This is a genomic window from Rhizobium sp. BK098 (genome assembly GCF_014193155.1).
GTDB lineage: Bacteria > Pseudomonadota > Alphaproteobacteria > Rhizobiales > Rhizobiaceae > Rhizobium.
This window is the reverse complement of record NZ_JACHYY010000006.1, coordinates 1-113350: the sequence shown is the minus strand read 5'-3', so window position 1 is coordinate 113350 and position 113350 is coordinate 1. Positions and strand designations below refer to the sequence as shown.

Annotated in this window: 108 protein-coding genes, 1 tRNA gene, 1 pseudogene and 1 riboswitch (1 of these 111 cut by a window edge); of the genes and pseudogenes, 80 read left to right on the top strand and 30 right to left on the bottom strand. The window is 60.3% G+C overall.

The annotated features are described in order from the left end of the window. Window positions 1–69: riboswitch (SAM riboswitch) on the bottom strand; it reaches 10 nt to the left of the window's first position. Between the two features lie 72 nt (window positions 70–141). Together FHT73_RS16960 and FHT73_RS16955 are read left to right on the top strand one after the other, a co-directional pair. After that, window positions 142–1236, top strand: coding sequence for a 2'-deoxycytidine 5'-triphosphate deaminase (locus tag FHT73_RS16960; RefSeq protein WP_069611245.1), 1095 nt, complete (start codon window positions 142–144; stop codon window positions 1234–1236). Between the two features lie 58 nt (window positions 1237–1294). Continuing rightward, window positions 1295–1368 (top strand) — tRNA-Gly (locus FHT73_RS16955). 6 nt (window positions 1369–1374) lie between these two features. On the opposite strand, the gene FHT73_RS16950 is transcribed toward FHT73_RS16955, so the two are convergent. After that, window positions 1375–2283 carry a LysR family transcriptional regulator gene (locus FHT73_RS16950; RefSeq protein ID WP_183713163.1) on the bottom strand — a complete coding sequence of 303 codons (909 nt, stop codon included), beginning with the start codon at window positions 2281–2283 and terminating at the stop codon, window positions 1375–1377. 101 nt (window positions 2284–2384) lie between these two features. On the opposite strand from FHT73_RS16950, the gene FHT73_RS16945 reads away from it, so the two are divergent. The 3 genes from FHT73_RS16945 to FHT73_RS16935 all read left to right on the top strand — a co-directional run bounded on the left by FHT73_RS16945 (window position 2385) and on the right by FHT73_RS16935 (window position 5313). Then, window positions 2385–3608 carry an MFS transporter gene (locus tag FHT73_RS16945; protein WP_183713160.1) on the top strand — a complete coding sequence of 408 codons (1224 nt, stop codon included), beginning with the start codon at window positions 2385–2387 and terminating at the stop codon, window positions 3606–3608. A 118-nt stretch (window positions 3609–3726) separates the two neighbouring features. Then, window positions 3727–4302, top strand: coding sequence for an acyltransferase (locus FHT73_RS16940; protein WP_183713157.1), 576 nt, complete (start codon window positions 3727–3729; stop codon window positions 4300–4302). 135 nt (window positions 4303–4437) lie between these two features. Further along, window positions 4438–5313: a transporter substrate-binding domain-containing protein gene (locus FHT73_RS16935; RefSeq protein WP_183713154.1), complete on the top strand. Its 876-nt coding sequence runs from the start codon at window positions 4438–4440 to the stop codon at window positions 5311–5313. A gap of 54 nt (window positions 5314–5367) precedes the next feature. Here FHT73_RS16935 and FHT73_RS16930 read toward each other — a convergent pair whose 3' ends face one another. From FHT73_RS16930 to FHT73_RS16915, 4 genes are all read right to left on the bottom strand, one after another. Then, window positions 5368–5781: a tellurite resistance TerB family protein gene (locus FHT73_RS16930; RefSeq protein ID WP_015338732.1), complete on the bottom strand. Its 414-nt coding sequence runs from the start codon at window positions 5779–5781 to the stop codon at window positions 5368–5370. 78 nt (window positions 5782–5859) lie between these two features. Continuing rightward, complete coding sequence (locus FHT73_RS16925) at window positions 5860–7065, bottom strand: hypothetical protein (protein WP_183713151.1); 1206 nt, start codon at window positions 7063–7065, stop codon at window positions 5860–5862. A 15-nt stretch (window positions 7066–7080) separates the two neighbouring features. Next, the gene (locus FHT73_RS16920) at window positions 7081–7746 is read right to left on the bottom strand and encodes a helix-turn-helix transcriptional regulator (RefSeq protein ID WP_183713147.1); all 666 of its coding nucleotides are present in this window, start codon (window positions 7744–7746) and stop codon (window positions 7081–7083) included. Between the two features lie 139 nt (window positions 7747–7885). Beyond that, entirely contained in the window at window positions 7886–8314 is a 429-nt protein-coding gene (locus FHT73_RS16915; protein WP_112336836.1) for a hypothetical protein, read from the bottom strand. Window positions 8315–8419: 105 nt separating this feature from the next. Here FHT73_RS16915 and FHT73_RS16910 point away from each other — a divergent pair, with 105 nt between their 5' ends. Both FHT73_RS16910 and FHT73_RS16905 read left to right on the top strand, forming a co-directional pair. Then, window positions 8420–8776: a DUF952 domain-containing protein gene (locus tag FHT73_RS16910; RefSeq protein ID WP_183713641.1), complete on the top strand. Its 357-nt coding sequence runs from the start codon at window positions 8420–8422 to the stop codon at window positions 8774–8776. After that, a complete protein-coding gene (locus FHT73_RS16905) occupies window positions 8773–9861 on the top strand; it encodes a quinone-dependent dihydroorotate dehydrogenase (protein ID WP_112608033.1) in 1089 nt (362 codons plus the stop codon). The genes FHT73_RS16910 and FHT73_RS16905 overlap by 4 nt, the downstream gene beginning before the upstream one ends. Here FHT73_RS16905 and FHT73_RS16900 read toward each other — a convergent pair. The 3 genes from FHT73_RS16900 to FHT73_RS16890 are packed head-to-tail and all read right to left on the bottom strand — an operon-like array spanning window position 9837 to window position 11974. Beyond that, the gene (locus FHT73_RS16900; protein WP_112608035.1) at window positions 9837–11186 is read right to left on the bottom strand and encodes an MATE family efflux transporter; all 1350 of its coding nucleotides are present in this window, start codon (window positions 11184–11186) and stop codon (window positions 9837–9839) included. The genes FHT73_RS16905 and FHT73_RS16900 overlap by 25 nt on opposite strands. Before the next feature lie 16 nt (window positions 11187–11202). After that, entirely contained in the window at window positions 11203–11706 is a 504-nt protein-coding gene (locus FHT73_RS16895; protein ID WP_112608037.1) for a CAP domain-containing protein, read from the bottom strand. A gap of 1 nt (window position 11707) precedes the next feature. Then, on the bottom strand, window positions 11708–11974 hold the full coding sequence (locus tag FHT73_RS16890; RefSeq protein ID WP_112336582.1) for a DUF6460 domain-containing protein: 267 nt from the start codon (window positions 11972–11974) through the stop codon (window positions 11708–11710). 167 nt (window positions 11975–12141) lie between these two features. On the opposite strand from FHT73_RS16890, the gene FHT73_RS16885 reads away from it, so the two are divergent. After that, entirely contained in the window at window positions 12142–13086 is a 945-nt protein-coding gene (locus FHT73_RS16885) for a methyltransferase (RefSeq protein WP_183713144.1), read from the top strand. A gap of 107 nt (window positions 13087–13193) precedes the next feature. After that, complete coding sequence (locus FHT73_RS16880; RefSeq protein ID WP_112409874.1) at window positions 13194–13829, top strand: YitT family protein; 636 nt, start codon at window positions 13194–13196, stop codon at window positions 13827–13829. A 9-nt stretch (window positions 13830–13838) separates the two neighbouring features. Here FHT73_RS16880 and FHT73_RS16875 read toward each other — a convergent pair whose 3' ends face one another. Continuing rightward, window positions 13839–14030, bottom strand: a complete 192-nt coding sequence (locus FHT73_RS16875; protein WP_112336579.1) for a DUF2735 domain-containing protein — start codon at window positions 14028–14030, stop codon at window positions 13839–13841. A gap of 443 nt (window positions 14031–14473) precedes the next feature. On the opposite strand from FHT73_RS16875, the gene FHT73_RS16870 reads away from it, so the two are divergent. Then, window positions 14474–15514 carry a glutamine synthetase beta-grasp domain-containing protein gene (locus FHT73_RS16870; RefSeq protein WP_112336578.1) on the top strand — a complete coding sequence of 347 codons (1041 nt, stop codon included), beginning with the start codon at window positions 14474–14476 and terminating at the stop codon, window positions 15512–15514. A 219-nt stretch (window positions 15515–15733) separates the two neighbouring features. On the opposite strand, the gene FHT73_RS16865 is transcribed toward FHT73_RS16870, so the two are convergent. Further along, complete coding sequence (locus tag FHT73_RS16865; RefSeq protein ID WP_015338745.1) at window positions 15734–16195, bottom strand: carboxymuconolactone decarboxylase family protein; 462 nt, start codon at window positions 16193–16195, stop codon at window positions 15734–15736. 29 nt (window positions 16196–16224) lie between these two features. Then, window positions 16225–16728, bottom strand: coding sequence for an Rrf2 family transcriptional regulator (locus FHT73_RS16860; RefSeq protein ID WP_112608041.1), 504 nt, complete (start codon window positions 16726–16728; stop codon window positions 16225–16227). Window positions 16729–17005: 277 nt separating this feature from the next. Here FHT73_RS16860 and FHT73_RS16855 point away from each other — a divergent pair, with 277 nt between their 5' ends. Then, window positions 17006–19516, top strand: coding sequence for a ligase-associated DNA damage response DEXH box helicase (locus FHT73_RS16855; RefSeq protein ID WP_183713141.1), 2511 nt, complete (start codon window positions 17006–17008; stop codon window positions 19514–19516). A 41-nt stretch (window positions 19517–19557) separates the two neighbouring features. Beyond that, window positions 19558–20295 carry a ligase-associated DNA damage response endonuclease PdeM gene (gene pdeM, locus FHT73_RS16850; protein ID WP_183713638.1) on the top strand — a complete coding sequence of 246 codons (738 nt, stop codon included), beginning with the start codon at window positions 19558–19560 and terminating at the stop codon, window positions 20293–20295. Here pdeM and FHT73_RS16845 read toward each other — a convergent pair. Next, the gene (locus FHT73_RS16845) at window positions 20292–20852 is read right to left on the bottom strand and encodes a dihydrofolate reductase family protein (protein ID WP_112608045.1); all 561 of its coding nucleotides are present in this window, start codon (window positions 20850–20852) and stop codon (window positions 20292–20294) included. The genes pdeM and FHT73_RS16845 overlap by 4 nt on opposite strands. A gap of 111 nt (window positions 20853–20963) precedes the next feature. Here FHT73_RS16845 and FHT73_RS16840 point away from each other — a divergent pair, with 111 nt between their 5' ends. After that, on the top strand, window positions 20964–21467 hold the full coding sequence (locus FHT73_RS16840) for a helix-turn-helix domain-containing protein (protein ID WP_112608047.1): 504 nt from the start codon (window positions 20964–20966) through the stop codon (window positions 21465–21467). Here FHT73_RS16840 and FHT73_RS16835 read toward each other — a convergent pair whose 3' ends face one another. The 3 genes from FHT73_RS16835 to FHT73_RS16825 form a co-directional block, all read right to left on the bottom strand. Next, window positions 21468–22277 carry a TIGR02186 family protein gene (locus FHT73_RS16835; protein ID WP_112336573.1) on the bottom strand — a complete coding sequence of 270 codons (810 nt, stop codon included), beginning with the start codon at window positions 22275–22277 and terminating at the stop codon, window positions 21468–21470. Next, the gene (locus FHT73_RS16830; RefSeq protein WP_112336572.1) at window positions 22274–23197 is read right to left on the bottom strand and encodes a sulfite exporter TauE/SafE family protein; all 924 of its coding nucleotides are present in this window, start codon (window positions 23195–23197) and stop codon (window positions 22274–22276) included. Before FHT73_RS16830 ends, FHT73_RS16835 begins: the two co-directional genes overlap by 4 nt. A gap of 285 nt (window positions 23198–23482) precedes the next feature. Beyond that, window positions 23483–27169 (bottom strand): peptidoglycan-binding protein, encoded by a 3687-nt coding sequence (locus FHT73_RS16825; protein ID WP_183713138.1) that lies wholly within the window; start codon window positions 27167–27169, stop codon window positions 23483–23485. Window positions 27170–27648: 479 nt separating this feature from the next. Between FHT73_RS16825 and FHT73_RS16820 the strand changes: the two genes are divergently transcribed. Genes FHT73_RS16820 through FHT73_RS16810 form a run of 3 tightly spaced genes read left to right on the top strand, consistent with a single transcriptional unit; the run spans window position 27649 to window position 32913 of the window. After that, a complete protein-coding gene (locus FHT73_RS16820) occupies window positions 27649–29445 on the top strand; it encodes an acyl-CoA dehydrogenase C-terminal domain-containing protein (RefSeq protein ID WP_183713136.1) in 1797 nt (598 codons plus the stop codon). 35 nt (window positions 29446–29480) lie between these two features. Continuing rightward, window positions 29481–30689, top strand: coding sequence for an acetyl-CoA C-acetyltransferase (locus tag FHT73_RS16815; protein ID WP_183713134.1), 1209 nt, complete (start codon window positions 29481–29483; stop codon window positions 30687–30689). A 13-nt stretch (window positions 30690–30702) separates the two neighbouring features. After that, window positions 30703–32913 carry a 3-hydroxyacyl-CoA dehydrogenase NAD-binding domain-containing protein gene (locus FHT73_RS16810; RefSeq protein WP_183713131.1) on the top strand — a complete coding sequence of 737 codons (2211 nt, stop codon included), beginning with the start codon at window positions 30703–30705 and terminating at the stop codon, window positions 32911–32913. A gap of 105 nt (window positions 32914–33018) precedes the next feature. Here the strand turns inward: FHT73_RS16810 and FHT73_RS16805 are convergent, their stop codons facing one another. Continuing rightward, the gene (locus FHT73_RS16805; protein WP_112608061.1) at window positions 33019–34230 is read right to left on the bottom strand and encodes an MFS transporter; all 1212 of its coding nucleotides are present in this window, start codon (window positions 34228–34230) and stop codon (window positions 33019–33021) included. 137 nt (window positions 34231–34367) lie between these two features. On the opposite strand from FHT73_RS16805, the gene FHT73_RS16800 reads away from it, so the two are divergent. The 4 genes from FHT73_RS16800 (at window position 34368) to galE (ending at window position 38374) form a co-directional block, all read left to right on the top strand. Beyond that, on the top strand, window positions 34368–34934 hold the full coding sequence (locus FHT73_RS16800) for a TetR/AcrR family transcriptional regulator (protein WP_183713128.1): 567 nt from the start codon (window positions 34368–34370) through the stop codon (window positions 34932–34934). 249 nt (window positions 34935–35183) lie between these two features. Next, a complete protein-coding gene (gene mscL, locus FHT73_RS16795) occupies window positions 35184–35609 on the top strand; it encodes a large conductance mechanosensitive channel protein MscL (RefSeq protein WP_132715787.1) in 426 nt (141 codons plus the stop codon). Between the two features lie 145 nt (window positions 35610–35754). Further along, window positions 35755–36921 (top strand): pyridoxal phosphate-dependent aminotransferase, encoded by a 1167-nt coding sequence (locus FHT73_RS16790; RefSeq protein WP_183713125.1) that lies wholly within the window; start codon window positions 35755–35757, stop codon window positions 36919–36921. Between the two features lie 415 nt (window positions 36922–37336). Then, entirely contained in the window at window positions 37337–38374 is a 1038-nt protein-coding gene (gene galE, locus FHT73_RS16785) for a UDP-glucose 4-epimerase GalE (protein ID WP_183713123.1), read from the top strand. Between the two features lie 14 nt (window positions 38375–38388). Here galE and FHT73_RS16780 read toward each other — a convergent pair whose 3' ends face one another. Then, window positions 38389–39315, bottom strand: coding sequence for a LysR family transcriptional regulator (locus FHT73_RS16780; protein WP_183713120.1), 927 nt, complete (start codon window positions 39313–39315; stop codon window positions 38389–38391). Window positions 39316–39487: 172 nt separating this feature from the next. Between FHT73_RS16780 and FHT73_RS16775 the strand changes: the two genes are divergently transcribed. The 8 genes from FHT73_RS16775 to mmsB all read left to right on the top strand — a co-directional run bounded on the left by FHT73_RS16775 (window position 39488) and on the right by mmsB (window position 47841). Further along, entirely contained in the window at window positions 39488–40696 is a 1209-nt protein-coding gene (locus tag FHT73_RS16775; protein WP_112336559.1) for an ABC transporter substrate-binding protein, read from the top strand. A gap of 15 nt (window positions 40697–40711) precedes the next feature. Next, on the top strand, window positions 40712–41494 hold the full coding sequence (locus tag FHT73_RS16770; RefSeq protein WP_112608073.1) for an ABC transporter ATP-binding protein: 783 nt from the start codon (window positions 40712–40714) through the stop codon (window positions 41492–41494). A gap of 2 nt (window positions 41495–41496) precedes the next feature. Next, the gene (locus FHT73_RS16765) at window positions 41497–42198 is read left to right on the top strand and encodes an ABC transporter ATP-binding protein (RefSeq protein ID WP_183713118.1); all 702 of its coding nucleotides are present in this window, start codon (window positions 41497–41499) and stop codon (window positions 42196–42198) included. Window positions 42199–42201: 3 nt separating this feature from the next. After that, entirely contained in the window at window positions 42202–43089 is an 888-nt protein-coding gene (locus tag FHT73_RS16760; RefSeq protein WP_183713115.1) for a branched-chain amino acid ABC transporter permease, read from the top strand. A 1-nt stretch (window position 43090) separates the two neighbouring features. Continuing rightward, window positions 43091–44074: a branched-chain amino acid ABC transporter permease gene (locus tag FHT73_RS16755; RefSeq protein ID WP_183713112.1), complete on the top strand. Its 984-nt coding sequence runs from the start codon at window positions 43091–43093 to the stop codon at window positions 44072–44074. A 163-nt stretch (window positions 44075–44237) separates the two neighbouring features. Continuing rightward, entirely contained in the window at window positions 44238–45833 is a 1596-nt protein-coding gene (locus FHT73_RS16750) for a GMC family oxidoreductase (protein ID WP_183713109.1), read from the top strand. Window positions 45834–45872: 39 nt separating this feature from the next. Then, entirely contained in the window at window positions 45873–46931 is a 1059-nt protein-coding gene (locus FHT73_RS16745) for an enoyl-CoA hydratase/isomerase family protein (RefSeq protein WP_183713106.1), read from the top strand. A 22-nt stretch (window positions 46932–46953) separates the two neighbouring features. Continuing rightward, the gene (gene mmsB, locus FHT73_RS16740; RefSeq protein WP_112608085.1) at window positions 46954–47841 is read left to right on the top strand and encodes a 3-hydroxyisobutyrate dehydrogenase; all 888 of its coding nucleotides are present in this window, start codon (window positions 46954–46956) and stop codon (window positions 47839–47841) included. 232 nt (window positions 47842–48073) lie between these two features. Here the strand turns inward: mmsB and FHT73_RS16735 are convergent, their stop codons facing one another. Further along, a complete protein-coding gene (locus FHT73_RS16735) occupies window positions 48074–50143 on the bottom strand; it encodes an ATP-dependent helicase (protein ID WP_112608087.1) in 2070 nt (689 codons plus the stop codon). Window positions 50144–50418: 275 nt separating this feature from the next. Between FHT73_RS16735 and FHT73_RS16730 the strand changes: the two genes are divergently transcribed. Beyond that, entirely contained in the window at window positions 50419–51294 is an 876-nt protein-coding gene (locus FHT73_RS16730; protein ID WP_183713103.1) for an SMP-30/gluconolactonase/LRE family protein, read from the top strand. A gap of 48 nt (window positions 51295–51342) precedes the next feature. On the opposite strand, the gene secD is transcribed toward FHT73_RS16730, so the two are convergent. The 3 genes from secD to FHT73_RS16715 all read right to left on the bottom strand — a co-directional run bounded on the left by secD (window position 51343) and on the right by FHT73_RS16715 (window position 56069). After that, entirely contained in the window at window positions 51343–53898 is a 2556-nt protein-coding gene (secD, locus tag FHT73_RS16725; RefSeq protein ID WP_183713100.1) for a protein translocase subunit SecD, read from the bottom strand. 92 nt (window positions 53899–53990) lie between these two features. Further along, entirely contained in the window at window positions 53991–54410 is a 420-nt protein-coding gene (locus FHT73_RS16720) for a hypothetical protein (RefSeq protein ID WP_183713097.1), read from the bottom strand. 138 nt (window positions 54411–54548) lie between these two features. After that, entirely contained in the window at window positions 54549–56069 is a 1521-nt protein-coding gene (locus FHT73_RS16715) for a glycosyltransferase family 39 protein (protein WP_183713094.1), read from the bottom strand. 681 nt (window positions 56070–56750) lie between these two features. On the opposite strand from FHT73_RS16715, the gene FHT73_RS16710 reads away from it, so the two are divergent. The 13 genes from FHT73_RS16710 to FHT73_RS16650 all read left to right on the top strand — a co-directional run bounded on the left by FHT73_RS16710 (window position 56751) and on the right by FHT73_RS16650 (window position 69085). After that, window positions 56751–58424 (top strand): globin-coupled sensor protein, encoded by a 1674-nt coding sequence (locus tag FHT73_RS16710; RefSeq protein WP_246712152.1) that lies wholly within the window; start codon window positions 56751–56753, stop codon window positions 58422–58424. Window positions 58425–58486: 62 nt separating this feature from the next. Continuing rightward, window positions 58487–58783, top strand: coding sequence for an STAS domain-containing protein (locus FHT73_RS16705; RefSeq protein ID WP_015338779.1), 297 nt, complete (start codon window positions 58487–58489; stop codon window positions 58781–58783). Further along, the gene (gene cheY1 / locus FHT73_RS16700) at window positions 58780–59145 is read left to right on the top strand and encodes a chemotaxis response regulator CheY1 (protein ID WP_004128526.1); all 366 of its coding nucleotides are present in this window, start codon (window positions 58780–58782) and stop codon (window positions 59143–59145) included. Before FHT73_RS16705 ends, cheY1 begins: the two co-directional genes overlap by 4 nt. Before the next feature lie 16 nt (window positions 59146–59161). Continuing rightward, window positions 59162–61441, top strand: a complete 2280-nt coding sequence (locus FHT73_RS16695; protein ID WP_183713091.1) for a chemotaxis protein CheA — start codon at window positions 59162–59164, stop codon at window positions 61439–61441. Between the two features lie 4 nt (window positions 61442–61445). After that, window positions 61446–61913 (top strand): chemotaxis protein CheW, encoded by a 468-nt coding sequence (locus tag FHT73_RS16690; RefSeq protein WP_112336546.1) that lies wholly within the window; start codon window positions 61446–61448, stop codon window positions 61911–61913. Next, a complete protein-coding gene (locus tag FHT73_RS16685) occupies window positions 61910–62818 on the top strand; it encodes a protein-glutamate O-methyltransferase (protein ID WP_183713088.1) in 909 nt (302 codons plus the stop codon). The genes FHT73_RS16690 and FHT73_RS16685 overlap by 4 nt, the downstream gene beginning before the upstream one ends. Then, on the top strand, window positions 62815–63858 hold the full coding sequence (cheB, locus tag FHT73_RS16680) for a protein-glutamate O-methylesterase CheB (RefSeq protein WP_183713086.1): 1044 nt from the start codon (window positions 62815–62817) through the stop codon (window positions 63856–63858). Before FHT73_RS16685 ends, cheB begins: the two co-directional genes overlap by 4 nt. After that, on the top strand, window positions 63858–64247 hold the full coding sequence (locus FHT73_RS16675) for a response regulator (RefSeq protein ID WP_004128537.1): 390 nt from the start codon (window positions 63858–63860) through the stop codon (window positions 64245–64247). The genes cheB and FHT73_RS16675 overlap by 1 nt, the downstream gene beginning before the upstream one ends. Then, complete coding sequence (gene cheD, locus FHT73_RS16670; RefSeq protein ID WP_183713083.1) at window positions 64244–64798, top strand: chemoreceptor glutamine deamidase CheD; 555 nt, start codon at window positions 64244–64246, stop codon at window positions 64796–64798. Before FHT73_RS16675 ends, cheD begins: the two co-directional genes overlap by 4 nt. 16 nt (window positions 64799–64814) lie before the next feature. After that, entirely contained in the window at window positions 64815–65228 is a 414-nt protein-coding gene (locus FHT73_RS16665; RefSeq protein WP_183713080.1) for a hypothetical protein, read from the top strand. A gap of 164 nt (window positions 65229–65392) precedes the next feature. Beyond that, window positions 65393–67069 (top strand): flagellar basal-body MS-ring/collar protein FliF, encoded by a 1677-nt coding sequence (gene fliF, locus FHT73_RS16660; protein ID WP_112608103.1) that lies wholly within the window; start codon window positions 65393–65395, stop codon window positions 67067–67069. A 520-nt stretch (window positions 67070–67589) separates the two neighbouring features. Then, the gene (locus FHT73_RS16655) at window positions 67590–68327 is read left to right on the top strand and encodes a helix-turn-helix transcriptional regulator (protein ID WP_015338787.1); all 738 of its coding nucleotides are present in this window, start codon (window positions 67590–67592) and stop codon (window positions 68325–68327) included. Window positions 68328–68368: 41 nt separating this feature from the next. Then, the gene (locus tag FHT73_RS16650) at window positions 68369–69085 is read left to right on the top strand and encodes a helix-turn-helix transcriptional regulator (protein ID WP_246712153.1); all 717 of its coding nucleotides are present in this window, start codon (window positions 68369–68371) and stop codon (window positions 69083–69085) included. 49 nt (window positions 69086–69134) lie between these two features. Here FHT73_RS16650 and FHT73_RS16645 read toward each other — a convergent pair whose 3' ends face one another. The 6 genes from FHT73_RS16645 to motA form a co-directional block, all read right to left on the bottom strand. Then, entirely contained in the window at window positions 69135–69575 is a 441-nt protein-coding gene (locus FHT73_RS16645; RefSeq protein ID WP_015338789.1) for a hypothetical protein, read from the bottom strand. Window positions 69576–69580: 5 nt separating this feature from the next. Beyond that, complete coding sequence (gene flhB, locus FHT73_RS16640) at window positions 69581–70657, bottom strand: flagellar biosynthesis protein FlhB (RefSeq protein ID WP_015338790.1); 1077 nt, start codon at window positions 70655–70657, stop codon at window positions 69581–69583. A gap of 93 nt (window positions 70658–70750) precedes the next feature. Next, on the bottom strand, window positions 70751–71794 hold the full coding sequence (fliG, locus tag FHT73_RS16635; RefSeq protein ID WP_112336537.1) for a flagellar motor switch protein FliG: 1044 nt from the start codon (window positions 71792–71794) through the stop codon (window positions 70751–70753). Window positions 71795–71844: 50 nt separating this feature from the next. After that, the gene (gene fliN / locus FHT73_RS16630) at window positions 71845–72381 is read right to left on the bottom strand and encodes a flagellar motor switch protein FliN (protein WP_183713073.1); all 537 of its coding nucleotides are present in this window, start codon (window positions 72379–72381) and stop codon (window positions 71845–71847) included. A gap of 63 nt (window positions 72382–72444) precedes the next feature. Beyond that, complete coding sequence (locus tag FHT73_RS16625) at window positions 72445–73392, bottom strand: FliM/FliN family flagellar motor switch protein (protein WP_183713069.1); 948 nt, start codon at window positions 73390–73392, stop codon at window positions 72445–72447. 5 nt (window positions 73393–73397) lie between these two features. Next, window positions 73398–74270, bottom strand: coding sequence for a flagellar motor stator protein MotA (gene motA / locus FHT73_RS16620; protein ID WP_015338794.1), 873 nt, complete (start codon window positions 74268–74270; stop codon window positions 73398–73400). A 223-nt stretch (window positions 74271–74493) separates the two neighbouring features. Here motA and flgF point away from each other — a divergent pair, with 223 nt between their 5' ends. From flgF to fliP, 13 genes are all read left to right on the top strand, one after another. Beyond that, window positions 74494–75228: a flagellar basal-body rod protein FlgF gene (gene flgF, locus FHT73_RS16615; RefSeq protein WP_015338795.1), complete on the top strand. Its 735-nt coding sequence runs from the start codon at window positions 74494–74496 to the stop codon at window positions 75226–75228. A 12-nt stretch (window positions 75229–75240) separates the two neighbouring features. Then, window positions 75241–76626 (top strand): flagellar protein export ATPase FliI, encoded by a 1386-nt coding sequence (fliI, locus tag FHT73_RS16610; protein ID WP_112397932.1) that lies wholly within the window; start codon window positions 75241–75243, stop codon window positions 76624–76626. 85 nt (window positions 76627–76711) lie between these two features. Next, entirely contained in the window at window positions 76712–77257 is a 546-nt protein-coding gene (locus FHT73_RS16605) for a flagellar protein (RefSeq protein WP_112608131.1), read from the top strand. Window positions 77258–77375: 118 nt separating this feature from the next. After that, window positions 77376–77768, top strand: coding sequence for a flagellar basal body rod protein FlgB (gene flgB, locus FHT73_RS16600; protein ID WP_112336532.1), 393 nt, complete (start codon window positions 77376–77378; stop codon window positions 77766–77768). A gap of 16 nt (window positions 77769–77784) precedes the next feature. Beyond that, window positions 77785–78201, top strand: a complete 417-nt coding sequence (gene flgC, locus FHT73_RS16595; RefSeq protein WP_112336531.1) for a flagellar basal body rod protein FlgC — start codon at window positions 77785–77787, stop codon at window positions 78199–78201. After that, a complete protein-coding gene (locus tag FHT73_RS16590; RefSeq protein ID WP_183713066.1) occupies window positions 78198–78548 on the top strand; it encodes a flagellar hook-basal body complex protein FliE in 351 nt (116 codons plus the stop codon). The genes flgC and FHT73_RS16590 overlap by 4 nt, the downstream gene beginning before the upstream one ends. Window positions 78549–78645: 97 nt before the next feature. Next, a complete protein-coding gene (gene flgG, locus FHT73_RS16585; protein WP_015338801.1) occupies window positions 78646–79434 on the top strand; it encodes a flagellar basal-body rod protein FlgG in 789 nt (262 codons plus the stop codon). 19 nt (window positions 79435–79453) lie between these two features. Then, window positions 79454–79954, top strand: a complete 501-nt coding sequence (gene flgA / locus FHT73_RS16580; protein WP_041677215.1) for a flagellar basal body P-ring formation chaperone FlgA — start codon at window positions 79454–79456, stop codon at window positions 79952–79954. Next, a complete protein-coding gene (locus FHT73_RS16575) occupies window positions 79951–81069 on the top strand; it encodes a flagellar basal body P-ring protein FlgI (RefSeq protein ID WP_112397934.1) in 1119 nt (372 codons plus the stop codon). Before flgA ends, FHT73_RS16575 begins: the two co-directional genes overlap by 4 nt. After that, window positions 81066–81608 carry a MotE family protein gene (locus tag FHT73_RS16570; protein WP_112336528.1) on the top strand — a complete coding sequence of 181 codons (543 nt, stop codon included), beginning with the start codon at window positions 81066–81068 and terminating at the stop codon, window positions 81606–81608. Before FHT73_RS16575 ends, FHT73_RS16570 begins: the two co-directional genes overlap by 4 nt. Next, window positions 81605–82318 (top strand): flagellar basal body L-ring protein FlgH, encoded by a 714-nt coding sequence (gene flgH, locus FHT73_RS16565; RefSeq protein WP_112608117.1) that lies wholly within the window; start codon window positions 81605–81607, stop codon window positions 82316–82318. Before FHT73_RS16570 ends, flgH begins: the two co-directional genes overlap by 4 nt. Window positions 82319–82341: 23 nt before the next feature. Further along, window positions 82342–82836, top strand: coding sequence for a flagellar basal body-associated FliL family protein (locus FHT73_RS16560; protein ID WP_112608119.1), 495 nt, complete (start codon window positions 82342–82344; stop codon window positions 82834–82836). After that, on the top strand, window positions 82833–83591 hold the full coding sequence (gene fliP / locus FHT73_RS16555; RefSeq protein WP_112608121.1) for a flagellar type III secretion system pore protein FliP: 759 nt from the start codon (window positions 82833–82835) through the stop codon (window positions 83589–83591). The genes FHT73_RS16560 and fliP overlap by 4 nt, the downstream gene beginning before the upstream one ends. Before the next feature lie 53 nt (window positions 83592–83644). Here the strand turns inward: fliP and FHT73_RS16550 are convergent, their stop codons facing one another. Continuing rightward, window positions 83645–85588, bottom strand: coding sequence for a glycosyl transferase (locus FHT73_RS16550; RefSeq protein ID WP_112608133.1), 1944 nt, complete (start codon window positions 85586–85588; stop codon window positions 83645–83647). Window positions 85589–85921: 333 nt separating this feature from the next. Here FHT73_RS16550 and FHT73_RS16545 point away from each other — a divergent pair, with 333 nt between their 5' ends. Then, window positions 85922–86833, top strand: coding sequence for a flagellin (locus tag FHT73_RS16545; protein WP_183713063.1), 912 nt, complete (start codon window positions 85922–85924; stop codon window positions 86831–86833). A gap of 254 nt (window positions 86834–87087) precedes the next feature. Further along, complete coding sequence (locus FHT73_RS16540; protein WP_183713060.1) at window positions 87088–87999, top strand: flagellin; 912 nt, start codon at window positions 87088–87090, stop codon at window positions 87997–87999. Between the two features lie 111 nt (window positions 88000–88110). Here the strand turns inward: FHT73_RS16540 and FHT73_RS16535 are convergent, their stop codons facing one another. Both FHT73_RS16535 and FHT73_RS16530 read right to left on the bottom strand, forming a co-directional pair. Continuing rightward, on the bottom strand, window positions 88111–89373 hold the full coding sequence (locus tag FHT73_RS16535; protein WP_112610958.1) for a tetratricopeptide repeat-containing protein: 1263 nt from the start codon (window positions 89371–89373) through the stop codon (window positions 88111–88113). Next, complete coding sequence (locus FHT73_RS16530) at window positions 89367–90854, bottom strand: pyridoxal-dependent decarboxylase (protein ID WP_112610980.1); 1488 nt, start codon at window positions 90852–90854, stop codon at window positions 89367–89369. Before FHT73_RS16530 ends, FHT73_RS16535 begins: the two co-directional genes overlap by 7 nt. Before the next feature lie 438 nt (window positions 90855–91292). Here FHT73_RS16530 and FHT73_RS16525 point away from each other — a divergent pair, with 438 nt between their 5' ends. The 23 genes and pseudogenes from FHT73_RS16525 to FHT73_RS29805 all read left to right on the top strand — a co-directional run. Then, complete coding sequence (locus FHT73_RS16525; protein ID WP_112336522.1) at window positions 91293–92210, top strand: flagellin; 918 nt, start codon at window positions 91293–91295, stop codon at window positions 92208–92210. A gap of 256 nt (window positions 92211–92466) precedes the next feature. Continuing rightward, window positions 92467–93447, top strand: a complete 981-nt coding sequence (locus FHT73_RS16520) for a flagellin (RefSeq protein WP_112610982.1) — start codon at window positions 92467–92469, stop codon at window positions 93445–93447. Between the two features lie 241 nt (window positions 93448–93688). After that, window positions 93689–94321, top strand: a complete 633-nt coding sequence (locus FHT73_RS16515; RefSeq protein WP_112610960.1) for a hypothetical protein — start codon at window positions 93689–93691, stop codon at window positions 94319–94321. Beyond that, entirely contained in the window at window positions 94318–95745 is a 1428-nt protein-coding gene (locus FHT73_RS16510) for a MotB family protein (RefSeq protein WP_112610962.1), read from the top strand. The genes FHT73_RS16515 and FHT73_RS16510 overlap by 4 nt, the downstream gene beginning before the upstream one ends. Before the next feature lie 3 nt (window positions 95746–95748). Beyond that, window positions 95749–97053: a chemotaxis protein MotC gene (gene motC, locus FHT73_RS16505; RefSeq protein WP_112610964.1), complete on the top strand. Its 1305-nt coding sequence runs from the start codon at window positions 95749–95751 to the stop codon at window positions 97051–97053. A gap of 1 nt (window position 97054) precedes the next feature. After that, a complete protein-coding gene (locus FHT73_RS16500; protein ID WP_183713057.1) occupies window positions 97055–98665 on the top strand; it encodes a flagellar hook-length control protein FliK in 1611 nt (536 codons plus the stop codon). After that, window positions 98577–99200: a transglycosylase SLT domain-containing protein gene (locus FHT73_RS16495; protein ID WP_112610968.1), complete on the top strand. Its 624-nt coding sequence runs from the start codon at window positions 98577–98579 to the stop codon at window positions 99198–99200. Before FHT73_RS16500 ends, FHT73_RS16495 begins: the two co-directional genes overlap by 89 nt. A gap of 279 nt (window positions 99201–99479) precedes the next feature. Then, complete coding sequence (locus FHT73_RS16490; RefSeq protein ID WP_183713054.1) at window positions 99480–100151, top strand: response regulator transcription factor; 672 nt, start codon at window positions 99480–99482, stop codon at window positions 100149–100151. A gap of 510 nt (window positions 100152–100661) precedes the next feature. Further along, on the top strand, window positions 100662–102152 hold the full coding sequence (gene flgK / locus FHT73_RS16485) for a flagellar hook-associated protein FlgK (protein ID WP_112336517.1): 1491 nt from the start codon (window positions 100662–100664) through the stop codon (window positions 102150–102152). Between the two features lie 3 nt (window positions 102153–102155). Beyond that, a complete protein-coding gene (locus tag FHT73_RS16480; RefSeq protein WP_112336516.1) occupies window positions 102156–103205 on the top strand; it encodes a flagellar hook-associated family protein in 1050 nt (349 codons plus the stop codon). Between the two features lie 37 nt (window positions 103206–103242). Beyond that, window positions 103243–103590: a flagellar biosynthesis regulator FlaF gene (gene flaF / locus FHT73_RS16475; RefSeq protein WP_106996633.1), complete on the top strand. Its 348-nt coding sequence runs from the start codon at window positions 103243–103245 to the stop codon at window positions 103588–103590. Beyond that, on the top strand, window positions 103587–104039 hold the full coding sequence (gene flbT, locus FHT73_RS16470) for a flagellar biosynthesis repressor FlbT (protein WP_112336515.1): 453 nt from the start codon (window positions 103587–103589) through the stop codon (window positions 104037–104039). The genes flaF and flbT overlap by 4 nt, the downstream gene beginning before the upstream one ends. Further along, a complete protein-coding gene (gene flgD / locus FHT73_RS16465) occupies window positions 104027–104527 on the top strand; it encodes a flagellar hook assembly protein FlgD (protein WP_112336514.1) in 501 nt (166 codons plus the stop codon). The genes flbT and flgD overlap by 13 nt, the downstream gene beginning before the upstream one ends. Before the next feature lie 29 nt (window positions 104528–104556). Next, on the top strand, window positions 104557–104823 hold the full coding sequence (gene fliQ, locus FHT73_RS16460; protein WP_015338826.1) for a flagellar biosynthesis protein FliQ: 267 nt from the start codon (window positions 104557–104559) through the stop codon (window positions 104821–104823). A gap of 148 nt (window positions 104824–104971) precedes the next feature. Next, on the top strand, window positions 104972–107059 hold the full coding sequence (gene flhA / locus FHT73_RS16455) for a flagellar biosynthesis protein FlhA (protein ID WP_112336513.1): 2088 nt from the start codon (window positions 104972–104974) through the stop codon (window positions 107057–107059). Beyond that, a complete protein-coding gene (gene fliR, locus FHT73_RS16450) occupies window positions 107056–107808 on the top strand; it encodes a flagellar biosynthetic protein FliR (protein ID WP_112610970.1) in 753 nt (250 codons plus the stop codon). The genes flhA and fliR overlap by 4 nt, the downstream gene beginning before the upstream one ends. A 69-nt stretch (window positions 107809–107877) precedes the next feature. Beyond that, window positions 107878–108297: a hypothetical protein gene (locus FHT73_RS16445; protein ID WP_112610972.1), complete on the top strand. Its 420-nt coding sequence runs from the start codon at window positions 107878–107880 to the stop codon at window positions 108295–108297. A gap of 130 nt (window positions 108298–108427) precedes the next feature. Further along, window positions 108428–109024, top strand: a complete 597-nt coding sequence (locus FHT73_RS16440; protein WP_183713051.1) for a rod-binding protein — start codon at window positions 108428–108430, stop codon at window positions 109022–109024. Window positions 109025–109038: 14 nt separating this feature from the next. Further along, a complete protein-coding gene (locus FHT73_RS16435; RefSeq protein WP_015338831.1) occupies window positions 109039–109407 on the top strand; it encodes a hypothetical protein in 369 nt (122 codons plus the stop codon). Continuing rightward, window positions 109404–109931 carry a hypothetical protein gene (locus tag FHT73_RS16430; protein ID WP_132715837.1) on the top strand — a complete coding sequence of 176 codons (528 nt, stop codon included), beginning with the start codon at window positions 109404–109406 and terminating at the stop codon, window positions 109929–109931. The genes FHT73_RS16435 and FHT73_RS16430 overlap by 4 nt, the downstream gene beginning before the upstream one ends. Window positions 109932–110173: 242 nt before the next feature. Then, entirely contained in the window at window positions 110174–111013 is an 840-nt protein-coding gene (locus FHT73_RS16425; RefSeq protein WP_112610984.1) for a WecB/TagA/CpsF family glycosyltransferase, read from the top strand. Window positions 111014–111215: 202 nt separating this feature from the next. After that, a complete protein-coding gene (locus tag FHT73_RS16420; protein ID WP_183713048.1) occupies window positions 111216–113132 on the top strand; it encodes a succinoglycan biosynthesis transport protein in 1917 nt (638 codons plus the stop codon). A gap of 117 nt (window positions 113133–113249) precedes the next feature. Further along, a pseudogene (locus tag FHT73_RS29805) lies at window positions 113250–113350 on the top strand (bifunctional methylenetetrahydrofolate dehydrogenase/methenyltetrahydrofolate cyclohydrolase); the annotation flags it as partial.

The window sequence follows — 113350 nt, the reverse complement described above, 5'->3', positions numbered from 1 at the left end:
CCCCGGTCTTTTTAGCCATTTGTTTAACGTGGCTGCAAGCCGACCGGCCAAATCACCACGGGATAAGTTGCAATACTGCCGTTGACGGCTTGCGTCAATTCCCTGAGTTTGGTTTTGTCTGCGGCAAATTATGAGAGAAGCATGATGGCTCGCAATACTGGAATTCTGGCCGACCGGGCCATTGCAGCGCTATTTGAAACAGGGCGGCTGACGAGCGAGAGAGAACTGGACGTCGATCAGATCCAGCCGGCAAGCCTTGACCTCAGGCTCGGCTCGCATGCTTTCCGCGTCCGTGCCAGCTTCATGCCCGGCCCCTCGCATCTGGTCGCCGACAAGCTTGACCGGCTAAAGCTGCATGTCGTCGATCTCTCGGAAGGCGCGGTGCTGGAGACCGGCTGCGTCTATATCGTACCGTTGATGGAGCGCCTGGACCTGCCCGAAGATATGTCGGCATCGGCCAATCCGAAGAGCTCGACCGGCCGTCTCGACATCTTCACCCGCGTCATCACCGATCGTGCGCAGGAGTTCGATAAGATCCCGGCAGGCTATTCCGGCCCGCTCTATCTCGAAATCAGCCCACGTACCTTCCCGATCGTCGTACGTCGCGGCTCGCGCCTGTCGCAGATCCGCTTCCGCGTCGGCCAGGCCCTGCTCACCGAGCCGGAGCTACTGGCGCTGCACGAGAGCGAGACGCTGGTTGCCAGCAAGAAGCCGAATATCACCGGCGGCGGCATCGCATTGTCGATCGATCTTGCCGGCGACAAGGAAGGGCTGATCGGCTATCGCGGCAAGCACCACACGGCCGTCGTCGACGTCGACAAGAAGGCCCAGCACGATATTTTCGATTTTTGGGAGCCGCTCTACAGCCGGGGGCGCACCGAGCTGATCCTCGATCCCGATGAGTTCTATATACTCGTCTCGCGCGAGGCGGTGCATGTTCCCCCGCATTTCGCCGCCGAAATGACGCCGTTCGATCCGCTGGTCGGCGAATTCCGCGTCCACTATGCCGGCTTCTTCGATCCGGGCTTCGGCCATGCACCGGCCGGAGGCCGCGGCAGCCGCGCCGTGCTGGAAGTGCGCAGCCATGAAGTGCCCTTCATCCTCGAGGACGGCCAGATCGTTGGCCGCCTGATCTACGAACACATGCTGGAACAGCCAAGCAGCCTCTACGGCTCCGGCCTCGGCTCGAACTATCAGGCACAGGGCCTGAAGCTTTCGAAGCATTTCCGGCTGTGATCCGTCGCTGACCGGCCTTGACAGAGGCCGCCAACTGTTGGACATCTCAGGGTGTCAGGCGGGTGTAGCTCAATGGTAGAGCAGCAGCTTCCCAAGCTGAATACGAGGGTTCGATTCCCTTCACCCGCTCCATAATCTTCACGCAAGAAGCGGTCTCTTCGATTTCAGCGCTTCCTTTAGCGCATCTCCAAAGATTGCGATCGGCCGCGCCAGCCGCCCGGCTGGCGGACGATGCACCAGCCAGTTGACGACTTTCGGGCTGAAATCCGGTGCCTCGACGATTTCGACCAAATCGCGCCAGCGGCTGTGCGCCAATGCCGCCGGCGTCAAGACGCCGATGCCGAGCCCGCGCGCGACCAGCGACATGCGCAGATCGGCGCTCATGGCCTCGACCCCGACGTCGAAGGGCAGGCGCTCGGCTTCGAAGCGATGCTGAATGAAGGCGCGGAAGCCGCAGCCGCTCTGGTTCATGATCCAGGGAAAACGGGAAAGATCCTCAAGCCTCGGTTGCTTGGGGACGCCAAGCGAAGGCGCCGCGACGAGAATGACGGCATGGACTCCGAGCATCTCGCCGACGACATTATCCGGCGGCTGCACCCCCTCCGGCAGGCAGACGGTTGCCGCATCGAGCTGGCTGTGAGCGACCTGCTCGATCAGTTGCGGCGACCAGCCAGTGACGATGCGCAGCGTCAATTGCGGAAACTGACTGCGCAACTCATCAAGCGGAGCGGATAAAGCCGCTTCGGAAAGATAGGGCATGATCCCGAGACGGAATTCGCCGCCGATCGCACCGCCGGGCGAAACCCCGGCCTTGAGATCGTCGAGCGAGCGCAACACGCGGCGCCCATGCTCGTAGGCCTCGCGGCCTGCCGCGGTCGGCCGCAGGGGCTTTGACTGCCGGTCGAGCAAGGCGATGCCGAGGCTGTCTTCCAGGTTCTGTATGCGTCGGGTGATGCCGGGCTGGGTCAGATTGATGCGCGCCGAGGCGGCAACAATCGAACCCGTTTCCACCACGGCGACGAAGGCTTCCAGATCATGAATGTTCATGCCGAACTCGCATAATCATTATTAGTTCATTTCAATTGCCGCATTATGCGACAAGGCGATACACATGGCTATCATTATTATCAAAGATTATTGGAGAGCTTATGTCGCAAGTCCCCGAACACATGACGAGCGAGCCGGAGGAAGAGGTTTCCACAACGGCTGCTCCTTCGACCTTGTTGTTCGCCATCGCCACCGGCGTTATCATCCTCAATCTCTTTGCGCCTCAGACGCTGGTCGGCATCATCGGCCCGTCGCTCGGCTTTTCCGAAAGCGGTGCCGGCCTGGTGGCCATGGCTTCGCTGCTCGGCTATGCCGCCGGCCTGTTCTTTCTGGTGCCGCTGGCAGATCTCATGGAAAACCGGCAGCTGGTGCTGCGCATGCTTCTCTCGGCTCTGGTCATGGCTATTGCCGCCGCCTTCGCACCGACGGGCTGGAGCCTTCTGATCTTCCTCTTCCTGCTGGGAGCAGCTTGTTCCGCCATCCAGATCCTCGTGCCGATCGCGGCAGCGATGGCGCCGCCTGAACATCGTGGCCAGGTTATCGGCAATGTCATGAGCGGCGTCATGGTCGGCATTCTTGTCTCGCGCCCGTTGGCGAGCCTGATTGCCGACTTTTGGGGCTGGAGAAGTTTCTATGCCTTGAGTGCCGCAACGCTTGCACTGCTCGCCGCTGTGCTTGCCTTACGCCTGCCGGAGCGACGCCCTCTGATCAACGCGAGTTACGGGGCCTTGATCGGTTCGCTCTTCGGGCTCCTGCGGGAGGAGCCGGTGCTGCGGCTGCGTGCCTTCACGGCAGCCTTGATGATGGCGAGCTTCAGCCTGTTCTGGACATCCGTTGCCCTGCGTCTCGCGCAGCCACCATTCTCACTCGGCCAGTCCGGCATCGCACTGTTTGCCCTCGTGGGCGCCGGCGGGGCTGCCGCGACTTCCGTCTTCGGCCGCATGGGCGACAGCGGCTGGACGCGGACGGCGACATTGGCGTCGCATCTGATCGTACTTGCCGCCATGGCGCTGGCTGCCTGGGTGGGTGGAATACGGTCTGGCGACTCTGTGGCGCTATTGATCCTTCTGGGCGTCAGCGCGGTCTTGCTCGATGTCGGCGTCACAGGCGATCAGACCCTGGGTCGTCGCGCCGTCAATCTCCTGAAGCCGGAAGCCCGCGGCCGCATCAACGGTCTCTTCGTCGGCATATTCTTTCTCGGCGGCGCGCTGGGATCGGCTCTTGCCGGAACCGCCTGGGATTTCGGCGGCTGGGTTGCCGTCTGTGCAGGGGCCGCGGGCTTCGGCGTGATTGCTTTGATCACAGGCCTTGCCGCGCGCATCTAAACAGCGCAGGCAACGCGACCGCACTTGCGAATGCACTGCCGCATCGCCATCTGTAGCGCATTCAAGCGGGCGTCAGACAAGCGTGTAAGAACGGGCGCTCCTTGTCAGGAGCGTCGAAATGCGTGGCATTGCATGGTTTTACAGGTTGAGAGCGCTCTTTCGAAGCGGTGCGCTGAAGATTGCCCGCAGCACCAAAGTACCTCTCGGCACTAAAATCATCTGGAAGCGAGGCGATGTCCGCATCGGGGAAAGAGTGCATTTCCGCAAGGGCGTCATCATCGATGCGCAAGAAGGCAACATCGAAATCGGCGACCATGTCTCCTTCAACGACTACAGCATTCTGCTCGGCCGCGGCGGGATTGTGATCGGCAATGATGTGCGCATCGCCGCCCATGCAATGATCGTATCCTTCGATCACAATTTCGATGATATCTCGCAGCCGATCCGCCTTCAGGGCGTGACGAAGAAGCCGATCGTCATTGAGGACGATGTCTGGATAGGGGCGGGCGCCAAGATCCTCGGTGGTTCCCATATCGCCAAGGGATGCGTTATCGGCGCCAACGCCGTCGTCAAGGGCCGGACCAAGCCTTACGGCATCTATGTCGGCGCTCCTGCAAGGCTGTTGAAACGGCGCGGAGAGGCGGAAGACAGCCAATCGGGAAAGATTGAACGGCTCGTTCTGCCGAAAAAATAAAAGGCTCCAACGCCACCCATCCCGGCGCTGCTTCGGTCATCATTAACAGCGCGATATTCCCCCTGCGGCCTGTCTCTGCTACATCGGATTCGTGAATCAGAATGTGCATCCACGACCGGAGGCCGTATCGAGACCATGCGTGTTTGCCTTTCGTCGATCATGTCAGTCGCCCGGCATCTGGCGCTTGCGGCCTTGATCTCTCTATCCTGCACCGTGCCGCTTGCCGCTCAGGAGACGAAGCCGCAGAGCCTGCCGATCCTGTTCGATGCGCGTGAGCGCCTGCCGAAGCCGGATCTGTCCTCACTGGTCAGGCTGCGCTTCCTGACATCGATCGACTTTCCGCCCTTCAACTTCCTCGATCAGAACGGCAAGCTCACCGGCTTCCATGTCGAGCTGGCGCGCAAGATCTGCGATGAGCTGGCAATATCGGACAAATGCCAGATCCAGGCCTTGCCCTTCGGCGAATTGCAGGGCGCACTTGCCGCTTCGCAGGGCGATGCCATCATCGCCGGCGTGGCGGTTACGCCCGAGCTGCGCAAGACTTTCGCCTTTTCACGGCCTTTCCTGATGTTGCCGGCCCGCTTCGTGCGCAATCTCAAGGCATCCATCAGCGGCACGACCGCCGCCTCGCTCTCGGGACATCCGGTCGGCGTCGTCAAGGGAACGGTGCACGCCGCGATGCTGGCGGCCTTCTTCCCGGCGATCAAGCCGGTGCCCTTCGATGACAAGGATGGGCTTCTGGCCGCCGTCAAGGACGGCAAGGTCGATGCGGCATTTGCCGATGGCCTGCAGCTTTCCTTCTGGGTCTCGTCGCCGGCGGCGGAAAAATGCTGCTCTCTGTTTGACGGCCCCTACCTGTCGCAGCAATTTCTCGGCGAAGGCATGACCATCATGCTGCGCCAGCAGGATGCCGATCTGACGGCGGCGATCAATCATGCGCTTGCCACCCTGTCGCGGGATGGCAGGCTCCAGGAAATCTATCTGCGCTATTTTCCTTACGGGCTTTACTGATTCAGCAGTTTCAGGAAACCGCGCAGCGGTTTTCCGTCCGGAATGCGTAATGCCTCAGGCCTTGCGATAGCGGGCGATCGCGCTGCGCTCGATGGCCGCACAGGTCAGCTTATCGAGGCCCAGGCGGTCGCGGAGCAGGCTGAGCAGGCGCAATTCCTCGGCCTTGACCGACAGGTCGGCCGAAGCGACTTCGACGGCGAGCGCATAGGCCGTGTCGTACAGACGTGCAGGAAGCGTATCGCGCACGGTTTCGAGCACGATGTCCAATCCCTCATTGTTCGAAAGCAGCTTGGCGCAATCGCGGGATACGGAAATCAGCTTCTCGTCGTCGAACCCCTTGAAGACCGGCAGGGCGTGAATGAGCTCTCCGATGCGGCTGAGTTCCCGGTCGTTCATCGTGCGGTCGACGGCCGAGGCCAGTACCATAACGTAGATCAGGGCCTCGTGAGCAGAAAGCGGCTTGTTCATGACAGGCGAAGTCCTTTGAATTTGGCAGACTGAAAAGTCGCGCATCTCATGGCAAAAGCTGGTGGCGGAAGCAAGGCGTCAGATGGGATTGAGCGGGTCTTCCTTGACCGGAGGCGGTGCAAGCGTCGATTTTCCGCTCTTGCGTGGGTCGTCGCCGTAGATGCCGCGCTTCTTTTCCTTGGCTTCATCGACGAGAGCCGTGAGCGGCGAACCCGGTTCCGGATCGGCCCAGCCGAAGCGGACCAGCCAGGCGCTGAGATCGACCCGGACATAGCGGCAGGTGCCCTTGGCCGTGCCTTTCCAATTGGCATCGGGCACGTCGCAATCGATGGAGCGTCCGCGCAGATACATGCGGAATGCCGTGCGTGCTGCCTGGCCGCAGGGCCAGTCCTTTCCGCTCGGGCCGGTACACATCCGGTCGACATCGGTCGGAATGATACCGGTGAGCTGCACGCTTCTACCACCGATAGTCAATATACCAGCCTGATCAGAGAATGGACGGACGAGTTCGATCGTCGTCGTCTGCTCCTGCAGCTTGGATGCGGGATCAATCGCTGCTTGTTCGGATTGAGGCTGAGGTTCAGACTGAGGCATGGGCTGAGCCTGCTGCTGCGGCGATACCGGCGATAGGGTTCGATGTTCGGCCGCCGCCGTTTGCCTGTCGATCTGATCGGCAGGTATCCGGTTGTCCGGAGCAGGATCGGCCTTGGCCTCACCGGAAGATGCTGTGTCCGATGAAGTAACAGCCGTCTTGTCCGGCTTGGCCTCATTTGGCTGCGATGCAGGCGCGGCAGCGCCCTTGCCGTTGACGGTATCTGCTGCGGGCGGCGATGCTTGTGCTTCCTCTGGCTTCGTCGACATGTCGTTGGAGCGCGCGGGATCAGTTGGAACCTTGGTGTCCTGTTGCTTCACCGGCTCCGCCGCCGTCTTGTTTTCCTCGACCTTCGTATCGTCGCCGGCACTCGCCGCGGCAGCCGCCGCCATGACAGTCGCAGACAGCTCGGGGCTGCTGTCGGAGCTGCTTGTCGAAGGGGACGCCGTCGCCAGGACTGTTGCTTTATCCTTCGTCGCTTCGGCAGGCTTGGGTGCCTCGATAGCCTTTGGCAGCGTGGTTTCGGCCTTGGCGGTGTCGCTCTGCGTCGTCGCAGCTGGTTTATTGTCTGCAGTCGAGTTGCCACGGCCGTGCAAATCGAAGCCATGTCCCGCGAACTGTACCGCGACCAGGGTCAACCAAGAACCCACGACCGCGCCTGCCACACCTGCGTGCCAAATATCACGACGCATAACGAGAAAACTTTCCTATTGACTGGCCCATATGATCCGGGCAATCCATTCCACATCCGCAAGATCGAAGCTGCGGTTGGGGTGTTCCGGATTGAGCGACAAAAGCTCGATCGACTTGGCGCTCTGCCGCAACAGGACCTTGGCCATGACTTCGCCCTCTCGGGTCTTCACGACGACGCGGTCGTTCTTTCTGATCTGGGCTCCCGGCTCGACGATCAGAATATCCCCGTCGCGATAAAGCGGCAACATGCTTTCGCCCTGCACCTCCAGCGCATAGACGCCGGCCCTCTGTGCCGCGGCAACCGGAAACTCCACCATGTCCCAGCCCTGGCCGGCGGGAAAGCCGCCATCATCGAAGAAGCCGCCAGCCCCCGCCTGGGCGAAGCCGATCAGCGGGATGGAGGTGCCGGAGGGCAGGATTCCGTTCACGACTGTTGTGGTCAGTGGCTCGGCCGGGCGGATAAAGCTCAGGAATTGTTCCAGGCTTGCTCCGGTCGCATCCAGGATCTTGGCGATCGATTCCGTCGATGGCCAGCGGAGACGTCCGTCCTGGCTCAGCCGCTTCGATTTGTTGAAGGAGGTAGCGTCAAGCCCGGCGCGGCGGGCAAGCCCGGAAGGGGTCAAGGCATGCCGCTCCGCAAGCCGGTCGATCGCACCCCATATCTGTTCGTGTGACAGCATCACCGCTCGGTATCCGCGCGCCGGCTCCCCGGCGCTGTGCTCCTTAGAAAACGTTAACCGAGGCATTTTGGCGAGTAAAGACCGGCATAGGAATAGGGTCCTTTATCCCCGTGCTTTCGCGGCGGCGCCTTTTTCGGCGTCAGGTCTTCTGTGGCTGCGGCTTGACATCCGGCTGCTCGTTCTGGAATTCCTTCGCCATGCCCATGAAGCCGCGCATGAATTTCTGCATGATGCCGAGCGTGCGGTCGATCTCGGCATCGTCGGGCAGGCTTGAGCCCTTGTTTGCGGCAACGTTTTTTTCCAGCTTCGTTACGCGGTCGGAAAGCCGGTCCAGCTCATCGTCATAGGCTGTGCGCTCGTCGGCGGCCATGCGGCAGACGAGATTGCCGCCCTGATCCTGGCAGATCGACATCGCGCCGGTCTGCTTGTCGAGCCGGATGAAGTGATCGCCGCTGCGCTCCAGCTGGAAGCGTTCCGCATCCGGTTCGGCCGACAAAGTCGGTGTGGAGAGAAGAAAAGCAGCGGGCAGAAGCATGGCCGCAAGGCCGATTTTCAGTTCCTTCGTCATGTCATCCTCCGGATTTTCTGCGTTAAACCCCAAATCCATCACGGAAACCGTGGACATCGGCTGATGTTTTCGTGCAAAGCCCTATCAGCACAGCTTTACAGAGGGATGATGATCGCCATGCCAGTGGTTTACAAGATCGTGCCGGACACGCTCTGGCAGCAAGCCAGACAAACCGGCGTTTTTCATGGCGCGGCGATCGATCTGACCGACGGCTACATTCATCTCTCCACCGCGAAGCAGGCAAAGAAAACCGCCGAGCTCTATTTCGCAGGTCAGACCGGGCTGCTGCTCGTCGCGATCGATGGCGATGCGCTTGGCGAGAAGTTGGTTTTCGAACCCTCGCGCGGCGGCGATCTCTTCCCGCATCTCTATGCGCCTTTGCCGCTTTCGGCCGTGCTCTGGGAAAGGCCGCTGCCGATCGGTGATGATGGCGCTCACATCTTTCCGGAGATGTCGGAATGATCGGCGCCTTTCGCGATCTCGGCCGGCGCGGCCTGTTCCTGTTCGATCCGGAAACCGCTCACGGCATGTCGATAGCGGCGTTGAAATCGGGGCTGGTTCCGACCTGCCGTATCAACGCCGATCCTCGCCTGCGCCAGACCGTGGCCGGGCTCGATTTTGCCAACCCCATCGGCATGGCCGCCGGCTACGACAAGAATGCGGAAGTGCCGGAGGCATTGCTGAAACTCGGATTCGGCTTTACCGAAATCGGCACTGTCACGCCGAAGGCGCAGTCGGGCAACCCACGTCCGCGCATCTTCCGCCTGATTGAAGACGAAGGCGTCATCAACCGCCTCGGCTTCAACAATGAGGGCCATGAAGCGGCTTTCCAGCGCCTCAAAACTATTCGCGGCAATGGCATCATTGGTGTCAACATCGGCGCCAACAAGGACAGTGCCGATCGTATTGCCGATTATGTCGCCGGCATCCGCCGCTTCTACTCCGTGGCGCGCTATTTCACCGCTAATATCTCCTCGCCGAATACGCCGGGCCTGCGCGATCTGCAGGCGCGCGAAAGCCTGTCGGCCCTGCTGTCGGCCGTGCTTGCCGCCCGCGACGAGGAAGCGGCAAAGGCCGGCAAGCGCATTCCCGTCTTTCTCAAGATCGCTCCGGATCTGACCGAGGAAGGCATGGACGATATCGCCGCCGAAGCTTTGTCTCACGTGCTTGACGGTCTGATCGTCTCCAACACCACGCTATCGCGCGATGGGTTAAAGGATCAGCGCCAGGCCAAGGAGGTAGGCGGCCTTTCCGGCAAGCCGGTCTTTGAAAAATCGACCGTGGTGCTCGCCAAAATGCGCCGCCGCGTGGGTGCCGCATTGCCGATTATCGGCGTCGGTGGCGTATCATCGGCAGAGACGGCGCTGGAGAAGATCAAGGCCGGAGCCGATCTGGTGCAGCTCTATTCCTGCATGGTTTACGAAGGCCCCGGCCTGCCGGGACAGATCGTCCTTGGCCTGTCGAAGCTGCTTGACCGCGAGCGTGCCGGCTCGATCCGCGACCTGCGCGACGCCAAGCTGGATTACTGGGCGAACCGGAACGTCTGATCCGCCCGCTTCTTCAGGCCCATGGCCAGGAAGATGCCACGAAACAGCAGGAAGGCATTCATGGCCATCCATAGGCCGTGATTGCCGAGCGTTGGCACGAGGATGGCCAGCGCTATGAGATAGCCGCCGAAGGAGAGTAGCATCTTGTTGCGCATCTCGCGTGACCATGTGGCGCCGATGAAGACCCCGTCCATCAGGAAGGCGAGCGCGCCGGTCAGGCCCGTGATCGCTGCCCAGGGCAGATAGGTCTCCGCAGCGAGGCGCACCTCTTCGGATGTTGTCAGTAGGCGGATCAGCGCCGGCCCGACCATGAAGAAGAAAATTGCGGCGGCAAGCGCCAGCCCGAAGGACCAGAGTGCGGTCAGCTTCAACCCGCGCTCGAAGGCCGGCCTATAATTGGCGCCGATCGAGCGGCCGGTGATCTGCTCGGCGGCATTGGCGAGACCGTCGAGATAGTAGCCGGATAACAAAAAGAAGTTCATCAATACGGCATTGGCGGCGAGCATGACCGCACCAAAACTGTTGCCGATGCGCGTCATCAGCGTGAAGGCGCCGATCAGAACGAAGGTGCGGATGAGGATATCGCGATTGAGCGCGAAGAGCTGTGTGAGCTTGGCGCGCGAGAACAATTCTGTGCGCGCCGGCCGCTCCTCGCCGGCAAAGCTGCGCAGCACGATGAAAAGACCGAGCAGCATGCCGCTCGCCTCGCCGATCAGGGTACCCCAGGCAACGCCGGCCACACCCCAGGCAAGATGGAGCCCGAGCAGGATGGCGAGCACGATGTTGACGCCGTTGATGACGGTCTGCAGCAAGAGCCCGATGCGGCCTTGGCCGCGGCCGAGCACGAAGCCGAGCAGCGCGTAATTGGCAAGCGCCGCCGGGCCGGAGAGCATACGGATAGAGAAATAGGTGCGCGTTGCATCGGCAATGCCGCCTTCCGGCCCCATCAGCTTGATACCGATCCAGAGCAGCAGCGGCGAAAGAATGACGATCAGGATACCGCAGCCGAGCGCCGATATCAGTGCCCGCCAGAACACGGCTTGCTGTTCGCGTCGATCATGGCGGCCATAGGCCTGAGCTGTCAGGCCGGTCGTCGAGGCACGCAGGAAGTTGAAGCTTGCAAAAAGAAGGTCGAAGAGCACGGCGCCGATCGCAAGCCCCGCCAGGGCGTCCGGCTGGCCCATATGTCCGACGACGGCGGTATCGACAAGGCCGAGCAGTGGCGTGGTCATGAAGCCGAGCGTCATCGGAATCGCGATCGACAGCACCAGCCGATGCGTCACGTCGAAGGGTAGGACCCTTACGCTCCTCTGCTGAATATCCATGCTGCGTTACGCCTCCTCAGTTCGAGGACAGCACCATGGACCAATAGGGCCTGTCGCCGGAAGAGGGGTTGTAGGCCAGAGCAACGCCAAGCCCATCATATTTGCCGAGCATGTTGTGCAAATGCTTCGGCGAATTGATCCAGGCCGTCACCGCCGCGCTCACGTCGCGCTGGCCCTCGGCAATGTTTTCTGCCGCCGGCAGCTTGACGCCGCTTGTCTTGACCCGTTTGCCGAAATCGTCGCCGAGACCGATCAGATGCTCCATCTTGCCAGCATCCGCCATCCGCCTGGCTTGATAGACTGCGGCGGCACTGGCGGCCGCGTCGACCTTCAGCGGTGGCAGGCCACTCTTGGCGCGCAGTGCATTGACGAGCGGCAGTGCGGAGGCGGTCTGGTCGCTCGCGGGGATATTGGAAACGCGGGCGGGCGGCGTCGCGCAGCTCGCAACGGATGCGGTAAGCGCAAGAGCGGTGAGGCGCAACGCATCGCGGCGCGTTAAGGTCAGGGTCGGGGAGGTCATGTCAGCTGCGGTAATTGAACAAACGAAGTATGATGAAGATCGGAATGACGATGGATGCGCCGAGCAGCACATAATCGCCGAACTCGCCGAGCGCGGCAAAGCCGCTGTGCCAGAGATCGAGCAGGAAGCGGCGGACGCCATAGAGGAAATCGAGAGGTCGCCAGCCGAAGAACTTCATCACGGCGCCGACGATGAGCGACACGATGACGAGCTTCACCAGCGTTCTACCTGGCGAGTCGCCAAGGAATCTGTTCACCTGATCGGACATGCTGACGTCTCCATAATGGCAGTCGGTCGGTGTTGAGATAGGGACAGCACTTGCGACTCGCAAGCACTTTTGCCCCAGCTTACACCGTAAACCAGCGTCTGCCTGAAATAGGACTTGAGTTTTTTTATGGCCGCATTCAAAGGCAAGCGTCAAACAGGATGAAACCCATGCTGCCGAGCCAGCTTTCCTCCGGCGATGTCATTGCCGACCGCCGCGCCGACTATGCGAAGATGCTTGCCGAGAGCGGCGAACCCGCGAGTGCTGCCGAGCTGATGGAGCAGGCGTTGGAGCTGGCGCCGGGCTGGGCGGCGGGCTGGTTCACGCTCGCAACCTATCGCGAAAAGGCCGGCGATGTATCAGGCGCGATCGCAGCGTTGAACGAGGTGCTGACGCTCGATGCGGGGGATGTCTTCGGCGCCCGCCTGAAGCTTGCGGTGCTTGGCGGTGCCGAAGTGCCGGACCGGCCGCCGAGCCTCTATGTCGAGCGGCTGTTCGATGACTATGCCGACCGCTTCGAAAGCTCGCTTGTCGAGAAGCTCGGCTATAGCGTGCCCGGCAAGCTTGCGGCCCTGATCGCCGAAACGGCCGGTGCCACCAAACATTTCCGCCTCGCGGTCGATCTCGGCTGTGGCACGGGCCTGCTCGGGCCGGAAATCCGTGCTCGCGTCGATCGGCTGGAGGGCTACGACCTGTCAAAGGGCATGCTCGCCAAGGCGGCGGAAAAGCACGTCTACGATCATCTCGGCCAGGCCGACCTCTCGCTGGAGCCGGATCTGTCAGGCGTTTTCGATGCCGAGCCTGCCGCCAGCCGGGCGGATCTGGTCACTGCGGCCGACGTGCTGATGTATCTCGGCGATCTGCAAGGTGTGATGGCGATCATCCGCAAGCTTTCGGTCGATGGAGCGATCTTCGCCTTTTCAGTCGAGGACGCGCAGCAACCGGATGGTTATGTGCTGCGCGATTCCCTCCGATTTGCGCACTCCGAAGCCTATGTTCGGGAGATATTGGCCGGTCACGGCTTTACGGTACTGGATCTCACCCGCAGCATCATTCGCATGGATGGCGGAAAACCGGTCCACGGCATTCTGTTCATTACCCGGAAATCGGCTTGATGATTTCGAATCTTGCGAATTTAAAATAGGTCAGTATTGCTTACGTATTTTTGCTTGATTGTCGCCGGAGCTTCCAGCAAAAAGCCTGGAAACCCAGGGGAAAGCACATGGCAAACGCAAAGAGCGCATTTGGTGTCTGGAAGACGTCCGCGACCCGGCATTCGTGGATTGAGGATGTTCAGGGTATCGTCTCCGGCAGCCTGATTTCGTCGCTGGGGCTGTTCTGCCTTTCGAGCGCCGGCCTTTTGACCGGCAGTACTGCCGGCATCGCTTTCCTGCTGCATTACGCAATCGGCGTGAATTTCGGCCTGGCTTTCTTTGTGGTCAATCTGCCGTTCTTCTATCTATCGCTGAAACAGCTCGGCGCGGCCTTCACCATCAAGACCTTCATCGCCATCGCGCTGACCTCACTGCTGACCAATCTGCAGCCGGTGCTGTTCAATGTCGCACATATCAATGCACTTTGGTCGGCGCTCCTCGGCGGCATTCTTCTCGGCTTCGGGCTGCTCGCACTCTATCGCCATCGGGCAAGCCTCGGCGGCGTCGGCATTCTGGGGATTTATCTGCAGGAGCGTTTCGGCATCAGGGCAGGGCTGGTGCAGCTTGCAATCGACCTATGCGTGCTCGCGGTCGCTTTTGCCGTGACCACGCCGCCAGTGGTCATCTGCTCCGTCATCGGCGCAATTGTCCTCAACCTTTTCGTTGCGATCAATCATCGCTCAGACCGCTATATAGCGCTGTAAAGCTTATATCTATTGCTTGCGGGTCTCGTCGGATTCGACGATCGCGGCTTCGTGATACCAGCTGTCGAATGCGGCCGTCGCAATAGACGGGCCGATATCCGGGGTGAGGTTCACCTTCGGACGCTGGCTGAGCGCCGTGGGGCGGGCCGTGACGGGAAACTGATAGATCTTTGCGGTTTCGTACCGAGTACCGATTGCCATTCGCTGTCTCTCCCTTTTTGGTGTTCAAGCGGGCGCGCTTCAAGAGACAACTCATATATAGCAAAGCCCAAGGTAAATATCACCATTCCGCTTAAAAAAAATGCTAAATGATGAAATTATAGGCAATTTGATGATAGTGCAGCGGATGCCGCTTCTTTGATCTGCCGATTTTCCAATCTATTTTAGGGCCGGTGGAGCCTGCGACACTTTGGCAGCTCGATTGGGGCCATGGCGGCGATTTGAAAAGAATCTGATGCTTGGCACCGGGAAATCTTGCCCGAACGCGGCTGAATCATAAAAATCTCGCCTGACGGGTCAGATGTCGATGCGATCTGGCACGGCACATGCATCTCTCTTGCCAGCCGATCGTAGAGAGGATTTCCCGGCGGGCGCGCCGGCCAAGTTTTTCCTACTTCGCCTGATTAACTGTTATGAGGTGCGTAATGACGAAGTTTAAGCTCGAGTACATCTGGCTCGACGGGTACACCCCGGTACCGAACCTGCGCGGTAAAACGCAGATCAAGGAATTCGACGCATTTCCGACGCTCGAGCAGCTTCCGCTTTGGGGCTTCGACGGTTCGTCAACGATGCAGGCCGAAGGCCGCAGCTCCGATTGCGTGCTGAAGCCCGTCGCCATCTATCCGGACCCGGCCCGTACCAACGGCGCTCTCGTCATGTGCGAAGTCATGATGCCCGACGGCGTCACCCCGCACGAATCCAACAGCCGCGCGACCATCCTTGACGATGAAGACGCATGGTTCGGCTTCGAGCAGGAATACTTCTTCTACAAGGACGGCCGTCCGCTCGGCTTCCCGGAAGCGGGCTATCCGGCTCCGCAGGGTCCGTACTACACCGGCGTCGGTTACAAGAATGTCGGCGATGTCGCTCGCGAAATCGTTGAAGAGCACCTCGACCTTTGCCTCGAAGCAGGCATCAACCACGAAGGCATCAACGCCGAGGTGGCCAAGGGCCAGTGGGAATTCCAGATTTTCGGCAAGGGCTCCAAGAAGGCCGCCGACCAGATCTGGATGGCTCGCTACCTGCTGCTGCGTCTTTGCGAAAAGTATGGCATCGACATCGAGTTCCACTGCAAGCCGCTCGGCGATACCGACTGGAACGGCTCGGGCATGCACTGCAACTTCTCGACCAAGTTCATGCGCGAAGTCGGCGGAAAGGCCTATTTCGAAGCGCTCATGGCTCAATTCGACAAGAACCTCGAAGCCCATATCGCTGTCTACGGCCCGGACAACCACATGCGCCTGACCGGCAAGCATGAAACGGCTCCGTGGAACAAGTTCAGCTACGGCGTTGCCGACCGTGGCGCCTCGATCCGTGTTCCGCACTCGTTCATCAAGAACGACTACAAGGGCTACCTCGAAGATCGTCGTCCGAACTCGCAAGGCGACCCCTACCAGATCGCTTCCCAGGTTCTGAAGACCATCTCGGAAGTTCCGACGGCTGGTTTCGGCTCGGTTGCTGCCTGATAGCTTTCACGCTTGCCTGCCAAGCATAGGAAGCCAATAAATGACGCGGGGCCTTCGCCCCGCGTTTCTCGTTTTGGAATTTTATCAGGCCGCGGCTGTCGCTCAGACCCTCTTGGGCCCTCGCTGCTAACCCCCACGGTCCGTCATCCTCGGGCTTGATCCGAGGATGACGGCGTTCAAGGGAGAGCTCCGGCCATAACACGCTCAGAGAAAGCAGGCTCAAGCAGCCTTGCTTGCCGCATCCACCGGGTGCTGCGAGCGGAAGCCGACGGCAAGGCGGTTCCAGATGTTGATCGTGCCGATCGCGACCGTGATCTTCACAATCTCTTCTTCGCTGAAATGCTGCTTCAACGGCTCGAAATCGGCATCTGGAATACCGGTCTGGGCGATCTTGGTGACGGAATCGACCCAGCGGAGCAAAGCACGCTCGCGGTCGTCATAGACAGGCGATTCCCACCAGACGCACATCAGGTTGATCCACTGTTCGCTGAGGCCATCATGGCGGGCTTCCTTCACATGCATGTCGACGCAATAGGCGCAACCATTGATCTGCGAGGCGCGGAGCTTGATCAGGTGGATGAAGCGCCGTTCGAGGCCGCTGCTCTGGACGAAGTTTTCCAGCGCGACGACGGCCTTGTAGGAGTCCGGGGAGGCTTTAGCGAAGTTGAAACGCGGATGCATGGGTCTTCTCCTTGGGTTTAAATTGAGGTTCAGTTTCTGGTCTTGCGTTCATGCAGCTCGAGAAAGGTGCAGCCTCTCGCGGCTATGCCACCGTCCGTGTCCGTCTGCCTGAGGTCGGTCAGCACGTCGGCGATCGTTGTCTTTGCCAGTTCGGCCCGATAGACGCGCTCGGCCGCCAGCATGGCGGCATTGATGCCGCAGGGCTTGGCGAAGTAGCGCCCTTCAAGCGGGTTCGGACCGCGCTGGCGGATTTCAGCGCAGCGAAACGCGGGGGCGGGGCCTTCGGCGGCCAGCACGATATCGAGCAGGGTGATCTCCTCCGGCTTGCGCGCCAGCCGGTATCCGCCCTTCGGTCCCGGCACGGTATCGAGGATGCCGGCACCCGAAAGCGCCTGAAGATGCTTCAGAAGATAGCTGACAGAGACACCGTGAAATTCGGCAAGCGCTGCTGCTGACAGCACGCCGCCATCGGAAAGGCCAGCCAGCATGCCGACGCAATGAATGGATTGTTCGACGCCGTCTCCGAGCTTCATTTTCGTGCCTTTCTAATCATGGATATTTTTTATCTATGATTATAGTGGGAGTCAAGCGAGGAATGCGAGAGAATTGTTGTTGGGCGAATGAGCGAGAAATGCCCGGTTATAGCTGCTACTAGAAGAAGGGTTCGTCATCCTCGGGCTTGATCCGAGGATGACGGTGCGTGTGGAAGCCAATGCGCCTAAGCGGCCTTGGTGAAAGAACGCGCGGCCCATCTTGCTCTTCTCCGGCCACCCCGCTTCCTATCCTCCACATTTCAACTACATTCAGCCCGTGGACCAGATCGACGCCGACCGCCTCCTTACCTTGCCCGCCCCCTTCACCCGCTGGTTTGCGGAAAAGGGCTGGCAGCCGCGCGCCCATCAGCTGGAACTGCTGGCCCGCGCTGAGGCCGGCGAAAGCACGCTGCTGATTGCTCCCACAGGCGCCGGCAAGACGCTCGCCGGCTTCCTGCCGTCGCTGACGGACCTCACCCGGCGCGGCAAGATTCCGCCCGGCTCGGCCTTCACCGGCATCCACACGCTCTACATCTCGCCGCTGAAGGCGCTCGCAGTCGATATCGAGCGCAACCTGATGAAGCCCGTTTCGGAAATGGGCCTGCCTGTCACGGTCGAGAACCGCACGGGGGATACACCTGCTGGCAAGCGCCAGCGGCAAAAGCTCAACCCGCCCGATATTCTGCTGACGACGCCCGAGCAGGTGGCGCTGTTGCTCGCCAATCGCGAGGCCGAACGCTTCTTCAAGGATCTGAAATATATCGTCTTTGACGAACTGCATTCGCTCGTCACCTCCAAGCGCGGCCATATGCTGTCGCTCGGCCTTGCCCGCATCCGCAAGCTGGCGCCGCGCGTGCAGACCATCGGCCTTTCGGCGACGGTCGCCGATCCTATGGACCTGCAGAAATGGCTGGTGGCGCAGCGGCCGGGAGAAGAGCGCCATGCGGGCCTCGTCATCGTCGAGGGTGGCGCCAAGCCCGATATCTCGATCCTGTCGACGGAAGAGCGCATCCCCTGGTCAGGCCACTCCGCCAAATATGCCATCCCCGATATCTATCGCGAGCTGAAGGCGCATCGCACGACGCTGCTCTTCGTCAACACGCGCTCTCAGGCCGAAATGCTGTTTCAAGAGCTGTGGTCGGCCAATGACGACAATCTGCCGATCGCCCTGCATCACGGCTCGCTCGATGTCGGCCAGCGCCGGAAAGTGGAAGCGGCCATGGCGGAAAACCGGCTGCGCGCTGTCGTCGCCACCTCCACACTCGATCTCGGCATAGACTGGGGCGACGTCGATCTCGTTATCCATGTCGGTGCGCCGAAAGGCGCAAGCCGCCTTGCCCAGCGCATCGGCCGCGCCAACCACCGCATGGACGAGCCGTCGAAGGCGATCCTGGTGCCGGCCAACCGCTTCGAGGTCATGGAATGCCAGGGAGCACTTGATGCCAACTATATGGGCGCCCAAGACACGCCGCCCATCGGCGCAGGAGCGCTCGACGTTCTCGCCCAGCATGTGCTCGGCATGGCCTGCGCCGAACCCTTCGACATGCTCGAACTCTATGACGAGGTGCAGAGCGCGGCTCCCTATGCCGAGCTTTCCTGGGAGACCTTCGAGCGCATCGTCGATTTCGTCGCCACTGGCGGCTATGCGCTCAGAACCTATGAGCGCTATGCCCGCATCCGCAAGATGGCGGATGGCCGCTGGCGCGTCTCCAATCCGCAGGTCGCGCAGCAGTATCGCTTGAATCTCGGCACGATCGTCGAAGAGGCGATGCTCAATATCCGGCTGGTGAAGCGCAATGCACTGGGCTCGCTTGGAAGAGGCGGCGCGCCGCTGGGCAAGGTCGAGGAATATTTCGTCGAGCAGCTCTCGCCCGGCGATACCTTCCTCTTTTCCGGTAAGGTGCTGCGCTTCGAGGGCATCCGCGAAAGCGAATGCCTGGCCTCGCAGGCTTTCTCGCTGGACCCAAAAATCCCCTCCTATGCCGGCGGCAAGTTTCCGCTCTCGACCTACCTCGCCGATCAGGTGCGGGCGATGATTGCCGATCCCGACCGGAGGCATCGGCTACCGGATCAGGTGCGCGACTGGCTGGAAATCCAGAAAGAGAAGTCTTTGCTGCCGAAGCGCGACGAGTTTCTCATCGAGACTTTCCCACGCGGCAGCCGCGCCTACATGGTCGCCTATCCCTTTGAAGGGCGTTTGGCGCACCAGACGCTCGGCATGTTGTTGACCCGCCGCTTGGAGCGGGCAGGGGCCAAGCCCATGGGCTTTGTCGCCACCGATTATTCGCTCGGCATCTGGGGATTGGAGGATATGGGGCTGATGATCGCTAGCCGCCGGCTCAGCCTCTCCGATCTCTTCGATGAGGATATGCTCGGTGACGATCTTGAGGCCTGGCTCGACGAATCCTTCCTGCTGAAACGCACCTTCCGCAATTGTGCCGTGATTGCCGGCTTGATCGAGCGCCGGCATCCGGGCAAGGAAAAGACCGGCCGGCAGGTAACGGTTTCTGCGGATCTGATCTATGATGTGCTTCGCAGCCATGAGCCCGATCATATCCTGCTGCAGGCCACAAGGCAGGACGCCGCGACCGGACTTTTGGATATTGGCCGACTTGCGGATATGCTGAAGCGAATCAAGGGCCATATAACTCATCGCGCGCTGGACCATATTTCCCCGCTCGCCGTGCCGGTGATGCTGGAAATCGGCAAGGTGCCGGTGCCGGGCGAGGCGCACGATTCCCTGCTCGCGGAAGCGGCCGATGACCTGATCCGCGAGGCAATGGAATAGGGATGCTGCAAAGCAGACGACGAAGGTAGATTGTTAAAGTGATGAATCGCCTGGCGCTAGCGCGAGATATGAATGCTCAAGGCAACGGCACAGCCAACGGGCTGGGTGTGGAGGCCGTCATTCATGGTGTCGCCGCCGTCTGTGATCCGCTCGGCGCGCTCTATCTGCCAGATGCCGGCATTCTCGTCGTCTCCGACCTGCATTTGGAAAAGGGCGCGGCCTTCGCCCGCCGCGGCATGATGCTGCCGCCATACGATACGCTGGCGACGCTGACCGTTCTTTCCGCCGTCATCTCGCGCTACGATCCGAAACTCGTCGTTTCACTGGGCGACAATTTTCATGATCGCATCGGTTCGCAGCACTTGCCGGACGAGTTTCGCAGCCTGATCGTCAACATGGCCCGCGGTCGCGAATGGATCTGGATCAATGGCAATCATGATCCGGACGGCACGGTCGACCTGCCGGGGCACTCGGTCGACGAGATGCATTGTGGTGGTTTGACCTTCCGTCATGAGCCAAAGGCCGGATTGCAGGCCGGCGAGATCGCTGGCCACCTGCATCCCTCTGCCACCGTTCGGCGTCGGGAGAAATCAGTGCGCCGCCCGTGCTTTGCAACGGATGGCGGCCGCCTGCTGATGCCGGCCTTCGGCGTGATGACCGGCGGTCTCGACCTGCGCCACAAGGCCATGGCTGGCCTCTTCGCGCGGGAAAGCCTGATTGCGCACCTGCTCGGCCGCGACCGCATCTATTCCGTGCGGTTCGGCAATCTCTCGGCCTAGGCCGCGTTCGCCGGCTCATAGCGTAGGATCACCGCGCCGGTCTTCAACGGGCGTGAATCGATGAGCTTCATCGGCCGTTGTTCGGCCGCCGGTTTGAAGTGCGGATTGCCGCTGCCAAGCACGACGGGAACGAGGCAGATCCTGAGCTCATCCACCAGCCCCGCCTTGAGCAATACATCGGCCACTTCAGCACTGCCGAAGACGAACATGGTCTTGCCTGGTTCTTCCTTCAGCTTCTTCACTTCAGCGACAATGTCGCCGACGACGCGGGTATTATTCCAGTCCGCTTTGTCGAGCGTCCGCGAGGCGGCGATCTTGGCGATGCCGTTCATATAGGCGGTGATGTCAGACGTTTCCGTCGCGGTCGGCCAATAGGCGGCCATGCCTTCATAGGTCTTGCGGCCAAAGATCAGCAGATCGCCTTCCTTGCCGAGCTCGGTCGCATAGTGCTCCAGCTCATCGCCCCAGGCGAGCATATGAAAATCGAGGTCCCAGGGCTTGGTTCCCTCGAAATAGCCGTCGAGCGTCATAAGATTCCAGATAACGAGCTTTCTCATCACTTTCTCCGTTGTGATAACTGCCTCATAATCAAAACTGGTTGTTAAAAGCAAGTAGTTGCAAGCTAGCTAGACTGATGGCAAAATGCAAGTAGTTTTTTGGAGATCATTATGGACGCGCTGCATCGTTCTGGCTGCCCGATCAATCTGACGCTGGAAATTCTCGGCGACCGCTGGAGCCTGATCGTCATCCGCGACATCATGTTCGGCAATCGCCGGCATTTTCGTGAACTGCTGCAGAAGTCGCAGGAGGGGATTGCTTCCAACATCCTTGCGGACCGGCTGAAGCGGCTGGTGGAGCGCGGCTTGTTGACCCGCGAAGATGATCCGACGCATAAGCAGAAGGCTATCTACAGCCTGACGGAAATGGCGATAGACCTCGTGCCGCTCTTTGCCCATATGGGTGCCTGGGGCCGCAAGCATCTTCCGGTGTCCGAAGAGCTGTCGATCCGGGCGGAGCTCCTGGAGGATGGTGGCCAGAAGCTCTGGGATGATTTCATGGACGAGCTGCGTGCCAAGCATCTCGGCAAGGTGCTGCCTCCGGGCACGCCCTCGGTGCTCGGCCGGTTGACCGAAGCCTATCTCGAAGTCGCCAATCGCCGAAAAACCGGCTGATCAGTTCTTCCGGAAGATGAAACTTGCGCTCCAGCCGGTGACGAGGGCCAGCAGCACGGAAAGAATGCCATAGGTGATCGGCCGCTGATGCGCTGCATCCGTGATCGTCTGCTCTATTCCTGTCTTGATGACCCGCAACGGCAGCGATTTCTCACTCAGGAACTTGCCGCTCTTGAAGAGATAGGCGCGCACCATGTGTACACCGTTCGGCACGTCGGCGGGAACCCTGAGCGTTGCCTTGAAGAGCGAGGAGCTGACGAAGCGCACGCCGGCGGGATCGCTTTCATAGAGCCCACCTGTCTTTTGCAGGCGCCGGAAGGCATTACGGAATTCCGGAACATCGCCGACATTGCCGACGAAGCCGACCGGCGTCAGCGGAATATGATCGACGCCAATACCGCGGTCGCTGAGTTCGAGCGGTGTGGTGATGTTGTCGACCGCGCGCGTGCTGGAGAGCGAATAGGCTTCTGGCACATGCTCGAACGTCATCGAGCGGGTATTGACCCATATGCCGAAGACGCGCTCTTTCCGGCGAACCGTTGCATTCTCGCGCGGCCCCTCCAGCACGACGACGATGTCGTATTGGCCGATGGCCAAAAGCAGCTGATCGGTATTGGAGAGCGCGCCGAAAATCGTCAGATCGGCGCCGGTGAAGTCCGAGGTAATGGCAATCTCGCTCGTCGACGTGCCGATCTCCATCGTCTCGCGCGCCGTGGTCGAGGTCGTCGGCTGATCGAGCAGCACCTGCGCCTGCGTGGTGAACGGAGCGAGCAGCAATGCGGTAGCAAGAAGCAGTCCGAATCCCCTCATCGGCTCACTCCTTCCATGACGACGGAGTAAACGTCCGCCGGCGTCACCAGGAGAGTAACGACGAGGCGAAGGCCGACGGCCAGGACGAGCAGGCCAAGGAGCGCGCGCAGTTGCTCGCCGCGCAGTTTCTGGCCGACGCGAACGCCGTATTGCGCGCCGATGACGCCCGCCACCATCAAGAGGAAGGCCAGAATGATATCGACGGAATAGTTCGTCGCGGCCTGGACGATTGTCGTGAAGGCCGTCACGAAAATGACCTGGAACAGCGAGGTGCCGACGACGACGTTTGTGGGCACGCGCAGCAGATAGATCATGGCGGGCACGAGGATGAAGCCGCCGCCGATACCCATCGGCGTCAGCATACCGACGAAGAAGCCGAGGCCGATGACCGGAATGGCGCTGAGATAGAGCTTGGATTTCTTGAATCGCAGTTTCAACGGCAGCCGCTGCACCCAGTTGTGATGGCGCGGCTTGCCGGTTGTTGGCGGCAGCTTGCCGGCGGCGCGACGCATGGCCCGCACGCTTTCCCACAGCATCAGCGAGCCCACCGTGCCGAGGAGGATCACGTAGATCAGCGAGATGATCAGGTCGATCTGGCCGAGCCTACGCAACAGCACGAATAGCCAGAGACCGAAGGTCGCCCCCGCCAGACCGCCGGCCAGCAGGATCGAGCCAAGTTTCAGGTCGAGCGAGCCGCGGCGAAAATGACTGAGTGCGCCCGAGACGGAGGAGGCGACGACCTGATTGGAACCGGTGGCGACGGCAACAACAGGCGGGATATTGTAGAAAATCAGAAGAGGCGTGATGAGAAAACCACCGCCGACACCGAACATGCCGGAAAGAAACCCTACGGCTGCTCCCATGCCGAGAATAATGAAAATATTCACCGACAATTCTGCGATCGGCAGATAGATCGTCACGCCTTGTTCCCATTTGCAGGCTTTTCGGCGCGGTGACCGAAGCCTATTTCCCCTTAAACGGCGGATTCTAATCCGAAATCATTGCCAGAGCCTTAGGAAAGGCCGGGCTGCCACAGTTTTCGAATTGCCGCTTTCACCCTAACCCGGTTTTTTCCACTTTTCTGTGACGCTGTATAGCGGAATGGCCAGCCGCTGCAGAGGATGCGGCGGCGTTTAGCGCCTAAACAAAATGCCGGCGTGCTGGCGCCGGCATTTTGTTTGATCGCTTTCGCACGAAATCCCTGACTACTTATTGCGGGCGAGCAGTTCCTTGACCACCTGATCGGTGACCCGTCCATCCGCCGGCAGGCCGACGGATTTCTGGAAGCTCTTCAGGGCGGCTACCGTCTTGTCACCCATGGCGCCGTCGGGCGAACCGGCATCGAAGCCATTCTTGTTGAGAATGGCCTGAATGTTGCGGATTGCCTTCTTCATATCGATCGAGGCCGTGTTCACACCCTTGCCGGTAGTCCATTCGTCAGGAATGTTTGTGCCATTGGCCTTCGGATCGGCCGGCTGCACTTTCCAGAGGTCGACCTTGGCGCGGGCGCTTTCCAGATCGGCCGGCTTCATGGCGTTGGCGACTTCATCGCGCTTCTGGGCGGCGTCCTTGTCGCCGCTCTTTGCGGCGATAGCAAACCACTTGTAGGATTCCTGCAGGTCCTGTTTCACGCCGTTGCCGCGTGCATAGAGGATCGCAAGGTTGAACTGGCTGTCGGAGACGCCGAGATCGGCGGCGCGGATAAACCAGTTCGCCGCGCTGTTATAATCCTGCGGGCCGGCAGTACCGGAAGCATAGAGAACCGCGAGATTGTGCATGGCGCTGGCGTTGCCCTGATTGGCGGCCTGCTCATAATATTGCTTGGCCTTGACGAGATCTCGATCGACGCCATTGCCCTTCTCATACATGCTGGCGAGGCGGTACTGTGCCGGGGCATAACCTTTGTCGGCCGAAAGCTGATACCAGCTCGCAGCCTGCTTCATATCGGCAGCAACGCCGCGGCCATCCGTGTAGCGCGCGCCGATTTCGAAGAGCGCGACCGGATCGGCCGATTTTGCGGCAGCGACGAGCGATGGCGGCTGGATGCCGTCGGGCACAGCGATATCAGGCGCTGCCGGCGTGGCGGCGGGAGTTGCGGCCGCCGTATTCTCGGTCTGAACGAAGGCAGCGGCCTGCTGTGCAGGTGCGCTGGCGGCAGGTGCCAACTCTTCGCTTGCTGTCTGGTTGCCGTCGAGCGGGGTCGCTGCCGTCAGGTGATCATTTGCAGGTGCGGCGACGGGATCGCTGGCCGTGGGTGCGGGCTGGACTTCCGCCGTCTGCGTCGTGGATACCGAGGATGCGGCAGCCTGATTTGCGGCAGGCTGCTGATTGTTGGCGACCGGGTTCGTATTGGCAGCGACGGTATTGGTCGCGGCGCTATCGGCAGGCGCGACCATCGTCGATACTTGGGCTGGTGTCGGCGCCTTCTGGCCGCGGGTCAGCGTGTTCGCCAGCGGATAGGCCATGATGGCAAGCATGACGGCGCCCAATGCAAGCAGGATCGGCCGGCGGAAGCGCGAGAACGCGCCGCCCTTCTTGACGTCTTTCCTGGAAGCAGGAGCCGAGCGTTGCGTCTGGTCGACTTCCATGGCAGCGGCCTGCGCGGCGCGGCGGGCGGCTGCGATATAGTCGGCCCGCTCGTTTTCGGTCGGCTGACGCGCGTTTCCGCTGCGCGACGTATTTTGGCTGGCGCGCACGCGCTCAAGGATCTTCTTGATATCGGGTGCGCCGGAACCCGGCTCCAGCAGTTCATTGGCCTCTTCGCCGGGCATTACGTCGGCGGGATCGATCGATGGCGCCTGTTCGATGACCGGACGGTCCGGCGGAAAGATCGGCTCGGCCTTTTCCGGTGTAAAGAAACGCTTGCCGAGGCTCGCGAATAGGCTGGACTTGCCGCTCTTCTTCACGGCTGCCTTGATTTCGGCCTTCGTATTGGCGTCGATCGCCTGTGCGACGGCGACTTCGCCGGAGACTAAGGATTCTGCTGGCGCAACCGTGCGGATGATCGGACCTGCCTTCTGCTGCGCCGCCATGGGCGGCTTCAGGCCTGGAGCATCCTCTTCGGCGAAAACGTCGCTTTCGAACGTTGCGGCCGGCATGGCGGGCGCAGGCTTGCGCTGCTCCATATGATCGAGACGGTCGGCGATCTGCAGCAGCGTGTCATGCAGGGCCTCAAAGGTGCGATGCGTCCGCTCGTCGGTGGCGCGGCTGAGGTCCTCGAGATGACGAAGATCGTCCGCAAGAGCCGCCAAAGCCGACATGTCGGCTGCTTGCGACCCGTTCACCATTCCGCCTTCGCGGGAATAGGCCTCGACGACGGTTTCCGCCGCATGGCGGGCCGCTTCGATGATATATTCGTCATTCGTCGCCATATAGTCTTCGAGCGCGCTCATGCGGCGATCGAAATCCGGGGGCAGATGATCCGCAACGGCCCGTGGTTCGGCAGTCAGCAATGTCGAGAGATGGGCGATCTGCTCTTCGAGACTGCGCAGTGCCTGCATATCCGTCGGCGGTGCTGCGGTGCTTGCTTCCAGCCGGGCTGCAATATCGGCGAGGCGGCCCTCGAGCCGGCGCGCCATGCTGTCGTCGAGGCTTGCTGCCGGAGCGGGCGGATGGAAATCGATCTCGTCGATGCGGCGGGCGAGATAATCCAGCCGGTCGGCCAATACGTTGCCGACGGACCCATGTTCCAGCGCATCAATCTTGTGGGAGATGTCGGCGAGATAGGTGACGAGTTCAGGCTGCGGCGCGGCCTTCTGCGCACGTTCCATTAAGTGCGAAAGCTGGTCCAGCCGCTCCTCGAGGCGGGCGACGGCCTTGGCGCTGCCGAGCTCGTCGATGCGCATGGCGAGCGCTTCGAGGCGGCCGGAAAGATCGTCGGCAGGCTGACGCCGGCCGGCAGCATCGCGGCTCATCAGGTCGATCTGGTCGGCAAGACCGCTGAGGCGGCCTTCCAGCCGTTGCATGGCCTGGTCCTGCGGCTGCATCATGGAGCCGAGGCTCTCCATCGCGGTTGCGATCGTCAGCAGCTTGTTTTCCAGCGCATGCACGGCCGGGCTGTCGTTCATGCCGCCGAGATGCTGTTTGATGTCATCGAGGCGGTAGGCAAGGGAGACGAGCTCGTCCTGCAGGCCGGATGTGTCGATCGCCTTCACCTGGCGCTCGACGTGATGCAGGGATTCCTCGCGGGCAAGGCCGTCCATTAGCGAACGCAGCTCGTCGAATTCGGCTTTCAGCCCGGCTGTTTCCGGTTGACCGGCGAGCTGGTTGATGCTGTCGGCAAGCCTGGCCATGTCCTGGCGGACATCGGCTACAAAATGCTTGTCCTCGGCGTTTTCGCGGATATCGCGGATTTCGGCGCGCAGAGCGGTGACTTCGCGGCTCACGCTGTCGGCGATGTCGCGCTTCAGATCCTGGCGGAGGTTGACGAGCGCCTGGGCGATATCGACCGGTGCGTCGGCGGCTGCGGCCCGTATCGGCTGGCGCTGCGCATGGCTGTCGATCGGCCGCCGGGCCGGCTGCGGTTCTGCGTGCGAGATTTCCTCGCGCCGTGGCTGCAGACGTTCGCGGTTTGCCTCCAGCGTGCGCTGGCGTTGACGGATCTCGGCAAGCGGATCGGATCGGAGATCGCTCTCATGGCGTTCGTTGCGCAACGGGCGCTCGTAAGCGCGGCTGGCATATTGCTCGCGTTCGGGGCGGGGCGGTATCCGCTCCGAGGCGGCTCGTTCGGGGGCCGGCGCATAGCCCGCGGCGACGCGCTGGCGCGTATCGCGCGCGGCGGCGGTTCCCATCAGCCCTTCGATGCGTGCTTCCAGCCCCTCGATCGTGCGGCTCAGAGCATCCAGCGACGTCCAGTCGCCCGTACCGGTAGGATTTGATCGCGATCCGCTCATATCTTTGCTCGCCTTGAACTATGGACCACCCCGGGCCGTCATGCTGATGGAAGAAGACGTTGCTATATCGCCGCGCTGTCTGCATCCGTCGTTCGGAAAGGGATAAATGTATTGGCTTTCCTCAAACAGAGCGGCAAAGACAGCGCGATTTCCAAGCTAAGTTGAAGAAACCCGAAGCACTGCTGCTCAACTCGTACAATTTACGAAACGTGGTAAACAACTCGTTAAGTTTGTCTGATGTCTTAACCTTTTATTTCGGTTCTGCTGTCCCACGGCCTGATATTCTTGCACGCAGGCGGTGCCCGGTTGCTGAGGGGGAGGGGCGTATCGGCGATATGCGGAATGCTCTTCCTCACCGGCTTCACCAAAATTTCCCCGCGAGACACGAATTTGACGTTTACGCAAACGTCAATATTTTGTAAGAGTATGACAGTGGCCGGAATCTCAAGGTCCGGCGGCGAATTGGAGGAATTCGAGAAATGCCAGTCTACAAGGCCCCGGTGAACGATACGCTCTTCGTCCTGAACGATGTGCTCGGGCTGGAGCGCTACAACAATCTTCCCGGTTATGCCGATGCCACGCCCGACATGATCGAGGCGATCGTCGGCGAGGCGGCCAAGCTGTCGGAAGAGGTGCTTTTCCCGCTCAACTATTCCGGCGATCAGGAAGGCTGCGTGCGCCATGACGATGGCACGGTCTCGACTCCGAAGGGTTTCAAGGAGGCCTATCGTGCCTATCGCGAAGGTGGCTGGCTGGGTCTCGCCGTGCCGGAGGAGTTCGGCGGGCAGGGCCTTCCCTACGTGCTGCACTGCGCCGTCGGCGAGTATACCTCGGCCGCCAACATGTCGCTGATGATGTATCCGGGCCTGACCCAGGGCGCGATCGCAGCGATCCTCGTCCATGGCACCGATGCGCAGAAGCAGACTTACTTGCCGAAATTGGTCGAGGGCAGCTGGTCTGGCACCATGAACCTCACCGAACCGCATTGCGGCACCGATCTCGGCCTCTTGCGCACCAAGGCGGTGCCTCAGGCTGATGGCAGCTACAAGATCTCAGGCCAGAAGATCTTCATCTCGGCCGGCGAGCACGACATGACGGACAATATCGTCCATCTCGTCCTTGCTCGCATCGAAGGTGCGCCTGAGGGAACCAAGGGCATCTCGCTCTTCATCGTGCCGAAATTCCTCGTCAAGGAAGACGGTTCGCTTGGCGCGCGAAACCCGGTGTCCTGCGGCGCGATCGAGCACAAGATGGGCATCCACGGCAACGCCACCTGCGTCATGAATTACGACGAGGCCACGGGTTTCCTGATTGGCGCCGAGAACAAGGGCCTCAACGCCATGTTCGTCATGATGAACGAGGCGCGCCTCGGCGTCGGCCTGCAGGGTCTCTCCATCGCCGAGATCGCCTATCAGAATGCCGCCAACTATGCGCGTGAACGCATCCAGGGCCGCTCGCTCTCCGGCCCGAAGGCGCCGGACAAGAAGGCTGACCCGATCATCGTCCATCCGGATATCCGCCGCTCGCTGATGACGATCCGTGCCTTCAACGAGGCCGGCCGCGCCTTCCTGCTCTGGACGGCGCTAAAGTCCGATATCGCCCATCGTTCTCCCGATGAGAAGGAGCGTCAGGCAGCCGACGATATCCTCGGTCTGTCGACGCCGATCCTCAAGGGCGTCATGACTGACAAGGGCTTCGAGCATGCCGTCATGGCGCAGCAGGTCTTCGGCGGCCATGGCTATATCGAAGAGCACGGCATGAGCCAGTATGTCCGCGATGCCCGCATCACCATGATCTATGAGGGTGCCAACGGCATACAGGCGCTCGATCTCGTCGGCCGCAAGCTGGCGCTGAACGGCGGCCGCGCCGTCATGGCGCTGTTCAAGGAAATCGGCGATTTCTGCGAGGAAAACCGCAACGACGAGCAGATGGCCTTCTTCACCAAGCATCTGAAGAAGGGCTTGAATGACGTGCAGGCCGCGACCATGTGGTTCATGCAGAACGCTATGGCAAAGCCCGACAATGCCGGCGCCGGCTCGACTGATTACATGCACCTCTTCGGCCTCGTCGTCCTCGGCTATATGTGGGCGAAGATGGCGAAAGCGGCTCAAGTAGGCCTTGCGGCTGGCGACAGCGCGCGCGAGGATTATCTGAAGAACAAGCTTGTCACGGCACGGTTCTACATGGAGCGCATCATGCCGGAAACGGCATTGCGCAAGGCCCGCATCGAAACCGGCGCCGATACGATGATGGAACTGGCGGCGGAAGCCTTTTGAGCAAGGCGGCGTTAGCTGCTGCAGGGAGATGAGACATGACCGAGGTTTTCATTTACGACCACGTGCGCACGCCGCGCGGGCGCGGCAAGAAGGATGGTGCGCTGCACGAAGTGCCGTCCGTGCGCCTTGCCGCCAAGACGCTGGAGGCGATCCGCGATCGCAACGGTCTCGATACCGCAACGGTTGACGACATCATTATGGGCTGCGTCGATCCGGTCATGGAAGCCGGTGCGGTTATCCCGAGGGGTGCCGCCTTCGAGGCCGGCTATTCCACCAAGGCGCCTGGCATGCAGATTTCGCGTTTCTGCGCCTCCGGCCTCGATGCCGTCAATTTTGGTGCGGCGAAGATCGCTCAAGGGGCTGACGATATCGTCATTGCCGGCGGTGTCGAAAGCATGTCGCGTGTCGGCTTGGGCATGTCCGGCGGCGCCTGGTTCATGGACCCCTCGGTCAACTTCCCGGCCTACTTCATGCCACAGGGTGTGTCGGCCGATCTCATCGCCACCAAATACGGCTTCTCGCGCGATGACGTCGATGCCTATGCCGTGGAAAGCCAGAAGCGTGCCGCCCACGCCTGGGAGAAGGGCTATTTCAAGAATTCCGTCATTCCGGTGAAGGATATCAACGGCCTGACAATTCTCGACCGCGACGAGCACATGCGTCCCGGCACCGACATGCAGGCGCTCGCCTCGCTCAATCCGTCCTTCCAGCTGCCGGGCGAAATGGGCGGCTTCGAGGCCGTCGGTATTCAGGCGCATCCGGAAGTCGAGCGCATCAATTACGTGCATCACGCCGGCAATTCCTCCGGCATCGTCGATGGCGCGGCTGCCGTGCTGCTCGGCTCCAAGGCGGGCGGTGAGAGCATGGGCTTGAAGCCGCGCGGCCGCATCAAGGCCTTCGCCAATATCGGCTCCGACCCGGCGCTGATGCTGACCGGCCCGGTCGACGTCACCGAAAAGCTTTTGAAGCGCAGCGGCCTGACGCTTGCGGATATCGATCTCTTCGAACTCAACGAAGCCTTCGCCGCCGTCGTGTTGCGCTACATGCAGGCTTTCGCCATTCCGCACGACAAGATCAACGTCAATGGCGGAGCCATCGCCATGGGGCATCCGCTGGGGGCTACCGGCGCGATGATCCTCGGCACCGTACTCGACGAGCTGGAACGCCGCGATCTCAACACAGCGCTCGTAACGCTCTGCATTGGCGCCGGCATGGGCACCGCCACGATCATCGAACGCGTCTGAGGAGGGGAAACCAATGGCTTACACAAATTTCACCGTTGAGACCGCCGCAGACGGCATCGCGCTTGTCACCTGGGACATGCCCGGCAAGTCCATGAACGTCTTCACCGCCGAGATCCTCGAAGAGCTGAACGCCATCATCGATGCAACGGTTGCCGATGCCGCCGTCAAGGGCGTGGTCTTCACCTCGGGCAAGTCTTCCTTCTCCGGCGGCGCCGATCTCTCGATGATCAAGTCCATGTTCTCCTTCTATCAGGAGGAGAAGGCCAAGGACCCGGCAGCAGCCGCGAAGAAGCTCTTCGATCTCGTCGGCCGCATGACGGGTCTTTTCCGTAAGCTCGAAACCTGCGGCAAGCCCTGGGTTTCGGCCATCAACGGCACCTGCATGGGCGGCGCTTTCGAGCTGTCGCTCGCCTGCCACGGCCGCGTCGCGTCGAGCGCCAAGAGCGTCAAGATCGCACTGCCGGAGGTCAAGGTCGGCATCTTCCCCGGCGCCGGCGGCACCCAGCGCATCGCGCGCCTGACGGATGCGCAATCCGCCCTGCAGATGATGACGACGGGCCAGTCGCTGACGGCAGCACGCGCCAAGGCGATGAACCTCGTGCATCAGGTGGTCGAGCCGGATCAACTTATCCCGGCTGCCAAGCAGATGATCAAGGACGGCCTCAAGCCTGTGGCACCCTGGGATGAAAAGGGCTTCAAGGCACCCGGTGGCGGCATCTGGACGCCTGCCGCAGCTCAGCTCTGGCCGGCAGCGCCCGCCATCCTGCGCCGCGAAACCTCGGGCAATTATCCGGCAGCACTCGCCATCCTCAAATGCGTTTATGAAGGCTTGCAGGTTCCCTTCGATACCGGCCTGAAGATCGAGCAGCGCTACTTCACGCATGTGCTGCAGACCACCGAAGCCTATTCGATGATCCGCTCGCTGTTCATCTCCATGCAGGAACTCGGCAAGGGCGCCCGCCGCCCGGCAGGCCAGCCGAAGACAGAGCTGAAGAAGGTCGGTGTCGTCGGCGCCGGCTTCATGGGTGCGTCCATCGCCTATGTCACGGCCGCCGCGGGCATTCCCGTCACCCTCATCGACCGCGACATCGAGGCTGCGGCTAAGGGCAAGGGCCTCGGCGAAGGGCTGGTCAAGGACTCGATCGGTAAGGGAAGGATGACGCAGGATGAGGGCGCGGCCCTTCTATCCCGCATCACACCTTCGGCCGATTACGCCGACCTGAAGGATGCCGATCTCGTCATCGAGGCGGTGTTCGAGGATCGCGAAGTCAAGAAGGCCGTCATCGAGGCCGTCGAAGCCGTGCTACCGGCCGGCGCCGTCTTCGCCTCCAACACCTCGACGCTGCCGATCACGGGCCTTGCCAAGAATTCCAAGCGCCCGGCCGATTTCATCGGCGTCCACTTCTTCTCGCCTGTCGAGAAGATGATGCTGACCGAAGTCATCCTCGGCAAGGAAACGGGCGACCGTGCCATTGCCGTCGCGCTCGACTACGTCGCGGCGATAAAAAAGACGCCGATCGTCGTCAACGACACGCGCGGCTTCTTCGTCAATCGCTGCGTCTTCCGCTACATCCATGAAGCCTATGACATGCTGATTGAGGGCGTACCCGCTGCCATGATCGAGAATGCCGCCAAGATGGCCGGCATGCCCGTCGGGCCTTTGGCGCTCAACGATGAAGTCGCCATCGATCTCTCCTACAAGATCCTGAAGGCGACTGTCGCCGATCTCGGCGAGAAGGCGGTCGACCCGCGTCACATGCAGCTCGTCGCCGGCCTGGTGGAGCGCGAGGGGCGTCTGGGCCGAAAGAACTCCAAGGGGTTTTACGACTATCCGCCGAAGCCGGCGAAGAAGTCGCTATGGCCGGGTCTCAAGGATCTCTATCCGCAAAAGAAGGCCGACAAAGTTGATGTCAACGTGTTGAAGCAGCGCTTCCTCGTGACCATCGCACTGGAAGCTGCCCGCACCATTGAAGAAGGCATCGTCACCGATCCGCGCGAGGCCGATGTCGGCTCCATCCTCGGCTTCGGCTTTGCGCCCTATACCGGCGGCGCGCTGTCCTACATCGACGGCATGGGCGTCAAAGCTTTCGTCGAACTCTGCGAAAAGCTGGCCACCGCCTACGGCCCGCATTTCCAGCCGACGGCGCTACTGAAGGACATGGCCGCGAAGGGCGAGACTTTCTACGGGCGCTTCGATCCTTATGGTGCCAAGCAGGCGGCTTGAGGCAACAAGCCATTGCCGGCGACAAATAAAGGGCCGCTCTTGCCGGGAGCGGCCCTTTTACTGATTGGTTCAGCGTCAGATCAGAGAGATTGCGTAAGATTATGCTTACGCATGGCGTAATGGCTTCTCTTGCCCCGCCCTTAACGCAACGACGCCCCAGCCGATAAGCAGAAGGATCGCCGCCGCATAGATATCGGCGGCTTCGGGAAATCCAAGCGCTTTCGACAGGAAGCCTGCCAGGATGGCGGGGACGCTGAAGGCGAGATAGCTCTGGATGTAGAAGGCCGAAAGCAGCCCGGCGCGTTCGTCGGGCTTGGCCAGCGGCATGATGCTTCTGACCGTGCCGAGAAAAGCTGCCCCGAAGCCCGAGCCGGCAATCAGAGTTCCGAGCGCGAGGATCGACACCTCAGCCGCATGCATGCCGGCGATGATGGTCAGTATGCCGAGGCTCATGGTCGGTATGCCGAACTTCATGATCATGGTGGCGGATCTCCGGCGCAGCAGGAAGACGGCGGCAGCGCCGCTGATCGTCAAGGCTGCGACCACGGAGCCGCCGACCAGTGGCGCTGTGCTGCCGGTCGTCGCGCTGACCAGCGAAGGCACCAGCGACAGATAGAAGCCGGCAAGCGCCCAGACGGCAATATTGATCGGCGTCAGCGCCAGCAGCGTCCGGCGTGCCTGCTTGGGAACGGCGACTTCCGGCTTCAGCGATGCGAATACGCCGGGCCGTCGGCTCGTTGTTTCCGGCACCATCCATAGCAGCGCGGCTTGCAGCGTCAGCAGGGCAAGTGTCACGACATAGACAAGCACGGTCGGAGCCGGCGCGAACTGGATCAGCAGGCTCGTGCCGATCGCGCCGATCGCCATGCCGGCAAGCGGGGCAAGACTGTTGGTGATCGATCCCCTGATCGGATCGAGATCGACAAGGGCGGCGCCGATCGAACTGATGGCAGTGCCCGTCGCAAAGCCCTGCACGATGCGGGCGGCAATCAACCAATCCGGACCTCGAGCCATTAAAAACAGCACTGTGGCCACCATATTGAGGAGGATCGATGTGAAGATCACCGGTCGGCGCCCGAGATGGTCCGAAATCGAGCCAACGATGAGCAGTGCGGCGAGAAGGGAGAAGGCATAAACGGCAAAGATCACCGTAAGCAATACCGGCGAGAAGGCGAAGGCCTGCTGATAAAGGCGGTAGAGGGGCGTCGGTGCGGATGAGGCGGCCAAAAACAAGGCGCTGGTTGCGGCATAATAGAACGGCGCTAGGCGTCTGGCGGCTGAAATCGGAGCGCTGGCGGTGGAATCGAGTTCGGTCATCGACTATATCCTACCTAAAGCTAAAAGATTGCGTTAGGCGGATATAGGATGCCTGGCGTATAAAAGCAAATAATTTGCGTTAGTGGATGCCCTTAGTCATTCGCGATCCGCAAAACGGGAAAAATTGGCAAGGGCTTATGGGCTATCGAGAAAATCCCCGCCCCGGCGGGCGCAGCGCCAGAGTGCAGGCGGCCGTGCATCATTCCGTCCGCGATATGCTGGCAACCATGGATCGCGCCGATGTAACGATCCCCCTGATCGCGCAGCGTGCCAACGTCACGCCGTCGACGATCTACCGCCGCTGGGGCGACCTTCAGGCGCTTTTGGCCGACGTTGCCGCGTCGCACCTGCGGCCGGAGGGCGAGCCGGCGAGGATCGGTAGCGCGCGTGAAGATTTGGCGGCATGGGTCGAACAATATGCCGATGAGATGGCCTCCGGGCTTGGCCGGCAAATGCTGCGCGACGTTCTTGCGGCAGCCGACAGTGCAAACGCGGAGAAATGCGGCACCTATATGCGCTGTCAATTGAGCGTCTTCATCGCACGGGCAGAGGCGTGCGGCGAGCCCTTTCCCACCTTGACGGAACTGATGGATCACGTCATTTCGCCGATCATTTATCGCATCCTCTTCGACCAGGCGCCCGACTCCGACTACGTTCGCGGGCTCGTCACGAAGGTAATGCCGGAGAGTACAGCCAGGACTTGATGCGCGATCGGCGATTGCGAACGACTCACTCGAACTCCCCAAGCACATTCTGTCGCTTCGGCTTGGTTGCTCGCAACTGACGAATAAGTAGTCGAACATATGCGCGGTAAAGTTGCTTTTGTTGTGGAATTATCATGGGATATGCATGCTTGAGCAAGGCTCGTTGTCGATTTGCTGTTGAAAAATAAGGAAAAAGATGGTGCTAATTATCATCAGTGAATTCAACGGCAACGCGAAGGGGACTGCTCAATGCTTAATGAATTCAAGGCCTTTATCGCTAAAGGCAACGTCATGGACCTTGCAGTCGGCGTGATCATCGGCGGCGCTTTCGGCGGCATCGTTAAATCGCTGGTTGACGATATCATCATGCCGATCGTCGGCGCGATTTTCGGCGGCTTCGATTTTTCGAACTACTTCATCGGCCTCGCCTCGGGTGTCAACGCACCGACGCTCGCTGCGGCCCGTGCCCAGGGCGCGGTTCTTGCCTACGGCAGCTTCATCACTGTCCTCATCAATTTCCTCATTCTCGCCTGGATCATCTTCCTGATGGTCAAGGGCGTGAACGCGCTGCGCTCGCAAGTCGAGCGTAAGGATGACAAGGTCGCCGAAGCGGCACCGCCGCCGGCTGATGTCCAGTTGCTGACGGAAATCCGCGACCTTCTCGCCAAGCGCTGACTCGCTTTGCTCGACTCTTTTTGCAAGCCCCGGTCCATGCGAGGACTGGGGCTTTATTCATCACCAAAATCGATTGGTCACTAAGGCAAAGTCATGGGATTTGTCCGCCGCTCTGCTTTATGAAGGCGGAAACCGGAGACTTTGCATGTCGATACTAGATAGCCTCAGCCCGCGCGCGCTTGCAGCACCTGAAAGCGGGATCGTCGAAGTGGTCAATTATGCCCGTGGCCGTGAGGGCCTGCTGCCGCTCTGGGTCGGCGAGGGCGATCTGCCGACGCCGGATTTCATCAATCGCGCCGCCATGGCCTCGCTCAACGCCGGCGAGACCTTCTACACTTGGCAGCGCGGCATTCCGGAACTGCGCCAGGCGCTTGCCGATTATTATGGCCGGCATTTCGGCACCTCGCTGCCGATGGAGAACTTCTATGTCGTCGGCTCCGGCATGCAGGCGATCCAGCTGTCCGTGCAGGCCATCACCGCTCCCGGCGACGAGATGGTTTATCTCTCCCCCGCCTGGCCGAACATCGCTGCCGCGCTCGAGATCGCAGGCGCCCGCTCCGTCGCCGTACCCTTACAATTCGAGCACGGCAAATGGTCGCTCGATCTCGATCGGTTGGAAGCGGCGATCACGCCCAAGACAAAGGGCCTGTTCATCAATACCCCGTCCAACCCGACGGGCTGGACGGCGACCCATCAGGATCTCAGCGATATTCTCGCCTTAGCGCGCAAGCACGATCTCTGGATCATGGCCGACGAAATCTATGCGCTCTACTACTATGCCGGCGGCCGCGCGCCGAGCTTCCTCGACGTCAAGGAAGCGGACGACAAGATCCTCTTCGTCAATTCCTTCTCGAAGAACTGGTCGATGACCGGTTGGCGCGTCGGCTGGATCGTCGCACCTGCAGAGCTCGGGCAGGTGATCGAAAACCTCGTGCAATATTCGACCTCGGGCGTCGCGCAGTTCATGCAGAGAGGCGCGGTTGCGGCCTTGAACGAGGGCGATGATTTCGTCCGCTCCAATATCGAGAAGGCCACTCGCTCGCGCGATATCCTCTGCGATGCGCTGATTGCTACCAATCGCGTGCAGACGCTGAAGCCGGATGGCGCGCTCTATTCCTTCCTGAAGATCGATGGCGTGACCGACAGTCGCAAGGCCGCTATCGACATCGTCGACAAGACCGGTGTCGGCCTCGCGCCTGGGACGGCTTTCGGTCTAGGCGGCGAGCTGTTCATGCGTGCCTGCTTCCTGCGCGATCCGGTACAGGTCGCGGATGCGGCGGAGCGGTTGAGTCGGTATATTTTGGGTCTGTGAGGGCTTTGCTTCGATCGGCTCCACGATCGAAAAGTATTCTCTCGATTGCTTCACCTCTGAGCCCCCTCTATCGCTATCGCGACATCTCCCCCACGAGGAGGGAGATCGTTGGGAGTTTGCCGCGCTCAGCAAGAGCGATGAAGCTTTGGCGTCAACAGATATGACGTTCATTGGGCGCGAGAGGCTGCAACAAGTTTCCAATCTCCCCCCTTGTGGGGGAGATGTCACGAAGTGACAAAGGGGGGGTGCGTACTCTCCAAGCATGCAATAGCGTCAATCCATAAAATCCAATCGATCCTCGAAAGCCCACCCTAACCATCCCCGCAATCTTTCCCGCCACGCCGCCCGCTTTTAATCAATTTCGCAGGGGAAGCGGCCTCATATGGAGCCGGTAGACTTGGCGGGGACGCGAAGAATGACTGTCTTGGTGACGGGCGGGGCCGGCTATATCGGCAGCCACATGGTCTGGAGATTGCTGGACGCGGGAGAGGACGTGGTTGTCCTCGATCGTCTCTCCACGGGCTTTCGCTGGGCCGTTCCGCCGGCTGCCCGCTTCTATCTCGGCGATATCGCCGATGAAGCGCTCCTGCATCAGATTTTCGCTGAAAACCATATAGAGGCCATCATTCATTTTGCCGGTTCGGCGGTCGTCCCGGTGTCGATCGAGGATCCACTTGCCTATTATGAGAACAACACCGGCAAGACCCGCATCCTCATGAGTGCCGCCATCAGGGCTGGCATCCGTCATTTCGTCTTTTCGTCCACCGCCGCTGTTTATGGCCAGCAGCCGGCGGATAGGCCGGTCGGCGAAGATGCGCCGCTGCGGCCTGAATCCCCCTATGGTCAATCCAAGCTGATGTCCGAGCTGATGCTGCGCGATGCCGCTGTTGCTTATGACTTCCGCTATGTGGCGCTGCGTTATTTCAACGTGGCCGGCGCCGATCCCGAGGGGCGGGCTGGGCAATCGACCAACGGCGCCACCCACCTCATCAAGGTCGCCTGCGAGGCGGCCCTCGGCCGCCGCGGTCAGGTCGATATCTACGGCACCGATTATGCGACGCATGACGGCACCGGTGTTCGCGACTATATCCACGTCAGCGATCTCGTCGAGGCGCATCTGATGGCATTGCGGCATCTGCGCGAAGACGGCCGCTCACTGGTTGCCAATTGCGGCTACGGCCAGGGCTATTCGGTTCTGGACGTGCTCAACATGGTCATGCGCGTCTATGGCCGCGCCTTCCGCATCCACATCGCTCCCCGGCGCGTCGGCGATATGGCCAGTATCGTCGCCGATGCGACGCTTGCTCGTCGCGAATTGGGATGGACGCCGAAATACAACGATCTGGAAATGATCGTGCGCTCGTCGCTGGATTGGGAGCTCCGCCTCGCCGAACGCGCGGGCTTTGATGCCGCCGGCGTCAGCAGGGTCTACGCCGCTCCAAGCATGCTGTAACGCGACTGACGATCTCAGCTTTCCGGACGTCTCCAGGGACCAAGAAAGGCCGGCGCATTCTTGCGCACGGCGTCCGCGAGAAAATCGATGACGGTGCGCACCCGCGGCGATTGGCGCAGGTCGCGATGGCATGTGATCCAGTAGTGGCGCCTAAGATCCACCTCGTGCGGCAGGACCACCTGCAGATCGGGGTGCTTGCCGGCGATGAAGAACGGCAGCACGCACAGCCCCTGGCCGTTCTTCGTCGCTGTCAGCTGCGCAAAGATGCTTGAGCTCTGGAATTGCGGCCTGATGCGCGGATGGACGTCATCGAGATAATCCAGGCCTGGCGCAAAAATCATATCCTCGATATAGCCGATAAAGGAGAAGTCAGGCAGGTCATCGCGGCTTTCGATCGGTGGATGGCGGGCGAGGTAGTCGCGCGATCCGTAGACCTGGAGATGATAGTCGGTAAGCTTCTCGGTGAAGTAGGGTCCGGCCTTCGGCGGGTCGAGCACCACGACGATATCGGCCTCCTTGCGCGAGAGCGACATGATCTGCTGGATGGTGATCAGCTCGAGTGAAATGTTTGGGTGCTTCGCAGTGAATTCCGGCAGGACGCCGGTGAAGAAGAAGTTGGAAAACCCCTCTGGCGCACTGATGCGCACGACACCCCGTTGTGCTGCCGATCCCGCAGATAGATCGGCGCGAAGACGTTCCGTCTCCTGCTCCATGTGCTCGGCCGTATCGACGAAGCGCTGCCCCATGCTGGTCAGCATGTAACCGCGTGGATTGCGTTCGAAGAGCTTGACCTTCAAGGCGAATTCCAGCCGGTCGATGCGCCGCGAGACCGTGGCATGGCTGCTGCGCAATTGTCGCGCCGCGGTAGAAAGCTGCCCGGTTCGCGCAACGGCGAGGAAAAATTGCAAATCGTCCCAGGTAAAGTGCGGCGTACGCTTCATGCATCCTCCTCTGTTCAAAAATGAACAGACCTTGTTTGGAATTAATTGCAATCGCGACTTGCGTCAACGCGCGAATTCCGTGATCTTGGCGGTCGGGAAAAGCCGTTTTGAGGAAAGCGGCTAGCCAATTTTGAACAGATTCATTTTTGCCAAATCTCTGGGAGGAGAGGATATGCGAAAGAGTCTTATTGCGTCCCTTGCATTTCTGCTTGCAGCCAGCACTGCGGCTTTCGCCGCCGGCCCGTCCGATGGTGTCGTCAAGATCGGCATCCTCAACGACCAGTCCGGCGTCTATGCGGATTTCGGCGGGAAATCATCGGTAGCGGCCGCCAAGATGGCCGCGGAGGATTTCGGCGGCAAGGTTCTCGGCGTGCCGATCGAAATCGTCGATGCCGACCACCAGAACAAGCCTGATATCGCCTCCAACATCGCCCGCCAATGGTACGACCAGGACAAGGTCGATGCCATCATGGAGCTGACGACCTCCTCGGTCGCGCTCGCCGTTCAGGCGGTCGGCAAGGAAAAGAAGAAGATCGACATCGTCACCGGCGCTGCCACGACCGATCTCACCGGCAAGCAATGCTCGCCCTATGGCTTCCATTGGGCCTATGACACGCATGCTCTCGCCGTCGGCACCGGCGGCGCGCTCGTCAAGCAGGGCGGCGACACCTGGTTCTTCCTGACTGCGGACTATGCCTTTGGCTATTCGCTCGAGCAGCAGACCAGCGATTTCGTCAAGGCCAGCGGCGGCAAGGTGCTGGGCTCCGTCCGTCATCCACTGTCAACGAATGATTTCTCATCCTTCCTGCTGCAGGCCCAGTCGTCTGGCGCCAAGGTCATCGGTCTGGCCAATGCCGGCCTCGATACCTCCAACGCCATCAAGCAGGCCTCCGAATTCGGCATCACCCAGGGTGGCCAGCACCTGGCGGCATTGCTCTTCACGCTCGCCGAAGTGCACGGCCTCGGCCTTCAGGCAGCGCAGGGCCTGACGCTGACGGAAGGCTATTACTGGAACCTCGACGACAAGAGCCGCGAATTCGGCAAGCGCTTCTTTGCCCGCACCGGCAAAATGCCGAACATGATCCATGCCGGCACTTATTCCGCCGTGATGCAGTATCTGAAGGCCGTGCAGAAGGCCGGCACTGACGATACCGACGCCGTTGCCAAGCAGCTGCATGAGATGCCTGTTGATGATTTCTTCGGCCGCGGCGGCACGGTCGGCGCCAACGGCCGAATGATCCACGACATGTATCTGCTTCAGGTGAAGAAGCCCGCTGACAGCAAGGAGCCGTGGGATTACTTCAACGTGTTGGCGACGATCCCTGGCAAGGAAGCCTATATCGATCCCGCCAAGAGCGGCTGCGACCTCGTCAAGCAATAGGGCCTGGACCAGCTCATGGCGATGTCCGCGACATATCCGCATGAAGAGCCCCGGGTGGTTTTGTCCGCCCGGGGACTGCGCCGCGATTTCGGCGGCTTCACCGCCGTCAAGAATGTCGATCTCGACGTACATCATGCCCAGGTCCACGCGCTGATCGGCCCGAATGGCGCCGGCAAGACGACGGTGTTCAACCTGCTCACCAAGTTCCTGCAGCCGACGCATGGGACCATCACACTGCTCGGCACCGATATTACCAAGACGAGACCTGACAAGGTCGCGCGCATGGGCCTGGTGCGCTCCTTCCAGATTTCCGCCGTTTTCCCGCATCTGACGGTGCTGGACAATGTGCGGGTCGCCTTACAGCGGCCAAGCAATCTCGCCCACCAGTTCTGGCGGCCGCTATCGGCCCTCGACAGCCTCAATGCCCGCGCCGAACAGCTCATTGCCTCCGTCGGCCTTTCGAAAGAGCGCAATGCCGTCGCCGCAGATCTTTCCTATGGTCGCAAGCGCGTGCTGGAGATTGCCACCACGCTTGCGCTCGATCCGAAGGTGCTGCTGCTCGATGAGCCGATGGCCGGCATGGGGCTGGAGGACGTAAACACGGTCTCCGCGATCATCCGCGATGTCGCGCGCGACAGGGCCGTGCTCATGGTGGAGCACAATCTCTCGGTCGTTGCCGATATCTGCCATCATGTCACGGTGCTGCAGCGCGGCGAGATCCTGGCCCAGGGCGATTACGCGACAGTCAGCCGCGATCCGCGCGTCCGCGAAGCCTATATGGGCACGGAGGAGGCTTGACGATGGCGACGCTTCTCGACGTTCAGGGTCTCAATGCCTGGTATGGCGAAAGCCATATTCTGCACGGTGTCGATATGCGTGTGGGCGAGGGGGAGACCATCACCATCCTCGGCCGCAACGGCGTCGGCAAGACGACGACGCTGCGCACGATCGTTGGCATCGTCCGCGCCCGCAAGGGCAGAATTACATTCGCCGGCAAGGACATGATGCAGGTGCCGCTGCACAAGACGGCGCATCAGGGCATCGGCTTCGTTCCGGAGGAGCGCGGCATCTTCTCGACGCTCAGCGTCTATGAAAACCTGATGCTGCCGCCAGTCGTCGCAGCGGGCGGCATGACGCTCGACGAGATCTTCGAGCTGTTTCCCAATCTGCATGAGCGGCGCAACAGCGTCGGCACCAGGCTTTCGGGCGGCGAGCAGCAGATGCTCGCCATGGCTCGCATCCTGCGCACCGGCGTCCGTATGCTGCTGCTCGACGAACCCACCGAGGGCCTTGCGCCCGTCATCGTCCAGCGTATCGGCGAAGTCCTGCAGAAGCTCAAAGGTCGCGGCATGACCATATTGCTCGTCGAGCAGAATTTCCGCTTTGCGAGCCGCATCGCCGATCGCTTCTATGTGATGGATCACGGCCAGATGGTCTCGGAATTTCCGGTCGGCGAACTCTCCGAACGCATGGGTATGCTCCACAAGGTCCTGGGGGTCTGAGCCATGACGACGATATTCGGCATTCCCGCGCAGGCCCTTCTCGGTCAATTGCTGATCGGGCTCATCAACGGTTCCTTCTACGCGCTCTTGAGCCTTGGGCTCGCGATCATCTTCGGCATGCTGCGGGTCATCAATTTCGCCCATGGCGCCCTCTATATGCTCGGCGCGTTCACCGCCTATCTGCTGCTCGCCTATGCCGGCATCGGCTATTGGCCGGCCCTCGTTCTAGCGCCTCTGATCGTCGGCCTGTTCGGTGCGCTGGTCGAGCTGCTCTGCCTGCGCCGGCTTTACAAGATCGATCCGCTCTACGGATTGCTCTTCACCTTCGGCATGGCCCTGACCATCGAGGGGACCTTTCGCTATCTCTACGGTTCCTCCGGTCAGCCCTACGCCGTCCCGACGGAACTGGCGGGTGCGAAAAATATCGGCTTCATGTTCCTGCCCGTCTATCGCGGTTGGGTGGTCATTGCGTCGCTGATCGTCTGCATCGGCACCTGGCTGCTGATCGAGAAGACCAAGCTCGGCGCCTATCTGCGTGCCGCGACCGAGAATTCCACCCTTGTGCAGGTTTTCGGCGTCAACGTGCCGGTGCTTCTGACGCTCACCTATGGTTTCGGCGTGGCGCTTGCTGCGTTTGCCGGCGTGCTGGCCGCGCCGATCTATCAGGTCTCGCCGCTGATGGGATCGAACATGATCATCATCGTCTTCGCCGTTGTGGTCGTCGGCGGCATGGGCTCAATCATGGGCGCGATCGTCACAGGCTATATGCTTGGGATTGCCGAGGGCCTCACCAAGGTTTTCTATCCTGAAGCCTCGAATATCGTCATCTTCGTGATCATGGCGATCGTACTGCTTCTGAGGCCAGCCGGCCTCTTCGGTCGGGAGGCGTGATATGGCTGGGTTGATCAGCTTGAACTCCAAGGAGCGTCCGAAGCTTTCCGTACAAAAGCTGCTTCTGGTCGTCGGCCTCGTCGGATTGATCTGGGCGCCGTTCCTCATCTACCCGATCTTCGTCATGAAGGTGCTCTGCTTCGCGCTGTTCGCCTGCGCCTTCAATCTGCTACTCGGTTATGCCGGCCTGCTCTCCTTCGGCCATGCCACCTTCTTCGGAGGCGCGGCCTATTTTACCGCCCACGCCGTGAAGGAATGGGGGCTCCCGCCCGAACTCGGCATCCTGATCGGCGTCGCCGGCGCGTCCTTGCTTGGCTTGGTCATGGGCTTCGTCGCCATCCGCCGGCAGGGTATCTATTTCGCGATGATCACGCTGGCGCTGTCCTACATGTTCTATTTCTTCTGCCTGCAAGCGGCTTTCACCCATGGCGAGGATGGCATTCAGTCGGTGCCGCGCGGCTATCTCTTCGGCGTCCTCGATCTCAGCAACTCTTTCAACATGTATTATTTCGTCCTTGCGGTTTTTCTGATCGGCGTGCTGATCATCTGGCGTTTCATCAATTCGCCCTTCGGGATGATCCTGAAATCGATCCGCGAGAACGAGCAGCGGGCGATCTCGCTCGGCTATTCCGTCGCTCACTACAAGCTCGGCGCATTCGTCATGTCGGCGGCGCTGGCGGGGCTTGCCGGTGCGGTCAAGGCGCTGGTCTTCCAGTTCGCGACGCTCACCGATGTCGCCTGGCAGATGTCCGGCGAAGTCATTCTCATGACGCTCCTCGGCGGCATCGGCACGCTGATCGGCCCGATTTTCGGTGCGGGCTTCGTGGCGACGCTGGAAAACTATCTCGCCACTTCGGAATTCCCGGTCACCATCATCACCGGCATCGTCTTCATGGTCTGCGTTTTACTCTTCCGCCGCGGTGTGGTGGGCGAGTTCTATGCCTCAAGGCTGGGACGGAAGCTGGGATTTGAATATCGCCGCTGACTGCTTGATTTCCTTCTCCCCGTTTTGACGGGGAGAAGGTGCCCGGAGGGGGGATGAGGGGCTATTCCGAGGGTAGTTTGAAAACCGAGTTCTGCCGAACCTTCCGGCCCCTCACCCTAACCCTCTCCCCGCTGGCAGGGAGAGGGGATCACTGAGTTTGAACATGGATCGCTTCGATTATATCATCATCGGTGCCGGCAGTGCCGGATGCGTGCTGGCCAACCGGCTTTCGGCCGACCGCAACAATAGGGTGCTGCTTCTGGAAGCCGGCGGCAACGACAATTACCACTGGATCCATATCCCGGTCGGCTACCTTTATTGCATCAACAACCCGCGCACGGACTGGTGCTTCACCACATCGCCGGAAGCAGGGCTGAACGGCCGGTCGCTGAACTATCCGCGCGGCAAGGTACTCGGCGGCTGCTCCTCCATCAACGGCATGATCTACATGCGCGGCCAGGCGCGCGACTATGATCTCTGGCGTCAGCTCGGCTGTGCCGGCTGGGGCTGGGACGATGTGCTGCCCTATTTCGTCAAGTCCGAGGATCACTATCGCGGCAAGGACGAGATGCATGGCGCCGGCGGCGAATGGCGGGTCGAGAAGGCGCGCGTGCGCTGGGCAGTGCTCGATGCCTTCCAGGCCGCGGCCAAGGAGGCCGGCATCCCGGAGACAGCGGATTTCAATCGCGGCAACAACGAAGGTTCCGGCTATTTCGACGTCAACCAGCGCTCCGGCATCCGCTGGAACACGACGAAAGCCTTCCTGCGCCCGGCGATGAAGCGCGGCAATCTCATCGTCTATACCAAGGCGCACGTCCGCCGGCTGATCGTCGAGGGGGATGCCGTCACCGGCGTCGAATTCCAGCACGATGGTGTGACGAAGCGCGCTTATGCGAACAAGGAGACAGTACTCTCAGCCGGCTCCATCGGCTCGCCGCACATTCTCGAGCTCTCAGGCATCGGCCATGGCGAGGTGTTGAGCAAAGCCGGCATCGACGTCGTGCGCGAGGTTCGGTCCGTCGGCGAAAACCTGCAGGATCATCTGCAGCTTCGCCTCGCCTACAAGGTGACCGGCGTGCCCACGCTGAACGAGAAGGCGACGAAACTGATCGGAAAGGCGGCGATTGGCCTCGAATATCTGGTGCGCCGTTCAGGCCCCATGGCGATGGCGCCGAGCCAGCTCGGCATATTTACCCGCTCCGGGCCGGACAAGGAAACACCGGACCTGCAATATCATGTGCAGCCGGTCTCGCTCGACAGGTTCGGTGATCCCGTTCATCCCTTTCCGGCGATCACCGCGAGTGTCTGCAATCTCCGTCCCGAAAGCCGCGGTTCCGTGCATGTACGCAGCCCCGATTTCGCGATGCAGCCGGCCATCAGTCCGAACTATCTCTCTGCCGCACGCGACCGGGAAATTGCCGTGCGCTCCATTCGCCTGACGCGGCGCATCGTCGCCCAGCCCTCCTTTTCCCGGTTCCGGCCGGAGGAATTTAAGCCGGGGCCGGCCTATGAGACGGATGCCGATCTGGAGCGCGCCGCCGGCGATATCGGCACGACGATTTTCCATCCGGTCGGCACGTGCCGCATGGGCGGTGATGCGCAAAGCGTCGTCGATCCCCGCTTGCGGCTCAGAGCATTGGCAAGGCTGCGTATCGCCGACGCCTCCGTCATGCCATCGATCACCTCGGGAAACACCAATTCGCCAACCATCATGATCGCCGAGAAGGCAGCCGAAATGATCCTTGCCGACAACAGATGAAGCCCTATTCATGGATGACAGCAGGGATAGGAGATTTGCATGGATAGCACGGACGAAGTCATCATTGAGCGGCGCGGATCGGCCGGCATTATCAAGCTTAACCGCCCGAAGGCGCTGAATAGCCTGACATTGCCGATGGTGCGGGTCATTGCGCCGGCCCTGGAGGATTTCGCCGCGGATCCGAAGGTCGCAAGCGTCATCGTCCTGGGCGAGGGGGAACGTGGCTTCTGCGCAGGCGGTGATATCCGCGTGCTGCATCGGAGCGGCAAGGAGGGCACTGATGAAGCGGAAACCTTCTGGCGCGAGGAGTTTCTGCTCAACCATGCCATCTCGCGCTATCCCAAACCCTATGTCGTGTTGATGGACGGCATCACCATGGGCGGCGGCGTCGGCCTCTCGGCCCACGGCAGCCATCGCGTCGTCACCGAACGCACGTGCCTTGCCATGCCCGAAACCGGCATTGGCTACTTCCCGGATGTCGGTGCCACTTGGCTGCTGCCGCGCGCGCCGGGCGAAGCCGGCACTTGGATGGGTCTGACCGGGCAGACCGTCGGTGCAGCCGATGTTATCCACGCCGGTTTTGCCGATCATTGTGTCGCGTCTTCCGCATTGCCAGCCCTCATCGATGCGATAGCCGCGCTGCCCGCTGCGGCCTCTACCGCAGACGTGCACGCTCTCATAAGGACGATGGCTGTAGATGCCGGCGAAAGCCGGCTTGCGGCAAACCGCGATGTGATCGATCGGACGTTTTCGGCAGACACGGTGGAGGAAATTCTGAAGTCCTTGGCCGGAGAACCGGGAGAGTTTGCCGCAGAAGCTGCAAGCGTGATCGCCAGCCGCTCGCCGACGAGCCTGAAGCTGACCTTGCGGCTGCTCAGGGCAGGGCGAACGAGCGCTAATCTGGCCGAATGCCTTGATCGTGAACTCGGCGCCTGTAAGGGCATATTGTATAATCACGATTTCTACGAGGGCGTGCGCGCCGCCGTCATCGACAAGGACCGCAATCCGAAATGGTCTCCGGCGAGCCTTTCCGAAGTGACGGCGGATGCCATCGACCGTTTCTTCATACCGGCGCAGCCGCCGCTTTTCGCAAGATAACCGATCATGGGAGGAAAACATCATGACGCGGATCGCATTCATCGGCCTCGGCAATATGGGAGGCCCGATGGCCGCCAATCTCGTCAAGGCCGGCCACGCCGTCACAGGATTCGACCTCTCGCATGATGTGCTGAAGGCGGCCGAGGCGGCGGGCGTGAAAGCCGCCAGCGTGCTGACCGAGGCCCTGGCCGATGCAGAAGTGGTCGTGACCATGCTGCCGAAGGGCCAGCATGTCCTGACCGTCTGGACCGACGTGCTACGCTCCGTGCCCAAGGGAACCTTACTGATCGACAGCTCGACCATCGACGTCGACAGCGCCCGCAAGGCGCATGCCATGGCAGGCGATGCCGGCTGCCTCTCACTCGACGCGCCGGTGTCCGGCGGCACCGGAGGGGCCGCGGCCGGGACGCTGACCTTCATGGCCGGCGGCTCGGCGGAAAGCTTCGCCGCTGCCAAACCGCTGCTCGAGGTGATGGGCAAGAAGATCGTCCATTGCGGCGATCCCGGCGCCGGCCAGGCCGCGAAGATCTGCAACAACATGATCCTCGGTATCTCGATGATCGGCGTCTGCGAGGCCTTCGTGCTCGGCGAAAAGCTTGGCCTTTCGCACCAGGCTCTCTTTGACGTCGCTTCGACCTCCTCCGGCCAATGCTGGTCGATCAATACCTATTGCCCGGTGCCCGGCCCTGTGCCGACGTCGCCCGCCAACAACGACTACAAGCCCGGTTTTGCCGCCGCCTTGATGCTGAAGGATCTGCGCCTGTCACAGGAAGCGGCGCTCTCCAGCGGCGCGTCGACGCCTCTGGGTGCTGAAGCCGCGCAGCTTTACGCGCTCTTCGAAAAGCTCGGCAACGGCGGCCGCGATTTTTCGGCGATCATCGAGATGTTTCGCGAGGCGAAGCGGGTATAACGCGCGGCGATCGAGTGAATTGAAAGCTCGGATTGCCCCTCACCCCAACCCTCTCCCCGCTCGCGGGGAGAGGGGGAATTGTGCCCCAAACAAGTTCCGTTCAAGAGGAGGCCTGCTGCCTTGTGAGGTCGTCCCCTCTCCCCGCTCGCGGGGAGAGGGCTAGGGTGAGGGGCCACGCACGATGATGCGGCACCAATAAACATGCCTGACCTGCCGCCTCAATAACCCCAACTCACCGCCACATGCCCCGCATGCGCGCACCCACATCGACGCGCACCTCGCGCGCCCGAATGGCGGCAGCGCTTTCAGCCCGTGCCTGCGGCCAGCCGCAGACCTCGAAAAATTGCAGCAATGTTGCCGGAATGAAGCGGGTGCGCGAGGCGAAGACATGCTTGTCGCCCTGCGCATGCTGGCCGTGCACGAAGAACCGCTGCGGAATGACGAGATCGAGATTGTCCTTAGCCCGCGTCATCGCGACATAGAGCAGCCGTCGTTCCTCCTCGATTTCGGCGGATGATCCGACGGCGAGATCGGCGGGGATGCAGCCATCGACGGCGTTGAGGATGAAGACCTTCGTCCACTCCTGGCCCTTGGCGGAATGGATAGTGGAGAGGATCAGATAGTCCTCATCGAGTAGCGGCACACCCGCCTGGTCGCTGGTGGCGTCGGGCGGATCGAGCGTCAGCTCGGTGAGGAAGCGCTCACGCGAGCCGTAGCCCGCGGCAATCTGTTCGAGCTGGACGAGATCCGCCTGGCGGGTCGATGCATCCTCATATACGCGTTCCAGATGCGGTTCGTACCATTGGCGAACGAGGCCGATTTCCGATGGCCAGCCGGCCTTCCCGCTTTTGACCTCCCGCATCGTCTCGACAAAGGCGGTCCAATCGTCTCCCGTGCGCGGTGGCGGCGGGAGTTCTGTGAGTGCCGTGATCGGGCTTGCATCTTCGCCGATCTGGTCGAGTACGCGCTGTGCTGTCGCAGGGCCGACGCCGGGCAGGAGCTGCATCAGGCGGAAGCCGGCCACGCGGTCGCGCGGATTCTGGGCGAAACGCAGCGCCGCCAGCATGTCCTTGACATGGGCGCTGTCAAGGAATTTCAGCCCGCCGAATTTGACGAAAGGGATGTTGCGGCGGGTGAGCTCCACTTCCAGCGGGCCGCTATGGCTCGAAGTGCGAAAAAGCACCGCCTGCTGCTTGAGCCTTGCGCCACCCTCGCGATTTTCCAGCACCTGATCGGCGATGTAGCGCGCCTGATCGGCCTCGTCGCGCACGGTCACCAGCCGCGGCCGCTCTACGCTTTGCCGCTCCGTGCGCAGGTTCTTGGTGAAGCGCTCGGACGCAAGATCGATCACGGCGTTAGCTGCAGCTAGGATCGGCTGTGTCGAGCGATAGTTGCGGTCGAGCGTGACAATATCGGCCGATGGCGTAAAAGCCTTGGGGAAATCGAGAATGTTGCGTACGGTGGCGGCACGGAAGGAATAGATCGATTGCGCGTCGTCGCCGACGACGGTCAATCCCCGGCCATCCGGCTTCAGGGCGAGCAGGATGGAGGATTGCAGCCGGTTGGTGTCCTGATATTCGTCGACGAGTACATGGTCGAAGCGGCTGCCGATATCCTCGGCGATCAGAGGCTCCTGCAGCATATGCGCCCAATAGAGCAGCAGGTCGTCGTAATCGAGCACGTTCTGCACCTGCTTTGCCTCGACATAACAGGCGAAAAGATCGCGCAGCTGCTGCTCCCACATGGCGCACCAAGGGAAGAAGTCGCGCAGCACGCCGTCGAGCGGCGCTTCGGCGTTGACGGAGCGCGAATAGATGGCAAGGCAGGTCGCCTTGGTCGGGAAGCGGTTCTCCGTCTTCGAAAAGCCGAGGTCGTGGCGCGCCAGATTCATCAGGTCGGCACTGTCTTCGCGGTCGTGGATCGTGAAGGCCGGGTCGATGCCGATCTGTTCTGCATAATCCCGCAGCAGGCGCGCGCCGATGCCGTGGAACGTACCTGTCCAGGCAAGTGCATCGGCGGTGATGCCGGAATTCGCACCCAGCACCTCGCGGCAGATGCGCTCGACGCGGCGGCCCATTTCGGCGGCGGCGCGGCGCGAAAAGGTCATCAGCAGGATGCGGCGCGGGTCTGCGCCTTTGACGATCAGATGCGCGACGCGATGCGCAAGCGTATTCGTCTTGCCGGAGCCGGCTCCGGCGATGACCAGCAGAGGCCCGGCAATATGACCGTCGCCTACAGTCGTGCCGTGTTCCACCGCCAGCCGTTGCTCCGGGTTCAGCTTTTCCAGATAGGCGGCGGTCATCAACTCTCCTGACTACCTCCGGCGGCCGGCGCGGAGCGCGATATGCGGCGAATCGCAAACGCGAAGATATAGGAACGTTCTATGGATGTTCCGAATCGCTAAAGCCTGTCAAGATTAACAGGGCTCGCACGCGGATGTGACCTCTGGCGCAAGAATCTTATCGGGATTTGCATTCGCCCGGCTCGAAAAGGATCTTCTTCGTGCTTATGTATCATTTCGGCGCAGCATTTTGAGTTTTTGGGGCTTCGTAATGCGTAGAATGAAGGTTTCAAAACATGAACGAAACGATTGCCACCGGGCTGCGTCTGCCTAGCGGCCTCGTGGCCTTGCCGGACGGTCGCCTCGCGGTCGTAGAAATGGATGCCAGTCGCCGCTGTCTGAAACTTTTCGACGCAAGCGGCGTACCGCAGGAACTTTGCCGGGTCGGCGGCTGGCCGATGGGGATTGCGGCGGATGGTGACGGATGTTTCTGGGTAGCCAATGGCCCGGAGAATTCCCTTGTCAGATTGTCGGCGCAAGGCCGCGTCCTGCAGGTCATTGAAGGCAGCGCCGATGGTCCGTTTCTCCATCCGAATGCACTCGCTTTCGGACCTGACGGCCTGCTTTATATGATCGATTCCGGTATCCGCCTTGCCAATCTTCTCGAAGGCGGCCACATCCATCCCGATTTCTTCAAGGCGGCTTATAATGGCTGCGTCTATCAGATCGATCCGTCGGAGGGCCGGGTCATCCGGGTCCTGGCAGCCGGCTTGCTCTTTGCGAGCGGTATTGCCTTCGGTACCGACGGATTGCTCTACTATAGCGAAACGCTGACCGGAAAAATCTATCGGCAGGTCGTGGGCGGCAGGCAGGAAATGTTTGTCCAGTCGATGACATCCCCTGCCGTCAATGCGCTGCGCGGACCGGCAGGCCTCGCTTTTGATCGCAGTGGCATGCTGTATTGTGCCATGTACGGCCTAGGTGAAATTTCCATGGTGGACACCGAGGGAAAAATGGCCGGCCATATCCGCACCGACGGCACAAGGCCGGCCAATATCGCCTTCACCGTGGACGGCAAGCATCTGCTCGTCAGCGAGCAGGAAAACGGAGTTGTAGAAAAGATTACGGCCCCGCGTCCGGGCTTGCCTTTGCATATGCCGCCGATTTCGTAAGCGGCTGGAGGACATGCCCGGACGCCGGGCATGTCCTCTTTTCATGTGTTAAGCAGCAGGAATCTGCTTGTTGTCCTTACCGGACTTGCCGTCTGCCGACGCCGTGTCATTGGCGACCGGCTTGGCATGACGGCGACGCCAGTCGCCGAGGAACAGCAGGATCGGCGCCGCGATGAAGACCGATGAGGCGCCGGCGACGAGGATGCCGAACACCATGGGGATCGCGAAGCTGGAGACGGCGCTGCCGCCCCAGATCGCCATCGGCACCAGCGCCAGGAAGGCGGTGGCATTGGTATAGAGGCTTCGCGCCAGGGTCTCGTTGATCGACTTGTCGATGATGTCGCGCAGCGGCATCGACTTGTAGAGCCGCATGTTTTCACGCATGCGGTCATAGACCACGACCTTGTCGTTCACCGAGTATCCCACAAGCGTCAGGATCGCGGCGATGGCCGTCAGGTTGAAATCGAGGCCGGTGATCGCGAAGAAGCCGATCGCCTTGGTCACATCGAGCACCAGCGTGACGATGGCGCCGACCGCGAACGGCCATTCGAACCGCACCCAGATATAGACGAGCATCGCCAGGCTGGCGATTACGACCGACAGGATGCCGGCCCAGGCAAGCTCGCCCGAGACCTTCGGACCGATGACATCGGTGCCTTCGATGGTCGCGCTTGGGTCGATCTTGACGATTTCGGCCTTGAGCTTGGTCACTGCCGCCGTCTGCGCCTCTTCGCCGCCGTCCTGGCGCTGGGCGCGGACAAGAAGGCTGTTGTTGTCGCCGAAGGACTGCAATGCGATTTCGCCGAGGCCGAGCGTGTTCAAGCCCTCGCGGAACGTGGACAGATCGGCTGCGTCCTTGGTCTTGACCGACATCTGGATGCCGCCGCGGAAATCAACGCCGTAGTTGAGGCCCGGATGGATGAACAGAACCACCGAGGCGATCGACAGGATCGCCGAGACGGTGACGCCGAAGAAGCGGGCCTTCATGAACTGGATGTGCTTGTCGTAGGGGCTGAAGGGGATCAGCGGTCTGATGTTGATCACCTTCAGCTTGCGGCGACGGGTGATGGCGATCATCACGACGCGTACGAAGGCGACGGAGGTGAACATCGAGATAATGAGACCGAGACCCATGGTCACGGCAAAGCCGCGAACGGGGCCGGAGCCGAAGTAGAACAGGATCGCGGCGGCGATGAGGGCTGTCATGTTGCCGTCGATGATCGTCGAATAGGCCTTCTTGAAACCATTGTCGATAGCGGCGAAGGCGCCGCGGCCCTTGCGGGTTTCTTCGCGGATGCGCTCGTTGATGAGAACGTTGGCATCAACCGCAAGGCCGATACCAAGGACGATACCGGCGATGCCGGGCAGCGTCAGCGTGGCGCCGACAAGCGTCAGGGCCGAGAAGGTCAGGACCGTGTGGATGAGCAGCGCGACATTGGCGAGAATGCCCCAGGCGCCATAGAGCACGAAGATGAAGGCGGCAACCAGGACGAAGCCGACGAGGCCGCTATAGATGCCCTTCTGGATCGCGTCGCTACCGAGATCGGCGCCGACGGTGCGTTCTTCGATGACGGTGAGCTTGGCGGGCAGAGCGCCGGCGCGCAGCAGGGCTGCAAGCGTGGTGGCGCTTTCTGCGGTGAAGTTGCCGGAGATCTGGCCTGAACCGCCGGTGATCGGCTCGCGGATATTCGGTGCGCTCAGCACCTTGTTGTCGAGAACGATTGCGAAGGGCTTGCCGACATTTTCGCGGGTGATTTCGGCAAAGCGGTTGGCGCCGGCGCTGTCGAAGCGGAAGGTGACGAGCGGCTCGTGCGTGTTCGGATCGAAGCTGACGCGGGCGTCCGTCAGACGGTCGCCGGATAGTTCGATGCGGTCGAGAACCGGATAGCTGGTGCCCCGCTCGTCCTTCATGATGGTGACGCCGGGAGGCGGATTGTTTGGATCGGCATTGTCGGCGAGCAGGTGGAAGGACATCTTCGCGGTCGAACCGAGAAGCTCGCGCAGATGCGAGGGATCCTGCGCACCCGGAAGCTGGACGAGAACGCGGTTCGGTCCGACGCGCTGAATGGTCGGCTCGGCAACGCCCACCTGGTCGACGCGCTTGCGGATGACTTCAAGGCTCTGCTGGACGGCGGAATCGACGTTGGCCGAAATGCCGGCTTGCGAGAAGGACATCGCGATCGTCGCGCCATTCGGCGTGATGTTGAGATCGGACTGACCGGCTGAGAGGCCGGATGTGATCGTATTGGCAAGCGTGCGCAGTTGCGTCACTGCATCGCTGCTCTGCGAGGGATCAGTGAGCGTCACGACGATCTGATCGCCGTTGCGGATGATCGAGCGGGTCTGGATGTTCTTGTCGCGCAGCACGCGCCGGGCGTCCTGCTGCAGCGATTGCAGCCGGCCGTTCGTCAGATCCTTCTCGTCGACTTCAAGAACGAGATAGGAACCGCCGCGAAGGTCGAGGCCGAGCGAAACCTGGCTATGAGGCAGCCAGGATGGGATCTTGCTGAGAACCGACTGCGGCAGCACGTTCGGCATTGCAATCAGAAAGCCGATGACGATGACCACTGTATAGAGTGCCACGAGCCATGGTGAGGTACGCATGGGTATTATCCTTGAAAATAGGCTTATGCCGACGGCCTGGCCGCAGGCGGACTTGAGGTCTTATCGGAAATGCGGCGCGTAGGCGCCAACGCTTAGGTGAGCGCGCCTGGAGGCGCGCGCGCTAGATAGGCGCGAAACGCCAGGGATTCGAGCCGTGCGGCATCTTTCGGGCGGCTCAGCAGCCAGGAGGTCGCCGGATATCCGAGGGTGGGCAGGGCGGCAAGTGTTGCAGGGCCGAGGTCTTGCCATGCGGCCTTCGGCGTCACCAGCCGGTCGGCGACGGTAATGCCGCGCACCGGATCGCGCAGGGAAAGGTAGAGGGGCTGACTGTCCTTGCCTGAGGAGAGGGCTTCGGCATCGGCGCGCGTGGCAAGATTGATGCCGCCGCCGAGCGCCAGTCCGATATAGGCGAAAAATGCGACGAACAGCGAGGCGATCACGCGCGCTCCGGCGCGATGCGTCCTCTCGTCTCCATCTTCGCTGTCGGCGGCGCCGAATTCGAGCGGGCTCAACGGTCCAAAATGCCTTCATTCCTTTGCCGGAGCGAACTCCGGCGGTTCGGTCATGATAACAGGACGCCTAGCGTCTTCCTAGTAGCGGCCTGTCATGATGCAGTTGCACGAGCCGGTCAACAGTCCCGGCTCGATTTCTTAATTTTCCGCCGCACCCGTTACTGACGGTTTGGGCGCCAGACAGGATGCCGGCACGCGATAGGCGTAGAGCGTCTTGCCCTTCATTGCGCCATAGGGCGGCGACCAGCTCTTCAGGGGCTCGGCCCGGCCTTCCGGGCACTCGATCGGATCGTTGTCGACGAACAATACCGGACCGGTCACACTGGCCGGCAGGGAAAAATCCTGCTCATAATAGTTGTGGGGGAAGCCGCCGAAAGGGCGGGCATAGATACGGAACGGCTTGCCCTTCAGCGTATAGTAGAGATCGGCAAGGATATCGCGATCCTGCGCGACGATTTCGGTCATCTTCGCCTGCGTGGCGATATCGGCGATTTCTTGACTGATGACGCTACGGCCGACATAGCGCTTCATAACGAGATTGCCGTTCGGCAGTTTGATGTCATAGGCGAAGACCGTCAGTACCGGGATCACGACGGCGACGACGGCCCCTATGATCAGCGAGGTGCTCAGCCCCTTTTTCGTCAGCCGATAGAGCAGCCATACGGCAAGAATGGTACCGGCGGCATAGGCCGAGACTGCCCAGTTGGCATAGGCCTTGGCGAGAAGTGCCTGCAGCGTGATCAGCGCTACGACAGGCACTGACAGCCAGAACAGCAGCTTTTCGCGGTCGTCGCTCTGTCCACGGATCAGGCGCCACGTTGCCCACAAGAGCGCAAAGAAGACGACCGGGCCAACTACGCCGAACTGCGCGCCGAAGAAGCTGAGCCCGTTGAGTATGTGCTTCGCCAGAGTGTTGCCGCTGCCGCTCTTGCTCCATTGGGCGATGTTTTCCGTGTGCTTTATGGTCGCCGCATCATGGGTAAGGTTCCACCAGAGATTAGGGGAAACGACGATGGCGCCGACGATGGCGGCAATCACCATATCCCGCCAGGCGATCCGCGCCGAACGCATCGTCAGCATGGCAATCCCGACGCCCGGTAGAAGGAAGAGCACCGAATATTTCGTCAGGAAAGCGCAACCGAGGCTGGCGCCGAGAATGACGGCTTCCAGTACCGAGGAGCGCCTGGTCAGACCGATAAAGGCCCAGATGGCGATCGTCACGAACAGGATCTGGATCGTATCGGTCGATACCAGCACGGCGGAAAGCGAGGCAGCCGGCAGGGTGATGAAGATGACGCCGACCCATGGCGCAATCTCGCGTCCGGTCTCGTCGTCGATCAGCCGCCGCGTGGTGCACATCAGCATCAGGGCGGTGGCAAGATGGAAGAGCGGCGCCGATATGCGGATCCAGAAGGTCGAATCCGAGCCGGAGATCGCATTGAAGAAGCGGATGACCCAGGCAATCATCGGCGGCTTGGAATAATAGCCGAAATCCAGATTCTGGCCCCAGAACCAATATTGCGCCTCATCGACGAAGAGGTCCGTCTTGTTGAGGAGCAACATGAGCACGCGCCAGAGCGTCACTCCGAAGATGATCGCGAGGGCGAGCCCCAGCGAAAGTTTCTGGGCGTTTGTTCGGGAATGGGTCGTGTCGAGCATTAAAAGATGGGTCTCGGTGCCTGATCGTGAGGCTTAATACGGAACTATTGAGGCCAAAGCTAGCTCCCTGCCGTCCGTAAGAACAGCAGCGCTCGCCGTCTTGGCCACGAGCTGCCATATGTCCGATCTTGGATCTGAGATGTCCGTTACAGCTTTGTCTAGAGAATGCGGCTAGTGGCTTTGCCGCGCGCCTCTTCGAGACGATATAGAAGCATGAAGGCCGTAAGCGTCAGGCTGGCCATCAGCGAGGCTGTCAAACCAAGAACAATCATTGCTCTCTCCGTAACGACATCGAAACTGTCTATCCCTTGGGTAGTAAGGGATGAAGCTTGCTCGTGACTTACGATCGATGTTCTTTTCCGGCAACAAAGTAGTCGCTAATTTAGTAGGGATAACTACGAGCCGCGTCTCGTCCGTCATTAACCTTCGGGCAAGGAATTAACCATAAATATTGAACTTGAACGTCGGAATGGGAAAATTGTGACTCGTTCTCACCAGGCATGAAGCCGCCCCGTCGTACCGGGTCCGATCCGGTATCCATGTCATCAAACAGGTCCGCAACAGACTTTGATGAACGAGCGAGCTTCGGTGCCTCGATCAGTCGATCGACGGCGACGGCTGCCTTTTCTCGCCTCCTCATTGCGCCTGGCACGGATCATCAGCGGTTTCGCCGGCGCTTCAATGCGCGGCAGTTCGGCAGGGGCGACTTTGGCGCAGGATACGCCTTCAGATCAGGCAGGCAGGGCGCAGGCTGGCAGCCTTCGCGATCGCTTGCGCTTTGCTGGTCTCGATGCGGGACAATGCGAAACGCTGCGCCGTCACCGGCCGATGCTCGAGGCACATCTGAAAGCCGGCCTGCGCGATCTTTTCCTCCGTTTCCAGACCTATCCCGACGCTGCGCGCAATTTTTCGAGCGAAAGCCAGCTCGTACGGCTCCAGGATTTGCACTCCTCGCACTGGGATGTGCTGACGGATGCTCGCTTCGACAGCCTCTATGCCGAGCGCGTCAAGGTTCTGTCCGACAGCGAAAGCAAGATGGGGCTCGATCCGCGCTGGCATGTTGCGGGCCATGGTGTGATGCTGGAGCATCTTCTTTCCGGCCTTCTCGAAGATATGGGCGGCCGCGCCATTCTGCCGGGAGCCAAGCGCCGCGCCCGCGAGCTCAGCGAACTCGTGACATCGGTCGTGCGCTTGGTGATGGTCGATGCCGAGATTGCCGTATCGTTGCGGTTCAACGAATTGCGGGTCGGTCACCAGCGGGCGCTGGCCGAACAGCGGGCTGCCGACCGCGCCGAGGCAGCGGCCTTGATTGCCGATCTCGCCAACGGCCTTACCGCTCGCGATCTGACGACCCGTATGCCGATGGATTGTCCCGAGGCCTATACCGAAGTGGCGGAAGCCTTGAACGTGGCGCTTACTGATATTCAGCAGCAGTTTTCGGCGCTGTCCGGTGGTGTGCAGGCGGCCGAAGCGACGAGCGACGCCATTTCTCGCGCCTCGAAATCCCTGGCGGAAAAATCGTTCGAACAGTCGCAAGGACTTGCGGCCTCTGCAAAGCAGCTAGCGGAACTGGCCGAACAGGTGCGCGGCAATGCAGCCAATACCCGCTCGGCCGAGCGCGTCACCGCATCGACCCGAGTGGCGGCCGAAGACAGCGGCAAGATCGTCGGGCAGGCGATATCGGCCATGGCCGATATCGAAACGTCAGCTGAAAAGATCGGCCAGATCATCGGCGTCATCGATGAGATCGCTTTCCAGACCAATCTTCTTGCGCTGAATGCCGGCATCGAGGCCGCCCGCGCCGGTGATAGCGGCCGCGGCTTTGCCGTCGTTGCGCAGGAAGTCCGCGCGCTTGCCCAGCGTTCCGCCGATGCCGCACGCGAGATCAAGGTTCTGGTAACGGGCACCAAGGCGCAGGTGGATGCCGGCGTGCAGATGGTCGGCCGCACCCAGGAAGCGATCGGCAGCATTGTCCGCCAGGTGACGGATATCAATGAAGCCATTTCCGGAATTGTCGCGGCGAGCGACGAACAAGTCGCCGGCCTCAAGGCACTGACATCAGATATCGGCGGCCATAGCGAGCGTGCGGCCGCTGCCGGCAGCGAGGCCAGCCGCTCCGAGGAAGGTGCCGATCACCTTCATTCCGTCGTCGTCGAACTCGGCCGGACCATCCGCGAATTCCGCATCGAGCGCGAGCGGCGGCATGTGGCCCCTGCCGTCCCGGTCAGGGCCGCGCAGCAACCGCAGCTCCCAGCCCGCGAGGAGCTCGGCATCACGCAGAACGAAGAGGATATGGCTGATTTCGGCTTCCCGCTTCGCAGGGCCGCAGCAGGAGGCGATCGCAATGCCTATTGATCTTTCAGTTTCATGCACATGCGGGCCGACGGGCCTGATTTCAGACAACGAGGAATGACGCGATGCCGAGCAGGAAAGGCGAAAAGACAATCAGTCTGGCCGCAGTGCTGGATCTCAACGAGGCCTCGAGCCTTCGCGGTACGCTGATGGGGTTGCGCGGCAGCAATGTCGCGATCGATGCGTCCGGTGTCGAAAGGATCGGGACTTTGTGCGTGCAGGTCATCATGGCTGCCGCCAAGACCTGGGATGAGGACAAACTCTCCTTCACCTTCTCCAAGGTGTCGGATGCATTTCAAAAAACGATGCAGGTGATCGGGGTGGATATCTCCCATCTGCTTGCCAAGGAGATCCGGCAATGAAGAAAAAAGTGCTGACGGTGGATGATTCTCGAACCATCCGAAACATGCTTCTCGTGACCCTCAACAATGCAGGCTTCGAGACCATTCAGGCCGAAGACGGTGTCGAGGGCCTGGAAATTCTGGAAGAAGCCAATCCTGACGTCATCGTCACCGATATCAATATGCCGCGTCTTGACGGCTTCGGTTTTATCGAGGGCGTTCGCCGCAACGACAGATACCGCGCCGTTCCGATCCTCGTGCTGACGACGGAAAGCGACGCGGAAAAGAAGAACCGTGCCCGCCAGGCCGGTGCGACCGGCTGGATCGTCAAGCCGTTCGATCCCGCCAAGCTGATCGATGCCATCGAGCGCGTAACCGCCTAGACAGGATCCATCCCTCATGGACATGAACGAAATCAAAGAGATTTTCTTCCAAGAGTGCGAAGAGCAGCTCGCCGAACTGGAATCCGGTCTCCTGAAAATGAATGATGGCGACCGTGACCCGGAAACCGTCAATGCCGTCTTCCGCGCCGTTCATTCCATCAAGGGTGGGGCGGGTGCCTTCGGTCTGGACGATCTTGTCGCCTTCGCTCATGTCTTCGAGACGACGCTCGATTGCGTTCGATCCAACAAGCTGGAGCCGACCCAGGATGTCCTGAAGGTCATGCTCAAGGCCGCCGACGTTCTGGCGGATCTCACCAATGCTGCTCGCGATGGCGGCAGCGTCGATCCGGCGCGTAGCCGCGGCCTTGTCAAGGAACTGGAAGCGCTGGCAAATGGCGATGTTCCCGCGCCGTCGGCAGCGGTGGTTGCCGAAGTTGCTCCGAAGTCCGTTGCGGCCGCGCCGACCGACGAAAGTGGTTTCCAGCCGATCCCCTTCAGCTTCGACGATGATTTCGGCAGCGACGAGCTGGCCGTTGATGCCAGGCCGGAATATGAAGTCAGCTTCAAGCCGCGGTCCGATCTCTACGCCAAGGGCAACGACGCGACGCTGCTGCTGCGCGACCTCTCGCGACTCGGCGAGATGAATATCTTCTGCGATATGGATGCATTGCCGGGCCTTCCCGACATCGATCCAGAAGGCGCCTATTTCAAATGGGCAATCTCGATCAAGACGGACAAGGGCGAAGACGCCATTCGTACCGTCTTTGAATTTGCCGAATGGGATTGCGATCTCGATGTCCAGCCGGTCGCAGGCGGCGGGTCTTCGACCAGCGAAGAGTTGCCAATGGTACCGGTGCCCTTCGATCTTTCGATCCTTGACAATGACGGCGCCGCCGCGGCTGCAGAGGCCGGAAAGGAAACACCGGCGCCCGGAAACGATGTCGCTGCCGCCGTTGCAGCTGCGGAAACCGCAAGCAATGTTACGCAGCTCGCCTCGGCCGCTGCACGCGTCGAGAAGAAAGAAGCCGCCCTCGCCGCAGCTGCCGCTTCTAATGCTGCCGCAGCGCAGAACAATGCCGCCGCAGCCGCCGGCCAGACCATCCGTGTCGATCTCGACCGCGTCGATCGTCTGATCAATCTCGTCGGCGAGCTTGTCATCAACCAGGCGATGCTCTCCCAGAGTGTCATCGAGAATGACAATAACGGCGTGTCCTCGATCAATATGGGTCTCGAGGAGCTGCAGCAGCTCACCCGCGAGATCCAGGACAGCGTCATGGCGATCCGCGCACAGCCGGTAAAGCCCGTCTTCCAGCGCATGTCGCGCATCGTCCGCGAAATCGCCGATATGACCGGCAAGTCGATACGCCTGATCACCGAGGGCGAAAACACCGAGGTCGATAAGACGGTGATCGACAAGCTTGCCGAACCGCTAACGCACATGATCCGCAATGCCGTCGATCATGGCATCGAAACGCCGGAAAAGCGCTCGACGCTTGGCAAGAACCCGGAAGGCACCGTCCGGCTGACGGCAAAGCATCGTTCCGGCCGCATCCTGATCGAGCTTGCCGACGACGGCGCCGGCATCAACCGCGAGAGGGTGCGCCAGAAGGCCATCGACAACGACCTGATCGCGGCAGACGCCAATCTGTCGGATGAGGAAATCGACAACTTGATCTTCCTGCCGGGCTTCTCGACCGCCGACAAGATTTCGGACATTTCCGGCCGCGGCGTCGGCATGGACGTGGTCAAGCGCTCTATCCAGGCGCTCGGTGGCCGCATCAACATCACCTCCAGGCCGGGGCAGGGCTCGGTCTTCACCATGAGCCTGCCGCTGACGCTGGCCGTTCTCGACGGCATGGTGGTCACGGTTGCCGGCCAGACCCTGGTCGTGCCGCTGACGGCGATCGTCGAGACGCTGCAGCCCGAGGCTTCCGCGATCCACTCCTTCGGCGCCAACCACCGCCTGATCTCGATCCGCAACAGCTTCTGCCCGCTGGTTGACGTCGGCCGCATCCTGAACTTCCGCGCCACACAGGCCAATCCGGTCGACGGCGTCGCGCTGTTGGTGGAATCGGAAGGCGGTGGTCAGCGTGCTCTCATGGTCGATGCCATCCAGGGCCAGCGCCAGGTCGTCATCAAGAGCCTCGAAGCCAACTACACGCATGTCCCGGGCATTGCTGCAGCGACCATCCTCGGCGATGGCCGCGTGGCGCTGATCCTGGATGTCGATGCGGTGGTCGGCGCTTCGCGCGGCCAGGCGCTGAAGCCCGAAATGTCTTACGCGGCGGCGGGGTGACTTGATGTCTTATGCCGTCAAGAACCTGAACCAGGGCAATCGCGAGCTGATCGCCTTTCGCATCGGCGACCAGGAATTCTGCGTTAACATCATGTCGGTTCGGGAAATCCGCGGCTGGACGCCCGCAACGGCCATGCCGCATGCGCCGGGATATGTGCTCGGGATCGTCAACCTGCGCGGCGCGGTGCTGCCAATCATCGATCTCTCCGCCCGGCTCGGGATGAAGCGGGCGGAACCGACAGTTCGGCATGTGATCATCGTGGCCCAGGTCAAGCGCAAGGCGGTCGGTCTTCTGGTCGATGCGGTTTCGGATATCCTGACCATTACCGACGACAGCATACAGCCGACGCCGGAGGTTTCCTCCGATCACGAGCGGCAGTTTGCCCGCGGCATCGTGGCGATCGATCGCCGCATGATCTGCCTGATCGAACTGGAAGCCCTGTTCCCTGAAAGCGAAAGCGAGGCTGCATGAGCATGATGGGAGCAATGGATTTTAAGGCGTCTCCGGACGAGGTGCTGGCGAGCGGCGAATACCCGCTGACGCGCCGCGACCTCTCGGAAATCGCCGCAATGATCTATGCGGATGCCGGCATTTCTCTCAACGAGAGCAAGGCGTCGCTGGTCTATTCCAGGCTGTCGAAGCATATCCGCGCGCTGGGCCTCGCCGGCTTCAGCGACTACTGCCAGCTGGTGTCTTCGCCGGCGGGAAGTGCGGCGCGTCGCGAGATGCTGTCGCATCTGACGACGAACTTCACCCGGTTCTTCCGCGAAAACCATCATTTCGATCATTTGCGCGACGAGGTTCTGCCTGGTCTCCTGGCGCGCGCCAAGGCCGGCGGCCGGGTGCGCATCTGGTCTGCCGCCTGCTCCGACGGGCAGGAGCCTTACTCGATTGCGCTGACGGTGCTTGCCTTGATGCCGAATGTGGCCGATTTCGATTTCAGGATCCTGGCGACGGATATCGATCCCAAGATCCTCGGGCTTGCCCGCGCCGGTGCCTATGATGAATCTTCGCTCGAAACGGTTTCTCCTGCCATGCGCAAGCAGTGGTTCCAGGAAGTCAATGTCCAGGGTCGCCGCAAATTCCAGATCGACGATCGCGTCAAGCGGCTCATCACCTTCAACGAACTGAACCTCCTCGGGCAGTGGCCCTTCAAGGGCCTGTTCGACGTCATCTTCTGCCGCAACGTCGTCATCTATTTCGATGAGCCGACCCAGACGAAAATCTGGACGCGCTTTGCCGGCCAGCTGCAGGATGCCGGCCATCTCTATATCGGCCACTCCGAGCGCGTAGCCGGGGAGGCCAAACACGTCTTCGACAATATCGGTATCACCACCTATCGCTATCTCGGCAAGACCGCAGGGAGGAAGCCATGAATTCTCCCGCTCGTGTTCTTGTCGTCGATGACTCCCCGACCATGCGGGGTCTCATCACCGCCGTCCTGCGTACCGATCCGGAGGTCGACGTCATCGGCCAGGCCGGCGACGCCTTGGAAGCGCGCGCCGCCATCAAGGCGCTCAATCCGGATGTCGTCACCCTCGATATCGAGATGCCGAACATGAACGGCCTCGAATTCCTGGAAAAGATCATGACGCTTAGGCCCATGCCGGTCATCATGGTCTCCACCATGACCCATCGCGGTGCCGACGCGACGCTTGCCGCCCTCGAAATCGGCGCATTCGACTGCGTCGGAAAGCCCTCGCCGGGCGAGCCGCATCCTTTCGGCGATCTGGCGGATAAGGTGAAGGCGGCTGCCCGCTCGCAGCGTCAGTATGTGAAGCCCACCGCTCAGCGCGTGCCGCCGCCGGCCGTCGCGGACTTCCGCGTGGGGCGTAAGATCGTCGCCATCGGTTCTTCCACGGGCGGCGTCGAGGCCCTGATCAATGTACTGCAGAAATTCCCAGCCAACTGCCCGCCGACCGTCATCACGCAGCATATGCCGCCGACCTTTACGCGCAGCTTCGCGGAGCGGCTGAACCGTCTCTGCGCCCCTGTTGTCCAGGAAGCGACGGATGGCGCAAGGCTGGAAATCGGCAAGATCTATCTGGCGCCGGGCGGCGAAAGGCACCTGCGGGTCGCCAATACCTCCGCGCCCCATTGCCGTCTGGTGGACGGCGGGCCGGTGAACGGCCATCGCCCCTCTGTCGACGTGCTCTTTGATTCGGTTGCCGAGCTGGCAGGCCGCAATGCCGTCGGCGTGATCCTGACCGGTATGGGGCGCGACGGCGCCGCCGGTCTTCTTAAGATGCGCCACGCCGGGGCGCGTACCATCGGCCAGAACGAGAAGACCTGCGTGGTCTACGGCATGCCGAGGGTCGCCTATGAGCTTGGCGCCGTCGAACAACAGTTTCCGCTGAACGCCATTGGCGAGGAAATTTTGAAAATAACAGCCGCCCGAAAGGAAGGGAGCGAATAATGTCTCTAGCGGAGAAAATCAAAGTTCTGATCGTTGACGATCAGGTCACCAGCCGTCTTCTGCTCAGCGATGCGCTGACGCAGCTCGGCTTCAAGCAGATCACGGCTGCCGGCGACGGCGAACAGGGGATGAAAATCATGGAGCAGCAGCCCCATCATCTGGTCATCTCCGACTTCAACATGCCGAAGATGGATGGGCTTGGCCTCCTGCAGGCCGTCCGCACGAATCCGACGACGAAGAAGGCGGCCTTCATCATTCTGACGGCGCAGGGCGACCGGGCGCTGGTGCAGAAGGCAGCGCAGCTCGGGGCAAACAACGTGCTTGCCAAGCCCTTCACCATCGAAAAGATGAAAGCTGCCATTGAGGCTGTCTTCGGAGCTCTGAAATGATCGTCGAGGGTGCTGCCCGTCGCGTGCATATCATTCAGGGCGAGTACACGGTCATCAGTGATCCGGAAGTGGTGCTGACGACCATCCTCGGCTCCTGCGTGGCGGCCTGTCTGCGCGATCCCATCGCCGGCGTCGGCGGCATGAACCATTTCCTTCTCCCTGGAATGGCGAACTCGCCGATGAGCGGTGGCGATGCGACGCGTTACGGCGTGCACCTGATGGAACTTCTGATCAACGGTCTGCTGAAGAAGGGCGCAAGGCGCGACCGGCTGGAGGCGAAAGTCTTCGGTGGCGCCAAGACGATCGCGACCTTCTCCAATGTCGGCGAGCAGAACGCGATCTTTGCCATGCAGTTTCTGAAAGACGAGGGTATCCCGGTCGTCAGTTCCAGCACGGGCGGCGAGCACGGGCGCAAGATCGAATATTGGCCGATTTCCGGAAGAGCCAGGCAATATCCGCTGACCGGCGCCGAGACACAGAAGACCGTAGCGCTGGAGCAGCGTCCGGTCGTGGCTCCCAAGCCAGTCGACAACACGATCGAATTTTTCTGATCAGCGAGGCAAGTGCATGACCCCCTTTCAGCACGTTGAGACGGCTGCCATCGAGGAGACGCTTCCGGCTATCCTTCTGCGCATCGTTTCCGAATTGCATGACATCGCCTATCTGATCGAACGCGTCGAACCTCAGCTGCTTGACATCAGCGATGCCAATATACTGGCCTCGCCGGAGGCCATGAAGGTCGTCCAGGGCATCGATCTTGCGGTGCAGAAGACGCGCGGCATCGCCGAATTCATCGATACCATTGCCGGAGCGATGCCCGAGGCCTGGACGGTGGATCTGGCAACGGCGCTGAGCCTCGTCAAGCTCACAGAAATGCAAAGGGCGCTTGGCGGCAGCAGTTTTCACGCACATTCCCCGTCCATGGCCCAGCCCCTGGTCCAACCCATGGCAAAGGCTGCGGGCGATTTCGACTTCTTCTAGCTGCCGCCGACGATAGATACTGTTTTTCTTATATAATCTTCCGATTCTTTCCGGCTTTTTCCTGGGCTCTTCTGGCCGGACGAAACGCTCGCACAAGTTTCGATTTCTATTTTCGCAGCAGGTTACAAAGCCATCAGGTATTTGACGAATCGTGCGAGAACAGAATGAATCTGTTAAATCAATTAGTTCCCCTGTTTCGGAATCTGCAGAATCTCGGGAGAACGCGGCTGATGATCATGGGAGGCGTAGGCGCCGCCTCCGTGCTGCTGATCCTTTTGGCGGCCCTCTACGTCAATAAGCCCGCTCAGGAGACGCTGTATGTCGGCCTGGACGCGACGGATCTCAATCAGATCAGCATCGCGCTCGCTGAAGCCAAGATCAATTTCCAGGTCGGCACGGACGGTTCCAGCCTGACCGTTCCGGCAGGCATGACCGGCAAGGCCCGCGCGCTTCTCGCCGAGCGCGGCCTGCCGACGAGCGGCAAGGCCGGCTATGAGCTCTTCGACAATGTCGGTTCGCTCGGTCTGACTTCCTTCATGCAGGAAGTTACCCGCGTGCGTGCTCTCGAGGGTGAAATCAGCCGCACCATCACTTCTATCGCCGGTATCAGCGCTGCCCGCGTCCACATCGTCATGCAGGATGTCGGCAACTTCCGGAAGGCGGATCAGAAGCCGACGGCATCGGTCATGATCCGCGCGAGTGCGGAGGCTGCCCGCAAATCGGCTTCGGCTATCCGCCATCTTGTCGCCTCTGCCGTTCCCGGCCTGGAGGTCGACGACGTCACCATCCTCGATTCCACCGGCCAGCTCCTCGCATCGGGAGATGATCCTGGCAACGGAGCGCTGAGCCGCAATCTCGGCATCGTGCAGAACGTCCAGAGCGAAGTCGAATCCAACATCGACAAGGCCTTGGCGCCCTTCCTCGGCATGGACAATTTCCGTTCCAGTGTGACGGCGCAGTTGAATACTGACAGTCAGCAGGTGCAGGAAACCACCTTCGATCCCGACTCGAAGGTTGAGCGCTCCGTCCGCACAGTTAAGGAAGCGCAGAAGTCGCAGCAAAGCCAGCCGGACACCGCAGCCACCGTGGAGCAGAATATCCCGCAGGCGGCTCCGAAATCCGGTGGCAACTCGCCGACGTCGAACGACCAGTCCGACAAGCGCGAGGAGCAGACCAACTACGAAATCAACAGCAAGACGACGGCCACGACCCGCAACAGCTACAAGATCGAAAAGCTCTCCGTTGCCGTAGTGGTCAACAAGGGCCGCATCGCGCAAATGGTCGGCGAAGGTGCCGACCAGGCGAAGGTCGATGCCTATATCGCCGAGATGCAGAAGATCGTCGCAACGGCAGCGGGCGTCGATCCGGCCCGCGGCGACATCGTCACTGTCAATGCCATGAATTTCCTCGACAGTCAGCTGCTTGAAGATACGTCCTCCAGCTTCAGCATCACCGACATGCTGAGCCGCAACATGGCTGGCATCATCAACTCGCTTGCCTTCGTCGCCGTCGCTGTCCTGATCATCTGGATGGGCTTCCGTCCGCTGATCCGCTCGCTTGGTGGTGCAAATGGCAGCGCAGCGCTGCCGGAAGCGGCTGGCCTCGAGCTGCCAGACTTCGCACCGGCTGTGGGTGGCCCTGGCGCGGCTCTCATGGACGGCTTCGGCTCGGACTTCGGTTTCGACAGCACCGACGATCTGCTGACCATGGGCGACGATGCCGGCACCTTCAACCGCCGCGTCAAGGAAGGGCCGGAGCGCCGCCTGTCCCGTATGGTGGAAATCAGCGAAGAGCGCGCAGCAAAGATCCTCAGAAAATGGGCCGTCGACCAGGCAGCCTGATGAAAGGACCGGGAAATCTCCCGGTCTTTTTTGTCTAGGCAGGTGGCATTGGAGCCTGCAGCGCCGTCGATTTGAACCTGTGATTAATTAGTCGCTATAAGCCGAATTGACGTGTTCGTAAGATGGAATTCAAAGGACATACAGTTGTTGGGTATGGAGAATCGACTTACAAATACTGTGCTTATTGCGTAATACATGAATAAACGGAACGATTCGGCCCGCTTTTCGGCGTTTCGCATGTCTAGGTTCGTAGAGTTCAAAGCGGAAAGATTTAGTCCATGGTTCGCGGTTTGTGTTTGCGGCGATGTATGCCGACACGATTGCGGATGTCGAATTCAGAGGCGAGCTATGCTCACCTTCCCGAACCCGCCGGGATGTATCTGTGCCGCGGTCGAGAAAGACCCGGCTTCGATGTTTCATCGAGATACATCGCCGGTTCTCTGAGGTGAAGGGATTGGGTTCTGACGAAACAATGCTCTCGTTGACGGCCGATCGTCCAACAGCGGCAGGAAATGCAAGTATGGACATGCAGATATCGCAGGTAAGCAAAGGCGATAGGGATGCGCGATCGAGCGTGCCCGCCAGAGCCATCTCGCGCGAGCAGCTCGTTCTGCAGCTGAGTGCCGTTTCCGGCCCTGCCTATCTGCAAGCCGGCCTTCATGCCTTGGCGAGCTATGCCGGTGCCTCCCATTATCTTCTGGTTCGATCCGATCTCATTCAGGAAAGCGGCCTCGACTTCGTGATTGCCTCCGATTGGCCCTTCGATCTCGTCCGGCGTCTGGCGACGGAACTGACGAGCGGTTATGGCCGTATCGGCGAGTTGGAAAAATGCATGGCGCTGTTTCAGCCGAGCCTGGCGGCCCTGCCGGATGATATCGCGCTGCCTGACGGTATAGGCCGTCAGTATCACGCCTTGACGTTCAATGTTGGCCGAACACGCTTCTCGTTGCTGCTGCTGGCGAATGAAGCGGCAGTACTGTCGCCCGAGCGGCTGAGGGACGTCGGCCTCCTCGCCGGCTATCTCGCCAGCTCGACGCGTTGCTTCGAGGGTAAGCTTGAGCGCGATTTCGAGCTGACCGAGCGCGAACTGGAATGCCTGTTCTGGATCGCCGAAGGCAAGACAAGCGACGAGATCGCCATGATTCTTGGGATCTCGCGCAATACCATCAATAACTACATCACCAGTGTCATGCGCAAGACCGCGACCAAGACCCGCTCGGAAGCGATCGCCTTCGCCGTGCGCAACAATCTCGTTTAAGGGCCGACCGGATGCGCTATCAGCCAGACAGGACAATGGGTATGCCGACCGAATCACGGCTTACCCGTTCCGGGCGGATTTCCGGCCGCTCCGATCTGTTCCCGAAGCTCGTGTCGATGCAGAGGCTGATCGATGCACAGCATTTTGCCGTTTATCGGCTGCACGGCTCAGGCCTCCCGCATAAGCAGCGCCTGGTATGCGAGCTCGATAATTGGGGCTCGGCCAACTCGGTCGCCGGCAAATCCTTCGTTGAGGCCTATGGCGAAGCGCTGATCGAGCATGTCGACAAATCGCTGCTGCCGCTGATGTGGAACGGGCGCGATAGCGACAGCACGGCCGAGACGCCGGATTTTGCCGCCTTCACGCAGCGCCTGAAGCCGCATCTCCTGCCCTTTGCCGGCGTTGCCTTTCCCGTACGGCTCGGTGCCGTCGGCAATGGCTACACCATCTTCACGGCCAAGTTCATGGACCTTTCGAGCGATATGATCGTCGAGCTGCACGGCCGCAGCTGCCAGCTCATGATGGAGCTCCTATCACTGGATGAACGCCGGTCACAGGCTGCCGAAGCGCTGAGCGAGCGCGAAATCGCCTGTCTGCAGCTTGCCGGCGATGGACGCATCAGCGAGGAGATCGCCGAGAAACTGGGATTGTCGGTACATACGGTCAATGCCTATCTCGGATCGGCGACGATCAAGCTCGATAGCGTCAACCGCATCCAGGCAATCGCAAAGGCGATCCGCTTCGGTTACATAAGCTGACGCTGCACCGAAACGGATCATCCTCGCACGTCTTGCAACGCTGGATTTTTCAGACTGCGTGTGCCGCTTCGCCGCGGACGAGATAACGTGCGTCTCTCAGGCTGCGTGCAAGCAGCGCCGTATTTTCGTCCGGGTCGGACGAGGCCTTGTCGAAGGCGATGTGGCTGATTTCGATGCCCGCATAATGTTCCGTCAGCGCGAGCTTGGCATAGATGGTGATGCCCCGCGGCTTGATCTCCAGATCGAGCGTCACTTCCGCCGGCCCGCCCCACTCGAGCTTGTAGTCGCCGCCGAGCCCGAAGTTGACCGTCCCGGGAAGAAAATAAAGCTCAGCCGCCGAGGCCACGAGATCACCGAGATTGCCATATCGTTCGAAGCGCAGCAGCGAGATCAGGTCGGCGGCATCGAGAAGGCGCAGTTCGCTTGCGACCGGGCTGATGGCTTCGGCTAATATTTCTTCGCGTTGGGCAGAGTAGGGGCATTTTTTCATTTGGTTTATCGTACCCGTTTTTTCGTCTGCGCCGCATAGACCCGATGGATGAGCTCTGCGACAGCTTTGTAAAATGCTGATGGTATGACGCTATCAACCGAGACTTGCGCAAACATGGAGCGTGCGAGTGGCGGATCTTCGAAAACGGGAATATTGTTAGCCTCAGCTATCTCCCTGATTTTCAAGGCAATGAGGTCCTGGCCCTTGGCAACGACGACGGGCGCGTCGTTTTCCTCGCGCACATATCGCAGTGCGACGGCAAAGTGGGTCGGGTTGGCGATGACGAGCGTGGCGCGCGGCACCTGTTTCATCATGCGGCGGCGGGCGCGGTCGCGCGCGATCGAGCGCTGGCGCGACTTGACGATTGGGTCACCCTGCGATTGCTTGTGTTCGTCCTTGATTTCCTGTTTCGTCATCTTCAATTGGTCGAACCAGTGGTGTCGGCTCCACAGCAGGTCGGCGATGCCAACGACGATGGTCGCCAGCAGCACGATAATCAGGATGCGCTGAACGATCGTCGAGAGCCGCACGAAGATGGTCTGCGGGTCGGACACCATCGAATCGATCGCGTGGAAATACTGGCTGCGCAGCACAAAAAACATGACGATGCTGACAAGCACGATTTTTGCGAGGGATTTGCCGAATTCCACCAGGCCGGTGGCGCTGAAGATGCGCGTGAACCCTTTGGCCGGCGATATGCGCGAAAACTGTGGCCTGATTCGTTCGAGAACGGGGGTCGGCAGGTTCTGGAAGATCGAGGCGCCGATCCCGAAGACGAAGAAGAGCACCACGGCCGGCAGCACCATATTGCCGACTTCCCAGCCTATGCGCGTAAACAGCGATATGGCGTCCGGGCCTGTTTCCAGCTGCCATTGATCCGGCTTTTCGAAGAGGTCGCGCAGAACCTCGCCCATGCGGCCCATGCGCTCTGGCAGAAAGAAGGTGACGTAGATGACAGTCGCGAGCATGGAAGCAAAGAGCGTCGCTTCCCTGGAGTGAGGAACATTGCCCTTCTCGATCGTATCGCGGAGTTTTTTCTCCGTCGGTTTTTCTGTTTTACTGTCCTTGTCTTCGTCAGCCAAAGCAGCCGCCCTTTGCGAAACGGAAAGAGGCCGCGCATGATACGCGGCCCTCAGATCATCAGTTTACGATGTTTTGGCTGAGTCGCGCCGCGCTTATGCGGCTTCTTCCACAGGCGTATTTTCTTTGGCCTTGAGCTCGATCTGGCCGGAGTTGGCCAGACGAATGGCTTCCTGGGCGATGGCACGCCGGGCAATTGCGATTTCGCGCGGATTGATGCCTGCATTGCCCATCTGCAGGTCGGATTCGATCATGCGGCGCTGACGCGGGCTGATCGAGGACAGCACGATCTCCCGGATCTCGTTGCCGGATCCCCGCAGCGCCATCGTCAGGATGTCGGCGGCGATGTCGTTGAGCAGCAGGACGCGGCTCGGCTGCGGCATGCGCGTGAGATCGTCGAAGAGGAAGATCTTCGGGCGAACCTTCTCGACCGATTCCTTGTTGATCGATTCCAGCGAGCTCAGCAGGGTATCGACCACTGGCTTGTCGAGTTCGTTCATCAGGTCGGCGACCTTCGTGGAACCGGAGGCGTTGCGCTCTGTGTCGATCTCCGCCATCAGCCCGACCACGCGGTTTTCGATGATCTGGGCAGCCTTCGGGCTGACATCCTTGATGTTGACCGTGCGGTTCATGATGTCGGCGCGCTGTGCCTCGGGAAGCTGCAGCAGGATCTTGGCACCGAAGGCCGAAGGCATCATGGAGAGCACATAGGCAATCGTCTGAGGATGCTCGCGCAGGAAGAACTTGGCAACGAAGACCGGATCGGCCTCGCCCAGGCGATCCCAGATGGAGGTCTCGTAAGCCTGGAAGGCGGTACGGCGGCCGAGCAGACTGTCGACCTCGTCGGGCGTCAGGCCTTCTTCGAGGATGCTCTCGATGGCCTTGGCGTTGTCCATGAGGCCGGCGCCCTCGGTGAAGAGGTCCTCGAATTCCGCCACGAGCTGCGCCAGCTCGTCCGGCGGAATAACTCGCAGTGACTGTGCCGAGGCGATGATCATCTGCAGCTCGTTCTGCGTGAAGTATTTCAGCAGCCGTCCAGCCACTTGCTTGCCCATGGCGAGAAGGACGGCGGCTGCCTTTTCAGTCTGAGATAACGGTTTCTCGGCGATCGCGCCGCTGAAATCGTCAAAGTCCATCATGGTCTTCGTCTCCGTCCCGCAAGGGGGAGTGGGCTCGTCATGAGCAGGGTTCAGCTTTTCTTCGCGTTATAAATTTCAGTGAGCTTGATGCCGAATCTGGTGTCGTCATGTTCCAGAACGGTAATCTCGCCCCGGCCGATTTTGCGGCCGTTAACAGTAATCTCGACCGGCTCGCCGATCTTCTTGTCGAGCGCGATGATTGCGCCTTCAGTCAGGTTCATCAGGCCGGATACCGGCATGCGGCTGCTGCCGAGCATGATCTGGACGTCGATCGGGATGTCCATGATCAGGTCCATATTGGCGGTCAGCGCGCTGCCGGGAGCAACCGATGCGGCCGCCGCCGAAGCGACGCCGAATTCGCCGTCATCGAAGGCCGGAGTGGAATTGTCGTCGCCGAAATCGCCGAAGGTGGAAAGGTCCGTGCCCGTTTCGGCGCCGAATGCGTCGGCCTCGAAGTCGGGCAGGCTGCCGTCATTGTCTTTCTTCAGGACGCCCCGCAGACCATCGATGGCCTCGTCCAAGGCGGCATCGCTGTTCGAAATGTCGAGCGATTCCTCGCTGCTTTGCTGTGTCGTCTTCGTAGCCATGAAATCACTATTCCAGTTGAAACTTGCCTCAAGCTGCCGTGAGTGGGCTCACACGCCAGCAGATCAATTCATCAAGTGTCGAAGAAGCTCGTCGTCGGAGTTGACGTTGTCCTTGACGCGCACGGTATAATTTTCGCCAGAGCGGCCGAATTCGCAGATGTAGAGGTCTTTGCTGTTGGCGCTGACCTCGACCCGGACGTCGCCGCTATGATCCATGAAGGGAATGACATCGCCGACCGCGAGCTTGGAAATGGTATCGAGCGTCAGCGATTCGAGCCGAACTCGCGCTTCGAGCGTTACCTGCGAGCGACGCACCTGCTCGCTGAGCTGCTCCGACCATGTCTGGGAAGCGGTCGTCGGGTTCTTGGCGCGAGGCGTGCTGACGACGGTGCGCAGCAGGTCGCGTTGCGGTGCGATGATAACGATCTGCGAAATCGACTTGCCGAGCGAGATCGTCATCGTGATCGCAGCGGCAAAATCGTTACCGTTGTCACCGATGGCCGCCGGGCGGTCCTCGATATTGTAGGGCGGATCGAGGTAGGGCTCGAAACCGCCGGCTGCATTCACCGCCGAGCGAAGCACTTTGGCGATCTTTTCGAACACCATGACGGAAAGATCGAGTTCGATCACTGAAAGTGGCCGCGCGACCGGCGCTTCCATATCTTCCGCGCGCGCACCCAGCATATGCTCCATCAGCGTCATGATAAAGCCGGCGCCGCAGCCGAGGATAAAGTTAGGCGCCCAGTTGCGCAGCGAACCGTTGACCAGCGCATGATGGCCACCGAGCCCGGCGATCAGCTCGTTCATCGAGCCGGACTGATGGCCGGCATAGGCGATGTTGATGTCCAGGCCCGTCTCGGTCTTGATGATGTCGGGCAGGAATTCGGCATAGACCTGGGCGAAGGCGGTGCCGAGTTTCGCAAGCGTCGCCTGATCGCCGAGATTGCCCGTAAGCTTGGCAAAAAGGGTGCGGTCCATCGTCTGTGCTCTGTGCGCGGATTGCTGGCTCATATTCGTCAGGCTGCCTTGCTCTCACCGCCGGGGTTCATCATTTCCTGCTCGACGGCATCGATCGATGGACGTTCGTAGGAAGAGATGGTCTTGCGGCCGTATTCGAGGGCGACCTGCGGGACTGATCCGTTCATGTAGGCAAGCAGCGTCTGCTTCACGATGACGTAGAGGCGATGCTGCTTGTTGCGCACGACCTTGATCTGAGAGACCAGCGGTGCGCAGACGGAATAGGACAGGATAATGCCGAGGAAGGTGCCGACCAGCGCCGAACCGATGAGATGGCCGAGCACTTCGGGTGATTCGTTGATGTGGCTCATGGCCTTGATGACGCCGAGAACGGCAGCGACGATACCGATCGCCGGGAAGGAATCGCCCATGATCGTGATCGAATGATAGGGCTTCATCTTGTCGTGCTGCATCGTTTCGAGCTCTTCGTCCATCAGTGCCTCGATCTCGTGCGAGCGGGCATTGCCGATGATGATGAGCCGGACGTAGTCGCAGATGAAAGCCGTCAGATCCTTGTTCTTCAATACAGTCGGAGCAGCCTTGAAGATCGCCGATTCATCGGGATTGTCGATATGGGCTTCGATCTCGTTGCGCGACTTGGTGCGCAGGTCGCGCATCAGGGCATAGAGTACGCCGAGCGTGTCGAGATAGTCACGCTCCTTGGGAACCGCGTGGCGGAAGGCCTCTCCGAGCGCTTTGCCGGAATCCTTCACCACCTTCATCGGATTGGCCATGATGAAGCCGCCGAGACCGGCGCCTGCGATAATGACGAATTCGAAAGGCTGGAACAGCGCGCCTACATCTCCGCCCATAGCCATGAAGCTGCCTATGATGCAGCCGCAGGTCACTACAAATCCGATAATAATATTCATCGTCGGTCCACACCTGAACGTTGCTTCATATGATGAACTAGGGGACCTGCCTTGCGTGAGGCTGTTCGATGGGTCTCCGAACATCCTTTTTGCCTTGTCAGCTTCGCACAAGCCAAGCCCTGCAGGATTGCGGGTAAGGGCATCCATGCCCCGCTAACGAAATGTAGGAGCGCCTGCGGCGTTTCCTTTCCCGTTATTCTCCAATGTCCGGAGGGCGTTGAAAATGCAGTCTGGTATTTATGTCGCGCTGTCATCCCAGATGGCGCTCGAGCGGCGTCTGACGACGATCGCCGACAATCTGGCGAACGTGAACACGACGGGCTTCCGTGGCACCGAGGTCAAGTTCGATCAGGTCCTCAGCAATACGGAAAACAAGCTCAATGCCAAGGTCGCCTTCGTCTCTCAGGGCAATGATTATCTCTCCACCGACAATGGCGAACTTCAAAACACCGGCAATCTCTTCGATTTTGCCGTCAAGGGGGATGCCTATTTCGGCATGAATACGCCGGCCGGCCTGGTGCTGACGCGCGACGGCCGCTTCACCATGACCGAAAGCGGCGCGCTGGTTTCCACCCGCGGCTTCCCGGTCCTCGATCCGGGCGGTGCGCCGATCCAGCTCGACCCCGCCGGCGGTCCGCCGAGCGTCGCGTCGAACGGCACGATCACGCAGAATGGCCGGAGCATGGGCCAGATCGGCCTCTATAGCGCCGATGTCAGCAAGGGCTTCCTGCGCTACGAAAACAGCGGCATCCTGCCGACCGATACGCCGCAGCCGGTGATCGATCGCTCGAGCATCGGGATTGCACAGGGCTACCTCGAAAACTCCAACGTCAACGGCATGCGGGAAATGACCAATCTTATCGAGGTCAGCCGTGCCTTCGACAATATCAGCACGCTCACCAGCAGCAGCGAAGGCACGCTTACCGACGCCATCAAAACCCTCGGCGGCAGCCAGTAAAGAGGGCTTGTCATGGTCGAGGATCGGTTGCCGGAGGGCGCGCTGTCGCCGAAGCTTTCGCATATGGCCGTCCTGGCGGGCCAATATGCGCTGGCGGAGAATGCCGTGGCCCATGGCGGTCATGTGCGCACCATCGCCGCTGGACACTATACGGTTGCCGGTCTTTCCAGGCAGGTGCGCCTCGGCGATTTCGTCGCGCATCGGTCGTCGACCGGTGTCCATCTCGGCGAAGTCGTTCGCGTCGAACCCGAACTCACCTATGTCTGTCCGATCGAGCCGGGCGAGCCGATCGGCATCCAGGACACCATCATCCGCAAGGGTGCTTTCCGTATCGCGCCCGATGACAGCTGGTGCGGCCGCACGATCAACTCGCTCGGCGAGCCGATCGATGGCCTTGGTCCCCTGACATCGGGTCTGGAAGCGCGCTCGATCGCAAATACGGCACCGCCGTCGATGATGCGAAAGCGCGTCGAAACCGGCTTCAAAACCGGCGTTCGCGCCATCGATATCTTCTCGCCGCTCTGCCTTGGCCAGCGCCTCGGCATCTTCGCCGGCTCCGGCGTCGGCAAGTCGACGCTGCTGTCGATGCTGGCGAGAGCCGATGCTTTCGACAAGGTGGTGATCGCGCTCGTCGGCGAACGCGGCCGCGAAGTGCGCGAATTCATCGAGGATACGCTGGGTTCCCACATGCAGAAGTCGGTCGCCGTCGTTGCGACCAGCGACGAGAGCCCGATGCTGCGCAAGATGGCGCCGCTTTCGGCCATCACCATAGCCGAGCATTTCCGCGACAGGGGCGATAACGTTCTCCTGATCGTCGATAGCGTCACCCGTTTTGCTCATGCCATCCGCGAAGTGGCGACTGCCTCCGGCGAGCCGCCGATCGCACGCGGATATCCGGCGTCCGTCTTTACCGAGTTGCCACGCCTTCTCGAGCGGGCAGGCCCGGGACCGGAGGGAACCGGCACCATCACCGCCATCATCTCCATCCTGGTCGATGGCGACAATCATAACGACCCGATCGCCGATTCCACCCGTGGCATTCTCGACGGTCACATCGTGCTGCAGCGTAGCCTGGCCGAAGAGGGACGCTATCCGCCGATCGACCCGCTGGCATCCGTGTCGCGTCTGGCGCGCAAGGCCTGGACCTCGGATCAGGAGAAGCTGGTTTCGCGCCTGAAGGCATTGGTGCATCGCTACGAAGAAACGCGCGATTTGCGCCTGATCGGCGGTTATCGCCAGGGCGCCGACGCCGATCTCGATATCGCGGTGCGCCAGGTCCCGATCATCTACGACATACTGAAGCAGACGCCGGGCGAAGAGCCGTCGGCGGATGCTTTTACCGATCTCGCGACGGCGCTCAGGAATGCTTCGGGCGGCGTCCCCGCCAGGGCCAAGTGATGGCCGTCCGTCGCACGATCTCGTTTTTTCCTGTCCGCAAGCCTGTCGAAGATTGCTGAACGTCATGCTGAGAAAGAGGCCGCAAGTGAGAGAATCCGAAGCAGACGAACCGGTCGCCCCGCCGAAATCGGCGAGAAGGCGGACTGTTGCGGACAAGGCTCTGGCCTTTACCGGGCTGGCGCTGGCCAGTGCCTCGGCCTTCTTTCCCTGGTATGTCTTTCTGAACCCGGAGAAGTTCGGCATCCAGGTGGCCGAAGGCGATCGCACCCGCGATCTGCCCAACTGGCCTGGCCGCGCCGTTGTCAGCGTGTCGCCGCTTGCCATGGTCAACAAGAATCCCTCGCAACCGAAGGATATCATCCCCGATCCGCTGACGACGGCAACGGTCAGCAATACCGGCCGCGAGGATGACAAAGGGCCGCCGGCCGATCAGCAGCCGTTCCCGGGCAAGTCTGCCTTCCAGCTGCTGCATGTCGCCAATGGCCGCGCTCTGATTGAGGACGACACCGGCATGTATGTCGTCCGTGTCGGATCGCTTCTGCCTGATAGCAGCCGGCTGGCTTCGATCGAGCAACGGGAAGGAAAATGGGTCATCGTCACCTCGACGGGCGATGTCTACGGCAGCAATTGAGGCAAGCACGGAATCGCCTGGATTTCAGGCACTCGAAGACTTTACAGGAACGCATTTCCCGCAAGTCCCACGCAAGATTATCCCGCTAGATTCACAGTGTAAGAACGGAGAGAAGCCCATGCAACCCATTCAGCTCTTTGACCTGGCCTCGCGGCAAGCGGAGTGGCTCCAGGTGCGTCAGCAGGTTGTTGCCGGCAATATCGCCAATGCCAATACCCCGAAGTTTCACGCCAAGGATGTCACGCCGTTCCAGGCGGTTCTGGACAACCAGAACGTCAACATGGTCCGGACCAGTCCTGCGCATCTTTCGGGCAACGAATTCAGCACGAGCGGCAACGTCAACGTCGAAGAGGCGCCGCTCAACCAGGAAATTGGTGTCCAGGAGTCGGGTAACACCGTCGGCCTGGAGGACGAGCTCGCCAAGGCCGGTGACATCAAGCGCCAGTACAGCTTGAACACTGCCCTCGTCGGCTCCTTTCATCGCATGATGTTGATGGCCGTAAAACAATAGATGAAGTGAAGATGTCATGGACCCCTTATCAGCCGCATTGAAGATTGCAGGCTCCGGCCTGGAGGCTCAATCGACTCGCCTGCGTATCGTCTCCGAAAATATCGCCAATGCCCGCTCGACGGGCGACACGCCGGGTGCCGATCCTTATCGGCGCAAGACCGTGACGTTCGGTGCCGAGATGGATCGTGCCAATGGCCTGACCACGGTCGGCGTCAAGAAGCTCGGCGAGGACACCGGCAAGTTCGTCGAAGAATACGATCCCAGTAATCCTGCCGCCGACCAGAAGGGCTACGTCAAGATGCCCAACGTCAACGTTCTGGTCGAGATGGCCGACATGCGGGAGGCCAATCGTTCATACGAGGCCAATCTGCAGACGGTCAGACAGGCCCGTGATCTCATCTCCTCCACTATTGATTTGCTGAAGAACCAATGATTGACGCGATTAAGAATGTAGCCTCCCTCTCGGCGACACGCGGCCTTGGCAGCATCGCCACGGATATGACCTCCGCCGCTTCCGGCGCGCTGAACGCCTCGCCGGCCGTTGCCGCGGGCGTAGATGCCGGAATGAGCTTCGCGTCCGTCATGTCGAATGTCGCGAAGGATTCCATCAATTCGCTCAAGGATGCTGAAAACGCCTCCTTTGCCGGTATCAAGGGCACGATGAGCACCCGCGAGGTGGTCGATAAGGTCATGCAGGCCGATCAGACCCTGCAGACCGCGATCGCACTGCGCGACAAGGTGGTCTCGGCGTTTCTCGATATTACGAAGATGCAGATCTAGTGCGGGGTTTTCCGCTCTAATTATTTGATTTGGCGTGAGTTGTTCGCAGGCCGCTTCGCGGTTTCGGAGATCCCGCCCTGGCTCGAAGGACGAAAGCATGAGAGCGCTCGCAATTGCCGCGACGGGCATGGACGCCCAGCAGACCAATCTCGAAGTGATCGCGAATAACATCGCGAATATCAACACGACGGGTTACAAGCGCTCGCGCGCCGAGTTTTCCGACCTTCTTTATCAAACGGAACGCGCCAAGGGCATTGCCAACAGGCCGAACCAGGCGGTGGTGCCGGAAGGCGCCAATATCGGCCTCGGCGTGCAGACCGTGGCCGTACGCAACATCCAGGTCCAGGGCCAACTCTCGCAGACGCAAAACGATCTCGATATCGCTCTGGTCGGTCGCGGCTGGTTCCAGATCCAGATGCCCGACCGCACGATCGCTTACACCCGCGCCGGCTCTTTCAACAGAAGTGATACCGGCCAGATCGTCACGCCCGATGGCAACACATTGGCGCCGGGCATTACCGTTCCGAACAATGCCACCAGCCTCACCGTCAGCCAGTCCGGCCAGGTTTCTGCAATCATCGGCACGGCGACCACGCCGACGGTACTCGGCCAGTTGCAGATTGCCAATTTCGTCAACGAAGCCGGCCTGCAGCCGATGGGCAGCAACCTCTTCACGCAGACGCCGGCCTCCGGCGATCCGGTTGTCTCAGATCCCAACCAGAACGGCTTCGGCTACATGAAGCAATTCTATCTCGAATCGTCGAACGTCGATCCGGTCAAGGAAATTACCGATCTGATCACCGCACAGCGCGCCTATGAGATGAATTCGAAGGTCATTACCACGGCCGACGAAATGGCGCAGGTCGTCAGCAAGAACCTGAAGTAACGAGAGGGACGGGCCAAACATGAGGTTTCGCCGGATGAAAAGCTTGGCAATGGCATGGTTCGCCGCAGCGAGCCTCTCCGTCGTATTTGCGTCGCCTACACCCGCCGGTGCGCAGAGCACCGATGGAGGAAGTTTCGGAACTGCCGTAGTGCCGACCGAGACGATCTATCCGGGCGATATCATCACCAGCGGTCAGCTCGAAGAGGTTGATGTTACCAACCCCAATCTGAGCGGTGACTATGCCAAGCGGCTCCGCGAAGTGACCGGCTTGGTCTCGAAGCGCACGCTACTTCCCGGACGCACCATTTCCATTTCCGCGCTGCGCCAGCCATATGCGGTAACGCGCGGCTCCAATGTTCGTCTGGTGATGAGCATGGGCAGCATGACGATCACCGCCGCGGGCACGCCGCTGGATGACGGCGCCGTCGGCGACAATATCCGCGCCCGCAACATGGACTCCGGCATCATCGTCAACGGCACGGTCCTCCAAAACGGCACGATACGCGTGGTCGCGAAATGAAACGGCTTCGTCAATTACTCGCAGTCCTATTCGCATTGCCGAGCCTGATCGTCGCCGATCCAGCGCTCGCGATGCAATCGCGCATCAAGGATATCGCATCGCTGCAATCCGGCCGTGACAACCAGCTGATCGGCTACGGTCTGATCGTCGGTCTCCAGGGGACCGGCGACGGGCTGCGTTCCTCGCCTTTCACCGAGCAGTCCATGCGCGCGATGCTGCAGAACCTCGGCATCTCGACGCAAGGCGGCCAGTCCGCCGCCAAGAATACGGCAGCCGTCATGGTGACGGCGAACTTGCCGCCCTTTGCAAGCCCGGGCAGCCGCATCGACGTGACGGTCAGCTCGCTCGGCGATGCGACGTCGCTGCGCGGCGGCACGCTGATCATGACCTCGCTGAGCGGCGCCGATGGACAGATCTATGCCGTGGCGCAGGGCTCCGTCATCGTATCCGGCTTCCAGGCGCAGGGTGCCGCCGCCACGGTGACCGAGGGTGTTACCACGGCTGGCCGCGTGCCCGGCGGTGCCATCATCGAGCGTGAGCTGCCGTCTCGTTTCAAGGATTCCGTCAATCTGGTCCTGCAGCTGCGCAATCCGGATTTCTCGACATCGATCCGCATTTCCGACACGGTCAACACCTGGGCGACCTCGCGGTTTGGTGCGCCGATCGCAGAAGCCAAGGATTCGCAGGAAGTGACGATTGCCAAGCCGAAGATGGCCGATCTGGCGCGGCTGATGGCCGATATCGAAAATCTCAATGTTCAGACCGACACGCCGGCCAAGGTCGTCATCAATGAGCGCACGGGTACGATCGTCATTGGGGCCGACGTCCGCGTCTCGCCGGTCGCCGTCAGCTACGGAACGCTGACCGTGCAGGTCAGCGAGAACCCGCAGGTGATCCAGCCAGAACCCTTCTCCGATGGCCAGACGGCGATCCAGGACCAGACCGATATCACTGCCACCAAGAGCGGCGGCCGTGTGGCGGTGCTGGAAGGGCCTGACCTGAAGACGCTGGTCGCAGGCCTCAACAATATCGGCGTCAAGCCGGACGGTATCATCGCCATCCTGCAAGGCATCAAGTCGGCCGGCGCCCTGCAAGCGGAGCTCGTGCTGCAATGATCCCGAACGCCATTGCCAGAAATATGCTGATCGGCTGCAGCCTCGCAACGGCAGCCCTGCTCTTGTCACTCGGTGCGGCTCTGGCGCAGGAAGCGCCGAAGCCGGTCGCGGCCGATCCGGCTTCCAGCCAGGATGAGATCCGCCAGTTCTGCACCAATATCGCCGATCCGGCACGAGACCAACGCTATTTGCTGCAGAAGCAGGAACTGGAAAAACTCCAGGCGGACGTCGATCAGCGTATCGCCACCATGGACAAGCGCAAAGCCGAATACGAAGACTGGCTGAAAAAGCGCGATGACTTCCTCAAGACCGCGGATCTAGGCCTGGTCGATATCTACAAGAACATGAAGCCGGATGCGGCCGCAGCCAGCCTCAATGATGTCAGAACCGTCGTGGCGGCTGCAATCATCATGAAGCTCTCCGCGCGCCAGTCGAGCCTCATTCTTGCAGAGATGGATGCGAAAAAGGCGGCGGTCATCACCAACATCATCGCCAGCGCATCCGACCCGAATACATCGAAGTCGAAGGACCCCTCATGAACACGCGTCTTACGGCCGCCTGCGCAATCGTCGTCTTTCTCGCCGGTTGCCAGTCGCAGGCCCTCAGGGAAATCGGCAGGGCGCCTGCCATGAGTCCGATCGGCAGCGGCCTGCAATATGCGCAGACGCCGCAGATGTCTCAATATCCAAAGCGGCCTCATCAGGTCGCACAGGGCTATTCGCTCTGGAACGATTCGCAGGCCGCCTTGTTTAAGGATTCGCGCGCGCTCAATGTCGGCGACATCCTGACGGTCACGATCAAGATCGACGATAAGGCGAACTGGGACAACGAGACCAATCGCAATCGCACGAACAAGAGCGATATGAATTGGGATATTTCGGCCAAGATTTTTGGCTGGAGGCCTGCCACCAACGCCGACGCCACCTCGGGCTCCGACACCAGCACCGACAGCAAGGGCAAGATGCAGCGCTCCGAGCAGATCAACCTTCTGGTCGCAGCTGTCGTGACGGGCATTCTCGAAAACGGCAACCTGATGATCAGCGGCTCGCAGGAAGTGCGTATGAACCAGGAAATCCGCATTCTCAATGTCGCCGGCATCGTCCGGCCGCAGGACGTGACGTCCGACAATACCATTTCCTACGACAAGATTGCCGAGGCGCGCATTTCCTATGGCGGCCGCGGCCGCCTGACGGAAATACAGCAGCCGCCGAGAGGGCAGCAGGCGGTCGACCTGCTCTCGCCGCTCTGATTTGATAGCGAACGGATAGGGATATGGCAGCAGTCGCAGACGAATCGGCAAAGGGCAAGGGATCGTCGCTGATCATGATGGTTGCCGGGCTGCTGGTACTCACCGTACTCGGCGGCGGCGGAGGCTGGGTACTGGGAACCATGGTGGCGCCGCGGATCAAGCAGGCCACTGCTGCGGTGCAGGCGACGGCAAAGGCTGGCGGCGACAGCAAGCAGGCTGCAGCCGCCGCCCAGGCAAACGGCATCATCGCGCTCGATCCGATCACCGTCAACCTCGCTTATCCCTCGCAGAACTGGATCAGGCTGGAGCTTGCGCTCGTTTTCAAAGGGCCGCCTGACGCCCAGCTTGCCCAGGCGATCCATCAGGACATCCTCGCCTATATCCGCACGGTCTCCCTGCAGCAGATCGAAGGCGCCCGTGGCCTGCAATATCTTCGGGATGACATCCAGGAGCGTGTTGACCTGCGCTCGGAAGGACGAGTATCGAAAGTTATGTTCAGAACTTTCGTGATCGAATGAGTCGGCCAGCACTTGCTCTATTTATATTCGTGATTGCTGCCTTGTCGCCTGAACTGGCGGGGGCGCAGCAATTGTCGCAGCAGCTTCCCACCGATCTTCTGAACGCGCCGGTCAACGGCTCGGTTGCTGCCTGGATCATCCGTACCTTCGGGCTGCTGACGATCCTGTCGATCGCGCCGGGTATCCTGATCATGGTGACGAGCTTTCCGCGCTTCATCATCGCCTTTTCGATCCTGCGCACCGGCATGGGCCTCGCAACGACGCCGTCGAACATGATCCTGCTGAGTCTTTCACTGTTCATGACGTTTTATGTCATGTCGCCGACCTTCGATCAGGCCTGGAAGGATGGCGTGCAGCCGCTACTTGCCAACCAGGTTTCGGAAGCCGACGCGGTGCAGCGCATTGCCGAGCCTTTCCGCACCTTCATGTCGAACAATACGCGCGACAAGGACCTGAAGCTTTTCGTCGATCTGGCGAAGGAACGCGGCCAGTCGACGGTCGTCGACAACAAGATCGATTACCGCGTTCTGATCCCGGCCTTCATGATCTCGGAGATCCGCCGCGGCTTCGAAATCGGCTTCCTGGTGGTACTGCCGTTTCTCGTCATCGACCTGATCGTGTCGACCATCGTCATGGCGATGGGCATGATGATGCTGCCACCCACCTCGATCTCTCTGCCGTTCAAGATTCTCTTCTTCGTGCTGATCGACGGCTGGAACCTCTTGGTTGGCAGCCTGGTCCGCTCTTTCCACTGATATGAAAAGCACAAGGCGATCATCAGAGCCGCAGCCCCGATGATCGCTGAAGCTTACTCGGCCGCGATCGCAGCCGAGTTCCGGTCATCTTCCATGAAAGGTTCCGAGCGCTCCGGCAGCGCCGGCACGTCGATGTGATCGGGTGCCAGTCCCTGCTTGGCCCGGGTCGCCATCATTTCGAAAGCCGTCTCCAGATGGTGCGTGAAGCGTTCAGCATCGAAGAGCGGCTTGATGGAGCGATTGGCGGCCAGAATTTGCTTGAACTCAGCGATACGCTCCGGCTGCTCGGCGAGCTGCACGGCCATGTCCTCGTAGGTCTGGATGTCTCCGGCCACCAATTCGGGCAGGCCGATCGCATTCAGCAGGCTTTCGCTGACGCGTGAGGCGAAGTTGGTGCCCTTCACCGTGAGGACCGGCAGACCGCCCCACAGCTGCTCCGATGTGGTCGTATGGCCGTTGACGGGGAAGGTGTCGAGGCCGAGATCGGCCAGCTGCTGGCGGTCGATGTGATCCTCGTAGCGAATGCGAGTGGTGAAGATGACCCGCTTGCGGCTGATGCCACGCGCTTCCAGACGTGCCCAGAGATTGGCCTCTGCGCGGGGACCGTTGCAGAGCAGCCAAAGCACACTGTTCTTGCTGCGCTTCAGAATGTTGCACCACACGTCGACCATCTGTGAGGTGATCTTGCGATTGCCGTTGAAGGAGGCGAAGACGAAGGCGTCTTCGGGAAGCTTGTGCTGCGCGCGGGTCGTCGGTCGCGGCTTCGGACGGTTGAGCGGATCGTTCGGCTGGTAGCATTCGGGTAGGCGGCAGAATTTCTCGTGGAAATGTGGCTTTGAATGATCCGGAAGCACATAATGATCGCCGATGATGTAGTCGAGGTCGATGTTGACGACGGAGCCGGGAAAACCGAGCCAGGAAACATGGATCGGAGCTGCCATATGGTTGAGGATAGCTGCGCGGCTTGCTTTGGTGTGCCCCTTGAGATCGACAAGAATGTCGATATTTCGAGTTCGGATCTCCTCTGCCGCGCCCTGGTCGGACAGACCGCGAACGTCGACCATCGTCCCCCATTTCTGATCATCGAACCCTTGTTCCTTCTGGGAAGCGAGATCGGAATGGTCGAAGAGGGTGATCTCGAACCGATCCCTGTCGTGCAGCTCCAGGGTCCGCTGCATCAGCTTCATCGTCGCGTGGCCAGGCCAGAAATCGGACGAGAGATAGCCGACGCGGATCTTGTTGCTCCACGTGTGTGGCAATTTGCGACGAGCCTCAGCAAGGCCGGCGGGCAGGGGTTTTGTGTCGTGGATAGCATGCTTGTTAATTGCTTCATCGCCACACCAATGCAGGTGGAAGAAGGGGTTGTCCGGGATCACGTAAGCGAGATTGCCCTCTGCCAGTGCCGCTGTGATCGGCGGCATGTACCTGTCGACAACCGCGAGATCGGATATTTCTCGGGCGAAGATCAGATGAAGTATGCGAGCGATGCTGCTGTCGGGATGTTTCTTGAATAGCGTCGCAACCAGGTGCCGGTTACTTTCGTCGTAGAGATCGTCGGTGAGGAGTTTCGATGCCATGAGCCGATGCTCGGCCTTCGGTCCCTCGACCAGTACCGTCTTGAAGCCGCTCAGGAGTTCTTTCTGCTCTCGGCTCAGGAAAATGCGGGCGAGAATAAAGGCAAGATCCGGGTCCTTGAACGCCATTGGAAGGATCAGGTTGCCGACCGCGAGAGCCTGATCGTCATTGCCGCATTCGCTATGAAGCAGCAGCGCCTCGCGAAGATAGTCGTCGCGCTGCGGCTTTTGCCGGCCCGCCAGCTCATAGGCGCTCGCCGCATCCGATCTGAACCCAAGTTTGAGCAGTGTTTTTGCCAGCAACGCATAGGTTTTGGGCGATCTGTCGACATTAAGCAGCTCGTTCAGTGTCTCGAGCGCGCGCGTATACTGTCCCTTCTGATAGAAACCGGACGCTGTCGAAAAGGCATTTTTCGTAGTCACGAGCGAGAACTCCAAGCGGAATGTTGAACTGGCACTCGCCAACAGCCGAGTGCCGGAATCATGGATTCCGCCCGATCTTCGCGCACGTAGCTTGCCTGAAACCGAAGCAGCGGCCGAAAATGCCTTTACGCATTTTTAGCTACGTTCCGGAGAGCTGCTTACCGGCGGATCGAATTTAAGAAATTGGCAAGCAATGGATGCGACTTTCCTTGCGACATGACGGGTTTGGTCCTCTAGGAAAACGGATCGAGGGGCATGAAGCTGCTCCGTCATCGCCGGTATCTCCAGTCCGGTATGTCCTCCTTTTGTATCCAGTTTCCAGGGGACACTCCTATGACCAGCATTATTACCAACAATTCCGCAATGGCCGCTCTCCAGACGCTGCGCGGCATCAGCAGCAATCTGCAGGACACTCAGGCTGCTGTTTCTTCGGGCCTGCGTATCTCCAAGGCTTCCGACAACGCCGCTTACTGGTCGATCGCCACCAGCATGAAGTCCGACAACGGTGCCATCGGCGCGGTTTCCGACGCTCTCGGCCTCGGCGCCGCAAAGGTTGACACCGCTTCGACGGCCGTCGGCAGCGCCATCGATATCGTCGGCCAGATCAAGAGCAAGCTTGCCACCGCCATGGAAGGTTCGGTTGACAAGAAGGCTGTTCAGGAAGAAATCGGCCAGCTGCAGCAGCAGCTGCAGAGCGTTGCCCAGTCGGCTTCGTTCAACGGCGAAAACTGGGTCATGGCTTCGAGCGGCGGCTCCGCTTCGGTCGTCTCGTCCTTCATCCGCGGCACCAACGGCACCGTTTCGGTCAGCACGACCTCCTACGCCTTCGACGCCAGCGCAACCGGCAACGTTCTGTTCGGCTCGAGCGGTGGCACGATCGACACGACTTCGGGCATCCTCGGTACGTCGGATGCGTCGGTTGGCGCTTCGGTCTTCAGCCTCGACATCTCCAGCATGACGACCGGCCAGATCTCCAGTGCCCTCAACATGGTTCAGACTGCTCTGAACTCCATGACCAGCCTCGGCTCCAAGCTGGGCTCCGTCTCCAGCCGTATCGATCTGCAGACGAGCTTCGCTTCCTCGCTTTCCGACTCGATCCAGTCGGGTGTGGGCAAGCTGGTTGATGCCAACATGGAACAGGAATCGAGCAAGCTGTCCGCTCTGCAGACGCAGCAGCAGCTCGCTATCCAGTCTCTGTCGATCGCCAACTCCTCGAACCAGTCGATCTTGTCGCTCTTCCGTTAATAGGAAGAACCAACGCAGCGCGTTGGTCGAAAATCCTAAACAACAAGTTAACCGCACCTACCTAAGGTGCGGTTTTTTTTATATTTTCTGCCTCAAGCCAGTTCAGCTTTTCTTAACTATATTGCTGTTTCTTAGGACCATCGAAGCGGCGAGTTAACCTTAACGATTTTGGTTAACAGGCATGATGCTGAATGCCGTTACCGGTTTAGGTCCGGAATGTCCCTTATTTAACCACTGCCAAAGGGGCAAATATCATGACGAGCATTCTTACCAACAACGCCGCAATGGCCGCTCTCCAGACGCTGCGCAGCATCGGCTCCAACCTGCAGCAGACGCAGAGCGCCGTTTCTTCGGGCCTGCGTATCTCCAAGGCTTCCGACAACGCCGCTTACTGGTCGATCGCCACCAGCATGAAGTCCGACAACGGTGCCATCGGCGCGGTTTCCGACGCTCTCGGCCTCGGCGCCGCAAAGGTTGACACTGCAACCACCGCCGTCACCAGCGCCATCGACATCGTCGGCCAGATCAAGAACAAGCTTGCCACCGCCATGGAAGCTTCGGTCGACAAGAAGTCCATCCAGGAAGAAATCGGCCAGCTGCAGCAGCAGCTGCAGAGCGTTGCCCAGTCGGCTTCGTTCAACGGCGAAAACTGGGTCATGGCTTCGAGCGGCGGCTCCGCTTCGGTCGTCTCGTCCTTTATCCGCGGCACCAACGGCACCGTTTCGATCAGCACGACCTCCTACGCCTTCGACGCCAGCGCAACCGGCAACGTTCTGTTCGGCTCGAGCGGTGGCACGATCGACACGACTTCGGGCATCCTCGGTACGTCGGATGCGTCGGTTGGCGCTTCGGTCTTCAGCCTCGACATCACCAACATGACGGGCGGCCAGATCTCCAGCGCCCTGAACATGGTTCAGACCGCTATGAACTCCATGACCAGCCTCGGCTCCAAGCTGGGCTCTGTCTCCGCTCGCATCGATCTGCAGTCGAGCTTCGCTTCCTCGCTCTCCGACTCGATCCAGTCGGGCGTCGGCAAGCTGGTTGACGCCAACATGGAACAGGAATCGAGCAAGCTGTCCGCTCTGCAGACGCAGCAGCAGCTGGCCGTCCAGTCTCTGTCGATCGCCAACTCTTCGAGCCAGTCGATCCTGTCGCTCTTCCGTTAATAGGAAGAACCAACGCAGCGCGTTGGTCGATGGTAGCAGACAAGCCTTCGCCGCGCCTTCTCCGGAAGGCGCGGTTTTCGTTTTTGGCTCGGCGCATCGGCGCCGACCGGCTTAGGACGCCTTTCCGAGGGCCACGGCAGCCTTTTGCCTAGCGGCATTGACGAAGCCATCGAACAGTTTCTGCATGGCCGCCTGCTTGTAGGGATAGACGCTCGGATCATCCATGTCGTGGACCACCATGGCGACATCGAGCTCGAACACCAGCAGGCGTCCGTCGGGAAGTTCGGCGCAATCGATGCCGAAATAATCGAGCGGGATATGACGGCAAAGGGCGAGGAAGCTTTCCTTGTGGCGCAGGGCGAAATCCTGATCGAAATTTTCCATCCATGCCTGTTCGGCGGCACGTTTTGCCGCGCTCTGCTCCATGCCGGCACTTAGATAATGCACGATCCAATGGTCCGAGAGCGCCATGTGGCTCGCGAACGCCTTGCCGTTGATGAACACGATGCGCTGCTTGTTATAGAAGCCGTCGGAACCGCGAAAATCGATGAAGGGTGCGACGTAAAGTTCCGGAGCGGGCTGAGCCTTCAGAAAGGTGACAAGCTCGACGGAGTCGGTGATGCGTTCCATGCCGTTGCCGGCATGCGTGCTGATCGGGCGCACGACCAAAGGGTAGTCAAGGCCCGGAGCGCAATCGTCCAGTCGTTTCACGCCCATGGCGACGGCCATAAGATCGGCGTGCGATACGCGGTAAGTAAAGGGCGAAAGAATGGTGAGCTCATTCGCCAGCATGGCGCTGACGCCGTCGCGCGTCAGTCTCGCGATCAGTCCCGGATTGCGGTTCATCACCGGACCGTCGAATTTGGCAAGCAATGTCTGCATATGGGCGAGAAGAGGGGCGTTTTCGGTCGATTCCCCGATCGCCATGAAAGCGATGTCGTGCTCCGGCAGATCGACGAGCGCCAAGGTTTGCAGGTCAACGTAATGCAGCCACAGCACGCAGTCGCTGCCGGCCAGCAGAAAATCGATAGGCGTATTGGCCATGAAATCGCCTTCGGTCACGAAAGCGAGTATCCGCGGACCAGTCCCGTTGCCATGGACGACGCAATAGTCGCGGCGCATCTGCACGGCATTCTTTAAAATCTGGCGAGCCTCATTACTGCGGCCGAGCGTCTGCAGGATGATGGCCATGTCCAGAAATGCAGCGGCGGCGGTCGGATCCGCCGTTACGCGCTGCATGAGTTCGTTCCAGAGCGGGGTCACGTCGTGACCGGCGTAGACGAGGGAGACTATTCTCCGCATGCCGAGAATTCGGGCGCCAACCGGTATGTTCAATAGTGCCGGATGGGCGATGGGGGCTTTGGTCATCAGCATTGCGGAAGATCCTGTTGGGAGCCGATTGTCAAAACGCTCCGAACGAGCGCGTCGATGTCAGTCTGTCGGGTACGGTGGTTTACGATCGCCGCGCGAATTGCGGGCTGACCGTCCAGATGGGTCAGGGACGGGGCGACGCGGCCTTCGGCGTGGAGACGCTCGACAATGTGGGAATTGACCGATGCCGGCATCGATCCGTCGGCACCAACATAGGCGAAGCAGACGATGTTGAGGGCGACGGGCGCGAGTAGTTTCAGGGTAGGTTCCTGTTCGATCCGCCGTGCAAGCTCGCGTGCCAGCAGGCAATTGGCGTTCATTGTCTGCCCCAAGGCTTTAACGCCATAGGTTTTCAGCGTGAACCAGGTTTTCAGCGCCCTGAAGCCACGGGAAAGATCCGGACCGTAGTCGCAGGGCCACCAGTCCCCACCGGCAAGTCCGGTCGCTGCGCGGCTCAGATAGGCGGCATCCGAAGCAAAGGTTTGCCGTTGCCACTCGCTATCCCGCACCAAGAGGAAGCCGGCATCATAGGGTACCTGACCCCACTTGTGAAAATCGAAAGCGAGCGAATCGCAGGCTTCGATCCCCGCAAACAAAGGCGCGAGCTCCTGGCTGAGAACGCCAAGAGCGCCGAGTGCGCCGTCGACATGAAAATGAAGATCATGGGCGTCGGCGATGCCGCGCAGGGCCACGAGGTCATCGACCGCGCCGGTGTTGACCGTTCCAGCACTGCCGATGAGGAGGAACGGCGTGAAGCCTTCCTGTTGGTCGCGGAGGATTGCTTGTTCCACCGCATCGATATCGATCTGGCCGAGTTCGTTGACGGCAATGCGCCGGAGCTGATTGCTGCCGATGCCGGACATTTCGAAGGCCCGGGGAACGCAGCCATGTACTTCGCTCGAGGCATAGGCGACGAGCCGGGATTCGTCGGACAGACCGGTTGCACGAACATCGCGGCCGAGCTTGCGGCATCTGGCGATCTGCACCGCGACGAAATTGGCCTGCGACGCACCGGTCAGGAATATACCGCCTGCCGTTTCCGGAAACGAGAAGATCTCGCGCGTCCAGCGGACGATCTGGCGCTCGACCTCGATCGGCATATGGTCGCGTCCGCCGAGATTGGCATTCAGCCCGCCGGCGAGCATTTCGGCGAGCATGCCGGTAACGGTGCCACCGCCCTGGACCCAGCCCATGAAGCCCGGGTGAATGTTGCCGCTGCCATAGGGGAGGATGTGGTCCCGAAAAATGGCGTGGACGTCAGCCAGATCGCTGCCTTCTATGGGCAGTGGTCCATTGAATTTGGCGCGAGCGGGAGAGGGAGCGCGCTGCCAGACTGGCTTCGTTGCGAGTGTCTGGAGATGATCGAACATGTCGTCGAGCATCTGGTGGCCTTGCTTGCGCAGGGCCTGCCAGTCGTCGGGGTCGAGACTTGTTCGCTCGTGGCGATCGACCGCCGCCCCTCCGGTCTCTTGCAAACTGAACATCTGAACCTCGCATGCGGCCGCCGGTATCGCCACCGTCATCGGAGCGCTACCGATAAAATGCCGGCCTCTTTGCCCGGCACCGAGCTGGCCTATCTACGACGCCGAAGATGGCGCGAGGCTGACGTGTGGCTTCCTATGCTCCTTCAGACGGCCATACGGATGGAAATGGCTGTCGGCGCCTGCCGGGCGGATCAGCTCCTTTCCTGTTCAAGGAATGGCAAAGCAAGCACTGCCGGATGGTCATCGGCGGAATAGCTACTTCCGTTAACTTTTGCGGGCGGCATTAACCTTTTATTAACTCTATTGCTGTCAGTTGCAGCTAACGCAACGGTTGGTTAACCTCTCCTAAGAGCCGGTTAACAAGCATGAGGCTGATTGCCGTTCCCGGCCGCAGACCGGAATGTCCCTTCCAAAGTCAGCCATAAGGGGCACTTTTCGATGACCAGCATCCTCACCAACGACGCGGCGATGTCCGCTCTCCAGACTCTGCGCGGCATCAACACGAATCTGCAGGATACGCAGAGCCGCGTTTCCTCGGGCTACAAGGTTGCGAAGGCAGCCGACAATGCCGCTTATTGGTCGATCGCGACAACCATGCGTTCCGACAATGGTGCGCTTTCCGCCGTGTCCGATGCATTGGGCCTGGGTGCGGCCAAGGTCGATACGGCATATGCCGCAATGGACAACGCCATCACAGTTGTTCAACAGATCAAGGACAAACTGGTCGCGGCAACCGAAAGCAGTGTTTCGAAGGCTGATATCCAGGAGGAGGTTACTCAGCTCCAGCAGCAGCTGGAAAGCATTGCACAGTCCGCATCCTTCTCCGGGCAAAACTGGATGTATGCGGCGAATGGCGCCTCGGCTTCCGTCGTTTCCTCCTTCGTGCGCAATAATAACGGCACGGTTTCCGTCAACAGCACCAGTTACGCCTTCGACACCGGTTCGCAAGGCAACGTGCTGTTCGGCGCAAGCGGCGGTACGATCGATACCAGTTCCGGTATTCTGGGCACTCAGCAGAATATCAGCGGTACATCCTATTCCGTCTTCAGTCTCGATATCACCAACATGACGGGCGGGGACATCGGCAAGGCCATGAATCTCATTCAGGGCGCTCTCGATGCTATGACGAGCACGGCCTCGCAACTCGGTTCGCTTTCGACGCGCATCGACCTGCAGACGAGCTTCGTTTCCACCCTGCACGACACCATTGATTCCGGTGTCGGCAAGCTCGTCGATGCGAACATGGAAGAGGAGTCGAGCAAGCTCTCCGCGTTGCAGACCCAGCAACAACTGGCAATCCAATCGTTGCAGATTGCCAATTCGAGCGCACAAAACGTTCTCGCTCTCTTCAAGTGAGCCTTGACCGGAGCTTGCGTTGCGATCGCGCGGTGGCATTTCCCTCTTGTCGCCGCGTATAAGCTTTTGTTAACGTTGCCGCTAATTGATTTGCAGTTTATGCGCAGGTCCGGCGTTCGTTCTCCTACCAAGCGGTTGCCGGGCCGCGCTTCAGCGACGGGCCGTGCTGGGATGTTTCCCGCTGGTGGGCATGAGGCCAATCGTTGCTGCCGGATCGGTCCGGCTTGCCAGTTCCAATGGAATTACGGATTTTCAGATGAGCAATGTGACGACGAATCCTTCCACGTCGGCGGCGCTGACCGTGCTGCGCGGTATCAACAAAGATCTCGATGTCGTGCAGCAGCAGGTCTCGTCCGGTTACCGCATTCAAACGGCGAGCGACGATCCCACCTATTGGTCGATGGCGACCACCATGCGCTCGGACCGAAGCAGCCTTTCCACGATCACGGACGCGCTTGGTCTCGGCGCCTCGAAGGTCGATACCGCATCCACCGCCATGGATACGGTCGTCAGCCTGCTGACCCAGATCCAGTCCAAACTGGTTTCGGCCAAGGAATCGGGCACAAACAAGAATGCGATCAACGCCGATATTCAGCAGCTCAAGAGCCAGCTGCAATCCGTTGCCCAATCAGCATCCTTCTCCGGTGAGAACTGGCTCTACAACACCGAGCAGCAAGCCAATACGCAGCAATCGGTGATCAGCAACTTCACGCGGGGCACAGGCGGACAGATCAATTTTACGACGATCGATTATGACAGCTCCCAAACCCTGATGATCGATACCGCGCAACCGGCGCGAGGTTTGTTGACGAAGAATGTCGACGCAAGCACACTCGGCGTTCCGGGAACCAGCGGCGGGACGGCTCGCAACTACTATCTCCTTGCCGCCAGCGGCGGTTCGACGCCATCAGGTGGAACGGAGATCTCGATCTCCAGCAGCACGACGGACGACGAATTGACCGACATGATCAACGTCACCAATTCGCTCCTGAAATCGGCAACGTCTGCCGATTCGACCTTGGGTCTGATGTCGTCCAACATCACCGACCAGTCGGATTATATTTCCAAGCTTGGCGACGCCATCAAGAGCAGCGTCGGCGACCTGGTCGACACCAACATGGAAGAGGCGTCGGTGCGGCAGAGTGCCCTGCAGACAGCGCAGCAGATGGGTGTTCAGACATTGTCGATCGCCAACAGCATGGCGAGCAAGATTCTGATCATCCTTCAATCGAAATGACCGTCGGGCGGAACTCGGATCGGCTATGCCGCATTGCATTCATCCTCGCACAAGTTTGACTGCCTACGGTCCTTTGCAATGGCTTGGTTGCGTAAGGTGTCGGTGACATTGGTCCCGGACGCTGCTGCCTGATGACGGAAACCGGAAGCGTGATGATCGACGTTTTGAGAATGGAAATGGATCGGCCGGCTGCCGGCATCGACTTGCAGCGCCTCTGCGGCGCGAATGGGGAGATGCGCGCGTGAGCTTGGCACTATCTCGATATCTCAAGGATTTCAGCGCCGAACAGGTTCCTCCGTCGCATGTCGAGGATATGGCCTTTCCGGAGCCGATCGAGTTTGCTGAAATTCCAGGCGAGCCGCCCGTCGATGTCGAGGCCGAGCGTCGCGCTGCCTATGCGGAGGGGCATGAGGCGGCGACGCAGGAACTGACGCAGAAGCATCAGGCCGAACTCGATGCCATGGCCCAGTCGTTCCGCGCGGAAATGGATGCGCTGCGGCTACATTACGAAGAGCAGGCGGCGGAAAAGATCGCGGCAGACATGAACCGCGTCGCCATAATGCTCGGGCAGGCGATCAGCACAGAAGCCGCCGGCATCCTTGCGCCGATCATGACAGAGACGCTGACGACCAGGGCGGTCGGCGATCTTGCCGAACTGGTCAAAGCTTCGATCCTCGACGGCAGCGTCGGGCCGATCTCGGTCACTGGGCCGCGCCATCTCTTCGAGGTTCTCCGTAGCCGCCTCGGCGACGACGGCGCACTGCTGCGGCATATCGAGGCCAATGATGTCGATCTCACCGTCACCATCGGCGAGAGCGTTCTCGTGACCCGTATGTCCGCCTGGGCCGCTAGTCTGAAAGAGATCCTGAAATGAGCGACGGCGATCAAAATCACGGCAAGCACGAGATTATCATCGTCAAGCGCCGCGGCGGCGATCACGAAGGCGGCCATGGTGGGGCCTGGAAGATCGCCTATGCCGACTTCATGACCGCGATGATGGCCTTCTTCCTCGTCATGTGGCTGGTGAACGCCGCCAACGAAGAAACGAAGGCCTCGGTCGCCTCCTATTTCAATCCCATCAAGCTTGCCGACGAGAAGCCCACGGAAAAGGGCCTCAAGAAGCCCGTCGATCAGGCCCAGGGCGAAAAGAACCAGCAGAAGTCCGACAAGCCGCAGGAAAAGCCGAATGACGGCAAATCAGCCAAGACCGGTGAGGACCTCACATCGACATCGGGTGACCAGACGAATTACTCCGAGGCGGATTTCTTCGAGAATCCCTATTCGGTCCTAGCCGAGATCGCACAGGAAGTCGGTCAGCAGGCGAATGTCAGCGCCAAGGGCGAGGGCGGTGCCGCCCAATCGGGTCCGGCGACAGGTGCGGATGGCGGCCAGGCCTATCGAGATCCGTTCGATCCGGATTTCTGGACCAAGCAGGTGCAGGTTTCCAGCGCTTCGAAGAAGGCGAACGAGGAACAGTCCGCCAAGTCGGATCAATCGCCCAAGGGTGAAGTCGTCGCCTTGTCGAAGGCAACGGCTGCGGACAACGGCCAGCCGGCCGATCAGCCGCAAACGCCCGAACAACAGCCGACGGTGAGCGAGCAGCAGGCGGCCGGCAAGGCGCAGGAAAAACAGACGCAGGCTCAGCAGGTTGCCAAGGCCGGCACGCAAAGCGGCGCATCCACCCCTGAAGACAATGCCGCTTTGCCTGCAAACAGGGATGCTCAGTCGACGAAAGCGCAGCAGCAGGAAGCCAAGGATCTGCAGCAGGCAATTCAGGCTGAGATCAAGGGTGTTGCCGGCCAACTGGCCGAAGGGTTGCAGGTGACTGCTGCTGAAGGCGGGGTGTTGGTCACGATTTCCGACCAGACCAACGATCCGATGTTCAATATCGGTTCCGCGGTTCCCCGGCGCGAGATGGTGCTGGCGATGGAGAAGATCGGCCAGCTTCTCGCGGAGCGTAAGGGATCGATCCTGATCCGCGGCCACACCGATGGGCGCCCCTATCTGGTCGGCGGCCGCAACGACAATTGGCGTCTGTCGCTCGATCGCGCCCAGAGCGCCTATTACATGCTGACCAGCGGCGGGCTGGATGAGAAGCGGGTTGTGCAGGTGTCCGGCTTCGCGGACCGGCGTTTGAAGTTGCCCGACGATCCATTCAACGATGCGAACCGCCGTATCGAGATCCTGATTGCGAGTCCCTCTACTCAGGCGGCGACGGACCCCGCAGCCTCGGGAACGCAAGCTCCCGTCAAGCCGGCTTCGGGCAAGGGCAAGTCCGGTCAAGGCAAGCAGGGATAGTTCATGGCGCGCAAACAGCATCGTCATCGCCTTGCGCTCACGCTCACCCTCGGCATGCTGATGTCTGGGGTTGCGAGTGCTGAGGGACAGGACGGTCTGCCGCTCTACAAGATGCTGCGCTCGCTCGAATTCGTACAGGATTCCGTTGTCGCGGGCGACAGTTCTGCCGCAGAGATGCAGCGCTTTCTGCTCGGAACCATAGATGAGCGGCTGCGCAGCGCGGACAAATCCGTCTTCGAGGACAGTCGTAACGTCGATGCGGCTCTCATCTACGCCATGAGCGGCGGCAACCCCGAAACGCTCGAATATCTGATGTCACGCGACGTCAACGGCAATTTCGACAATCGTGTTGCGGATGTGCTCAGGAAATATCTGAACGGCAAGGGTCTGCTTGTCGTCAACACGCTTGTCGACATCTCCAAGGAGTATCGCGGCAAGCCGATCGGCCCCTACCTCTCGCTAGTTGCGGGCAATGTCATGTCGGGCAAGAATGCCAAGGCAGCCTTGCCTCTCTACGACTGGGCGCGATTGATGGCACCCGGCACGATCGTGGAGGAATCGGCATTGCGCCGCTCGCTGGCTTTGTGCGCCGACGCGGGCATGGTGCCGCAAGGATTAGATTATGCGCGGCGTTATACGCGGCGCTTTCTGCATTCGCCTTACGCCAGCCAGTTTGCCGATCTTTTCGTGCAGCTGGTGGTGGACCACGATTCCGGCGTGAAGCAGCAGGACATCGTCGACATCCTGTCCTTCATGGACCCGCCGAGACAGCGGGAGATCTATCTGCGCATGGCGCGCCGGGCCGCGATCGCCGGCAAGGCCGATCTTGCCGCGCTGGCGGCCAATCGTGCCCAGGCGATCTCCAATGACGGCGGCGATGCCTTTGGTGCGCTGGCTAATTTCTATGGCGGCGTGGCGGGCATATCCACGCCCGAACTGAAGGCGGCGATCGACGATGTGAACCAGATGCCGGCGGGCGAGCTGAATGCGCGCGACCGCGCATTGCGCGACGCCGCAAAGGCCGTCGCGGCGGAGATATTGCGAACACCCGATGCTGCAAGCCTCGGGCAAGGCAGTTTTCCTAACCTGCCCAACCAACAGAAGACTGAACACGATGCTGCTGTGACGAATCAAGCGGGAAGCCAATCTCCCGGCACGGCGGGTGTTGAGCAGGGAGCCTCGGCAAACGCGGCTCCCGCCCCGGAGGGAGGGCGGCAGGAGGCCGACTCTTCGTTCAACGCATTCGTCACGACGAGCCGCTCGAAGCTGGATGCCATCGACGGCCTGTTGAAGCAGGAAAGTCATTGATATGAACGACATTGGTGTGTCCGGCGCCCCATCGGGGGCGGATATTCGTGCGGTTGCCAAAGGCGGCCGCTCGGCGAAGCAGGATGACGGCAAGGGTTTTATTGATGCGCTGACGAGCTCGCTCGGCAATGGCGGCAAATCTTCAAGCTCCGATGCCGGTGCCGATACCTCCGCCAATGCGGACACGACTGCCGATAAGGATGCAAGTGCGGCACAGACGGTCGTGGGAAATTCCTCCGCGGCAGCTCTCTCCTTCGACGACAGCACCAAGGCCGGAGTTGGGATGATCGATACCTCCGGAGCCAACCTTTCCAATCTCGCCGGCCTGGCCAAGGGCGCGAAAGCTTCGCAGCCTGCCGGCGCCGCGTCGCTCTCGAAATCGCTGATCGCGCTGCAGAATGCAGCCGCAGCGGCGGGTGGGACTGGCGCAACATCCACCGGAGCCGATCAACCTACGGCAGCCACAGACCCGGCCATGCCCACGACCGATACCACCAAAGTGCCGGCGCAGTCTGCCGCACTCGACCAGCTTGCCGAGATCGCGCAGCAATTGGCCGATGTCGCGACTGCGAACAGTCAGACCGCACCGGTCAAGGGCGACGGCAAGACGTCTGGCGCGAAGGATGGAAAGGATGTCCAGGCGGCGGATGATGGTAAGTCTGCGTCGACGCAAGGCAGCCTGCCGGCCAATACGATTTCCGATGCCCTGTCGCTGCTGAACGTTGCGCAGCCCGTCGTTGCGACGCAGGTTAGCACGGCGCAGGGCAGCGCGGTTCAGGCAGGCAAGACGGCAGACGATGCCAAGGTCCAGACATTGTCATCAGGCAAGGCGGCATTTGCGAATGATGCCGCAGACACGGCTGTGACGTTGCCGGATGACGGCAAGGGAACGGATGGCGCACAGACGTTCCGCCTGACGCGGGCGGATGGCCGCGGCGGCGCGCTCGACCTGTCGATCAGCAAGAGCGGTGATGACGTTGCCGATGTCAAAGTCGGCGCTGCTGCGGGCGGCGATGCCGTGGCAGTGACCGTACTGGATTCGCGTCGTTATCTCGGGCTTGCCACCAACTCGGCGTTGGTCGCCGGAAGCCTGACGGGCGACCGCGAATGGTCGGCTGCGATGCAGCCGGGCTCGGCGCTTTCCAATGCCGCAAACCTGACGAGCACCGGCAAGGTTGTCAACACGCTGAAGATCCAGCTGCGTCCGGACAATCTCGGCGACGTTACGGCAACCATGCGGCTTTCCGGAGACCAGCTGAGCGTCGATCTGAAGGTGCAGACCGGCGAAGCCTACAGGCAGCTTCATGCCGATCAGAGCCGCATGGTCGATGCGCTACGCGCGCAAGGCTATCAGGTCGATAGCATCACCGTCACCCTGGCGTCCAATGCCGACCAGCAGTCGGATGGCGGCCGTAATTCCGGATCGAACCAGCCGCAGCAGCAGTCCCTGTTGAACCAGGGGCAGGGGGGCGACGCGCGCTCCAGGGGCCAGAATTATTCAGGGCAGCAGGCAAATGGAAACGATGGCAATCGCAGTTCGGTTGAGCGCAGCGTTGAGGACGGCGCTGGTGGTGGCTTGCAGCGTTCTCACTCTGGTGCGGTTTACCTCTGAGGTCCGGGCATCAGGCAATCCGACGCCGCCGGACAACGGTGCCGCAGGTCTTTGCGAACGCGAAATCCAGTCCGCTGCCGCAAAATACGGAATACCGGAAGGGATCCTTTATTCCGTCGGTCTGACGGAAACGGGTCGCAAGGGGTCGCTTTATCCCTATGCGCTCAATGTCGAGGGACGGCCGATCTTCCCGCCGTCGGAAGGGGCCGCTCTGCAGGTATTTGCCGCTGCACGGCAGAGTGGGGCAAAGCTCATCGATGTCGGCTGCATGCAGATCAATCAGTATTTTCATGGCGAAAACTTTACTTCCGTCGACGCCATGTTCGATCCGCGCAGCAATGTTGAATATGCCGCAAAGTTTCTCCGCAATCTGCATGACAGGCATGAGACCTGGACTATGGCGGTAGCAAGATACCATGCCGGCCCGAACAATGACCCCGCCCAGAAGGTCTATGTCTGCCGCGTGATCGCCAATCTGGTCGCCACCGGTTATGGAAAATGGACGCCAAACGCGGCGACCTTTTGTCGGGATTAAGCACCCATAGGTTGAGTACGGTATCCGGTTAGTCGGCACTAACCCAATCGAAGCGGTTGACTGCCGTGGTTTTGCCTAAAATGGAAGTGTTAATCATACGCTTGCTAACAGGTTTTTTATCGGTGTAAAACTCCAGGCGCATACTACATATAGTGCAAATCGCACCCTTATGGTTAATCAATTATTAATTTCCGTCACTCATTTCCGACAGTTGTTCGTGATTCGCCCGATTCGTACCCATAGGTCATCGAAACACCACACTGATTCGGAGGCGGACGAATGATCGTAGTGGTTGATGAGCGAGAGCTCGTTAAAGACGGATACACATCACTCTTTGGGCGCGAGGGCATCCCTTCGACGGGATTTGATCCGCGTGAGTTTAGCGAATGGGTCTCGACCGCGGCAGAGGGCGACATTGCTGCGGTCGAAGCCTTCCTGATCGGACAGGGGCAGCAAGTGCTCGAGCTTCCGAGGGCGATTCGCGACCGGACGGCGGCACCTGTCATCGCGGTCAGCGACCAGCCTTCGCTGGAAGCCACGCTTGCACTCTTTGATTGCGGCGTGGACGATGTCGTGCGCAAGCCGGTCCATCCTCGTGAAATCCTGGCCAGGGCGGCGGCGATCCGCCGCCGGTTGAAGGCGATCAACAACTACACCGATATCGGCCCCATCCGCGTCTTCGCCGATGGCCGCGATCCGGAAATAAACGGTTCCGTATTTGCCCTGCCGCGCCGCGAGCGCCGCATCCTCGAATATTTGATCGCCAATCGCGGTCGCCGCGTGACGAAGACCCAGATCTTCAACGCCATTTACGGCATCTTCGACGAGGATGTCGAAGAGAACGTCGTCGAAAGCCATATTTCCAAGCTGCGCAAGAAGCTGCGCAAGAAGCTCGGTTTCGATCCGGTCGATTCCAAACGCTTCCTTGGTTACTGCATCGACTGGAGCTGATACTGCCAGTCGTGCATTCCAGATGTTAAAGCCTGCTGATAAGCCCGGAAATCCCTTGATTTCCGGGCTTATTCTTTTGCAGTGCGCGGGACAATCACAGCAAGAATAAGTGCGCCTTCCCTTACCATCCACGGCGTAATAACGAGCGGTGATATCTCTCGCACGAGACTTGCGACGACGCTTTTCGCGATGATCGTTTTTTCGTTTTCTCAGACAGCTTCACGCAAGGCCCGCCACCTACTCTCAGTCGTATGAAGGATAACGAGGATTCCAGATGAGGAATTTCGGCAGCAGAGAGACCGCGTTTGCGGAAGTGAGTGCAGAGGCAGCCCGCCTCAGCGCCGCTTCTGACCGCCGTATCAATGTGCGCGGATTCTCTGGGGGAGCCGTCCGTCCGTTGCCAACGACAATCTGGTCTATTTCGCCGGCCTCGCTCCGACAGGCTATTCCGACATTTCCAGCGTCCTCGGCCGATCTGCCGCGCTAAACGAATAGGGTATCGAGTCAGTCATGTCGCTTACAACAGCTCTCAACAACGCGCAGGCAATATTCAATAATACCGGCACGCAGAGCAGCGTGGTGTCGAACAACATCGCCAACGCCAACAATACGAATTATTCGCGGCGCCAGGCAATGTTGACCACCGACATGGCCGGCGCACAGGTGGTGCAGATCTCGCGCAGCAGTGAACCTGCACTGCAGAAGGCCTATCTCAGCTCGGCGTCGTCGGATTCGGCGCAGCAACTGCTCCTGAACGCCTACAGCAATCTTCAGTCGGCAACGATTGGCGGCAACGACAACGAAATTGCGCCGGCGACCTATCTGTCTGCATTTCAGGATGCGATGCAAAATTACGCCGGATCGCCGTCCAATGCCACGGCGGCCCAATCCGCGATCAATGCAGCCCAGAGCCTGGCCACATCTCTCAACAATGCCACGACGGCGGTACAGGGCGCCCGCGCCGACGCCGACAAGCAGATCAAGTCCGACGTCGATACGCTGAATAGCCTTCTCAAGCAGTTCCAGACGGCCAACGAGGCGGTAAAATCGGCCACGGCGGCTGCCAATCCCACGTCGAGCGCGCTTGCCGACGCGATGGATCAGCGCGATTCGATACTGAACCAGATCTCGAAGATCGTTGGCGTGACGACGGTGACGCGCGGCAACAACGACATGGCGCTCTATACCAGCAGCGGAACGACTCTGTTCGAGACCATTCCGCGCACGGTGACGTTCAAGTCGACGGATACGTATACGGCGGCCACTCCGGTCCCCGGCAACAGCGTCTATATCGACGGCGTTGCTCTGACCCCGGGCCAGAGTGCGAATACGACGGCGCAGGGCACTCTGCAGGCGGCGCTTCAGATCCGTGACGACGTTGCGCCGACCTACCAGAAGCAGCTCGATGAGATCGCCAGAGGGTTGGTTACGGTCTTTGCGGAAACGAACAGCAATCCTTCCAAGCCTACATTGCCGGGTCTTTTTACCTGGAGTGGCGGCACTATTCCTGCCAGCGGGACCGCGGTCACTGGCTTGGCCGGCTCGATCACCGTTAATTCGAAATTAATCACATCCCAAGGTGGCGACCCCACGTTGCTGCGGGATGGTGGTATCAATAATAGCGCGACTGAGACCGGTTATACGAAGAATACCAGCGGCGGCAGCGGCTATTCCACACAGCTTGATGCCTTCATTACGGCAATGAATGCGAAGATGGCGTTCGATCCTACCGCAGGCTCCAGCACCAATGCCAGCCTGATGGATTATTCAGCCAGCTCCATTGGCTGGTTGGAAGGCCAGCGCAGCACGGCGACGACCGCGGCGGAAAATACGTCCGCCGCTCTTTCGCGCTCTTCGGGCGCCTATTCGAATGCGACCGGTGTCAGTCTCGATGAAGAGCTGACACTGATGATGGATATTGAGCAGTCCTACAAGGCTGGAACAAAGATACTGAACACCGTCAACCAGATGCTTCAAGCTGTATTGGACCTTGCGAGCTAAGCCATGAAACTCTCTTTCATTTCGAGCACAGCCATTCAGAATGCCATGCGGCAGACCGTCCGCCAGGCGCAAAATGAGATGACGAGCGCCTCTACGGAGGCGACCACTGGCGTTTACGCCGATATCGGTGTTTCGCTCGGCGGCAGCACGTCGCTCAATGTGAACCTGACGCGGGAAGTGTCCCGTATCGACTCGATCCTCAGCAGCAATTCCATTGCCAACCAGCGGATGACAACCTCGCAGACCGCCCTGACCGGCATGGGCACGCAGGCGCAGAAGCTGATGGATCAACTGGTGGCGCTGAGCGGCAACACCGACGGCAGCAGCGTCGCCCTGGCGCAGCAGGCGGCGTCATCGACCCTGTCGAACGTCATCGCTTCCGCCAATACGATGGTGAACGGCGAATATCTCTTTGCCGGAACCAACACCGACGTTCAGCCGATGACGGATCAATCCGCTACAACGAACGCGGCTATTCAATCGGCACTGACGACCTACATGGCCGCCCAGTCGCCGGCGGTAACCGCAGCGACCATATCCGCAGACCAGATAACGGATTTCATCAAGACCAAGGTCGAGCCGATGTTCACGTCCGACCCCAGCTGGTCGAGCTGGTCGAGTGCGTCCGATCAGAATATGACCAGTCGTATCAGCAATTCGGAAGTCATCGAAAGCTCGACGAATGCGAATTCGTCCGGCATTCGGTATCTGGCGCTGGCGACCAGCGTGACCAACGCGCTCATGGGCACGCCTCCCGGTCTCAATCAGAGCGCCGTGAACGCGGTCACGAAGCAGGCCATCAGCTATACGCGTCAGTCGGTTGACGGGCTGAACAGCCAGGCAAGCCAGCTCGGCCTGTCGCAGTCGCGCCTTTCGGATGCGAATACGACGCTCAACGCTCAGAAGACCATTCTCACCACGAGCATTGGCGACCTGACCGGGGTCGACCCCTACGAGGCGTCGACCAAGGTCAACAGTCTCCAGACGCAACTCCAAACGGCTTACACTATTGTTTCCAAGATCCAGCAGTTAAGCCTTGTAAATTACCTTTGATGATCAAAGGGACGTAATGACCAGGAAGGATGCATGAATGTATCAGTTCTCATATGCGGAAGTCATGCAGGACGCTGTGGCCGACGCCAAGGAACGAGAACGGCAAGTTCTGGACCGGTCGATAGCTCTTCTCTCCGCGGCCCGCGATGCGGAAAAATACGGTCGTGAAGCGATCGAGGCTCTCTTCTATACGCGTCGCGTATGGGTGAGCTTCGTCGACGACCTTAAAAGCCCGGAGAACCAGCTCAATGTCGAACTGCGTGCCAACCTTATCTCGATTGCCATCTGGATTTTGAAGGAATGCGATCGAATTCGGCTGCGCCAGTCGGAAAATTATCAAGGCATCATAGATGTCACCACCATCATCAGGGATGGACTTAAATGAAAAGTACGCTTCGCATATCGCTCAAAGCCGGGGAAAAGATCTTTATCAACGGGGCCGTCCTGCGTGTCGATCGCAAGGTTGCTCTGGAGTTCCTGAATGATGTGACATTCCTGCTCGAAAACCACGTGCTTCAGCCCGAGGAGGCGACAACGCCTCTGCGCCAGCTCTATTTCATCGCGCAGATGATCCTTATCAATCCTGAGGGCAAGGAGCAGTCGACGGCGATGTTCCGCAAATCGATCGTCATGCTGCTGTCGTGCTTCCACAATGAGGAAGTGCTGGCCGAACTCAAGCGCATCGACGGGCTTGTCTCCACCGGCCGCGCCTTTGACGCGCTGAAGGCGATCCGCAGCCTGTACGCGATAGAGGATCAGATTCTGAACAGCCAGGAAATGCCGGCGGCAACGATCGAGCACATCCGCCGGGAGATCGCTCCATGGCAGCGGTAGATAGCGTCGCCAGCAGCACCAACTCTCCGAACACTGCCAGCAATGCTGCCGCCGCATCCTCAAAGGCTACTTTGAACTACAACGATTTCCTGCAGCTCCTCATCGCGCAGATGAAGAACCAGGATCCGACCAGTCCGATGGATGCCAGCCAGCAGATTTCCCAGCTGGCGAGCTTCTCCCAGGTGGAGCAGCAGATCCAGACGAACTCGCATCTGGAAACCGTGCTGCAGAACCAGTGGATCTCGCAGGCCTCGGATTACATCGGCAAGCAGATCATGAGCGCCGACGGCAAGACCACCGGCACGATCAAGCAGGTAAGCGTCTATACGGACGGTATCATTGCCGAAACCAATGCCGGCGACAAGATTCTGATCCAGGCCGGCGTGACGATCGCTCCGGCGGGCACGACCATTGATACCTCGCCCACGTCGAGCGATAGTAGCAACAGTGATTCGTCGTCGAATACGGATCAGACCAGCGGCACATGACGTGCCGCTGAACCGGGAGCGGACAGATTATGAATGAAGCCGATGCATTGGATATTTTCCAGGCGGCAATCTGGACAGTGCTTGTGGCTTCCGGTCCGGCTGTCATCGCCGCCATGGTCGTCGGTCTGGTCATCGCGCTGATTCAGGCGCTCACCCAGGTGCAGGAGGCGACCTTGACCTTCGTTCCGAAGATCGTCGCCGTCATGGTCACGATCGGCATCTCGGCGCCATTCGTCGGTGCGCAGATTTCAATCTTCACCAATCTCGTCTTCTCCCGCATTCAATCGGGTTTCTAGGATAAATCTGAAGGCCATTTCGGCCTCCGGATCACGCGCATCGATGGCATCGGCCATGCTCGCGCAAGCTTCGGCCTTTAGAGGTCGGTTCCAATAGGGCAGGCGGTTCAGCCGCTTGCCTCCTCTCATGAAGAGACGGAACCGGTCGATGGCACAACCACCCGCAATAGCACTCCCCAAAGCCAATCCTAGCGTCCGCGATATCGGGTTTGCCCTCGGCATCATGGTCATCCTGTGCGTGCTGTTCCTACCGATTCCGCCGTTTCTGATCGACCTTGGATTGGCCTTCTCGATCGCCTTTTCCGTGCTGATCCTCATGGTGGCGCTCTGGATCAAGAAGCCGCTGGAATTCTCGTCCTTTCCAACGATCTTGCTGATCGCCACGATGACGCGCCTGGCGCTGAACATCGCCACGACCCGCGTCATCCTTTCGCACGGTTATGAAGGGCATGATGCCGCCGGCGGCGTCATTGCCGGTTTTTCCAGCCTTGTCATGTCGGGCGATTTCGTCATCGGCCTGATCGTCTTCCTCATCCTCATCACCATCAACTTCATCGTTATCACCAAGGGTGCGACGCGTATCGCCGAAGTCGGCGCCCGCTTTACCCTGGATGCCATCCCCGGCAAGCAGATGGCGATCGACGCCGACCTTTCGGCCGGTCTCATCGACGAGAAGGAAGCGCAGCGTCGCCGCCGCGAACTGGAAGAGGAAAGCTCCTTCTTCGGTGCGATGGACGGTGCGTCCAAGTTCGTACGTGGTGACGCGGTTGCCGGTCTTCTGATTACCTGCATCAACGTCTTCGGCGGCATCATCATCGGCTATTTCCGTCATGGCATGCAGATCGGCCAGGCTGCGGACGTTTTCGTGAAGCTTTCCGTCGGCGACGGTCTGGTGTCGCAGATGCCGGCCCTCATCGTCTCGCTCGCTGCCGGCCTCCTCGTTTCGCGCGGTGGTACCTCTGGCTCGACCGACCAGGCCGTCGTCAATCAGCTGAGCGGCTATCCGCGCGCGCTCGCCGTCTCTGCGGTCCTCATGGGCATCCTGGCCATCATGCCCGGCATGCCCTTCCTTCCCTTCGTTTTCCTCGGCGGTCTGATGGCCGCCGGCGCCTGGTTCATTCCGCGCCAGATCGAAGCTGAGAACAAGCTTCGCCGCGACGCCGAAGAGCAGAAGGTGATGCAGACGAAGGAAATGGAAAAGGATTCGGTCAAATCGGTGCTGAAGACCGCAGAGATCGAACTGGCGCTCGGCAAGATCGTCTCCACCCGTCTGCTCGGCGCCCATCAGGAACTGGCTTTCCGCGTCGGCAAGATGCGCAAGAAGTTCGCGACGCAATACGGCTTCGTCGTGCCGGAGATCAAGGTGATCGACGACATGGCGATTGCCGACAAGTCGTACCAGATCCGCATCCATGGCACGACGATCGCCTCCAACATGCTGCGCGTCGGCGAAGTGCTCGTCGTCACCGGTTCCGGCCGCAAGCCGACCGTCCCGGGCGACGAGATCCGCGAGCCCGCTTTCGGCATGCCGGCCTTCTCTGTCCTCGAAGCCTTTGCCGAGGATCTGAAGCGCGAGGGCTTCCAGCCAATCGACAATGTCTCCGTCGTGCTCACCCATATGAGCGAAGTCATCCGCAACAACCTGCCGGCGCTGCTGTCCTATAAGGACGTGAAGGTCCTGATCGACCGTCTCGATCCGGAATACAAGAAGCTCGCCGACGAAATCTGCTCGTCGCATATGTCCTATTCCGGCTTGCAGGCCGTGTTGAAGCTGCTGCTTGCCGAGCGTGTCTCGATCCGCAACCTGCATCTCATCCTCGAAGCCGTTGCGGAACTGGCGCCGCATGTGCGCAAGACCGAGCAGATTGTTGAGCATGTGCGTGTCCGCATGGCGCAGCAGCTCTGCGGCGATCTGGCCGATAACGGCGTGCTGCGCGTCCTGCGCCTTGGCAGCAAATGGGACCTCATCTTCCATCAGGCGTTGAAGCGCGACCAGAAGGGCGAAGTCGTCGAATTCGATATCGATCCGCGCAGCCTGGAAGAGTTCAGCGAGCAGGCGGGCAAAGTTATCCGTGAATACATGGACCGGGGCATGCCCTTCGTTCTTGTCACGTCGCCGGAAACGCGCTCCTATGTGCGCATGATCATCGAACGCCTGTTCGCGACGCTTCCGGTCCTGTCGCATGTGGAATTGGCCAAGGGGATCGAGATCAAGATTCTAGGTTCGATTTCATGATATCAGATCCCCAGGGGACCATTCTGGCGCTGTTCGTCGCCTTCTGTCGCATCGGCGGCTGCATGATGGTCCTCCCGGGATTTTCCTCTGGCCGCGTTCCCCCGCAGATCAGGCTGTTGCTTTCCGCGGCCCTGACGATGGCGATCCTGCCGTTGCTCTGGAACACGATCTATCCTGAGGTGTCGAAGGGCGATGCGAACTATATCGGCCTCATCTTCACCGAAACCGTCATCGGATTGATGTATGGGATGATGGCTCGCATCTACACGCTGGGCCTGCAGTTTACCGGCACGGTCATATCAATGCTGATCGGCTTCAATGCGCCCGGCGGTGCCGACCTCGTCGAGGAATCGAATGAGACATCGCTCACCAGCCTCATTAGTTTTTGCGGGCTGATGATCCTCTTCATTCTCGACTTTCACCATTATGTTTTGCAGGCGCTGGTCGATTCCTATTCGGTCATTCCCTTCGGAGGGCATATCGAGCCGCGCGCGGCACTGATTTCCATCACCGACACGCTTGCGACGACCTTCTTCATCATGCTGCGGCTGGCAAGCCCTTTCCTTCTTTACGGCCTGATGTTTCAGATTTCGATCGGTTTCATCAACAAGCTGGCGCCGCAGATCCCGATCTATTTCATTTCCACGCCCTATCTGCTGATGGGAGGGCTGTTTATGCTCTATGTCAGTATTGCGGCGTTGGTCAGTCAGTTTTCCAATGCGTTCCTGACTGTCTTCAACGGGCATTAGCCGTAATGACACAAGGGCGAACACCGATTCGAGTGCAGCCGGAACAAGGCGACCGGCGGGTAGGTAGCGATGGCTGAGAAAAACCGGTCCGAAAAACTGAAGCGCCTCGTCGCGGTACAGCGCCATCTGGAACGGATGGCGGAAAGCGAGCTGGCCGATACCACCCGACAGCGGTCGGAAGTCACCGAATCGATGGAGCGGGTCATGGTCGCCATCGGCTCCGTTGATCCCGTTCACATGGCATTCTCGATCCATTACGCCGAGCGCTATGGCCGCCTGATGATCCGGGACCAGCAGCTGGAAAGCATCCAGACGCTCATTCAGATGAAGGTGCAGCAGGAGCGCACCAAGGGCGACAGGCTGGAAGAGCACATGAAGGATGCCCGCGAGCTGGAAACGCGGGAGGCGGACGACAATGCCGTCTACGACATCATCGACCAGCGCTTCGCCGGTGCAACGCCAGCCTCCAGCAAGGTTCAAAAACCATAATCATCGCGATCATGGAACAGGATTCGCAGCGTTGGGTTGCCGATCCGTTTTGACAGTTTGATTCGACATGCCCTGACACGAGCGCTGAGCCGCTCGTGTCAGGGCATGCGAGAGCAGAAGGAGACGTGACATGGCTATTTCGCCTCCGAGTGATTTGGTCCTTGATGTCGTCAAGGCCGCCAATCCCGCCGATGTCGAGGTTGCACAGGCCAAGCTTGCCGCCAACCGCGCCGCTTTTGCCGCCACCAGCCTTGCCGAAAACGGCAACGGCTTCGGTGCGACGGTGGATGCGATGAACAGCGCCGCCACCCAGGCGGGCCTTGCCAATGCCAATACCCATGTCGCCGGGACCAAGGTCCCGCAGGCCTATCGCAAGTTCGAGTCCATGGTGCTGCAGAACTTCGTGAAGAACATGTTGCCGAGCAGCGAAACGCTCTACGGCAAAGGTTCTGCCGGCGAGATCTGGAAGGGCATGATGGCCGAGCAGCTGGGCGATACGATCTCCAAGAATGGAGGCGTGGGCATCGCCGAAAAAATGTACAAGGAACAGGTCGACAAGATGCGCAATACCGGCGCCATCCATGCGGCGACCGACGAGAACGACAAGAAAATGGCGCTCAGCGCGATTACCGATTTTCAGCGCAAGACGCTGGCCGCTGCCAATGCCGATAACGACGGCAACACCAGCATCACCAACCAGAATTCGTTGACGTCCCAGAAAGCATGAGCGAGGTAACAAACATGGAAATGATGTCGCAGGACTATCGGATCAAGTCTGTCCTTGGTCGCCTGGAGATGATTATCGACAATGAGAACAACCGGATCGGCAGCGACCCGGAATTCGATCTCAAGGTATCGAACGCACACAAGAGCCGCTGCCTCTACGAATTGTCGATGCTCTTTCGCGATACCGATCCGGCTGATCTCGCCGCCGCCCACATCGAACAGCTGCATGATCTAAAGAAGAAGCTGGTTCTGAACGCTCGTCGGGTCGAGGCGCATCTCGAGGCGGTTCGTGCTGTCGCCGACATCTTGAAGAATGCCGTGCAGAATGCCGATGGGGACGGCACCTATTCGCAGGAACAATTCCGCGTCCGTGAGGCCGGATGATCAAGCTCGTTATCACCGGCCTGTGGGTCTGCGCCGTAACATTGGCCTCGGTCTATTTTTCGGTGCAGGTGGCGACGGCGCCCGCGATCAGCCCTGACGATGCCAAAAAGGCGCAGCAGGAGCTCGTCAAGGGCGAATCGATCAACGTTCCCGTTATCGCCAACGGCCAGGTGACCGGCTATTTCCTGACGCGCATCTCCTTCATGATGGAGAAGGGCAAGGCAAATGCTCTGCAGATCCCCCTGCCGGAGCTGACGACGGACGAACTTTTTTCGCTGTTGATCGGCAACAAGACGATCGACATCGCTCATGCGCAGAATTTCGATATTGCCGCCTTTCGCGCTGATTTGAAAAAGCGGATGAACGAGCGACTTGGTGGCGACTATGTCGCCGATGTGCTGATAGAGCAGCTCGACTATCTTTCCAAAGAAGAAACCCACGGCGGGGAAACCGTGGGCAAGAGGACGGTCAAACCCGTCAAGATCGTGCAGGACGCGGCAAAGGACAAAGTGCCGGTCGAGTGAGATCTCTGGACGGCAAAGCGATAAACGTAAGCAATTTCTTACATTCTATCGGTATGCCTAACAAACTCCTGATAGCTTCCAGCAAATCCAACCTTCCTTCCTAACGGAAAGTTGGATTTGTCTTGCTATAAACTCCTCCGAGCCATGTCTCCCAGTCGCCGCATCGATGAACGGTGAGGGGCATGCGCTTTATGCGTACTGGCATCATGTGCGTCAGCGATGCCGGGCAGGAGGGTGTTGGATTGAACCAGGTAGCCGATTTTGCCGTCGCCGCGTCACGCCGCATGATCTTCGATCTGCCGGTATGCGATCTCGACTGGGATGACGCGCTGACCTTCGTCAACGAACTCGCTTCCCTGCCGGTCGGACAGACGTCGATCTCTTTCGTCAATGCGCATAACATGCTTATCATGCTGCGCGATGAAACCTACCGTAGTGTTCTCGAGCGCAATCTGGTGCTTCCCGACGGCGTCGGCCTCGACATCGCCTCACGCGTTGCTCATGGCGAACCTTTCCCGGCCAATCTGAACGGTACGGATTTCGTGCCCGCGCTGCTGACATTCATGGAGCGGCCAAAACGGATCGGCCTCTTGGGCGGCAAGCGCTCTGTTGTTGAGAAGGCAGCCGAGAGATTTCGCCGGCATGCTCCCTGGCACCAGTTCGTCGTCGTATCGGACGGCTTCTTCGATCCGGCCCGGAGTAGCGCAGTCACGGCGGAAATCAGCCGCCAGAAGATCGATGTCCTGATCGTCGGCATGGGCACGCCCTTGCAGGAAAAATGGGTCGCCGAGCATGTCGGCCCGCAGCACGCCCGTCTTGTCCTGACCGTCGGCGCCCTGTTCGATTTCATTTCGGAGACTGTGCCGCGGGCGCCAAGCCTCGTGCGCGCGATGCGCAGCGAGTGGCTGTTCCGTCTCGTGTTGGAGCCGGGCAGGCTCTGGCGGCGCTATATGCTGGGCATACCGCTGTTCTTCTATCAGGTTGTCAGGCATCAGTTCGGCCGCAAGGAACGCGTCCTTCGCGCAGAGCCGCATCCATTGCCGCAGCGGCGCATTGCTCCGCCGGACAAATTGGCAAGTTAGAGCATTTCCAGGAAAAGTGAGTAGCGGCTTTCCGTCCGGAATGCGCAAAGAAACAAGAGCTTAAAACGTTTTCGCGATTCGAAGAAAAGCGGAAATGCTTTGGTATTTGCGGGCTTGGCGTTAACTCTTTCTTTGGTATGAAAGTTTAGAGTGGGTTAACCATTTGCATTGGTCTCCGACCATGTGCGCGAGATAGCCCGCCATGTTTGAAAGCAAAGCCAGGACCGGATTTTATCCCTACGACGCGCAAACCTCTGAGGTTTCGCAGCGCGCTGGAACACGTGCCTCTCCTTATGGCGAAGACGATGATTTGGGTAGTGCGATCGGTCTGCGCGCTGCCAACACCGACGATCCGCGTGATGCGGAACTGCGTGCCATCCTGCGCAGACGTTTGAATGGCGACCCCTATCCGGTGTCCGGCCATAGAAGATCGCAGGAGCGCGCGCTAGCAGCCGCACAGGCCGGAAATATCTCCGACGTCTACTATGCGGAACGCCGCCGGTTGCCGGAACGGGTATCGGAACCGGCGCCCGATTTGCTGGAATTCGTGCCCGATCTGCTTGAGGGCATGCCGGAGCTTCCGCCGCAAATCGGCTCCGCTCCCGTTGCCGTTGAACACATGTCGTGGACTGGGCGCCGGTCTCTCAGCCTCCGTGCGCTCAGTTTCGTCGCCGCAACCGCGCTGATGGGGGCGGTCGTTCCCATCTTGCTTGCGCCGCCGCCGCGTTATGTCTCGCAGGCAGTGCTCCATGCGGAAGGCGATGGCCGCGCGCGTCAGGCCCTGTTGGATGTTGCGGCAAAGCGGGTCGTCGCTCCGTCCGTATTGTCCGACGTCGTTGCCAGGATGAAGCTTGATCGCGATCCGGAATTTACCGGCAGCCGGGCGGGTGCCCTCGGCGTTGCCGTCGAGTTGCTTTCCGGCAGCGGCAACGCATCCGATGCGCCGTCGCGCGCGCAGGCCACGCTGCGCAAAGACGTTGCCGTCGAGATCGATAGTCAGACGGGTCTGCTGCGCCTGATCGTTACGTCGGGCGATCCCGCCAGATCGGCCGATATTGCCAACCGGCTGGTTATCGCAACCCTCTATGATCCGAGTGTTGCGAAGGCAGCCGGTACGTCGCTCGGGATTGAAATGGCGATCGATCGCAGCCGCAAGGAACTCGATCGCGCCTCTGCCGCCCTTGCCGAATTCAAGACGCGCTATGGCGAAGACAGGATTACCGCGGCCGAGACACTCCGGCGGCAGCGTCAGCAGCTGGATGTGCAGATAAAGGCAGCCGATCTGGCGTTACGCACCGCCAAGGCCCGTCTCGCAGCTGTCAAATCGGCGACGCCGGCATCGGTGCTGAGTGGCGCATTGTCGGGCGATCTTTCGTCGCCAGGTCTTGATGACCTGCGCAGCCGCTACAACGCCGCAAAGTCACAATTGACACAGCTTTCTGTGCAGCTCGGCCCGCGCCATCCCCGCCTGCTGGCGCAACAGGCAACGGTCGATGATCTCGCGGCCAATATGCGCAGTCAGTTGCAGCGGCTCGCCGTCAGCAGCGAGGCGGACGTGAAAGCGGCTCTGGAAAAGCAGACCGCTCTCTCGGCGCAAATGACGGCTTTCAGTCAGACGGGGAGTGATGTGGACCTCGCTCGCCTCGGGCAACTGCAGGATGCCGTGACGACAGCGCAGACCCGCTACGAGGCCGATCAGCAGAATGCTGGCATGACGATTTCCGAAGTCAGGCCGCCGCTGACGGTATTGTCCCAGGCCGTCGCGGCCGCCGCCCCGTTGGATAACCGGCTCGTGAGCAATCAGGCTGTCGGTTTCCTCATAGGTTTTGGTCTGGCACTCTGCGCCGTATTCCTGCGCAAATGGCTGGCTGGTGCCGCGCCGACAGAAGATCAGGCAGCTGACGAAAGCACCATGCCGGAAGCCTACGCTTTTCGCCATGAGGATGATCTGGAGCCTCAGTTATTGCCGGCGATCGCACCTGAACCACCGGCTGCTCTCGTCCATGATGCGGATCGGCTCGATATTGCGGACGAGTGGGGCCTCATCCGCCAAGAGCTTGCATCGCTGCGTGCCAAGGTCGAAACCTACGCTGTACGCAGACATCCGGACCGCGCCTGATCGTCTCATCGTTTTCCCTTGCAATTACCGCTTTCAGACACCATAGGGCGTTTGCAGGCCATTCCATGGAGTGGATGGCTTGTAGATTGCCAGCGAATTCATGATCGGGAGACGAGCGTGACGACAGTGATCGACGGGAAGAAGGCAGCCGCTTCGGTGATCGAGGCCGTGAAGGCTGCGGCGGCGGGACTTGAGCAGGAGGCCGATGCGAAGACCGG

Excerpts from the sequence above, each read along its gene's own strand:
- FHT73_RS16960 (WP_069611245.1), top strand. The coding sequence starts at position 142 with ATGATGGCTCGCAATACTGGAATTCTGGCCGACCGGGCCATTGCAGCG.
- FHT73_RS16950 (WP_183713163.1), bottom strand. The coding sequence starts at position 2,283 with ATGAACATTCATGATCTGGAAGCCTTCGTCGCCGTGGTGGAAACGGGT.
- FHT73_RS16945 (WP_183713160.1), top strand. The coding sequence starts at position 2,385 with ATGTCGCAAGTCCCCGAACACATGACGAGCGAGCCGGAGGAAGAGGTT.
- FHT73_RS16940 (WP_183713157.1), top strand. The coding sequence starts at position 3,727 with ATGCGTGGCATTGCATGGTTTTACAGGTTGAGAGCGCTCTTTCGAAGC.
- FHT73_RS16935 (WP_183713154.1), top strand. The coding sequence starts at position 4,438 with ATGCGTGTTTGCCTTTCGTCGATCATGTCAGTCGCCCGGCATCTGGCG.
- FHT73_RS16930 (WP_015338732.1), bottom strand. The coding sequence starts at position 5,781 with ATGAACAAGCCGCTTTCTGCTCACGAGGCCCTGATCTACGTTATGGTA.
- FHT73_RS16925 (WP_183713151.1), bottom strand. The coding sequence starts at position 7,065 with ATGCGTCGTGATATTTGGCACGCAGGTGTGGCAGGCGCGGTCGTGGGT.
- FHT73_RS16920 (WP_183713147.1), bottom strand. The coding sequence starts at position 7,746 with ATGCTGTCACACGAACAGATATGGGGTGCGATCGACCGGCTTGCGGAG.
- FHT73_RS16915 (WP_112336836.1), bottom strand. The coding sequence starts at position 8,314 with ATGACGAAGGAACTGAAAATCGGCCTTGCGGCCATGCTTCTGCCCGCT.
- FHT73_RS16910 (WP_183713641.1), top strand. The coding sequence starts at position 8,420 with ATGATGATCGCCATGCCAGTGGTTTACAAGATCGTGCCGGACACGCTC.
- FHT73_RS16905 (WP_112608033.1), top strand. The coding sequence starts at position 8,773 with ATGATCGGCGCCTTTCGCGATCTCGGCCGGCGCGGCCTGTTCCTGTTC.
- FHT73_RS16900 (WP_112608035.1), bottom strand. The coding sequence starts at position 11,186 with ATGGATATTCAGCAGAGGAGCGTAAGGGTCCTACCCTTCGACGTGACG.
- FHT73_RS16895 (WP_112608037.1), bottom strand. The coding sequence starts at position 11,706 with ATGACCTCCCCGACCCTGACCTTAACGCGCCGCGATGCGTTGCGCCTC.
- FHT73_RS16890 (WP_112336582.1), bottom strand. The coding sequence starts at position 11,974 with ATGTCCGATCAGGTGAACAGATTCCTTGGCGACTCGCCAGGTAGAACG.
- FHT73_RS16885 (WP_183713144.1), top strand. The coding sequence starts at position 12,142 with ATGCTGCCGAGCCAGCTTTCCTCCGGCGATGTCATTGCCGACCGCCGC.
- FHT73_RS16880 (WP_112409874.1), top strand. The coding sequence starts at position 13,194 with ATGGCAAACGCAAAGAGCGCATTTGGTGTCTGGAAGACGTCCGCGACC.
- FHT73_RS16875 (WP_112336579.1), bottom strand. The coding sequence starts at position 14,030 with ATGGCAATCGGTACTCGGTACGAAACCGCAAAGATCTATCAGTTTCCC.
- FHT73_RS16870 (WP_112336578.1), top strand. The coding sequence starts at position 14,474 with ATGACGAAGTTTAAGCTCGAGTACATCTGGCTCGACGGGTACACCCCG.
- FHT73_RS16865 (WP_015338745.1), bottom strand. The coding sequence starts at position 16,195 with ATGCATCCGCGTTTCAACTTCGCTAAAGCCTCCCCGGACTCCTACAAG.
- FHT73_RS16860 (WP_112608041.1), bottom strand. The coding sequence starts at position 16,728 with ATGAAGCTCGGAGACGGCGTCGAACAATCCATTCATTGCGTCGGCATG.
- pdeM (WP_183713638.1), top strand. The coding sequence starts at position 19,558 with ATGAATCGCCTGGCGCTAGCGCGAGATATGAATGCTCAAGGCAACGGC.
- FHT73_RS16845 (WP_112608045.1), bottom strand. The coding sequence starts at position 20,852 with ATGAGAAAGCTCGTTATCTGGAATCTTATGACGCTCGACGGCTATTTC.
- FHT73_RS16840 (WP_112608047.1), top strand. The coding sequence starts at position 20,964 with ATGGACGCGCTGCATCGTTCTGGCTGCCCGATCAATCTGACGCTGGAA.
- FHT73_RS16835 (WP_112336573.1), bottom strand. The coding sequence starts at position 22,277 with ATGAGGGGATTCGGACTGCTTCTTGCTACCGCATTGCTGCTCGCTCCG.
- FHT73_RS16825 (WP_183713138.1), bottom strand. The coding sequence starts at position 27,169 with ATGAGCGGATCGCGATCAAATCCTACCGGTACGGGCGACTGGACGTCG.
- FHT73_RS16820 (WP_183713136.1), top strand. The coding sequence starts at position 27,649 with ATGCCAGTCTACAAGGCCCCGGTGAACGATACGCTCTTCGTCCTGAAC.
- FHT73_RS16815 (WP_183713134.1), top strand. The coding sequence starts at position 29,481 with ATGACCGAGGTTTTCATTTACGACCACGTGCGCACGCCGCGCGGGCGC.
- FHT73_RS16810 (WP_183713131.1), top strand. The coding sequence starts at position 30,703 with ATGGCTTACACAAATTTCACCGTTGAGACCGCCGCAGACGGCATCGCG.
- FHT73_RS16805 (WP_112608061.1), bottom strand. The coding sequence starts at position 34,230 with ATGACCGAACTCGATTCCACCGCCAGCGCTCCGATTTCAGCCGCCAGA.
- FHT73_RS16800 (WP_183713128.1), top strand. The coding sequence starts at position 34,368 with ATGGGCTATCGAGAAAATCCCCGCCCCGGCGGGCGCAGCGCCAGAGTG.
- mscL (WP_132715787.1), top strand. The coding sequence starts at position 35,184 with ATGCTTAATGAATTCAAGGCCTTTATCGCTAAAGGCAACGTCATGGAC.
- FHT73_RS16790 (WP_183713125.1), top strand. The coding sequence starts at position 35,755 with ATGTCGATACTAGATAGCCTCAGCCCGCGCGCGCTTGCAGCACCTGAA.
- galE (WP_183713123.1), top strand. The coding sequence starts at position 37,337 with ATGACTGTCTTGGTGACGGGCGGGGCCGGCTATATCGGCAGCCACATG.
- FHT73_RS16780 (WP_183713120.1), bottom strand. The coding sequence starts at position 39,315 with ATGAAGCGTACGCCGCACTTTACCTGGGACGATTTGCAATTTTTCCTC.
- FHT73_RS16775 (WP_112336559.1), top strand. The coding sequence starts at position 39,488 with ATGCGAAAGAGTCTTATTGCGTCCCTTGCATTTCTGCTTGCAGCCAGC.
- FHT73_RS16770 (WP_112608073.1), top strand. The coding sequence starts at position 40,712 with ATGGCGATGTCCGCGACATATCCGCATGAAGAGCCCCGGGTGGTTTTG.
- FHT73_RS16765 (WP_183713118.1), top strand. The coding sequence starts at position 41,497 with ATGGCGACGCTTCTCGACGTTCAGGGTCTCAATGCCTGGTATGGCGAA.
- FHT73_RS16760 (WP_183713115.1), top strand. The coding sequence starts at position 42,202 with ATGACGACGATATTCGGCATTCCCGCGCAGGCCCTTCTCGGTCAATTG.
- FHT73_RS16755 (WP_183713112.1), top strand. The coding sequence starts at position 43,091 with ATGGCTGGGTTGATCAGCTTGAACTCCAAGGAGCGTCCGAAGCTTTCC.
- FHT73_RS16750 (WP_183713109.1), top strand. The coding sequence starts at position 44,238 with ATGGATCGCTTCGATTATATCATCATCGGTGCCGGCAGTGCCGGATGC.
- FHT73_RS16745 (WP_183713106.1), top strand. The coding sequence starts at position 45,873 with ATGGATAGCACGGACGAAGTCATCATTGAGCGGCGCGGATCGGCCGGC.
- mmsB (WP_112608085.1), top strand. The coding sequence starts at position 46,954 with ATGACGCGGATCGCATTCATCGGCCTCGGCAATATGGGAGGCCCGATG.
- FHT73_RS16735 (WP_112608087.1), bottom strand. The coding sequence starts at position 50,143 with ATGACCGCCGCCTATCTGGAAAAGCTGAACCCGGAGCAACGGCTGGCG.
- FHT73_RS16730 (WP_183713103.1), top strand. The coding sequence starts at position 50,419 with ATGAACGAAACGATTGCCACCGGGCTGCGTCTGCCTAGCGGCCTCGTG.
- secD (WP_183713100.1), bottom strand. The coding sequence starts at position 53,898 with ATGCGTACCTCACCATGGCTCGTGGCACTCTATACAGTGGTCATCGTC.
- FHT73_RS16715 (WP_183713094.1), bottom strand. The coding sequence starts at position 56,069 with ATGCTCGACACGACCCATTCCCGAACAAACGCCCAGAAACTTTCGCTG.
- FHT73_RS16710 (WP_246712152.1), top strand. The coding sequence starts at position 56,751 with ATGCGCGGCAGTTCGGCAGGGGCGACTTTGGCGCAGGATACGCCTTCA.
- FHT73_RS16705 (WP_015338779.1), top strand. The coding sequence starts at position 58,487 with ATGCCGAGCAGGAAAGGCGAAAAGACAATCAGTCTGGCCGCAGTGCTG.
- cheY1 (WP_004128526.1), top strand. The coding sequence starts at position 58,780 with ATGAAGAAAAAAGTGCTGACGGTGGATGATTCTCGAACCATCCGAAAC.
- FHT73_RS16695 (WP_183713091.1), top strand. The coding sequence starts at position 59,162 with ATGGACATGAACGAAATCAAAGAGATTTTCTTCCAAGAGTGCGAAGAG.
- FHT73_RS16690 (WP_112336546.1), top strand. The coding sequence starts at position 61,446 with ATGTCTTATGCCGTCAAGAACCTGAACCAGGGCAATCGCGAGCTGATC.
- FHT73_RS16685 (WP_183713088.1), top strand. The coding sequence starts at position 61,910 with ATGAGCATGATGGGAGCAATGGATTTTAAGGCGTCTCCGGACGAGGTG.
- cheB (WP_183713086.1), top strand. The coding sequence starts at position 62,815 with ATGAATTCTCCCGCTCGTGTTCTTGTCGTCGATGACTCCCCGACCATG.
- FHT73_RS16675 (WP_004128537.1), top strand. The coding sequence starts at position 63,858 with ATGTCTCTAGCGGAGAAAATCAAAGTTCTGATCGTTGACGATCAGGTC.
- cheD (WP_183713083.1), top strand. The coding sequence starts at position 64,244 with ATGATCGTCGAGGGTGCTGCCCGTCGCGTGCATATCATTCAGGGCGAG.
- FHT73_RS16665 (WP_183713080.1), top strand. The coding sequence starts at position 64,815 with ATGACCCCCTTTCAGCACGTTGAGACGGCTGCCATCGAGGAGACGCTT.
- fliF (WP_112608103.1), top strand. The coding sequence starts at position 65,393 with ATGAATCTGTTAAATCAATTAGTTCCCCTGTTTCGGAATCTGCAGAAT.
- FHT73_RS16655 (WP_015338787.1), top strand. The coding sequence starts at position 67,590 with ATGGACATGCAGATATCGCAGGTAAGCAAAGGCGATAGGGATGCGCGA.
- FHT73_RS16650 (WP_246712153.1), top strand. The coding sequence starts at position 68,369 with ATGCCGACCGAATCACGGCTTACCCGTTCCGGGCGGATTTCCGGCCGC.
- FHT73_RS16645 (WP_015338789.1), bottom strand. The coding sequence starts at position 69,575 with ATGAAAAAATGCCCCTACTCTGCCCAACGCGAAGAAATATTAGCCGAA.
- fliG (WP_112336537.1), bottom strand. The coding sequence starts at position 71,794 with ATGATGGACTTTGACGATTTCAGCGGCGCGATCGCCGAGAAACCGTTA.
- fliN (WP_183713073.1), bottom strand. The coding sequence starts at position 72,381 with ATGGCTACGAAGACGACACAGCAAAGCAGCGAGGAATCGCTCGACATT.
- FHT73_RS16625 (WP_183713069.1), bottom strand. The coding sequence starts at position 73,392 with ATGAGCCAGCAATCCGCGCACAGAGCACAGACGATGGACCGCACCCTT.
- motA (WP_015338794.1), bottom strand. The coding sequence starts at position 74,270 with ATGAATATTATTATCGGATTTGTAGTGACCTGCGGCTGCATCATAGGC.
- flgF (WP_015338795.1), top strand. The coding sequence starts at position 74,494 with ATGCAGTCTGGTATTTATGTCGCGCTGTCATCCCAGATGGCGCTCGAG.
- fliI (WP_112397932.1), top strand. The coding sequence starts at position 75,241 with ATGGTCGAGGATCGGTTGCCGGAGGGCGCGCTGTCGCCGAAGCTTTCG.
- flgB (WP_112336532.1), top strand. The coding sequence starts at position 77,376 with ATGCAACCCATTCAGCTCTTTGACCTGGCCTCGCGGCAAGCGGAGTGG.
- flgC (WP_112336531.1), top strand. The coding sequence starts at position 77,785 with ATGGACCCCTTATCAGCCGCATTGAAGATTGCAGGCTCCGGCCTGGAG.
- FHT73_RS16590 (WP_183713066.1), top strand. The coding sequence starts at position 78,198 with ATGATTGACGCGATTAAGAATGTAGCCTCCCTCTCGGCGACACGCGGC.
- flgG (WP_015338801.1), top strand. The coding sequence starts at position 78,646 with ATGAGAGCGCTCGCAATTGCCGCGACGGGCATGGACGCCCAGCAGACC.
- flgA (WP_041677215.1), top strand. The coding sequence starts at position 79,454 with ATGAGGTTTCGCCGGATGAAAAGCTTGGCAATGGCATGGTTCGCCGCA.
- FHT73_RS16575 (WP_112397934.1), top strand. The coding sequence starts at position 79,951 with ATGAAACGGCTTCGTCAATTACTCGCAGTCCTATTCGCATTGCCGAGC.
- FHT73_RS16570 (WP_112336528.1), top strand. The coding sequence starts at position 81,066 with ATGATCCCGAACGCCATTGCCAGAAATATGCTGATCGGCTGCAGCCTC.
- flgH (WP_112608117.1), top strand. The coding sequence starts at position 81,605 with ATGAACACGCGTCTTACGGCCGCCTGCGCAATCGTCGTCTTTCTCGCC.
- FHT73_RS16560 (WP_112608119.1), top strand. The coding sequence starts at position 82,342 with ATGGCAGCAGTCGCAGACGAATCGGCAAAGGGCAAGGGATCGTCGCTG.
- fliP (WP_112608121.1), top strand. The coding sequence starts at position 82,833 with ATGAGTCGGCCAGCACTTGCTCTATTTATATTCGTGATTGCTGCCTTG.
- FHT73_RS16545 (WP_183713063.1), top strand. The coding sequence starts at position 85,922 with ATGACCAGCATTATTACCAACAATTCCGCAATGGCCGCTCTCCAGACG.
- FHT73_RS16540 (WP_183713060.1), top strand. The coding sequence starts at position 87,088 with ATGACGAGCATTCTTACCAACAACGCCGCAATGGCCGCTCTCCAGACG.
- FHT73_RS16535 (WP_112610958.1), bottom strand. The coding sequence starts at position 89,373 with ATGCTGATGACCAAAGCCCCCATCGCCCATCCGGCACTATTGAACATA.
- FHT73_RS16530 (WP_112610980.1), bottom strand. The coding sequence starts at position 90,854 with ATGTTCAGTTTGCAAGAGACCGGAGGGGCGGCGGTCGATCGCCACGAG.
- FHT73_RS16525 (WP_112336522.1), top strand. The coding sequence starts at position 91,293 with ATGACCAGCATCCTCACCAACGACGCGGCGATGTCCGCTCTCCAGACT.
- FHT73_RS16520 (WP_112610982.1), top strand. The coding sequence starts at position 92,467 with ATGAGCAATGTGACGACGAATCCTTCCACGTCGGCGGCGCTGACCGTG.
- FHT73_RS16510 (WP_112610962.1), top strand. The coding sequence starts at position 94,318 with ATGAGCGACGGCGATCAAAATCACGGCAAGCACGAGATTATCATCGTC.
- motC (WP_112610964.1), top strand. The coding sequence starts at position 95,749 with ATGGCGCGCAAACAGCATCGTCATCGCCTTGCGCTCACGCTCACCCTC.
- FHT73_RS16500 (WP_183713057.1), top strand. The coding sequence starts at position 97,055 with ATGAACGACATTGGTGTGTCCGGCGCCCCATCGGGGGCGGATATTCGT.
- FHT73_RS16495 (WP_112610968.1), top strand. The coding sequence starts at position 98,577 with ATGGCAATCGCAGTTCGGTTGAGCGCAGCGTTGAGGACGGCGCTGGTG.
- FHT73_RS16490 (WP_183713054.1), top strand. The coding sequence starts at position 99,480 with ATGATCGTAGTGGTTGATGAGCGAGAGCTCGTTAAAGACGGATACACA.
- flgK (WP_112336517.1), top strand. The coding sequence starts at position 100,662 with ATGTCGCTTACAACAGCTCTCAACAACGCGCAGGCAATATTCAATAAT.
- FHT73_RS16480 (WP_112336516.1), top strand. The coding sequence starts at position 102,156 with ATGAAACTCTCTTTCATTTCGAGCACAGCCATTCAGAATGCCATGCGG.
- flaF (WP_106996633.1), top strand. The coding sequence starts at position 103,243 with ATGTATCAGTTCTCATATGCGGAAGTCATGCAGGACGCTGTGGCCGAC.
- flbT (WP_112336515.1), top strand. The coding sequence starts at position 103,587 with ATGAAAAGTACGCTTCGCATATCGCTCAAAGCCGGGGAAAAGATCTTT.
- flgD (WP_112336514.1), top strand. The coding sequence starts at position 104,027 with ATGGCAGCGGTAGATAGCGTCGCCAGCAGCACCAACTCTCCGAACACT.
- fliQ (WP_015338826.1), top strand. The coding sequence starts at position 104,557 with ATGAATGAAGCCGATGCATTGGATATTTTCCAGGCGGCAATCTGGACA.
- flhA (WP_112336513.1), top strand. The coding sequence starts at position 104,972 with ATGGCACAACCACCCGCAATAGCACTCCCCAAAGCCAATCCTAGCGTC.
- fliR (WP_112610970.1), top strand. The coding sequence starts at position 107,056 with ATGATATCAGATCCCCAGGGGACCATTCTGGCGCTGTTCGTCGCCTTC.
- FHT73_RS16445 (WP_112610972.1), top strand. The coding sequence starts at position 107,878 with ATGGCTGAGAAAAACCGGTCCGAAAAACTGAAGCGCCTCGTCGCGGTA.
- FHT73_RS16440 (WP_183713051.1), top strand. The coding sequence starts at position 108,428 with ATGGCTATTTCGCCTCCGAGTGATTTGGTCCTTGATGTCGTCAAGGCC.
- FHT73_RS16435 (WP_015338831.1), top strand. The coding sequence starts at position 109,039 with ATGGAAATGATGTCGCAGGACTATCGGATCAAGTCTGTCCTTGGTCGC.
- FHT73_RS16430 (WP_132715837.1), top strand. The coding sequence starts at position 109,404 with ATGATCAAGCTCGTTATCACCGGCCTGTGGGTCTGCGCCGTAACATTG.
- FHT73_RS16420 (WP_183713048.1), top strand. The coding sequence starts at position 111,216 with ATGTTTGAAAGCAAAGCCAGGACCGGATTTTATCCCTACGACGCGCAA.